This is a genomic window from Fredinandcohnia quinoae (assembly GCF_022427965.1).
In the GTDB taxonomy this organism is placed as follows: Bacteria; Bacillota; Bacilli; order Bacillales; family Bacillaceae_L; genus Ferdinandcohnia; species Ferdinandcohnia quinoae.
The window spans coordinates 1-88,504 of record NZ_JAKTTI010000016.1; the positions used below are offsets into that span (position 1 = coordinate 1).

General features: G+C 37.6%; 73 protein-coding genes and 2 riboswitches. Of the genes, 51 read left to right on the forward strand and 22 right to left on the reverse strand.

The annotated features are described in order from the left end of the window. Nucleotides 1–436: 436 nt before the first annotated feature. Nucleotides 437–1,627 (reverse strand): coenzyme F420-0:L-glutamate ligase, encoded by a 1,191-nt coding sequence (locus MJG50_RS11170; protein ID WP_240255789.1) that lies wholly within the window; start codon nucleotides 1,625–1,627, stop codon nucleotides 437–439. 123 nt (nucleotides 1,628–1,750) lie between these two features. Here MJG50_RS11170 and MJG50_RS11175 point away from each other — a divergent pair, with 123 nt between their 5' ends. Beyond that, complete coding sequence (locus MJG50_RS11175; RefSeq protein ID WP_240255791.1) at nucleotides 1,751–2,644, forward strand: LysR family transcriptional regulator; 894 nt, start codon at nucleotides 1,751–1,753, stop codon at nucleotides 2,642–2,644. A 39-nt stretch (nucleotides 2,645–2,683) separates the two neighbouring features. Here the strand turns inward: MJG50_RS11175 and MJG50_RS11180 are convergent, their stop codons facing one another. Continuing rightward, on the reverse strand, nucleotides 2,684–3,064 hold the full coding sequence (locus tag MJG50_RS11180; RefSeq protein WP_240255793.1) for a hypothetical protein: 381 nt from the start codon (nucleotides 3,062–3,064) through the stop codon (nucleotides 2,684–2,686). A 239-nt stretch (nucleotides 3,065–3,303) separates the two neighbouring features. Between MJG50_RS11180 and MJG50_RS11185 the strand changes: the two genes are divergently transcribed. Next, nucleotides 3,304–4,542, forward strand: a complete 1,239-nt coding sequence (locus MJG50_RS11185) for a Zn-dependent hydrolase (RefSeq protein ID WP_240255795.1) — start codon at nucleotides 3,304–3,306, stop codon at nucleotides 4,540–4,542. Between the two features lie 57 nt (nucleotides 4,543–4,599). On the opposite strand, the gene MJG50_RS11190 is transcribed toward MJG50_RS11185, so the two are convergent. The 4 genes from MJG50_RS11190 to MJG50_RS11205 form a co-directional block, all read right to left on the reverse strand. Next, nucleotides 4,600–5,673: an ABC transporter substrate-binding protein gene (locus tag MJG50_RS11190; RefSeq protein ID WP_240255797.1), complete on the reverse strand. Its 1,074-nt coding sequence runs from the start codon at nucleotides 5,671–5,673 to the stop codon at nucleotides 4,600–4,602. After that, the gene (locus tag MJG50_RS11195; RefSeq protein WP_431307275.1) at nucleotides 5,670–6,362 is read right to left on the reverse strand and encodes an ABC transporter permease; all 693 of its coding nucleotides are present in this window, start codon (nucleotides 6,360–6,362) and stop codon (nucleotides 5,670–5,672) included. The genes MJG50_RS11190 and MJG50_RS11195 overlap by 4 nt, the downstream gene beginning before the upstream one ends. 103 nt (nucleotides 6,363–6,465) lie before the next feature. After that, on the reverse strand, nucleotides 6,466–7,278 hold the full coding sequence (locus MJG50_RS11200) for an ABC transporter permease (protein WP_240255800.1): 813 nt from the start codon (nucleotides 7,276–7,278) through the stop codon (nucleotides 6,466–6,468). Continuing rightward, nucleotides 7,268–8,377 carry an ABC transporter ATP-binding protein gene (locus tag MJG50_RS11205; RefSeq protein ID WP_240255802.1) on the reverse strand — a complete coding sequence of 370 codons (1,110 nt, stop codon included), beginning with the start codon at nucleotides 8,375–8,377 and terminating at the stop codon, nucleotides 7,268–7,270. Before MJG50_RS11205 ends, MJG50_RS11200 begins: the two co-directional genes overlap by 11 nt. A 190-nt stretch (nucleotides 8,378–8,567) precedes the next feature. Here MJG50_RS11205 and MJG50_RS11210 point away from each other — a divergent pair, with 190 nt between their 5' ends. Continuing rightward, the gene (locus MJG50_RS11210; RefSeq protein ID WP_240255804.1) at nucleotides 8,568–9,023 is read left to right on the forward strand and encodes a CBS domain-containing protein; all 456 of its coding nucleotides are present in this window, start codon (nucleotides 8,568–8,570) and stop codon (nucleotides 9,021–9,023) included. Between the two features lie 58 nt (nucleotides 9,024–9,081). On the opposite strand, the gene MJG50_RS11215 is transcribed toward MJG50_RS11210, so the two are convergent. Genes MJG50_RS11215 through MJG50_RS11240 form a run of 6 tightly spaced genes read right to left on the reverse strand, consistent with a single transcriptional unit; the run spans nucleotide 9,082 to nucleotide 18,607 of the window. Next, nucleotides 9,082–12,828, reverse strand: coding sequence for a cobaltochelatase subunit CobN (locus tag MJG50_RS11215; RefSeq protein ID WP_240255806.1), 3,747 nt, complete (start codon nucleotides 12,826–12,828; stop codon nucleotides 9,082–9,084). Between the two features lie 19 nt (nucleotides 12,829–12,847). Next, on the reverse strand, nucleotides 12,848–14,689 hold the full coding sequence (locus tag MJG50_RS11220) for a VWA domain-containing protein (protein WP_240255808.1): 1,842 nt from the start codon (nucleotides 14,687–14,689) through the stop codon (nucleotides 12,848–12,850). A gap of 11 nt (nucleotides 14,690–14,700) precedes the next feature. Further along, nucleotides 14,701–15,657: a magnesium chelatase ATPase subunit I gene (locus tag MJG50_RS11225; RefSeq protein ID WP_240255810.1), complete on the reverse strand. Its 957-nt coding sequence runs from the start codon at nucleotides 15,655–15,657 to the stop codon at nucleotides 14,701–14,703. Between the two features lie 43 nt (nucleotides 15,658–15,700). Beyond that, nucleotides 15,701–16,486, reverse strand: a complete 786-nt coding sequence (locus MJG50_RS11230; RefSeq protein ID WP_240255882.1) for an ABC transporter ATP-binding protein — start codon at nucleotides 16,484–16,486, stop codon at nucleotides 15,701–15,703. Nucleotides 16,487–16,523: 37 nt separating this feature from the next. After that, nucleotides 16,524–17,546 (reverse strand): ABC transporter substrate-binding protein, encoded by a 1,023-nt coding sequence (locus MJG50_RS11235; protein WP_240255812.1) that lies wholly within the window; start codon nucleotides 17,544–17,546, stop codon nucleotides 16,524–16,526. Between the two features lie 29 nt (nucleotides 17,547–17,575). Further along, on the reverse strand, nucleotides 17,576–18,607 hold the full coding sequence (locus MJG50_RS11240; protein ID WP_240255814.1) for a FecCD family ABC transporter permease: 1,032 nt from the start codon (nucleotides 18,605–18,607) through the stop codon (nucleotides 17,576–17,578). 239 nt (nucleotides 18,608–18,846) lie between these two features. On the opposite strand from MJG50_RS11240, the gene MJG50_RS22330 reads away from it, so the two are divergent. The 6 genes from MJG50_RS22330 (at nucleotide 18,847) to MJG50_RS22175 (ending at nucleotide 25,339) form a co-directional block, all read left to right on the forward strand. Then, nucleotides 18,847–19,548 carry a Crp/Fnr family transcriptional regulator gene (locus tag MJG50_RS22330; RefSeq protein WP_240255815.1) on the forward strand — a complete coding sequence of 234 codons (702 nt, stop codon included), beginning with the start codon at nucleotides 18,847–18,849 and terminating at the stop codon, nucleotides 19,546–19,548. Between the two features lie 120 nt (nucleotides 19,549–19,668). Beyond that, nucleotides 19,669–20,853, forward strand: coding sequence for a carboxylate--amine ligase (locus MJG50_RS11250; protein ID WP_240255816.1), 1,185 nt, complete (start codon nucleotides 19,669–19,671; stop codon nucleotides 20,851–20,853). Nucleotides 20,854–20,898: 45 nt separating this feature from the next. Further along, nucleotides 20,899–22,494 (forward strand): Mur ligase family protein, encoded by a 1,596-nt coding sequence (locus tag MJG50_RS11255; RefSeq protein WP_240255818.1) that lies wholly within the window; start codon nucleotides 20,899–20,901, stop codon nucleotides 22,492–22,494. A gap of 50 nt (nucleotides 22,495–22,544) precedes the next feature. Beyond that, the gene (locus MJG50_RS11260) at nucleotides 22,545–22,964 is read left to right on the forward strand and encodes a prealbumin-like fold domain-containing protein (protein ID WP_240255820.1); all 420 of its coding nucleotides are present in this window, start codon (nucleotides 22,545–22,547) and stop codon (nucleotides 22,962–22,964) included. 12 nt (nucleotides 22,965–22,976) lie between these two features. Continuing rightward, entirely contained in the window at nucleotides 22,977–23,705 is a 729-nt protein-coding gene (gene cuyB / locus MJG50_RS11265) for a cysteate racemase (RefSeq protein WP_240255822.1), read from the forward strand. Between the two features lie 356 nt (nucleotides 23,706–24,061). Then, entirely contained in the window at nucleotides 24,062–25,339 is a 1,278-nt protein-coding gene (locus tag MJG50_RS22175) for a murein hydrolase activator EnvC family protein (protein ID WP_275695586.1), read from the forward strand. 325 nt (nucleotides 25,340–25,664) lie between these two features. On the opposite strand, the gene MJG50_RS11275 is transcribed toward MJG50_RS22175, so the two are convergent. Further along, the gene (locus MJG50_RS11275) at nucleotides 25,665–26,363 is read right to left on the reverse strand and encodes a Crp/Fnr family transcriptional regulator (RefSeq protein WP_240255824.1); all 699 of its coding nucleotides are present in this window, start codon (nucleotides 26,361–26,363) and stop codon (nucleotides 25,665–25,667) included. Between the two features lie 347 nt (nucleotides 26,364–26,710). Here MJG50_RS11275 and MJG50_RS11280 point away from each other — a divergent pair, with 347 nt between their 5' ends. From MJG50_RS11280 to MJG50_RS11290, 3 genes are all read left to right on the forward strand, one after another. Next, nucleotides 26,711–29,551, forward strand: coding sequence for a 2-oxoglutarate dehydrogenase E1 component (locus tag MJG50_RS11280; protein WP_240255826.1), 2,841 nt, complete (start codon nucleotides 26,711–26,713; stop codon nucleotides 29,549–29,551). Then, nucleotides 29,548–30,819 (forward strand): 2-oxoglutarate dehydrogenase complex dihydrolipoyllysine-residue succinyltransferase, encoded by a 1,272-nt coding sequence (gene odhB / locus MJG50_RS11285; protein ID WP_240255828.1) that lies wholly within the window; start codon nucleotides 29,548–29,550, stop codon nucleotides 30,817–30,819. The genes MJG50_RS11280 and odhB overlap by 4 nt, the downstream gene beginning before the upstream one ends. Before the next feature lie 85 nt (nucleotides 30,820–30,904). Further along, nucleotides 30,905–31,007, forward strand: a riboswitch (purine riboswitch). 117 nt (nucleotides 31,008–31,124) lie between these two features. Beyond that, nucleotides 31,125–32,420, forward strand: coding sequence for an NCS2 family permease (locus MJG50_RS11290; RefSeq protein ID WP_240255830.1), 1,296 nt, complete (start codon nucleotides 31,125–31,127; stop codon nucleotides 32,418–32,420). 40 nt (nucleotides 32,421–32,460) lie between these two features. On the opposite strand, the gene MJG50_RS11295 is transcribed toward MJG50_RS11290, so the two are convergent. After that, the gene (locus tag MJG50_RS11295) at nucleotides 32,461–34,080 is read right to left on the reverse strand and encodes a thiamine pyrophosphate-binding protein (protein WP_240255832.1); all 1,620 of its coding nucleotides are present in this window, start codon (nucleotides 34,078–34,080) and stop codon (nucleotides 32,461–32,463) included. Nucleotides 34,081–34,457: 377 nt separating this feature from the next. Here MJG50_RS11295 and MJG50_RS11300 point away from each other — a divergent pair, with 377 nt between their 5' ends. From MJG50_RS11300 to MJG50_RS11315, 4 genes are all read left to right on the forward strand, one after another. After that, nucleotides 34,458–34,940, forward strand: coding sequence for a PaaI family thioesterase (locus MJG50_RS11300; protein WP_240255834.1), 483 nt, complete (start codon nucleotides 34,458–34,460; stop codon nucleotides 34,938–34,940). A gap of 125 nt (nucleotides 34,941–35,065) precedes the next feature. After that, nucleotides 35,066–35,638, forward strand: coding sequence for a DUF4358 domain-containing protein (locus tag MJG50_RS11305; RefSeq protein ID WP_240255836.1), 573 nt, complete (start codon nucleotides 35,066–35,068; stop codon nucleotides 35,636–35,638). A 55-nt stretch (nucleotides 35,639–35,693) separates the two neighbouring features. Continuing rightward, the gene (locus MJG50_RS11310; protein WP_240255837.1) at nucleotides 35,694–37,094 is read left to right on the forward strand and encodes an MBOAT family O-acyltransferase; all 1,401 of its coding nucleotides are present in this window, start codon (nucleotides 35,694–35,696) and stop codon (nucleotides 37,092–37,094) included. A gap of 12 nt (nucleotides 37,095–37,106) precedes the next feature. Then, the gene (locus MJG50_RS11315; RefSeq protein WP_240255839.1) at nucleotides 37,107–38,225 is read left to right on the forward strand and encodes a DHHW family protein; all 1,119 of its coding nucleotides are present in this window, start codon (nucleotides 37,107–37,109) and stop codon (nucleotides 38,223–38,225) included. 31 nt (nucleotides 38,226–38,256) lie between these two features. On the opposite strand, the gene gdhA is transcribed toward MJG50_RS11315, so the two are convergent. Further along, nucleotides 38,257–39,642 carry an NADP-specific glutamate dehydrogenase gene (gene gdhA, locus MJG50_RS11320; protein WP_240255841.1) on the reverse strand — a complete coding sequence of 462 codons (1,386 nt, stop codon included), beginning with the start codon at nucleotides 39,640–39,642 and terminating at the stop codon, nucleotides 38,257–38,259. 184 nt (nucleotides 39,643–39,826) lie between these two features. Here gdhA and gltC point away from each other — a divergent pair, with 184 nt between their 5' ends. The 3 genes from gltC to MJG50_RS11335 all read left to right on the forward strand — a co-directional run bounded on the left by gltC (nucleotide 39,827) and on the right by MJG50_RS11335 (nucleotide 41,610). After that, on the forward strand, nucleotides 39,827–40,732 hold the full coding sequence (gene gltC / locus MJG50_RS11325; RefSeq protein ID WP_240255843.1) for a glutamate biosynthesis transcriptional regulator GltC: 906 nt from the start codon (nucleotides 39,827–39,829) through the stop codon (nucleotides 40,730–40,732). Nucleotides 40,733–40,860: 128 nt separating this feature from the next. Then, nucleotides 40,861–41,124: an AbrB/MazE/SpoVT family DNA-binding domain-containing protein gene (locus tag MJG50_RS11330; RefSeq protein ID WP_240255844.1), complete on the forward strand. Its 264-nt coding sequence runs from the start codon at nucleotides 40,861–40,863 to the stop codon at nucleotides 41,122–41,124. Nucleotides 41,125–41,313: 189 nt separating this feature from the next. Beyond that, complete coding sequence (locus MJG50_RS11335) at nucleotides 41,314–41,610, forward strand: hypothetical protein (protein WP_240255846.1); 297 nt, start codon at nucleotides 41,314–41,316, stop codon at nucleotides 41,608–41,610. A 43-nt stretch (nucleotides 41,611–41,653) separates the two neighbouring features. Here MJG50_RS11335 and MJG50_RS11340 read toward each other — a convergent pair whose 3' ends face one another. The 3 genes from MJG50_RS11340 to MJG50_RS11350 are packed head-to-tail and all read right to left on the reverse strand — an operon-like array spanning nucleotide 41,654 to nucleotide 43,118. Beyond that, complete coding sequence (locus MJG50_RS11340; RefSeq protein ID WP_240255848.1) at nucleotides 41,654–42,439, reverse strand: polysaccharide deacetylase family protein; 786 nt, start codon at nucleotides 42,437–42,439, stop codon at nucleotides 41,654–41,656. 23 nt (nucleotides 42,440–42,462) lie between these two features. Then, nucleotides 42,463–42,777: a DMT family transporter gene (locus MJG50_RS11345; protein WP_240255849.1), complete on the reverse strand. Its 315-nt coding sequence runs from the start codon at nucleotides 42,775–42,777 to the stop codon at nucleotides 42,463–42,465. Continuing rightward, the gene (locus MJG50_RS11350; RefSeq protein WP_240255850.1) at nucleotides 42,777–43,118 is read right to left on the reverse strand and encodes a DMT family transporter; all 342 of its coding nucleotides are present in this window, start codon (nucleotides 43,116–43,118) and stop codon (nucleotides 42,777–42,779) included. The genes MJG50_RS11345 and MJG50_RS11350 overlap by 1 nt, the downstream gene beginning before the upstream one ends. A 72-nt stretch (nucleotides 43,119–43,190) precedes the next feature. Continuing rightward, nucleotides 43,191–43,288: riboswitch (guanidine-I (ykkC/yxkD leader) on the reverse strand. A 174-nt stretch (nucleotides 43,289–43,462) separates the two neighbouring features. Between MJG50_RS11350 and MJG50_RS11355 the strand changes: the two genes are divergently transcribed. The 4 genes from MJG50_RS11355 to MJG50_RS11370 all read left to right on the forward strand — a co-directional run bounded on the left by MJG50_RS11355 (nucleotide 43,463) and on the right by MJG50_RS11370 (nucleotide 48,848). Beyond that, entirely contained in the window at nucleotides 43,463–44,203 is a 741-nt protein-coding gene (locus MJG50_RS11355; RefSeq protein WP_240255851.1) for a DeoR/GlpR family DNA-binding transcription regulator, read from the forward strand. Then, the gene (pfkB, locus tag MJG50_RS11360; RefSeq protein ID WP_240255852.1) at nucleotides 44,200–45,111 is read left to right on the forward strand and encodes a 1-phosphofructokinase; all 912 of its coding nucleotides are present in this window, start codon (nucleotides 44,200–44,202) and stop codon (nucleotides 45,109–45,111) included. The genes MJG50_RS11355 and pfkB overlap by 4 nt, the downstream gene beginning before the upstream one ends. Nucleotides 45,112–45,127: 16 nt before the next feature. Further along, nucleotides 45,128–46,993, forward strand: coding sequence for a PTS fructose transporter subunit IIABC (locus MJG50_RS11365; protein ID WP_240255853.1), 1,866 nt, complete (start codon nucleotides 45,128–45,130; stop codon nucleotides 46,991–46,993). Nucleotides 46,994–47,129: 136 nt separating this feature from the next. Beyond that, nucleotides 47,130–48,848 (forward strand): ABC transporter ATP-binding protein, encoded by a 1,719-nt coding sequence (locus tag MJG50_RS11370; protein WP_240255854.1) that lies wholly within the window; start codon nucleotides 47,130–47,132, stop codon nucleotides 48,846–48,848. Nucleotides 48,849–49,287: 439 nt separating this feature from the next. Here MJG50_RS11370 and MJG50_RS11375 read toward each other — a convergent pair whose 3' ends face one another. Next, nucleotides 49,288–50,943, reverse strand: a complete 1,656-nt coding sequence (locus tag MJG50_RS11375; protein WP_240255855.1) for a glutamine--tRNA ligase/YqeY domain fusion protein — start codon at nucleotides 50,941–50,943, stop codon at nucleotides 49,288–49,290. Nucleotides 50,944–51,133: 190 nt separating this feature from the next. Between MJG50_RS11375 and MJG50_RS11380 the strand changes: the two genes are divergently transcribed. The 9 genes from MJG50_RS11380 to MJG50_RS11425 all read left to right on the forward strand — a co-directional run bounded on the left by MJG50_RS11380 (nucleotide 51,134) and on the right by MJG50_RS11425 (nucleotide 60,066). After that, nucleotides 51,134–51,886 carry a threonine/serine exporter family protein gene (locus tag MJG50_RS11380; RefSeq protein WP_240255856.1) on the forward strand — a complete coding sequence of 251 codons (753 nt, stop codon included), beginning with the start codon at nucleotides 51,134–51,136 and terminating at the stop codon, nucleotides 51,884–51,886. Between the two features lie 15 nt (nucleotides 51,887–51,901). After that, nucleotides 51,902–52,339, forward strand: coding sequence for a threonine/serine exporter family protein (locus MJG50_RS11385; RefSeq protein WP_240255857.1), 438 nt, complete (start codon nucleotides 51,902–51,904; stop codon nucleotides 52,337–52,339). Nucleotides 52,340–52,409: 70 nt separating this feature from the next. Next, complete coding sequence (locus MJG50_RS11390) at nucleotides 52,410–53,093, forward strand: response regulator transcription factor (RefSeq protein WP_275695587.1); 684 nt, start codon at nucleotides 52,410–52,412, stop codon at nucleotides 53,091–53,093. 38 nt (nucleotides 53,094–53,131) lie between these two features. After that, on the forward strand, nucleotides 53,132–54,166 hold the full coding sequence (locus MJG50_RS11395) for a sensor histidine kinase (RefSeq protein WP_240255858.1): 1,035 nt from the start codon (nucleotides 53,132–53,134) through the stop codon (nucleotides 54,164–54,166). A 176-nt stretch (nucleotides 54,167–54,342) separates the two neighbouring features. Then, a complete protein-coding gene (locus MJG50_RS11400) occupies nucleotides 54,343–55,128 on the forward strand; it encodes an ABC transporter ATP-binding protein (RefSeq protein ID WP_240255859.1) in 786 nt (261 codons plus the stop codon). Further along, entirely contained in the window at nucleotides 55,112–57,034 is a 1,923-nt protein-coding gene (locus tag MJG50_RS11405; RefSeq protein WP_240255860.1) for an ABC transporter permease, read from the forward strand. Before MJG50_RS11400 ends, MJG50_RS11405 begins: the two co-directional genes overlap by 17 nt. 337 nt (nucleotides 57,035–57,371) lie before the next feature. Beyond that, nucleotides 57,372–58,331 (forward strand): LacI family DNA-binding transcriptional regulator, encoded by a 960-nt coding sequence (locus MJG50_RS11415; RefSeq protein WP_240255861.1) that lies wholly within the window; start codon nucleotides 57,372–57,374, stop codon nucleotides 58,329–58,331. A 123-nt stretch (nucleotides 58,332–58,454) separates the two neighbouring features. Further along, nucleotides 58,455–58,766, forward strand: a complete 312-nt coding sequence (locus MJG50_RS11420; protein ID WP_240255862.1) for a hypothetical protein — start codon at nucleotides 58,455–58,457, stop codon at nucleotides 58,764–58,766. 241 nt (nucleotides 58,767–59,007) lie between these two features. Continuing rightward, entirely contained in the window at nucleotides 59,008–60,066 is a 1,059-nt protein-coding gene (locus MJG50_RS11425) for a phage baseplate protein (RefSeq protein WP_240255863.1), read from the forward strand. A gap of 78 nt (nucleotides 60,067–60,144) precedes the next feature. Here MJG50_RS11425 and MJG50_RS11430 read toward each other — a convergent pair whose 3' ends face one another. The 3 genes from MJG50_RS11430 to MJG50_RS11440 form a co-directional block, all read right to left on the reverse strand. Continuing rightward, nucleotides 60,145–60,678: a GNAT family N-acetyltransferase gene (locus MJG50_RS11430; RefSeq protein WP_240255864.1), complete on the reverse strand. Its 534-nt coding sequence runs from the start codon at nucleotides 60,676–60,678 to the stop codon at nucleotides 60,145–60,147. A gap of 632 nt (nucleotides 60,679–61,310) precedes the next feature. Then, nucleotides 61,311–62,141 carry a GNAT family N-acetyltransferase gene (locus tag MJG50_RS11435; protein ID WP_240255865.1) on the reverse strand — a complete coding sequence of 277 codons (831 nt, stop codon included), beginning with the start codon at nucleotides 62,139–62,141 and terminating at the stop codon, nucleotides 61,311–61,313. A 379-nt stretch (nucleotides 62,142–62,520) separates the two neighbouring features. After that, complete coding sequence (locus tag MJG50_RS11440) at nucleotides 62,521–63,894, reverse strand: dipeptidase (RefSeq protein WP_240255884.1); 1,374 nt, start codon at nucleotides 63,892–63,894, stop codon at nucleotides 62,521–62,523. A gap of 199 nt (nucleotides 63,895–64,093) precedes the next feature. On the opposite strand from MJG50_RS11440, the gene MJG50_RS11445 reads away from it, so the two are divergent. The 19 genes from MJG50_RS11445 to MJG50_RS11535 all read left to right on the forward strand — a co-directional run bounded on the left by MJG50_RS11445 (nucleotide 64,094) and on the right by MJG50_RS11535 (nucleotide 88,039). Then, the gene (locus tag MJG50_RS11445) at nucleotides 64,094–65,389 is read left to right on the forward strand and encodes an ABC transporter substrate-binding protein (RefSeq protein ID WP_240255866.1); all 1,296 of its coding nucleotides are present in this window, start codon (nucleotides 64,094–64,096) and stop codon (nucleotides 65,387–65,389) included. Between the two features lie 75 nt (nucleotides 65,390–65,464). Continuing rightward, a complete protein-coding gene (locus MJG50_RS11450) occupies nucleotides 65,465–66,415 on the forward strand; it encodes a carbohydrate ABC transporter permease (protein ID WP_240255867.1) in 951 nt (316 codons plus the stop codon). Between the two features lie 12 nt (nucleotides 66,416–66,427). Next, nucleotides 66,428–67,252 carry a carbohydrate ABC transporter permease gene (locus MJG50_RS11455; protein ID WP_240255868.1) on the forward strand — a complete coding sequence of 275 codons (825 nt, stop codon included), beginning with the start codon at nucleotides 66,428–66,430 and terminating at the stop codon, nucleotides 67,250–67,252. A gap of 248 nt (nucleotides 67,253–67,500) precedes the next feature. After that, nucleotides 67,501–69,294 (forward strand): SpoIID/LytB domain-containing protein, encoded by a 1,794-nt coding sequence (locus tag MJG50_RS11460; RefSeq protein WP_240255885.1) that lies wholly within the window; start codon nucleotides 67,501–67,503, stop codon nucleotides 69,292–69,294. A gap of 156 nt (nucleotides 69,295–69,450) precedes the next feature. Next, complete coding sequence (locus MJG50_RS11465; RefSeq protein ID WP_240255869.1) at nucleotides 69,451–70,413, forward strand: N-acetylglucosamine kinase; 963 nt, start codon at nucleotides 69,451–69,453, stop codon at nucleotides 70,411–70,413. A gap of 151 nt (nucleotides 70,414–70,564) precedes the next feature. Beyond that, nucleotides 70,565–71,515: a GNAT family N-acetyltransferase gene (locus MJG50_RS11470; protein WP_240255870.1), complete on the forward strand. Its 951-nt coding sequence runs from the start codon at nucleotides 70,565–70,567 to the stop codon at nucleotides 71,513–71,515. A 54-nt stretch (nucleotides 71,516–71,569) separates the two neighbouring features. Continuing rightward, nucleotides 71,570–72,493: an N-acetylmuramic acid 6-phosphate etherase gene (gene murQ / locus MJG50_RS11475; RefSeq protein ID WP_431307276.1), complete on the forward strand. Its 924-nt coding sequence runs from the start codon at nucleotides 71,570–71,572 to the stop codon at nucleotides 72,491–72,493. A 7-nt stretch (nucleotides 72,494–72,500) separates the two neighbouring features. Then, nucleotides 72,501–73,547: a serine hydrolase domain-containing protein gene (locus MJG50_RS11480; protein WP_240255871.1), complete on the forward strand. Its 1,047-nt coding sequence runs from the start codon at nucleotides 72,501–72,503 to the stop codon at nucleotides 73,545–73,547. Between the two features lie 19 nt (nucleotides 73,548–73,566). Beyond that, entirely contained in the window at nucleotides 73,567–74,283 is a 717-nt protein-coding gene (locus MJG50_RS11485) for a PIG-L deacetylase family protein (RefSeq protein WP_240255872.1), read from the forward strand. Nucleotides 74,284–74,309: 26 nt separating this feature from the next. Further along, nucleotides 74,310–75,914, forward strand: coding sequence for a beta-N-acetylhexosaminidase (gene nagZ, locus MJG50_RS11490; RefSeq protein WP_275695588.1), 1,605 nt, complete (start codon nucleotides 74,310–74,312; stop codon nucleotides 75,912–75,914). 17 nt (nucleotides 75,915–75,931) lie between these two features. Continuing rightward, nucleotides 75,932–77,092, forward strand: coding sequence for an anhydro-N-acetylmuramic acid kinase (locus MJG50_RS11495; RefSeq protein WP_240255873.1), 1,161 nt, complete (start codon nucleotides 75,932–75,934; stop codon nucleotides 77,090–77,092). 117 nt (nucleotides 77,093–77,209) lie between these two features. Beyond that, nucleotides 77,210–78,541: an ABC transporter substrate-binding protein gene (locus MJG50_RS11500; protein WP_240255874.1), complete on the forward strand. Its 1,332-nt coding sequence runs from the start codon at nucleotides 77,210–77,212 to the stop codon at nucleotides 78,539–78,541. A 1-nt stretch (nucleotide 78,542) separates the two neighbouring features. Next, on the forward strand, nucleotides 78,543–79,529 hold the full coding sequence (locus MJG50_RS11505; protein ID WP_240255875.1) for a carbohydrate ABC transporter permease: 987 nt from the start codon (nucleotides 78,543–78,545) through the stop codon (nucleotides 79,527–79,529). A 12-nt stretch (nucleotides 79,530–79,541) separates the two neighbouring features. Beyond that, entirely contained in the window at nucleotides 79,542–80,498 is a 957-nt protein-coding gene (locus tag MJG50_RS11510) for a carbohydrate ABC transporter permease (protein ID WP_240255876.1), read from the forward strand. A 61-nt stretch (nucleotides 80,499–80,559) separates the two neighbouring features. Beyond that, entirely contained in the window at nucleotides 80,560–81,711 is a 1,152-nt protein-coding gene (locus tag MJG50_RS11515) for an exo-beta-N-acetylmuramidase NamZ family protein (RefSeq protein WP_240255877.1), read from the forward strand. Between the two features lie 21 nt (nucleotides 81,712–81,732). Next, the gene (locus tag MJG50_RS11520; protein ID WP_240255878.1) at nucleotides 81,733–82,680 is read left to right on the forward strand and encodes a GNAT family N-acetyltransferase; all 948 of its coding nucleotides are present in this window, start codon (nucleotides 81,733–81,735) and stop codon (nucleotides 82,678–82,680) included. A 107-nt stretch (nucleotides 82,681–82,787) separates the two neighbouring features. Continuing rightward, entirely contained in the window at nucleotides 82,788–83,636 is an 849-nt protein-coding gene (locus tag MJG50_RS11525) for a MurR/RpiR family transcriptional regulator (RefSeq protein WP_240255879.1), read from the forward strand. Between the two features lie 811 nt (nucleotides 83,637–84,447). Next, a complete protein-coding gene (locus MJG50_RS11530; protein ID WP_240255880.1) occupies nucleotides 84,448–87,465 on the forward strand; it encodes a DNRLRE domain-containing protein in 3,018 nt (1,005 codons plus the stop codon). A gap of 19 nt (nucleotides 87,466–87,484) precedes the next feature. After that, complete coding sequence (locus tag MJG50_RS11535) at nucleotides 87,485–88,039, forward strand: SMI1/KNR4 family protein (RefSeq protein WP_240255881.1); 555 nt, start codon at nucleotides 87,485–87,487, stop codon at nucleotides 88,037–88,039. Nucleotides 88,040–88,504 lie beyond the last annotated feature (465 nt).

The following is an 88,504-nucleotide window of genomic DNA, read 5'->3' on the forward strand; positions in this document are numbered from 1 at the left end:
AGAAGTTAATTTACATGCTTAAAAAAGCTAGTTTTAATTAAAAATGAAGGTTTTTCCCTTTAATACTGGGTAAAGCACAAGTAAAAAACTATTTATTTGCAAGAAACATCATAATCCGGGCCAAACAGTAGGTTTACCCTTAATCAAAATTTCCAATATGCGAGCTCATCTGATTATATGCGCGGTAAAATCCAGATATGCATGCTTATAAAAACTTATGCACGATAAATCAAATATATGCTCGCCCACAGGAATATTTGCACGATATCCAATTTATATGCACATTAGCACGAAACTGCCCCGTCCCCGCCCACAAACTAAGCCCCATAGTTTAAAAACCATCTATCATCCAAAATCAAAATAACAAAATAAGCGCTCGGTATAATCCCAAGCGCTTAATTCTAGTACAATGTATATGCTCAACTGTTTCTCCACATTATTTCGTGTAGTTATCGAAATAACCTTGGATGAAGACGATTGGTGTACCTTTATCTCCACTACCAGATGTTAAGTCTGATAAAGAACCGATAAGGTCAGTAAGTCTTCTTGGTGTAGTCCCTTGAGACTCCATTGTGCCGACTAGATCGTCTTCCTTTTTGTTAATGTATTGAGAGATAGCTTGTTTCAATTCTTCGCCACGTAGATCAGCAAAGTTATTATCTGCAAGATACTTCAGTTTTACCTCGTTTGGTGTACCATCAAGTCCAGATGTGTAAGCTGGTGATACAACTGGATCAGCAAGCTCCCAAATCTTCCCGACTGGGTCTTTGAAGGCTCCATCTCCATATACCATTACTTCAACATTTTTACCTGTCTTTTCCTTCAGTAGTGCTTGAATTGAATCAACAACCGGTTGACAGTCACGCGGGAAAAGCTTCACACGCTCTTCAGTAGATTTATTAGAACCTAGTAGGCCGTATGCTTCGTTAAAGCCACTGCCATCAATGGATTCTGATAAAATATTATCAAGACTGTAAATCTTTTCGCCGCCATTAGCTTTTAAGATTTTCTTCGTTCTGAAACGTGTGTGAATGTCACATGTAAGAACGCTTTTTGTATATTCTAAAATGGTTTTAGGATTATTTGAGAAAATAACTTCACATTCTACACCATATTCTTCAACAATTGATTTATAGTAATCGATGTAATCAACACCTGTGAAGGTATGTTTGTTATATCCGAAGTACTCGCGGAATTGTGCTTCTGTTAACGTATCTGTCCAAGGGTTAACCCCTTTTTCATCAAGCAAATCAATATCTACTAAATGATTTCCAACTTCATCAGATGGATAGCTTAACATTAAGACAATTTTCTTAGCACCTTTTGCGATTCCACGAAGGACGATTGCAAAACGATTACGGCTTAGGATTGGGAAAGTCACACCAACTGTATCATCACCGAATTTTGATTGAACATCACTAGCAATATGATCAATGGTTGCATAATTCCCTTGAGCACGAGCAACGATTGATTCAGTGACAGTAACGATATCTTTGTCATTTATTTGAAAGCCTTCAACTTCAGATGCTTTTAATACACTATCAACAACGATCTCTTCAATCTTGTCCCCTTCATTAATAATTGGACAACGAAGACCTCTTACAACTGTACCAACGACTCTTTCCAATGTAACCGCTCCTTATTATGTATCGATTGGGACAACAAATCATTCCCTTTACTTGTAATATACCCCAATCTAATGATATAAGTAAAATGAATATAATTAATGGTACATATAAGGAGTGCTTATATGATAGGGAAGCTAGATTTGTATAAGGTGTTTTGGACGGTAGGGAAATGTAAAAGCTTTTCAAAGGCAGCAAGAGAACTATATTTAACCCAGCCAGCGATTAGTCAGGCAATTATGCAATTGGAAAATGAACTAGATATACGTCTTTTTAATCGAAGTCCCAAAGGTGTTTCATTAACCTCAGAGGGGCAGCTATTGTTTGAATATGTTCACTCAGCAATTAATTTAATTGACGTTGGAGAAGAGAAAATTCTAGAGTTTAAAAATTTGACTGCGGGAGAATTAAAAGTTGGAGTGGGAGATACGATTTCAAGGCATTTTTTACTACCTTTCCTAGAAATCTTTCACAATGAGTATCCGAATATTCGCATTAAAATTGTGAATGGTACCACTCTTGAACTTGTTGCTCATTTAAAATCTGGTGAGATAGATATCGCTATTTGTAATTTTCCCCTAGATGATCCAACTCTTGAATTGAGGCCATGTATTGAGATTCATGATATTTTTGTATGTGGAGAAAAGTACAAGCCTCTTTTATCTAAACCGATAGATCTGAATGAATTAACAAAGTTACCACTTATCTTTCTTGAGCATAAATCAAATTCAAGGAAGTATGTTGAGGATTATATGGCTTCAAAAGGAATAAAGATTTCACCTGAATTTGAATTAGGTTCCCATGATCTATTATTGGAGTTTGCCAAAATAAATCTGGGAATTGCATGTGTGACGAAGGAATTTTCTTATGAGTATTTACAAAAGGGAGTAGTTAATGAAATTCAGCTTATTGAAGAGATTCCGAAGAGAAGTGTAGGAGTCTGTTATTTAAAAAGTGTACCCTTATCACCAGCTTCTACTAGGTTTGTTGAAATCATTGAAAATTATATAAAAAAGTAAAAAAAGGAAAACCAGTTCCGAAAATAGAACTGGTTGCCCCTATTTACCAATCATGTCAACGAAGATAGGTCCCTTATTAAATTCAATGATTTTAAGCTCACCTGTATCTTTAATAAAGATGCTTTTATACCGTTCTTGTCCTTGTTTATTTTTTAATAGAATGATTCGCTTATGCGGATTATCTTCTACAACATTTAATTGATAGTCTGATAAGCTTACATTGGCTTCCAAACTTGCGAATTCAAGCATTTCACTATTCTCAATGATGGACTCATTTTTTTCACTTTCAGTGGACTTTGGCATTTCTGCAGCAACAGTCTCCACAATTGGCGATTTTTCCTTATGTACCACGTTTTTCTCATTACTTCCGCAAGCAGCTAGTAGTAGTGTGCCTATCATCAATATGATTACTTTTTGCATGATCATCTTTCCTCCTGACTTTTGTTAAATTTATCTTATCGAGCCCATGTGAAAATCACCTGTGAAATAGATTAGAATTTGATGAGAATAAGATACGGTACCTCTCGCTACATCCTACTTATACAAACTATCCAAAAAGAAGTCTTAAATATTTTATGAATTGTCCAATGACTAGTGAAATGTAATTGTATATAATTATTTGAATATTAGTTAAAATACTCACCAAAGGAGTGTTCTGTATGCAACAGCAAAAGCTTTTGATTAATGGGCAAAGACTTAAGGATGAGCTTGAACGTTTTGCAGATTATGGACGAACCGAGAATAATGGAGTAACCCGGTTATCATTATCGGAAGAAGACCGATTGGTAAGGGATTATTTCCGTTCCTGTTGTGAGGAATTAGGTATGACCGTTAAGATTGATGACATGGGTTGTATGTACGCAACACTCGAAGGAATTGAGGATAAACCTCCAATCCTGATTGGCTCCCATCTTGACTCTGTTAAAAAGGGTGGAAGGTTTGATGGTGTTCTTGGAGTTCTTGCTGGATTAGAAGTTGTTCGAACATTAGTTGACCATAATATAAAGCCCCAAGTCCCAATCACAATCGTAAACTTTACAAATGAAGAAGGAGCAAGGTTTGAACCTTCTATGATGGCTTCAGGTGTACTTTCTGGGAAATTTGAAAAGACTAAGATGTTAAATAGTATGGATACAGAAGGAAATACATTTGGGGAAACATTACAAGCAATTGGATATGTTGGCGATAAATCGAATCGGTTAAAAGAAGGCCATGCATTTTTGGAATTACATATTGAGCAAGGTCCTGTTCTTGAACAGGAATCACTTTCTATCGGGGTGGTAGAATGTGTGGTGGGCATGTGCTGCTATGAGATTGAAGTGAATGGAAAATCAAATCATGCAGGTACAACTCCAATGACAATGCGAAATGATGCTCTCTTTGCAACAAATCATTTACTAACTGAACTTAGAGAAAAGTTAGCACCATTAGATCAAGAGCTTGTGTTCACAATGGGAAGAATCAATGCCTATCCAAATATTCATACGGTCATTCCAAATAAGGTCGTCTTCACTGTTGAGGCACGTCACAAAAATCCTGAAATCATTCAAAGGGTTGAAGAGATTATTCAATCACTACCAAACTATCCAAACAATGAAGGCTGTGAAGTAAAGACTACAAAATTATGGGGTAGAGATACGGTCTGGTTTGATAAAAATATTTGCAGTATGTTAGAGCAATCAGCCAATAATCTTGGCTATTCCAACAAAAGGATGGTCAGCGGGGCAGGACATGATGCTCAGTTCATAGCTAGCTATATTCCAACTGCGATGTTATTTGTACAAAGCATTGATGGCAAAAGCCACTGTGAAGAGGAATTTACACCATATGAGGATTGTGAAAAGGGAGTTAATGTATTGTTAGATACTGTGTTAAATATACTTGCAAAATCGTGTTAGTAGGATATTTAAAAAAGAAGCGTTAAAGAATAGATTCATTCTTAACGCTTCTTCTTCTTATTTCCTGTGCATCTTAAATTCTAAGAAAAGCTCATTATAATAGGCAAGATTCTTTTTACCAAGGTTCTCATATACTTCGAGCTTCTCGGTTAATTCAGGTGATGGATAAAAACGTTCATCAGTAACCATTTCCTCTGGCATATAATTAAGTGCCTCTTTATTAGGTGTTGAATAGCTTACATATTCTGTATTTTGTGCTGCAACCTCAGGATCAAGCATAAAATTAATGAACTGATGTGCAGCATCAATATTTTTGGCAGTTTTCGGAATGACCATATTATCAAACCAAAGATTTGATCCTTCTTCAGGAACAACATAATCCAAATCTTCATTCTCATACATAATATCTGCAGCATCACCAGACCAGACCAGACCGATAGCTGCCTCTTCATTCGCAAGAAGCATTTTAATTTCATCGCCAACGATTGCCTTTACGTTAGGAGTAAGTGTGTCAAGCTTCTTCTTCGCTTCCCTTAAGTGGGCTTTATTCGTATCATTCAATGAATAATTAAGGCTATTAAGCCCCATTCCTATGACTTCTCTCGCCCCGTCGATTAATAAAATTTGATTTTTCAAATCCTTATCCCATAAATCATGCCAGCCTGTAATTTCTTTGTCGCCGAGCATTTTTGGATTATACACAATCCCCACTGTTCCCCAAAAATAAGGAACAGAATATTTATTGTGAGGGTCAAATGGCAAATCCATAAAGCGTTCATCAATATATTTTAAGTTAGGTAGCTTTGAATGATCTAATGGAATGAGTAGCTTTTCCTCGCGCATTTTATCAATCATGTACTCTGAAGGAACAGCAATATCATAAGTAGTGCCGCCTTGTTCAATTTTCGTCATCATCGCTTCATTCGAATCAAACGTTTCATAGATAACTTTAATACCGGTCTCTTCTTCAAATTGATCAATCAACTCTTCATCAATATAATCTCCCCAGTTATAAACAGTTACTGTATTACCACTTGAGAAGCCTTGGGAAGAGTTTAATCGAGAAACGATAAATAACAATAGTGCTGACACAAGAATTATAGCTAAAAAGGAACGAAATAGATTCTTCATTTTTTAACCCCCAATCCACTTGGCTTGTTGCGTTGTGTAATAAAATAATAGCCAACAACAAGTAGCATTGTGAATAGGAACAGAAGCGTTGATAATGCATTAATATTTAATGAAATTCCTCTACGAGCTAGTGAGTAAATTTCAACAGAAAGTGTACTAAAGCCATTCCCCGTTACAAAAAACGAAACAGCGAAATCATCAAATGAATAGGTTAATGCCATAAAAAAGCCGGCAAATATACCTGGTGTGATATACGGTAAGATAACCTTAGAGAAGACATCCCACTGGCTAGCCCCTAAATCACGAGCTGCATCCTCCAATGTTGGGCTCATTTCCATTAATTTTGGTAAAACCATTAAGACTACAATCGGAATACTAAATGCAATATGTGATAGTAGCACTGAATAAAATCCAAGCTTAATTCCGACCATTGTAAATAAAATTAAAAAGGATGCACCAATAATAACGTCTGGGCTAACAATTAGTACGTTATTCAATGACAGCATTGCGTTCTTTTTTCTTTTTCCTCTAATTGAACGGATTGCAATTGCACCAAATACCCCTATGATTGTTGAAATTAAAGCAGATAAAAGGGCAATTACGAGTGTATTCAATACAATAATAAGGAGCCGTGTATCATGAAAAAGCTCTTTATACCAATCTAACGTAAATCCTTCAAAATCGTGCATTGTACCCCCACTATTGAAGGAGTAATAGACGAGAAATAATATCGGTGTATATAGGATTAGAAAGATAATCACTAAATACAAACGTGAAGAGAGTGATAGTTTTTTACCCAATTTTTGCACCCCGCTTCCGATTCCCTGTTAATGCCATAATGAGGAACATGAAAATAATTAAAAATACAGCAATCGTTGAACCCATGCCCCAATCCTGTGTCACAAGGAAATGCTGCTCAATTGAGGTACCAAGTGTGATGACTCGGTTTCCAGCAATCAATCTTGTTAGCATGAATAATGATAGTGCTGGGATAAATACTACTTGACAGCCAGATTTTACCCCATCGATTGTTAAAGGGAAGATTACCCTTTTAAAGGTTGTCCAACGTGATGCACCTAAATCATTGGCGGCATCCATAAGCGTTGGATTTAATTCATTTAATGAGTTAAAGATTGGTAGAATCATAAATGGAATAAATATATAAACCGATACAAAAATAAAACTAAAATCTGTAAATAAAATTTGTTTCGTTCCGATTCCAATAACCTCTAAGAAGCTATTCGCCATTCCGTAGGTTCCGAATATACCAAGGAAGGCATATGCCTTTAAAAGTAAATTGATCCATGATGGAGCAATAATCAATAATAGCCAAAGATGTTTATGCTTTGTTTTTGTTAATAAATAAGCAGTTGGGTAGGCAATTAGTAATGAAATAGCTGTAATTAAAAATGCATACCAAAATGAGCTTAATGTCATTTTTAAATAAACAGGTGTGAAAAACTTTTTATAATTTATTAAAGATAAATTTCCTTCAATATCAAAGAAGGAATAATATAAAACAAGAATAATCGGTGCGATGACAAATAAAATAATCCAAAGAACATATGGGATCGTATATATATTACGTGTGACCTTATTTTCCATGGCTTTCCCCGTCCGTGTATGATTCTAGGCGTCGATCAAATTCTTCCTCTGTTTCACCATGACGCATAACATGGATGGCTTCAGGGTCAAAATATAGTCCAATCTCATCACCGACAATCGCCTTTTTCGTTGAATGGACGAGCCATTCGTTTCCATCCTTATCAAAGCAACAGATTTCATAATGTACCCCACGGAATAACTGGGAGTCAACGCGAACCTGCAGTTTTCCACGGTCTAAAGAAGTAATTTCCAAATCCTCAGGACGAATCACGATTTCAACAGGTTCATTTTGGTTTAAGCCTTGGTCAACACATTCGAATTTTTTACCAACAAACTCAACGAGATAGTCTTCAATCATCTTCCCTTTTACGATATTAGATTCACCGATAAAATCAGCAACAAATCGGTTAATCGGCTCATCGTATATATCAATAGGTGTACCACTTTGTTGGATTTTGCCTTTATGTAATACAAAGATTTCATCCGACATTGCAAGTGCTTCTTCTTGATCATGAGTAACAAAGATGAAGGTTATGCCAAGACGCTGCTGTAGCTCACGTAGCTCATATTGCATTTCTGTACGAAGCTTTAAATCAAGGGCAGATAACGGTTCATCAAGTAAAATTACCTCAGGTTCATTAACGATTGCGCGGGCAATTGCTACACGTTGTTTCTGTCCACCAGACATTTCCTTAATTTCACGATTTTCATAGCCTTGTAGATTGACAAAGCTTAATGCTTCCTTGACCTTTTTTTCGATTTCAGCATTTTTCATTTTTTTAATACGTAATCCGAATGCAACATTTTCATATACATTTAAATGTGGAAAAAGGGCATAATCTTGGAATACTGTATTAACCTGACGTTTATTAGCGGGCACCTGATTTATTTTTTTTCCATTAAAGAAAATTTCTCCTTCAGATGCTTCGGTAAAGCCAGCAATTAACCGTAAAATGGTCGTTTTACCGCACCCCGAGGGACCGAGAAGTGTATAGAATTTTCCCCTCTCAATCTCAAAGCTTACATCATCTAGTACAACTGGGTCGTTATCATATCGCTTAGTTACATTTTTAAATTGAATAATAGCAACGTTTGTCATATTTACCTCCTTCTCACTCATGATACTTTTGTATCACGTGTTTTCACTTCGGAACAATTATACACGAATCGCTTAAAAATTCAATTTGTTTTTGTGTTTGAGAACCATTATAAAACAAAATTATATTCGCACCAATTTTATCCAATACTATATAGTAGGGAATATTTCCATTTGAAGGAGGATAAATAATATGCAAGCTCAGGATATTATGAATAATGTCGTCTTTAAGGTAAAAGAAACAGATACAGTACGGTTGGTTGTGGAGAAGTTTTTGGAGCATCATATAAGCGGTGTACCTGTGATAAATAATAATGATGAAATTGTCGCTTATATAAGTGATGGAGATATCATGAGACATATTGGAAAGCATGATGATATATTTATTGATTCTTTCTTTTTTATTAATGTGGTACATGGAGACGATGATAAATTTGAAGAAAGGGTTAAAAAGATCCTAGATCTTAATGTTCTTAAAGTCGCCAAGAAAACGGTTGTCAAGGTTGAGTGGAATGAAGATATTGAAAATATAGCAGCAACACTTGGGAAAAGACAAATCAAGAAACTTCCTGTCGAGCGTGACGGGAAATTAATTGGCATTATCAGTCGTGGAGATGTCATTCGTCATGTGTTTCATACATTTATTTAGGCTATAAAAGTATTGAAAGGACACCTCATTCAATCATAAATGAGGTGTCTAATAAGTTCTATATTTTACCTTCAATTGAGCCTTCAAGCTGCAAATACGCTGATTTCAATTGTTCAAGCTCTTGTTCAGTTGCATCCCAATAACCTCTAGAGTGACTTTCAAATAGTCTTTCCATCATACTATGATAGGCCCAGCGGTTATTTTCAGTTAATTGCTCTCTTCGTTTTTCATCGACTATATAGGTTGAGTGCATTTCACTGAACACCCAGCTATCTACCTTATTTGTCGTAGCAGCTAGCCCAATCATATTTTCAAATCGTTCCAAAATTTGCTGAGTGCCATGCTGTTGATGCTCCAATAAACCATCAATCCATTTTGGATTTAAAAGCCTTGTTCGTACCCCACGTTCAATGGATACTTGAACATCTTCGGTTTGAATCAACTCACCTGTAGTATCAGAAATATAAACAGGTGTTTTTATTCCTCTTTCCACTTCTACTGATTTTGATAAGCCACCAAAAAATTCATAATAATGATCAAGGTCAATAACCTCTAACTCCAAATTGCTTCTAATTTGGGAAACTAGATCGACTGCTTGTAAATGCATTTTAAAAAGTTCTTCGGAAGCCACTCCTCGATGATCCATTCCGTATACATATTGGATATCCTTTATATACCCGTCTGCTAAGTCCTTTTCTTCAGTCCAATTTCGTTCACCGACAAGGCCTGTAACGCGGGTACTATAAGCACCCTCAGAAGGGCCAAATATCCTTGCTGTCGCCAATTTGAAGGCGTCTTCATCTGAATATCCGTCCTGTAGTAATAGCTGATAAATTTGATTGGTATTTGCTTTAAAAATATTTTCATCATCTGTTTCATCTAAGCCAGCAATTTGTAAAAACAATTGATTTAATGCATCTAGAACATTCGGGAAAATATCTCTAAAAAATCCAGTAATATTTATTACGACATCGATTCTTGGTCTTCCTAATTCCTTGATTGGGATGATCTCGAACTGTGGACTAAAAGCTCCCCTAGCTTGAGTAATCCGTACCCCAAGATAATGAAGGATTTGGCCAATTGTTTCTCCTTGTGTACGTGAGGTTTCAAATCCCCATAGAACAACCCCTGTGCATTTTGGGTAGCTGCCAAATTCATCATAGTATTGGGTTATTGTATTTTCCGCAATAGTCTTACCTCGTTCTGCAGCCGTTTTTTCAGGAATTAGCCGAGGGTCGAATTGATATAAATTATAGCCTGATGGTAAAATATCCGGACTCTTCACAATATCTCCTGCCAAACGTACAGGAGAATACTTACCTTGAAGTGCTTCTACTAAACCTTCTTCTTCATGTGTATTTTTACTATTATGATAGGCTGTAAGTCCAAAAGAAAGTGATTCATAGCATCGGTTTTGAATGGCTTCAGATGTTATTAAACGAGAATCAAATGAACCTTTATCCAAAAATTGATTGATTATTTCATGCTCAATTTCTTCAAGCAGATCTAATTCCTCTTTATCACATTTTTCTAATATAACGTCATAATCCTTCGCTTGGTCCTCTGCAATTAATCGTTTTATCGATTTTAATGTCCCACGATCATATTTTAATACATGCTTTATATAATTTCTTGCATCGGTTTCATCATAGCCTTTGCCGAAGATGTGAAGACCTTTTGGTATGAGCGACTTTTTCATACGATATAAATCAATTTCAATTTCATCGATTTCCGTACTTGGGAAATGTAGTTGTTTGGATATCTTCAATATTTCATCATAAAGCAGTACACATCGATCAGGGTCTAATCGTTTTGCTTCAGTGTAATTTGCAAGTAACTCCTCTAACTGAACATAGTCGCCATATAAATCTCCCACTATGTATGGAGGTGTTTGGTAACTGACTAGAACGGCGTGTGTCCGTCTTTTTGCAATCATAGCTTCAGATGGGTTTCCAATATAATATAAGTAAATATGTGGAAGGTCTCCGACTAATTGATCCGGATAACAGTCCCCTGACATTGCGACCTCTTTTCCTTGTAAAAACTCCAACGTTCCATGTGTTCCAACATGAACCAAGGCATCTGCCTGGAAATTTTCCTTCAACCAGCTATAAAAAGCTACATACTGATGGTGAGGAGTTAATGTTTTATCATGATATGAACTTGAAACTTGATCCGCTGTACTTCTAGCGGGCTGTAAGCCAATAAATATATTCCCTAATATCATTCCAGGAATGAGGAAATCTGTATCCTCTGACATGATCGTACCCGGTGCTGTTCCCCAATCATTTGTAATCCTAGCCAAGGAATCACCTTTTGTCGTCTTTTCATATTCACGAACAGGATAACGTAAGAATCCACTATAAGTTTCCTCTGAGTTCCATTTACCAGAATTGACTAGCTTACCTGCTGTGAAATTTGCCATCAATTGCTCTTTTGAAAAATCCGGTATGTGATAGCCTTCCTTTTTCAATAACTTTAAAATGTTTGCAACTGATTCGAACGTATCGATATAGGAAGCACTAAAAATCGAATCTTCACCAGGTGGATAGTTATAACAAATAATTGCAACTTTTTTTTCACTATTCTTCTTTTTCTGTAGCGTAAACATTTTTTTAACCCGGTTGATAAGGTATTGAACACGTTCTTCAATTAATGTCAGCTTTTGATTCTCAAAATCAAATGTATCTTCTTCAACTTCCATTAACGCCCCAACTGGAAATGTATCAATTGAACCATCTAATTCTGGAAGCATGACAGATGTTAAGTATTCCGATGAATCAATTCCTTGGATGGAGTCTTTCCACGTTGTTACTGTTCTTTTTGTAATAAAGAAAGGATGCATGATTGGGACACCAAGCTCCTCCAGCATTGGAATGACCTCGTGAGAATTACCGCCCATCGGACCAGCACCAAGTCGAAATGGAACAAAGTTCAGTAATAAACTAACCTTATAATGGTCGCTTGTAACTAACTGTTTAAATCGTTCGATATCAAGATGGGCGATGCTTGATGCTAAAACCGGAATAATATTTGCAATTGGTTTTAATCGTTCAATGATTTCAAATACACATTCTATATTACTTGCATTAAAATGATAGCCCAAAAAAATGACGCCAATCGTTGGTTTTTGCTGATCAAATGGGTAGTCCTGTACATAATCAACAAGAGAGCTATACGTTCTTTTATCCTTATTCTCATAGATAACAATATTATCTGTAATGATAGGTTTATATGGTTTAGGAAGATGATGAGTGTCCACATGACCGTACTCACGGACAATATAGAGTAGGAATTGAATTAAATACTCTTCATTTGCATATATCCAGTACTCAATAATTGCGGCTAAATGCTGAAAATCTACTCTTTTTTCAAGTGGTAACTGGGATGAAAGGTCAGCTATCGTCTTTTCATTGTCTAAAGAGAATAAGACTGGCGGCTTTCTATTTGCTTCAAATAACTGACATAAGTCCTCACCGTATAAATGTCCTATTTTAAAATCCGTACCCATCCTTGGATTCTGTAAGGAAAAAAAGATTTTTTCTGCATGCTTTGGTGCGAGTGAAACGCATTCAGCAATTCTGGCTACCCATTCTTCTGGACAAAGGCGTAATTCTACAAGAATAAAATCTGATTTAGCAATAGCTCTTTCAAACCTAGCTTGTTTTTCTTCGATGAGCATTGTCCCTTTAGCATCAAATAATTCCAGGGTAATAAGATCAGGGTGTGTTTTCTCGAATTTCCTAAATCCCGAGGCCAAACTAGATAATATCGCCATTGCTGATGTAATGATGGTAATATGCATATAATTACTACACTCCCCACTATGATCTGGTGATTGTCTTGACTATTTCCTCTGATTCAATTTCCTCCATTTTAAAATAGGAGGATTCTAATCGTTGGGCTAATTCCTTTGCTAGTCCCAACTTAACAAAGCCTATTTCCGTATCAATTACCATGCTTTTCATGTTAAGTGAATGAATCTTTTCACAAATTTGAAGTGATTTCCCCCATTGGTCTTCATGTGAGAGGTTCGCATTTGCACGGCCATCTGTAATCAGCACAAGAAATGGTGAGTGATCTGCTTCTATATAGCTTAAATTTTTCAGCTTATCTAAAGCTGTTTCAAGTCCTAATGCTAATGGTGTATTCCCGCCTGTTGGGATTTCACGTAATTCCCGATTTGCACGCTCAATACTTCTTGTCGGCTCAAGGAGTACCTTGCTGTCATTATTCGCAAAAGTGATTAGCCCAACCTTATCTCTTTTTTGATAGGCTTCTTGAAGCAGTGACATAATCGTTGATTTGACGATACTCATTCGCTTATTAACTCCCATCGATCCGCTTGCATCAACGACAAATAATATGACTTTACCGGTTCGCTTTTCTCGAACCTTTTGGCGGATATCAGAAGAATGAACGACGATAAAATGTCCATTTGCTTCACGCCCCTTCTGATACAGTGACGCTACCCTAAGTGTTGCATCAAAAGCAATATCATTCACAGCACCTTTCGGGTACATGCTCTTAACGTATCTCCCTATTTTTTTGCTTGTTTTGGTACGGTTTCTTTTTCCGTTGCCTTCTCTTTTTATGACGTCTTTTTGCAAATTGGGCTCAATCAAAGAAAGTTGGATTTCTCCAGATGGTACGTCTATTGTTTGAACTGAATCTACCTCACCTTCGATTTTTTCATGATGTTGATCAGATTCTGTATGAGGAGGATGATTCATTGTTTCCGGAACTCTTTGCTCATTCTCTCGGTCAGATTCAGATAACTCATTATCTTCCACAGGTGAAGCTTGCTGCTCGTTAGTATCCCGTATTCGATGTGGCAGAACATAGCTTGCTGCCTCTTGCATATGTGTGATTGTTACAAAAGTTTCTTGATTAAGGGCGGCTATTGCCTTTGCTGTCTCAATCAAGAGAATGTCTGCACGATGTCCTTCACAACAAGCCTGTATCGAAATTTCTGCGGAAAGCCGTCTCATTTCATTGGGAATCCCGATAGTGCTTAAAATCTCACTTGCCTTTTGAATTTGGTCCATTAAAGCTTCCATTTGCCGCCGGTGACTTATACAGAATTCTTCCATATCTTGTTCATAAGCCAACCTATTTTTTATGATTTGCTTTCGTACATGTACATCTTTTTCACCTTCGACATGGACAAATAAACCAAATCGATCAAGAAATTTTGAAGAAAGAGGACCTTCCTCTGGATTCATTGTTCCTATTAGGATAAAATCTGACGGATATGAGTCTGTAATTCCTTCTCTAGCTAGATGGACTACCTTTGACGCAGACGTTTCTATAATGATATTTGTGATATTTTGTGATAATAGATTTATTTCATCAACGTATAAGACACGACCATTTGCGCGAGCTAACAGCCCATGCTGTGCATTCTTTACACCGGTCTTAATTACCTGTTCAACATTTACCCCACCAATTACTTGCTCCTCGGTAGCATTTAACGGAAGTTCAACGATGGGATATTTATTCAGTAAGGGTGCTATTCCCCTTACAAGGGTAGATTTGGCTGTCCCTTTTTCACCTGAGATCAAGACACTACCGATTTTTGGATTGGTTAATGCAAGCATTAGGGCGCGCTTTGCTTTCTCTTGCCCAATAATTGCGGTAAAAGGGTAGTTAAAATCTTTATTCATAAGATTATCACCTATTTCATAATCTGATAGCTTTCGAGAACAGAGTCAATTACAGTTGAATCAAATGTTCTATTTTCAAAAGGCTTTCTTTTTAAGCGATGTGGAAGTACTAATGATGCCGCCCTTCTTAAGTCGTCCACTTCAACCATTATTCTATTTTCAAATGCCGCTATCGTCATGGCTGTTTTTATCATCGTAATATCGGAACGATGCCCTTCAACCTCACTCAAAATCGATATTTTTGCAGCAATTTCGATTAAATCATCTGTAATTTTGATTGCTTTTAAGTTTTCCCTAGCCTGTAAGACCGTTAATCTCAGTTGTTGTTGCTCATTTTTATATGATTCTATGAAAGAGAAAGGATCTGCCTCAAATTGTAATCTTCTCTTAATCACTTCCATTCGCAGACTTACATCCTTTTCACCGTAAACATCAACTGATAGTGCAAAGCGATCAAGTAATTGTGGCCGTAAGTCCCCTTCTTCAGGATTCATCGTTCCTACCAAAATAAATCTTGCAGGATGTGAGTAAGAAATGCCTTCTCTTTCGACCACGTTCACTCCCATTGCAGCAGCATCCAATAGTACATCAACAATATGGTCTTCAAGAAGATTTATTTCGTCCACATAGAGAATATTTCGATGTGCTTCGGCTAAAATGCCGGATTCAAACTTTTTCTCCCCAGTTTTAATAGCATGCTCTACATCAATTGTCCCCACTACCCGGTCCTCAGTTGCACTAATAGGTAAATCGATTACTTTTAAGGACTCAGAGGATTCTTCATATTCAGTCGGTATTGGCGGAATGATTTCTGCTAGTGCCCTAACAGCTGTAGACTTTGCGGTTCCCTTTTCTCCACGAATCAACACACCACCAAGAGAAGGATTAATAACATTTAGGATTAATGCAAGCTTCATATCCTCCTGTCCAACAATTGCTGTTAGTGGATATAACTCATATAGCTTCATATTTTCTATTCCCTCCAAAATTCCCAATAAGAATGCAGAATAACTATATATGTCTTTCAATTAAACGAAGCGGTGTGAAAAAAGGAACTCCATCTTCCTCATGGATTTTTGCCTCTATTAAAAAAACGTCCTTAAACAAATCCTGATTGATTACTTTTTGCGGTTCACCAGCTGTGAACGTTTTTCCGTCCTTCATTACGATCAGATGATCGCTATACTTTGCCGCTTGATTAATATCATGTAATACCATCACAATTGTCATATTCAAAGCTTCATTTAAATAACGAACCAATTCCATTACTTCTAACTGATGGGAAATATCTAAATATGTTGTTGGCTCATCAAGAAATAAGATTTTGGGGGATTGCACGACAGCCATGGCAATCCATGCTCGCTGTCGTTCCCCACCAGATAATCTTTTTAATGATTGATTCTGCAAATGGTTTAAATTCGTAATTGAAATAGCCCAATCAATTTTTTCTTGATCTTCAACGGTTAATTTCTCATACCATTTCCGATGTGGAAGTCTGCCATGTGAGATGAGATCGCGAACTGTGAGATCAAGCTCATTATTTTGAGATTGCGAGAGCATTGTAATCATTTTTGCTAGTTTTCTAGTACTTACTGTTGAGATTTTCTTTCCGTCGAATTGAACATACCCTTCATTCGGGGAAATCAAGTTCGTCATTAAGCGTAATAAGGTCGACTTCCCTGAACCATTCGGGCCAATAATACTAGTAACCTTCCTCGGTTGAATATTTACTGTTAAGTCCTGAATCGAGAATGATAATGATTGTTTGTACGTAATGTTCTCAGCAGTTAATGATATTGTCACAAAATTTCCTCCTTTTTGAACAACCTCTTAATTACTTTGCTGAGACCTTTTGAATTTCCCCACGCAAATACTCAAGTGATTCAATCACACGTGGGCCAGGATTTGATCCAAATAAATGATTTGGTAAGATGATGAACTGGTCTTCTTGTACAGCCTTAATGGTTTTCCAAGTTGGGTTCTTTTCCATTTCTTTTGTAAAACTTACTCTTGCAGCTTCCTCAGATCCAGGTGTAATAAGGAAAATAACATCTGGGTTAGCTTCAACAATTCTTTCAATATTCACTTGCGCGTATTGTGGGAATTTTTCTAGCTTTGGATAATCCTTCGCAATATTGTAGCCACCTACAGCCTCTAAAAAGCTACCTGATAATGAGTTTGGCAATGCGACCATCCAGTTGCCAGGTACTCCAAAAATAATGAGTGAACGAACATCACCGTTATTGGATGCTTTATATTCCTCTACATTATGATTGATACTATTAATAAGTTTTTCTGCTTCTTTATTTTTATCAATGACTTTTCCAATCATTTCGATTGTATGAATACTTTCATCGATGGACTGTGCTCCAGTCAACAATACTTCTATCCCAAGTTGTTTAAGCTGGGGAATGTCCTTTGCATTTAATTGTTTATGAGCAATTACTAAATCAGGCTTCAATTCAGCGATCTTTTCGATGTTAATACTAATGGCTTCTCCAATCTCAGGAATATCCTTTAATTTTTCATTATTCTCCTCACCTCGTATAGTGGGTTTACCAACTACTTCCCCCCCTAATTCAAGAATGGTGTATAAATCACCAGAGCTGAATGCAATTACACGTTCAGGCATTTTTTCTAGTTCAACCTTATTTCCGGCTAAGTCTGTAACAACAATTGGTCCACTATCTGTTTGTTCTTCTTCCTTTTCACTTTCTTTAGGTTGATCTGTTTGGGTATTTTCACTCTTTGATTCCTTCTTGGTATTTGCTTCGTCATTTCCACATCCAGTAATCAGCAGTAATATACTTCCAACCATTAATAAAGTAGTGATGAACTTATTTCGAAAAATACTCATTTATAATCCCTCTAATCTAATTATTTTTTTTATTTACTACCCATTACTTTTCCTTTTCTCAATAGGTAAAGGAAGAAAGGTCCACCAGCTGTAGCTAATAAAATTCCTACAGGTAATTCGATTGGGTCAAACCAGCTTCTTGCTGCGGTATCTGCAAATGCAACTAGCAGACCACCAAAAAGTGCTGAAATGGGAATAAGATACTTATAATCGTCACCTATCATTAGTCTTATAATATGTGGGACGACAAGACCTACGAATCCTAGCAACCCAGCAACACTGACAGCTGCACCTGCTAAAAAAGTACTTAAAAGAATAAGTAAAAAACGACTTTTTTCAACATTATGACCGAGGAGTTTTGCGGCATCGTCTCCAAGTCTTAGAATATTAGCAGTCCTCGTTGCAAATAACGATAGAATTAAACCAACCACTGCATAAGGGAAAATCATCCAAAAATGTGGCCAGCTTCTTTCACTTAGTCCCCCCATTAGCCAAGGAAGTACGGCTTGAACCTTGTCACTATGTAAAATCATCACTGCGGAGGTAATAGCCCCTAATAATGTATTGATGGCGACCCCTGCTAAAATTAATCGTAAAGGGGAGACACCCCCGTCCCATGCAATCATATAGACAGCTGCAGCGGCAATGAATGCTCCAAGAAATGCACCAAAAGGCAATAAACTTGTGTATTGTGGAAAGATGAGCATCGTGACAATTGCAACTAAACCAGCACCAGATGAAATTCCAATTATTCCTGGGTCAGCGAGTGGATTTCTCATAATTCCTTGCAATAATCCCCCAGAAACAGCAAGACACATTCCGACTAACAAACCAGTTAATATTCTTGGCAAACGAATATTCCAAATGATTTGATATTCTAATGAATCATTTTTCTCGGTTAGGCCATTCCAGATTTCCGTAAGTGATAAAGTAACAGATCCAGTAGCCAAGCCATAAATGATGGATGCTATCGCTAATAGTAAACAGCAAATAAAAAGTAAAGCCCTTTTTCGTTGGAGGATGGTTTGTGTTTTTTTATTGGTAACCTCTAGTGACTGCATAACAGTAATGTCCCTTCAAATTTCTTACCTTTCGATTTACAAATATGTGTATCTTTCACCTCAAAAATCTCCCTTTTTATTTAAGTCTAAAATTTGTACATTTTTTTAAATATTCACCCCATTTATATGAAAATGATTATCATTATCATGAAATACATATATAATGTTAATTGAAAATGGTTCTCATTGCGTGTGATTCCAATCACATGTAATGAAATTATTCATGGGAGGGTTTAAAAGTGGGGTCCAATATCATAAATAGAGACTCACTAAAGTCTTTACATCTATTTTCTGATCTTAATAATGAGGAAATCGAGTGTGTTCAAGAGCTTTCATATGTGAGCGTTTTTACTAAAAAGACTTTGATATTTGAACAATTTGAATCGATTAGGAACATCTATTTTTTATTAAAAGGGCAAGTGAAGATCTATCGGATGGATCACCGAGGAAATGAACAAATTGTAAATATTGCAGTAACGAATGATATGTTTCCACACATTGGTTACTTCCGCCCACAAATCTATCCAGCATATGCGGAAACAATGAAGGAATCAAAAGTTCTTTGCATACCAATCGAGAAATTCAGATGTATTGTTAAGAATTATTCATCAGTAAGTGAAAAATTGCTCCTCCTTCTTGAAGATAAAATCATCGATTTGCAAGCGAGACTTGAAGAAAAATTATTATATCCACTGTGTGATCAAATTTTACTACTACTGTTAAGGATTTGTGATGCCTATGGAATCATGTGTAATGATGAATGGTATGTCATCCAAATTTTTCTTTCTAACCGGGACTTAGCAAATATTATCGGCTCCACCAGGGAAACAATAAATCGGTATTTAAATGATTTTAAGAAGGATGGTATTATCAATTACTCAGCAGAAGGCCATTTATTAATCAATAAAAAGAAGATAAATGAGCTGATTTTACTTTCATAATAAAGCGCGTGGCTTCTGTTTGGTAAAAGGAGATTAAACCTTGAATCATCAAGCATTCTGTGTCAAAATTTAAATATTAGTGAATGCTAATTTTACGATAGATTTGAGGAGTTTGATCATATGGCTAATAAAGCAGTAATTTTAGGATGTAATTATTATATAGGCCTAAGCACAATTAGATGCTTAGGGGTTCATGGTATACACACGGTTGCAGTAGACTATTCAACTGAAAATACATACGGTGCAGAATCTAAGTATTGTTCAGAACGACAAATTGCACCCCACTATCGAAAAGACACAGAAGGGTTTATTCGCTTTTTAAAAGACTATGCAAGTAAGCAAAGTTCACCACCTGTACTCATTCCATGCCACGATAACTATGTTGAGGTGATTGATGAGTATTTAGATGAATTAAGGGAGTATTATCTTATTCCCCAAACTGAACAAGGCTTGTACATGAAGACGATGAATAAGGAATTATTACACAAGTTGGCGAGTGAACATGGGATCGCCGTTCCAGAAACATTGATGGTTGACGAAGAAAACCTATTTGAAAAGGTAGAAAGTACAATAAAATATCCGTGCTTAGTTAAACCAACTGATTCACCAGCATTTACATCCGTTTTTAGAAAGAAATTATTTAAGGTTTTTAACAAAGAGGAATTAATTGAAGCGCTGGAAAAGTCTAAGAAGGCAAATCTAGAGGTTATTATCCAACGGATTATTCCAGGTTTTGATGATCATATGTATACATTTGATGCATATTTGAATCAAGATTCAAAGGTTACCCATTGGGTGACATGTCAAAAATACCGTCAATATCCGATAAATTTTGGGGCTTCGGTATATACTGGACAAAAATACGTTCCTGAATTATTTGATCTCGGTGCACCATTTTTGGAAAGTATTGGTTTTAAAGGTTTTGTTGAAATTGAGTTTAAAAAGGATGCAGAGACAGGAAAGTATTATTTAATTGAGCTAAATGTGAGAATAACGAATCTAAATCAATTATTATATAAGGTAGGCGTGAATTTCCCATACATCACATACCGTGAATTAACTGGGAATCCGGTCGAGCCAATGGCAGTTAAAAAGGATACAAATCTAGTATTTCGTTATACATATGAAGATATACTAGCTATTAAGGCATATATCAAGACAGGACAGCTAACGAAAGAGGAGATTAAGGAATCTTTACGAAAGCCAAGAGTTCATGCAATCTGGGATTGGGCAGATCCGAAACCAGGAATTGCATTTATGAAAATGATAGCTGCGAAGAAATTAAAGAAAAAGCTGAAACGTTAATTTGAATGTTACCCTTATAATTGTTTATGAAAAGAGGTAGAAGCAATGCTAAGCTTAAAAAAGCTTCTTCAATCGATAGAGGTGAAGGAAGCCTTTAACGAGAAGGACGTTACGATATCAGGAATCTCATATCATTCTGGGAAGGTAACTGATGGGCATCTTTTTGTATGTATAAAAGGCTATAAAACAGATGGTCATAAATACATCCAACAAGCGATAGCAAATGGTGCAGTCGCAATAGTTGTTGAAGATTATCAAGAAGAAATAGAACTACCCCAATATGTGGTGGAAAATGGCAGAATTGCGTTGGCAAGGTTGGGTGCTTATTTCTATGGATTCCCTTCAGCTAAGATGAATATGATTGGAATAACAGCGACAAATGGTAAGACAACGACCTCTTTTATGACGAATGCAATTCTGGAAAATGAAGGCTTTCGAACAGGACTAATTGGAACAGTGTCGGTTAAAATTGATGATGTTTCAATTCCATCAGAGCTTACAACTCCCGAATCACTTGATTTACAAAATTATTTAAACCAGATGGTAGATAAAGATATCTCACATGTAACAATGGAGGTTTCTTCTTCAGCATTAGAGCTACACCGTGTGGAAAGTGTTGAGTATGATATTGTAACCTTCAATAATATTAGTCGTGAGCATATTGATTCACATGGGTCTTTTGAAAGATATGTTGAAATCAAATCCGGACTGATTCGAAATGCGAGTGAAAAGAGCTTTGCTGTATTGAATCTTGATGACCCATATTCTGCATCTCTTGTAGACAAAACGAAGGCAAATGTTATTACCTTTGGTGTAGAAAATAAAGAGGGGCATCTTACTTGTAAAAATTTGGATTTAACAACGGGTCGAGCGAAATTTACGGTTCAAATTTTAAAGCCGATCAAACGATTTGATTTTGAATATGGACCAGGTGAATTTGATGTAGAGCTTGCTGTACCAGGTCTTCATTCTGTCCATAATTCGATGGTTGCAATTACGATTGGCCTTCTATGTGGTGTTTCAATTGAGACTATTCAACATTCACTTAAAACATTTGGTGGGGTTGAAAGGCGATTTGAGTTTATATTTGAAGATGATATAAAAGTGATCGATGATCATTTTGCGAATGCTGGAAATATCAATGTTACATTACAAACTTTACAATATATGGACTATGAAAAGCTTCATCTCGTATACGCTATACGTGGTGAAAGAGGGCCAACCGTAAATCGGGAAAATGCAGAGACAATTGCAAAATGGTCGTCAATGCTAGGTTTTAATGAGATAATTGCTACAAAGAGTGTATCTCATGTAACCTCAAAGGATCGCGTAACAGATGAAGAGACACAAGTATTTGAAGAGGTTATGTCCCAAGCTGATATTAAAGTAAATATGTATGATGAGCTACCAGAGGCAATCAACCAAGCGCTTCACGAAGCCAATCCTGGCGATTTAGTACTTCTAGCAGGTTGTCAAGGAATGGATTATGGTGCGGGAATTGCATTACAGCAGCTTACACAGTTAAATAAGGATATCCCAGTTGGGAAGCTATTTTATCCAATCCGTAATCGTGTAGCAGGTGTTTCAGAGGAGCAAAGGGAAATCATCTTACAGCATGTCTTTCACAAAACGCAAAAATAAGAATATATGGTGAGCTTTGTTAGGTGGCTTTTGGAGGGACATACGTAAAAATGAAGCAAATAATAAGAGTAACCGTATTATTAATCTTAATATTTGTCGTCTATCTTGCATATAAAATTGATTTGACAGGTGAAGACCCTTCAGAATTTGTTAAAGAGGAAGAAGTAGTTGATCCAGTAAAACAAGGGACGATAACCATTTTTAACACAGATGAAACTTCAAATCTGCCGATCCAAGATACGGAATACACAATTATCGAGGCCGACACGAATAATTTAATTGAAATTGTCATGACGAATGAGGATGGAAAGGCAACAACAGAATTACTCGATTATGGCAATACCTATAAAATTAAGCAAATACGAATAATTGAGCCATATCAAATAGACGAAGAAGTATACAAGGTCGAAATTAATGAACCGGATAATGAGCTGAAGACCACTAATAGTAAGGCGGTTAGTACAGAATAAAAAAGTCAAAAAATGAAACTAGGTGTTAACATGGAAGATAGGAGCTTAGGAGTAATAGGTGGAATGGGGCCAAAAGCGACATCTGTATTCTTTGAAAAAATCGTTGAAAATACAGAAGCTCATAAGGACCAAGACCATATCAATATGATTATTCTTAATCATGCCACATTACCAGATCGTACGACTGCGATTCTGACTAATAATGATCATGATTTTTTAAATGTAGTGGAACATGATATTAAACTCCTTGAGGGAGCTAATGTTTCTCATATTGCGATTCCATGTAATACATCCCATTATTTCTATGATCGGATGCAAGCGATGACGTCAGTTCCAATCATCCATATGGTTGATGAAACGATGAAAAAGATTTATGAGAAGTACGGCGAACATACGAAGATTGGTATTATGGCCACGAGTGGAACGATCAGCAGTGGAATCTATAAGAAGACTTGTGATAAATATAATATGGAGCTGCAAATCCCTAACCAATTGCTCCAAGACCAAATTATGGATATTATCTATAACAAGGTTAAAAGTGATTTAAAGGTTGAAATTAAGGAAATTGATGAGATTGTATTTGATTTTATTAATAATGGGTGCAGTTGCGTTATTTTAGCATGTACTGAATTATCCTGTATAAAACTCAGTGAAGACGTGCAGAAATACTGCATCGATGCAATGGACGTTCTAGTTGAGAAATCGATTGAACTGTCAGGGAAAAAGAGAAAACAATCATGATTATATGATGTGTAAAGAACCTGTCTTTAATGGCAGGTTCTTTTTCTGTCTAGCTCCAGCGCCTAGACCCTCGAGGTCAAATAACCTGATGCAAGAAAAGTCAAAGGGCGACTTTTTTGCATCAGAACATTTGCTTGTCGGGTCTAAACAAGGCGCTTGCGCTTTTCCGTTTGAAATATATTTGTAATATAATCCAACCGTGATTAGCTAAATTTTTATGTTATAATACAAAATACGTGCATATGTAACAAAATATGATTTTACTAACTTTTTTTTGGAGTTTTACAGAGATTTTTGTAAACTTTGATATTGATAGATTGATAGATTGTTAGAAATAGAAGGGAGACAGGAACGATTTGAAACGGAGATTTCTCATTCTAGGGATTGGTTTTGTATTAGGATTTAGTAGTTTATTGGTACCTTCGACAAATAAGGCGTTGGCAATCCAAAAAAACACTCAATTAGAAAAAGAAAAAGAGAAGGTTCAAGATAAAAAGTCAGATATTCATTCGGAAATTAACGATAAGAAGAATGAAATAGAAGCAAACCAGGCTGAACAATCGGAAGTTTCGAGTGAAATAAAACGATTAGATCTTGCGGTTGAAGATACGAAAGCAAAGATTCAAGAAAAAAATGCACAAATTAAAGAGACTAAGGAAGAAATTGAAAAGGTAAAAAAGGAAATAAAGGATTTGGAAGAGAGAATAGCAAAGCGGGACGAGCTTCTTAAGGACCGTATGCGCTCACTTCAAGAAAGCGGCGGAATGGTCAATTATCTAGATGTGATCATCGGTGCAAAAAGCTTCAATGACTTTATTAATCGTGTAAGCGCAGTTGCAACCTTTGTACAAGCTGATAAAGACATTATCACATCACATCAAGATGATATTGCCTTGCTTGAAGATAAGGAAAAGGAAGTTAAGGGTTTATTAGCAGCACAAACGAAACAAAAGGCTGAGCTTGATGGTCTTCAAGAAACTCTTAATGCCCAAATTAGCGAAAAGAACAAACAGATGGCTCAATTAAAAGTTCAAGAAGAAGAAATGCATGCTGAACTAGGTGCACTCGAAGATACTGAAGAATTACTTGCTTCTCAGGAAAAGGCGATTCAGAAAGAAATTGAAGCATGGAATAGAAGACAGAAGGAAATCGAAGAGGAACGAAAAAGACAAGAGGCTAACGGAGGCACATACACTCCACCAGTATCAGGTGGGTTGTTTATTCGACCAGCGACAGGGCGTATTACATCGGAGTATGGTCCTCGTTGGGGAACCTTCCATTTCGGATTTGATATTGGTAAAGGTGGACGAGATGTAGTGCCGGTATATGCTGCAGCTGGAGGAACTGTTTCCAGGTCCCGCCTAGAAAGCAGTTACGGGAATGTAATCATGCTTACTCATTATATTAATGGAAAACAAATGACAACAGTATACGCCCATCTTGATAAGCGTGTAGTTGGATTGTATGACCGCGTGGAACAAGGTCAATTAATTGGTTACATGGGGAACACTGGCGATTCAACTGGACCCCACCTGCATTTTGAAATATATGAAGGTCCATATTCACCTGAGCAATATGCAAATGGACGAACAGGACCTACAAACTCTGTTAACCCAAGAAAATATATTAACTAACCGAAATAACCCCATCCAAATAGGATGGGGTTTTATTTTGATAAATCTAGAGTGCGAGATCACAGTGTTTTTCTCACACCCTATGTTGAAAAATAAACGGAAAATTTCCTCCTAAATTGAAAAATATCCTAATTTCCTTAAAAATAAAGGAAGCTTTTCCGGCTAAATGCCCAAAATCGCTGGATTTCGTCTTATTCAGAGAAGTTAACCGGAAATTCTCCGCTTATATCAGCTTCTTAAGCCTCCCTCTATACAATAGCCGGAAATTCTCCCCCTAAAAAGCAAGGTAAATTTCTTTATGATTAAGTGCTCTTACTATATTTAATTAAGGCTTGGCGATTCTTTTTATTTTTTCTAAGTTCAAGATTTGTATATCTCTTTGTCCTGACATGGATATGATTTCATCAGATACGAAAGTGACGAGCTTACGGCTAATTGTTTCAGGTGTGGTGCCAATCAATGAAGCAAGTGCTTTTTTTGATATGGGTAGTTTGAACTTTCCATCCTTTGTATTCGCTCTGTCACTAAAGAGTAAGAGTACACTTGCTAACCGCTTTTCAACTTCCATTAAGCTTAATAATGTCATCCACTCATCTGCTTGATGAATGATCTCATTTAATGCATGCATAAACCGTAGTGACATGTCGTGATTTCGTTCCAATGTTTTAAGGAAATCCTGTCTATGAATTGTACAAATTGTTGTATCATCGATTGCTTCAGCATTTGCATAATGAATCTCTGATTGAAAAAGAGCAGTTTGACCAAAAAAATCACCAGGAAACAACAATCGAACAATTTGCTCCTTCCCATCCTCAGCCACCTTATTGATTTTAATTAACCCTTTATTCACAATATATAACGTCTCAGATGTATCTCCTTCCCGAAAGATAAAATCCCCTTTACGGAAAATCCGATGATTCGTTTCCTTTTGTAAAATCTTTTCTTCCTCTGAATTCAAACCTTGGAAAATAGGTACAAGTCGTATACATGAATTGTCATGACTACAATCGTGATTACAGGACATAGCAATCGCAATCTCCTTTCGATTGTCCGTCTAGGGCTGCCGGACAGTTATCTTTCCTATATTTTATCTTATTCCCTTATTTAATGATGTGATTTAGCTCAATTAAAATTGATTTGTATCAAGGAGAATTCTCTCGTTTTAATTAACATGGAAGTAAGAAAATATAGAGAGTTGAAATGAAGATAAAGCATATAAGTTGAAATTCCAGAATTTCTCCCATATATTGAGGGAAACTATGGAGAAATTGTGACAAAAGTGTGCTATAGTAGTATAGTATTTTCTTTTGAATAGTTACCATCTTGTGTAGGGAAATTTTCCCTACTCGACTACATGGGGGCATGGGAACAATGGAAATTAATCACAACAATAAAAAAGTATGGGAAACGTTTTATGGTCCAAACATGGGCTATATGCTAGATGCGTATGATAAGTTTAAAGAGGACCCGAACTCAGTCGATGCGTCGATCCAAGCGTTATTTGAAGAAATAGGTCCACCACCTGTACAAGAACAGGTTAAGCAAGAGGTTGTCAATCAGAATCAAGCAACCAATATTAAACAGATTCTGTCAGCAATGAATTTGATAAAAAAGATTCGTACATTCGGACATTTGGTTGCAAATATTTATCCTTTTCAAAATAATGCAAGCGCAGACAGAAGCTTTTTAGAGCTTGAGTCGTATAATCTGACGAAGGAAGATCTCTTACAAATTCCTGCACATTTAATTTGGGAGGATGCGCCGCCAACAATTGAAAATGGCTGGGAAGCCTATGAGCATTTAAAAGCAGCGTATACACAATCAATTGCATATGAATTTGGGCATATACAAATTGAGGAAGAACGTAAATGGTTAGATCAGCAGATTGAAGTAAAGGGAATTCATTCAACCTTGTCAAATCGACAACGGACTGATTTATTAGATCGTTTGATTCAAGTGGATACATTCGAGAAATTTTTGCACAAAACCTTTGTTGGCCAAAAGCGCTTCTCAATTGAAGGAATCGATATGTTAGTTCCAATGCTTGATAAGGTCATTGAAGAAGGCTGTGAAGATGGAACTGATAACATTATGATTGGGATGGCACATCGTGGCCGTCTAAATGTATTAGCACATGTTCTTGGAAAGCCATATGAATTGATTTTCTCTGAATTCCACCATTCACCAAATAAAGATTTAATTCCATCTGAGGGCTCACGGGGTATTAATTTTGGGTGGTCAGGCGACGTAAAATATCACCTTGGTGCAGATCGAAAAATTATCGGTGAGAAAAAGCATACGGTTCATGTTAATCTTGCAAACAATCCAAGTCATCTGGAATTTGTTAATCCAGTTGTGCAAGGGATTACACGGGCAGCCCAAGAGGATAGCTCTGAAGCTGGATTTCCGAAGCAAAATAAACAAACATCAATTAGTGTTCTAATCCATGGTGACGCAGCTTTTCCTGGTGAAGGTGTTGTTGCGGAAACATTGAATCTTAGTAAATTAAAAGGATATGAAACAGGCGGAACGATTCATATTATCGGAAATAATTTGATTGGATTTACAACAAATAATACCGATTCTCGTTCTACAAAATATGCGAGTGATGTTGCGAAGGGTTATGAAATTCCAATCATTCATGTGAATGCAGATGATCCAGAGAGTTGTCTTGCTGTAATAATTCTAGCCTACCAATATCGTCGAAAGTTTAAAAAGGATATTTTAATTGATTTAGTTGGGTATAGACGATTTGGTCATAATGAGATGGACGATCCGCAGGTTACTCAGCCTTATCAATATCAAAAAATTAATCAACATCCAGTCATTGCAGAAAAATATGCAGATGATTTGATAAAAATAAAAGTGATTTTAGAAGAAGAAGTAAATGAAAAGATCGAAGGGCATATGAATAGCCTCCAAGCTATCTTTGATAAGTTAGTGAAAGAGGATGAGCAACATCATAAAAAGCCTTTAAAGCCAACTTCAGATCAGATTCCAGAGGTTAATACAGCGGTTCCTTTTGAAAAATTGGAAGCGATGAACAAAAATCTTTTGAATTGGCCAGATACGTTTACCGTTTATCCGAAGTTAGAACGTATTTTAAAAAGAAGAGAAACAGCGTTAATTGGGGAAAAGAAAATTGAATGGGCACTAGCGGAATCACTTGCTTTTGCAACGATATTAGCTGAAGGAAAACCTATTCGACTAACTGGTCAAGATAGTGAACGTGGAACATTTGCTCATCGCCATCTTGTTTTACACGACTATAAAACAGCTGAAAGATTTGTTCCGTTGCACAATCTACCAGAGGCAAAAGCTTCATTTTCAATCTATAATAGTCCGTTATCAGAAGCTGCTGTACTAGGATTCGAATATGGCTATAGTGTGCAAGCGCCAAATGCACTTGTGATGTGGGAAGCTCAGTTTGGTGATTTTGTAAACGTTGCCCAAACGATTATTGATCAATTTATCTCAGCAGGACGTGCAAAATGGGGCCAAAAATCAAGCCTAGTTATGTTACTTCCACATGGGTATGAAGGTCAAGGGCCAGAGCATTCAAGTGGACGAGTTGAGAGATTCCTGCAATCCTCTGCTGAAAATAACTGGATTGTCGCAAATGTAACAACGGCTGCTCAGTACTTCCACCTGTTAAGAAGGCAAGCGCTAATTTCTGATACAGATGAAAGCAGACCGCTTATCATTATGACGCCAAAGAGCTTACTACGTCATCCACAGTCAGCTTCATCAAGCTCTGAGTTAAGTAATGGCAGATTCCAACCACTACTTGAACAAGAGGGAACTGGGGAGCACGTTGATAAAGTTAAGCGATTGGTTCTATGTACAGGAAAGGTTGCGGTCGACTTAGCAGCTGGATTAGAGGAAGCTGCAAAAGAAGATGTTGAATCATTGCATATTGCTCGTGTTGAACAGCTTTATCCATTCCCTAAAGAGGAAACTCTCAAACTTATAGAACGTTTCCCTCATTTAGAGGAAGTTGTATGGGTGCAAGAGGAACCGAAGAATATGGGTGCATGGTCTGTTGTTATGGAGGACCTAGCTGAATTTGTCCCTGAAAATATAAAAGTGGCTTATATTGGCCGTCCAAAACGTTCAAGCCCAGCAACGGGAGAACCACATATTCACAAACAAGAGCAAGCATGGATTGTACAAGATGCATTACAGGTAGGTAAAGGAGGAGACAACCAGTGATTGAAATTAAAGTACCTGAATTAGCAGAGTCAATTTCTGAAGGCACAATTGCCGAATGGTTAAAAAAAGAAGGCGAATTTGTTCACAAAGGTGAATCGATTGCAGAGCTTGAAACAGATAAAGTAAATGTAGAGATAAACAGTGAACATAGTGGAACGATTAAGCAATTCCTTTTCCAACCTGGTGATACGGTAGAGGTTGGTCAAGTGATTGCAGTACTTGATGAAAACGGGGCAGAGGGAAGTGCACCAGTTGAAACAGCTCAAGCTCCACAGCAAGAGCAACCTCAGGTACAAGCTGCACCACAAGTAACAGAAGCACCAAAAGTTGCTGGAGCAGTGCAAACTAGCTCACAAGAAAAACAAAATAATGCAATTGCTTCTCCAGCTGCCCGTAAAAAGGCACGTGAATTAGGAATCGATTTGAACGAAGTTCCATATAAGGATCCACTAGGTCGTGTTAGAGTAGAAGGTGTTGAAGCTTATAAGCAATCATTAACTCAAGCTACAGCGCAACCAGCTAAGACTACCCAACCAGCTCAACCGGTAGTAGATGAAAAAGAAGCATACACAGAGCGAATTAAAATGTCACGCCGTCGTCAAACGATTGCAAAACGTCTAGTTGAAGCACAACACACTGCTGCGATGTTAACAACGTTTAATGAAGTCGATATGTCTGCGGTTATGGAAGTTCGTAATCGCCGTAAGGATGCATTTTATAAAAAGCATGGTGTGAAGCTTGGTTTCATGTCATTCTTTACGAAAGCTGTAATTGGCGCATTGAAGGCATTCCCATATGTAAATGCGGAAATCCAAGGCAATGAAATTCTGCTTAAAAAGTACTATGATATCGGTATTGCCGTATCTGCTGAAGATGGATTAGTTGTACCGGTAGTTCGCCATGCTGATCGTCTAAGCTTTGCAGGAATTGAAAGTGAAATTGGTCGTCTAGCTGAAAAAGCAAGATCAAATTCACTTGGATTAAGCGATCTTCAAGGTGGAACATTCACAATCACAAATGGTGGAACATTCGGTTCTCTTTACTCAACACCGATTTTAAACACTCCACAGGTTGGTATTCTTGGAATGCATAAAATCCAAAGACGCCCAGTTGTTATTGATAATAACGACACTGTAGAAGTACGACCAATGATGTATGTGGCTCTTTCCTATGACCACAGAATTATCGACGGAAAAGACGCTGTACAATTCTTAGTAAAAGTAAAAGAATTACTAGAAGACCCAGAAGATTTATTATTAGAAGGATGATTTTTTAAGGTGCATGACACACTTTCCTGTGTCGTGCACCTTTTTTCTTGACGATTTAAAATAGCATTGATAAGATTATTTGGTTATATTGAAATAGTTTTCTACTTGTATATGTTTGAGAATATGGCTCAAACGTCTCTACCAAGCTGCCGTAACATAGCTTGACTACAAGGGAGTTATGTTTTTTGGATATATTAATATGTTTCCTTATGCATCTCTCTTTTGTACAAGCTTTGGTAGGTCATGCTATCAAAGCTTTTTTATTTGTTTAATAAAAACTACACCAAGATGGGAAGAATAGGAGCATGAAAAATTATTTTGAGTTTAGTGAAAGAAAAACATCATATAAACAAGAATTTATTGGTGGACTAACGACATTTTTATCAATGGCGTATATCCTTGTTGTTAATCCACTTGTATTAAGTGAATCCGGGATGGACAAGGGCGCTGTATTTACTGCAACCGCGATTACGGCAATTATTGGTTCATTGTTAATTGGGATCCTTGCGAACTATCCAATTGGGATTGCACCAAGTATTGGGTTGAACTCATTCTTCACGTATTCAGTTGTTCTTGGGATGGGGATACGTTGGGAGGTTGCATTAACTGGAGTCTTCATCTCAGGTATTTTATTCGTTTTATTAAGTGTGTTAAAAGTCCGTGAAAAAATTATTAATGTCATTCCTAAGGATTTGAAATATGCGATTGCAGGGGGAATTGGATTTTTCGTCGCATTTATCGGATTAAAAAATGCAAAAATAATCGTAGGTAGTGATGCAACATTTGTAGCACTCGGAGATTTTACGTCTGGCCCAACTGCACTTGCATTATTTGGATTTATTATTACTTCAGTGATGTTAGTACGAGGAATTCGTGGCGGAATTTTTTATGGAATGGTGATATCATCAATCGTTGGAATGATTGTAGGAATTATTGATAAACCAACAAGCATCATCGGTAGTATTCCAAGTCTAGAGCCCACATTTGGAGTTGTTTTTTCAGAGCTTCCAAATGTATTTACACCCGATTTAATTGTTGTTATTTTTACATTCCTTTTTGTTGGATTCTTCGATACAGCTGGAACATTGATTGCGGTAGCAAGTCAGGCGGGGATATTGAAGGATAATAAAATTCCGAATGCTGGACCAGCACTCTTAGCTGATTCATCTTCATCGGTAATTGGTTCAATCCTTGGGACTTCAACAACTGCATCCTTTATCGAGTCAACTGCGGGTATTGCAGCAGGAGCCCGAACAGGCTTTGCATCCATTGTCATTTCAGGATTTTTCCTATTGTCACTGTTATTTTCACCATTGTTGTCAGTTGTTACTTCTGAAATAACATCTCCAGCGCTCATTATTGTAGGTGCAATGATGGTTGCTGAAGTGCGGCATATTGATTGGACGAAGCTTGATATTGCAATCCCAGCATTCACAACGATCATTATGATGCCACTCACATTCAGTGTTGCAACTGGTATTGCTTTGGGCTTCATCATGTATCCAGTTACAATGATTGCCTTGAAAAAACACCGAGAAGTACATCCGATCATGTATATTCTCTTTGTCACGTTTATAACATATTTTATTTATATTTCTTAAAAAGAGTATGGCCCCATTCTTTGATTGAATGGGGCTGTTATTATTTCGTTTCAGGATGGACAATTGGTGCAGTTTCAATCGATACAAGGGTTGGCGATTCTTTTGATAGTGCCTCTGCGAGTGTTGGCTCTAGTTCAGATATATTCTTTATATTGTATCCCTTCCACGTACATGCCTCGGCAATTTTAACAAAGTCAGGGTTAGTTAAATCAACACCGTTTTGGATATTGCCACTCACAATCATTTTATCCCTTTCCATTTGTAGTGCATGATTATTTAAGATGATGACAGTAATGTTTAACTGATATCGGATTGCTGTTAGAAGATCCGCTAATGTCATTTGAATGCCACCGTCACCAACAATCGCGATCACTTGTTTTTCAGGATTACAAAGCTTTGCTGCAAGGGCAGCGGGAAGGCCGAATCCCATCGTCCGCCATTCACCAGAGAATAAAATGGTCTGACCTTGCGAACGGAAATTCCGATTAAACCAAACGGTAACATCCCCAGTATCTAATCCGATAATCGCATCTGTCTCGACCTGATTTTCAATCGCTCTCATAATTCGAGAGGGGTGTAAAGGTTCATTTGGTTGTAATCCTTCTTGTTCATTTTGGAGATCCCACTTTTGTTTTACTTCTTTAAATTGTGCGATCCACTCTTGGTTAGGCTCATGCTTTCCGAGACTCTCCGTCAAAAGCGGTGTAACTGCATCAGCCATGCCACATATCCCTAGTTCGACTTGGATGCCCTTTCCGATATTTTCCTTTGTAATATCGATTTGAATGATTCGTGCTTGTTGGGGAACATATCCTTCAGGCCACCATAAATTTCCGATAAGTAAGACAACATCAGCTTGCTGGAATAATTGCTTTGCGTGGGGATTTCCACCTTGCCCAATCCCACCTAAAAGATTGTCAGAGGAATTTCGGAAATAGCCTTTTGCACCTAAGCTGACAAGGATTCCTGCACCCCAAATTTTTGCTAACGCCTCTACTTCATTAACTGCATTTTTTGCACCAAGCCCAGCTAAAATCATCGGCCTTTTTGCGGACTTCATGATGGACAATACTTGTTCAATATCGTGCTCGTTGAAGGCTGTTGCGTTTCCTTGAATGATTGTTGCTTTACTTTGAAGCTTTCCTGTCGACGGTAATTCAAATAGATCCTTAGGAATGGATAGATGAGTAACGGAACCTTTTTCGAGTGATGTATGCATTGCTTTTACCAAAACATCAATAATAGCATCTGGGTTCGTTAGTAAGGTCGTATATTCTGCCATAGGTTTGATTAATTCCTGTTGGTCAATGTATTGTTTATAGTCTGTTCCAATTTTATTTGTAGGTGCTTGTCCGGTAATGGCTAATACAGGTGCCTTATCCAAATAGGCATCACCAAGCCCATTCATGAGGTTTCCCAAACCAGGTCCCATGGTTACTAGGCAAACTCCAAGCTTCCCTGTTAATTTCGCTTCAGCAGAAGCCATCATAGCAGCAACCGATTCATGCTTAACGGCAATGAATTGAATGGCATTTTGTTTTGCAAGTTCATCCATCAATCCGATAATCGCATCACCAACAACTCCATAAATCCTTTTTACTCCCCACAATTCAAGCTGCTTCAGTAAAAGACGAGCCACTGTTTCGTTAAATTGAGTCATTTTGTTTGCCCCCTTTTTGATTATGATTCCAAATACTGGGGTTGGTTATTCTGGAGGCAACTATTTTCGCTTGGAACAGTATTGGTTTCTTTATTGGTAAAAAGTAAGAAGGAAACTAATTGCTGTCAGTTCCGATGAAGTGATTCTAGCGCTAGCATTACCGCAAACGATGGAAATCCCTTAACAGGGGCATGCCAACCGCTCTAGCATTGCCGCGAACCTAAAACTTCCACTTGCGTGAGCACGCAACATTATATGGGGAGGAATAGAGAATTAGTGTATCTAATGAATAAATCATATTCATACCCATTATTAAAAAATTTTCATCTATTACTAAAACCATTCATGTTATACTTGCCTTAAAAAGGGGTGTTCACATGGAGGAGAAAGTAATGAAAGCGATTCAAGATGATTATCCTGCTGATTTTGCTTGGTGCTACGGTTGTGGCCGATTAAATGAGGATGGCCACCATTTCAGAACAGGCTGGCAAGGAGAGAATACAATCACCATTTACACACCGGAAAAGGAACACATGGCCTTACCTGGATTTGTATATGGTGGAGTGATTGCATCTCTAATTGACTGTCATGGGACAGGATCAGCAGCACTTGCCCTACATCGTAAAAATGGTCATGAGGTATGCGATGGTACTGAGCCACCACGTTTTGTAACCGCTTCACTTAAGGTTGACTTTGTGAAACCCACACCACATGGAGTGCCATTAAAAGCAGTAGGTACCATTCATGAAGTTCATCCGAAAAAGTGGAGAGTTGATACAGAAGTGTATGCAAATGATGAACTTTGCGCTCGAGGTGAAGTTGTTGCGGTCGTCATGCCAAGTACATTTTTGAAAAAATAACTACTATGATGTCCGGTCTTTACAAAAAGGCCGGACAAATTTTTTTGTAGAATTTTGTAACGAAATAAAAAAATCCTCGTCTATTTGAAAGATAGGAATATTTACATAGTCAATAGGAGGACATCATGAAAAAGATTAGTATTTTAGTTGTGACAATGTTTTGTTTATTATTAGTAGTTGCTTGTTCAAATGAAGCAGACAAGAAGAAGGAAGAAACACCAGAACCAGCACCAAAAGTATCGTTAGAAAAGATGGCTACAGAGATTAAAGAACAAATAGCAGAAGACCTGAAAGCAGGTGGAGTTACAGAGCCGTTGGTAGATGGCAAATTACAAATGTATATCGAAGCAAACTTAAAGGATAGCACAGAAAGTGATCCGGGAGTGCCGATCTACTTAGAAAGAATGCAGATTAATCAAGAAGATCTAGCAAATGGCGTTGTTGTTGGTGCGATGATGAATGTGAACTCCGATGAAATCATTGTGTTAGAAGCAGCTGACGAGGAAAAAGTAGATGCTTTGAAGGAAGCGTTAGAGCGTGAAAAGGCAGCCCAAAATCAAACATGGGAACAGTATTTACCTGATCAGTATGAGAAGGTGAAGAAGAATATCATTAAAACAAATGGTACGTTTTTGATCTATATCACATACGACAATCCTGAAAGTATTGAAAAAATCTTTGATAATCAATTTAAGTAAGAAAAAAGGCACTCTGTGTGCCTTTTTGTACTTTATCCATGGATGTGGTCATTAGATGGTTTTTAGTAGTTTACTGTTTTTATTTTTCTTTCTACCTTTTGCTCTCCTTGTCTATTATGCTAGTCCTAGAAACGGAAAGAACGTAGTTTTATTAGCTGTCAGTTTGTTTTTTTATGCATGGGGAGAGCCGATCTACATTCTGTTAATGATTTTTTCAGCATTCGTCGATTATTTCCATGGATTACTTATTCATAAATATCGTGAAACGAAACCGATAAAGGCAAAAATGGCTCTCATCTCATCATTAGTCATTAATATCGGGATATTAGCCTTTTTCAAATATGCAGATTTTCTAGTCGAAAATATCAATCTACTTATTGGAACAGAAATTGAACCATTGCAACTACCACTCCCAATAGGGATATCCTTTTACACCTTTCAAACGATGTCATATTCAATTGATGTCTATAGAGGACGAGTACTTCCTCAAAGAAATCCAATTGCTTTAGCACTGTATGTAAGCTTATTTCCACAGCTAATTGCAGGGCCGATTGTTAGATACCAATCAATTGCTGATGAGCTTTCCAATCGGGAGTGGGATACATCTCAATTTGCTGATGGAGTTCGGATTTTTATAATTGGACTTGGCAAGAAGGTTCTATTAGCAAATAACATTGGGTTACTCTGGAATACAATTCAGAGTCGAGGTTTCGATGAAGTAACCATTTTAGCTGCTTGGCTTGGAATTATTGCTTTTGCGTTTCAAATTTACTTCGATTTTAGTGGGTATTCCGATATGGCAGTAGGACTGGGGAAAATGTTTGGCTTTCATTTTCCGAGGAATTTTTATTATCCATATCTATCAAAGAGCGCTACAGAGTTTTGGCGCAGATGGCATATTACACTCGGTTCTTGGTTCCGGGACTATGTGTATATCCCATTAGGTGGAAGTAAACGAGGGAAAATCAACATGTATCGGAATCTTCTAATTGTCTGGGGTCTTACTGGTCTATGGCATGGAGCGAGCTGGAACTTCGCATTTTGGGGACTTTATTTTGGGATTATCATTATGATTGAAAAGGCAGGCTGGTTGAAGGTTCTTACTAAAATGAATCCAATCTTTCAGCATATGTATCTCATCTTCGTTATTTTAATAAGTTGGGTGCTATTTATTTTTGAGGACTATCAAGAAGGTTTAACCTATTTGAAGATCATGTTCGGATTCGCAAATCACCGTTTATTTGATTCGCAATTTTTATATGATCTCTATACAAATAGTGTACTACTCATCATTCTTTTCATTGCTTCAACACCAGTTGCAGTCAATCTATCAGCAAAAAGGATAAAAAAGATAGATGCTTATGTATTACCTATTTTCTATCTCATGATTCTTTTATTATCAACGGCATATTTAGTGGATGAATCATTCAATCCGTTTCTTTACTTTAGGTTTTAAGGGGTGTTTGATGTGAAAAATAAAGTGATAATCGGGTTTTTCCTTTGTTTTATTGGTGGCATCGGATTGATGCATTTTATTACAAAGGATGTCGATTTCTCTGAAAGGGAAAATCGAATGCTCACACAAATGCCACAGTTCAGCTTCAAAAACTTCGTGTCTGGAGATTTTACAAAAGACTTCGAAGAATATGTAACAGACCAATTTGTTTGGAAGGGATTTTGGACCGGAATGAAGGCCAATGCTGAAACCTTAACATTAAAGAAGGAAAACAATGGGGTGTTTCTTGGGAACGACGGCTATTTATTAGAGCGATTTGAAAGACCAGAAGAGCAGCTTCAACGTAATATCGATAGCCTCAAGTATTTTTCAAATAAAGCGAAGAATAGTAAAGCTTATTTTCTATTAGTCCCAACATCTGTAGAAGTGTACCCAGATAAATTGCCTTTGTATGCAGAATTGTATAGTCAAAGGGAAATCATCACATCAACAGATAATCAGCTGAATCAGTCGATGCCTTTAATTAATGTAACAGAAAAACTTATGCGAAAAAAAGATGAGCCTATCTATTTCCGAACCGATCATCACTGGACAATGAGGGGAGCTTATTATGCATATAGGGAAGTAGCAAAAGCGATGGGATTCATTCCATATGAGATAGATGATTTCAATATTGAAGAGGTTTCTGCTGATTTTTACGGAACTTTTTACACTAAGGCGAATGCGCCACGGTATAAGCCAGACAAAATTGAGGTATTTAAGCCGAGGTTTGAAGTCAAGTATGATGTGGAATATGTGGATGAGGGAAAAAGCACAACCGCTTTGTATGAACCAAATTTTTTAAGTAAACGGGATCAATACTCATACTTTTTGAACGGAAACCATAGTTTAGTGAAAATCTCTTCGACTATTAAAAATGGGCGTAAACTTGCGGTTATCAAAGATTCATATGCACATGCATTGATTCCCTTTTTAGTAAATCATTTTGAGGAAGTACATGTGATGGATCTTCGCTATTATCATATGAATCCATACAAATATTTAGCTGATCATCAGATTAATGATGTATTGTTTTTATATAATGTGGCTAATTTTTCAAAGGATACTAATCTGATTTGGTTAAAACAGTAAAAAGCGCAGTTCAAATGAACCGCGCTTTTCTTTAAATCACGCCCTGAGCTATCATTGCATCGGCAACTTTTACAAATCCTGCAATATTTGCACCGACAACTAGATTACCAGGATGGCCGTAATCTTCGGCAGCTTTCATACTGCTTTGATAGATATTTATCATGATTTCATGTAATTTCGTGTCTACCTCTCCAAATGTCCATGAGAGTCTCATGCTATTTTGGGTCATTTCTAATGCAGAGACCGCGACTCCACCTGCATTAACAGCTTTTCCAGGACCAAAAAGTGTTTCGCTTGCAAGGAATGCATCAATTGCATCCAATGTACAAGGCATGTTAGCACCTTCACCGATTGCTTTAACCCCATTTGCAATTAGGATTTTTGCTGAGGTTTGATCAATTTCATTTTGTGTTGCACAAGGTAAGGCGATATCACAAGGAATTGACCAAATTCCGGAGCAACCTTCAAAGTACTCTGCATGTGGATGTTCTTTTATATACTCACTGATTCTCTTTCTATCAACTTCTTTTATTTGTTTGATTGTTTCAAGATTAAGGCCATTTTCATCATAAATATAACCATTTGAATCACTACAAGCTACGACCTTAGCGCCAAGCTGTGTTGCCTTATCAATTGCATAGATGGATACATTTCCAGAACCGGATACAACTACCGTGCTATTTTTAAAAGAAAGTCCTTTATCTTTTAGCATCTCATGTACGAAGTAAACAGTGCCATATCCAGTTGCTTCGGTACGAGCCAAGCTGCCGCCAAATCCTAGGCCTTTACCAGTTAATACTCCAGCCTCATAGCCACCGCGGATTTTCTTGTATTGACCAAACATATAGCCAATTTCTCGTGCACCTACACCAATATCTCCAGCAGGTACATCGATATCAGGACCAATATATTTACAAAGCTCAGTCATAAAGCTTTGTGTAAAACGCATGATTTCACCTTCAGACTTTCCTTTTGGATCAAAGTCTGAACCACCTTTGCCGCCACCAATAGGAAGTCCGGTTAAGGAGTTTTTGAGGATTTGTTCGAATCCTAGAAATTTAATAATGCTTGCGTTAACGGAAGGGTGAAAACGAAGGCCGCCCTTGTATGGTCCGATTGCACTGTTGAACTGAACGCGGTAGCCGCGATTTACATGTGCCTTACCATTGTCATCTACCCACGGAACTCTAAATGTAATGATTCGTTCAGGCTCTACCATTCGTTCAAGAATATTATGTTCAATATATTTTGGATGTTTTGCTAATACAGGAATGAGGGAATCAAAAATTTCCTTTACAGCTTGATGAAATTCATACTCATAAGGATCACGCTTTTTAACTGCCTCAAATACTCTATTTACATAATCAGTCGCGATTTGTGTTCCAGGTTTTTTAACAACTTCCTCCAAAGTAGCCATCTACCATTCACCCTTTCTTTAATCCGTAATTTTGTTTTCTTTAAAAAATATCTATATAAACACAAGGTATTTTTCAAATTATTCGACTTTTCCTTAAGAAGTATTCTATAATTTATAAATAATCTAAGCAATATGGATAGTAGATAAGATTCATGCTGAAATGAGATTGATGGGGGTAGGGGCGTTGGAATTACGACAAATCCAGTACTTTATTGAAGTGGCTAAGCGGGAGCATGTGACGGAAGCAGCACATTCATTACATGTGGCTCAGTCAGCAGTAAGCCGGCAGTTATTTAATTTGGAGGCTGAATTAGGGGTAGACCTTTTTATAAGGGAAGGAAGAAATGTACGTTTGACTCCGATTGGAAGAATGTTTTTAGATCATATGGAACAAGCGATGAAGGTAATTGAAAATGCGAAGAGGGAAGTTGAGGAGTATTTAGATCCAGAGCAAGGGACCATACGAGTGGGATTCCCTAGTAGCTTAGCCGCCTATACAATGCCTACGGCAATCTCCGCTTTTCGTGAACGATATCCACAAGTAAAGTTCAAATTGAGTCAGGGATCCTATCATTCCTTAATTGAAGGAGTGATAAAAGGAGATATTGATATGGCGATGCTTGGACCGGTGCCAATGCAGGAAAAGAAAGTAAAAGGAAGTATCCTATTTACTGATCATATTGTTGCTTTACTGCCAAACACACATCCTCTTGCACATAAAAAGACCTTAATGCTAAGCCAATTAATGGATGACTCATTTGTGCTGTTTCCAGAGGGATTCATTTTGAGGGAAATTATTGTCAATGCATGTAGACAACTAGGCTTCCAACCTAAAATCTCATTTGAAGGTGAAGATATTGATGCGATTAAAGGATTGGTTTCAGCGGGACTAGGAATCACACTCATTCCAGAGATAACATTGGTTGATAGTATTCCGCGTTCAACTGTCAAAGTACGCGTAACAGAGCCAGATGTTACTCGTACAGTAGGTGTAATCATTCCAAAGGAAAGAGAATTACTCCCAACAGAGAGAATGTTTCATGAATTTTTGAAAGAATTCTTCTCTATGCTGGACAAATTCCAAAATTAAACTGAGTAAGGCAATTACCCATATGCCCCATTGGTCTTATATATGCTAGCTTCCAAAATTAGTAGTAAATTCACAAAGGGATTTGTAAATTTATGTAGAATTAGTAAATATAAGAAAGGAGGGGTAATGTGAAGTCGATCGGTGTTGTTAGGAAAGTGGATGAATTGGGGCGTATTGTCATTCCCGTTGAACTACGTAGAACATTAAATATCGATATTAAAGATCCGATAGAGATATTTGTTGAACAGGATAAAATCATATTGAAGAAGTATGAGTCTTCTATCTCATGTGTTTTTTGTGATGAGGCAAACGCTGTTGTCTTTTATAAGAATAAAGCGGTTTGTAAAGAGTGTGCAATAGGTCTCGGACATACGGTTACTGTAAGAAGTTAGAAGAAGACAATAATAATTATTGACAGCGACCAGCAAAGGGGTCGTTTTTTTAAATGTCAAACCATTTACTAAATATGTAGTATTTCCTCGGAAATAGGAGGAATTTGTCATAAGTGTGTAGAAGATAAGTATAGAAAAAGGTGGAACAATATATATATAGGAGTATATATTAAGTATGGGGGTGAAACGATGTCTGTCTCAAAAATTTTAAAGTGGGTTACTGGTGGCCTAGAAGCATTATTAGGAATACCGATTTTGGGTGCTACGATTATTCTTAGTATGTTATGGGTTCCATTAGGAATTATGTTAATCTTACATATCATTACACTTGTTTTGACGAAAAAAGAAGGTGGAGCAACGACAGGTAGTATTTTGGGAATTGTAACTTCATGTATTGCTTGGATTCCGTTTGTTGGAATGATTATGCATATATTATCAGCTATCTTCCTTATGCTTGATGCAAACAAAGCAGACCAACATGCTTAAAGAAGTTATTAAAAGGGGCTATTACACTAAATAGCCCCTTTCTTTATTTTGAATAGATAAGTTGGCCGGAAACGGCTCCTATTTGTCCGTCCTCGAGTTTTAGAAGTTGACTAACGGTTACAAAATGATACCCCTTTTTCTTCATGTTACTAATAATTGCATCTACAGCTTCTGGTGTTGCCGAATGAATATCATGCATTAACACAATTGAACCATTTGATACATTTGAAAGTACTTCTTGAACAATGGCACTACTACTTCGAAGTTTCCAATCAAGACTGTCAACTGACCATAGAATAAGTGGTAGCTTGGCAGCACCTTGAACTGTCTCATCTACGGCTCCATATGGAGGGCGAACCAGCTGCGGTTTATAGCCCAATATCTCTTGTATAGCTGTATTTGTATGGGTGACTTCTTGTCTAATTCCATCTAAACCAATTGAGGTGAAATTAGTATGTGTCCAAGAATGGTTTCCAATTTCATGCCCTTCTTCATAAATTTTTTTTAATGTATCTGGATAAAGGTTAACACGATTACCAAGCACGAAAAAAGTAGCATTTGCTTGATGTTTTTTTAAAATATCTAAAATAAGTTGAGTATTTTTAGGGTGCGGTCCATCATCAAAAGTTAGTGCAACTTGTTTACGTTTCGATTCATCTTCATACGAAATGACAGGTTTTACTTTCTGATTTTCTATACGATAAAGCTCTCTGAATTTTAATGAATCTTCTGCAGGTATTTGGAAATGATCATCCATATCAGACCATCCGCAAGTCATAATTGTAACAATTAAAACTAAAAGATAAATGGTGCCTCTTTTTATATTCATAAAACGGCCCCTTTATATTTAAGTTATGAGATGAGCTTGATGCCAACTGCAGAACCAAGAACCATTGCGATAAATAGAAGTCGCTTCCAATCCTTTGGTTCACCGTAAAAAATCATCCCTAGAATAGCGCCGCCTGATGCGCCAATTCCTGTCCAAATGGCGTATGCTGTCCCCATTGGTAAGGTCCTCATTGCTAATGCAAGGAATAAAAAGCTGCCCCCAAATCCTGCCAACAAATAGACGAGGGACTGCCAGTTTCGTTGTGCATGAAGCCTGTTAATCATCACAACTCCAATCATTTCAAACAAACCAGCCAAAGTGAGATATGCCCATTCCATCATGCATCAACTCCTTCTGTTGGTTCCTCTTTCGTTACAAGCTTCAACCCGATTACCCCAATCAGTAATACTGCGATTAAGAGAAGCTTGCCAAGCTTAACAGGCTCATTGAAAAGGATAATTTCTGAAATAACTGTACCGGCAGTACCTAGACCTACAAAGACTGCATAAACCGTTCCAACCGGTAGGCGTTTCCCAGCCATGATTAGCATATAAAAACTGATAAAAATAGAAATAGCTGTGCCTATCCATTCCCATACACTATCTGCATGTTTTAGTCCAATCACCCAAAAGACTTCAAAGAATGACGCGAAAAATACTTTGAGCCACTGTGTATTCATTGTGTTTCCCCCTATTCATTACTATTTACTAAGAAAAACAAAAAAAGCCTGAGAGATTATAACAATTGTACAATCTCCCAGGCTTTTGTCCCTCCGTGGCATAGCATTAGCTATGAGTTCTCTCTCGGACCAGACCAGTGATATACCGCGGAACCCTAGAGAACATTTTCTTATTCATCTTCTAATAAGTATACATAATGCTTGGATATTTTTTAAGAGGTAAAGCGAAAATAAATGATATTGGTTGTTGTTGACTGGTATTGAATGGAATTGATTGTTTTTGGTTGATTAATGAAAATGCTTTCCTTATAATAAATGTACATAACAAAAAGGGAGTGTCACAATTGTTAACTCCGGAAAGACATCAGATCATTGTTGATTTACTCAAACAAAAAGGTGTAGTGAAGCTGCAGGAATTAGTTGAGCGAACAGACTCTTCGGAATCAACCATTCGTCGGGATTTAATGCAGCTTGAAGAAGCAAATAAGTTGAAGCGAGTACATGGTGGTGCTGAGCTCATTCAAGGAAAACGGTCTGAACCAAGCTACCAAGAAAAATCAGCCAAAAACCTTCAACAAAAAGAAATGATTGCAAAATATGCAGCAAGCTTAGTGAATGATGGAGACTCCATTTTTCTAGATGCAGGTTCAACAACGATGCAAATGATTCCATATTTGAATCAAAAGGACATTACAGTCGTCACAAATGGTGTGAATTTAATTGAGGAACTATTAGAAAAGGAAATTACAACCTATCTCATTGGTGGAATGGTAAAAAAACGAACAAAGGCATTAATAGGCAGCGGTGCAATAACGGGCCTAAAAGGCTATCGATTTGATAAATGTTTTATTGGAGTAAATGGGATTGACTTGCATTACGGTTATACAACTCCGGACCCGGAGGAAGCACTTTTAAAGCAGACAGCCATGTCGTTATCACGTGAAAAATATATTGTAGCGGATCATTCTAAATTTGGTGAAGTTTCATTTGCAAAAATAGCTGAACTACAAGAAGCGGTCATTATCACAGATAAAGTGATAAACAAATACAGTGAATATACAAAAATAAAGGTCGTGACATCATGATATACACATGTACGCTAAATCCATCAATCGATTATTTTATTGAAATGGATGATTTTAAAATTGGGGAGTTAAACCGAATCAAGGATGATTCAAAAAGACCTGGTGGAAAGGGAATTAATGTTTCTAGAGTGTTGAAAAATGTAGGAATTGATAGCGTAGCAACAGGATTTCTCGGTGGTTTTACAGGGCAATTCATTACAGATTCCTTAGAACAACAGAACATACCTACTAACTTTGTCCAAATAGAAGGGGAGACAAGAATAAATGTGAAGCTTCGGGCTCAATCCGAAACAGAAATAAATGGTCAAGGACCATTTATTTCAGAAGGTGAGCTTCAATTATTATTGAATCAATTCAATCAATTAAAAAGCGGAGATATTTTGGTTTTAGCAGGGAGTATCCCATCGTCCTTGTCTCCTAACCTATATGAGGAAATCGCAAATAGACTTTTGGAGAAGAACATCAAGGTTATTGTTGATGCTACAAAAGAAATGTTAAAAGGAGTTTTACCGTACAAACCATTTCTTATAAAACCAAATCATCATGAATTAGGAGAAATATTTGGTGTTTCGATTCATTCGGTTAGTGATGCAATTCCTTATGGAAAAAGGCTGGTTGAAATGGGTGCAGAACATGTAATTGTGTCAATGGCTGAAAAAGGTAGTTTGCTTTTTGTTCAGGATCGCGTGTATTACGCAAATATTCCCAATGGCAAACTTTTGAACTCAGTTGGTGCAGGAGATTCTGTAGTTGCTGGCTTCATAGCTTCTTATTCAAAGAATAGTGACGTGGTAGAAGCTTTTCGTTTTGGAGCAGCTGCAGGAAGTGCAACTGCCTATTCAGAAGGATTATGCGCAGGGACAAAGATTAATGAACTGCTAGCACAAGTAAAAGTGGAAGCCATATAGAAAGGACAAAGCAAACATGAGAATTACAGAGCTATTGAAGGAAGATACAGTTATTCTAGATCTGTCATCTACTTCAAAGGAACAAGTCATTGATGAACTTGCCAATAAACTTAATGAAGCTGGACGATTACAGGATAAAGAGCAATTCAAACAGGCTATTTTTACTAGAGAAGAGCAAAGTACAACTGGAATCGGGGAAGGAATTGCGATTCCCCATGCAAAAACAGCAGCCGTTAAAACGCCAGCAATTGCCTTTGGGCGATCAATTAGTGGTGTTGATTATGAAGCATTAGATGGTCAACCAAGTCATTTGTTTTTTATGATTGCAGCTGATGAAGGTGCAAATAATGCCCATTTGGAAACATTATCACGCCTTTCATCACTATTAATGGATGAAGAGCTAAGGGCAAAGCTAATGCAGGTAGAAAGCGTACATGAACTCTTGCAAGCAATCAATGACAAGGAAGCTGAATCAGAGATAGAAGAAGAGCCACAAGAAGCAGTGAGTGGACAGCAAATAGTTCTTGCGGTTACAGCCTGTCCAACAGGGATTGCCCATACGTATATGGCAGCTGATGCTTTAAAAGCAAAAGCAAAGGAAATGAATGTTCATATTAAGGTTGAGACAAATGGCTCAACCGGTGTTAAAAATGAATTAACTCAATCAGAAATTGATGAGGCTGTCGCTATTATTGTTGCTGCAGATAAGCAGGTCGATATGGCTCGCTTTAATGGAAAAAAAGTTATTCAGGTACCAGTTGCACAAGGAATTCGTAAACCAGAGGAATTAATCACTAGAGCCATTAATCAAGATGCTCCTGTTTATCAAACAGACCAGAAGGCAAAAGATAAGTCGACTGAGACCGGAGCAGGAGCTGGCTTTTACAAACACTTGATGAATGGTGTTTCAAATATGCTCCCATTTGTAGTAGGGGGCGGTCTATTAATTGCCATTTCATTCGTTTTTGGAATAAATGCTTCTGACCCAAATGATCCATCTCATCATCCAATCGCAGAGGCACTTATGACAATTGGGAGTGCAAATGCTTTTAAACTAATGATCCCAGTGTTAGCTGGATTCATTGCAATGAGTATTGCCGATCGCCCAGGACTCGCACCAGGTATGGTCGGGGGACTAATGGCAACAACTGGCGACGCAGGATTTTTAGGTGGCTTAATTGCGGGCTTTCTTGCAGGGTATCTGGTTTTATTAGTAAAAAAAGTATTTGCCAGATTACCAGAATCCCTTGAAGGGTTAAAGCCGGTATTGATTTATCCGTTTTTCGGGATATTACTAACAGGGGTCATTATGTATGTCTTAGTTGGTCCGTTAAAGATTGTTATGGACACCATTACGATGTGGCTTGAAGGTCTGGGAACAGGTAATTTAGTAGTACTCGGATTAGTATTAGGTGCAATGATGTCAATCGATATGGGTGGGCCGATTAATAAAGCAGCCTTTACTTTTGGGATTGCGATGATTGATGCGGGGAATTACGCTCCACATGCTGCAATCATGGCAGGTGGTATGACGCCACCACTAGGAATTGCTTTGGCAACAACCTTCTTTAAAAATCGTTTTACAAAACAAGAAAGAGAAGCAGGGAAAACGTGTTACTTCATGGGAGCATCATTCATTACTGAAGGAGCAATCCCATTTGCGGCAGCAGACCCTGGTCGAATCATTCCTGCTGCTGTTATCGGATCGGCAATTACAGGTGCCCTTACAATGATGTTTGGCATTGGATTACCAGCTCCACATGGTGGAATATTTGTTATTCCATTCGTCACTGGAAATTGGTCATTATATGTATTAGCAATTGTCATTGGTTCAATCATCACAGCATTATTGGTAGGTTTTTTAAAGAAACCAATAAAATAATTACGAGAGAACCCTGCAAAATTTGAGCAGGGTTCTTTTAAAAATAAAGTAGTACAAACCATAAAAATTGCTTAATTCAGTAAATTTGATATATAATTCGGTTATATTTTGTTTCAATTTTTAAGGGGAGAAAAAGATGATTAAGCGCTTTTTTACATACTACCGACCACATCGAAATCTATTTCTAATTGATTTTAGCTGTGCAATTATCGTTGCGATATTGGAGCTTGCCTTTCCTGTTGTCGTTCAGTGGTTTATTGATGATCTATTGCCGACGGGGAAATGGTCATTGATAGTTTGGGTGAGTATTGGCCTATTATTTGTATATATGGCTAGTACAGGACTACAATTTATTGTGAATTACTTGGGGCATAAGCTTGGAATCAATATTGAAACAGATATGAGGCAGCAGCTGTTCCAACATGTTCAGAAGCAATCATTTCGCTTTTTTGATAATACAAAAACAGGACATGTGATGAGTCGAATAACGAATGATTTATTTGATATTGGTGAATTAGCCCACCATGGTCCAGAGGATTTATTTATTGCAGTCATGACATTTATCGGGGCATTTTGGATTATGCTAACCATCAATGTGCAGCTTGCATTAATTACAATAGTCGTTGTGCCATTCTTGGTTTGGTTAATTGCATTCTCGAATATTCGCATGAATCATGCATGGAAAGAAATGTATGGTAAAATTGCGGATGTCAATGCACGAGTTGAGGATAGTGTCTCAGGTGCACGTGTTGTCCAATCCTTCACTAACGAAAAGTTTGAAATTGACAGATTTAGAACTGATAACCGTAAATTTCGTAAGGCAAAGCTTGTGGCCTATAAGGTAATGGGGTATACATCATCAGGAATTTATATGATGACACGCCTATTTATCCTCGTTGTATTGGTATATGGAGCTTGGTTAACTTTTAATGGAACATTGTCATCAGGTGAATTGGTAGCATTTATTCTTTATGTGAACGTTCTGTTTAAACCGATTGATAAAATCAGTGCATTATTGGAGCTTTATCCAAAAGGAATGGCCGGATTCAAACGTTTTACAGAATTACTTGATATGGAACCGGAGGTAGAGGATGCGAAGGATGCTATTACAGTTCCATCACTTCGTGGCGATATCAGGTTTGATCATGTAACATTTGGTTACGATGACAAACAAAAGCCTGTTTTAAATGGAATTGATCTACAGGTTCATGCAGGTGAAACAGTTGCATTTGTCGGACCATCTGGAGCAGGAAAAACGACAATTTGCTCATTAATTCCTCGCTTTTATGATGTGAATGAGGGTTCTATATCAATTGATGACATTGATATACGCAAGATGACAAAAGAATCATTACGTTCACAAATTGGGATTGTTCAGCAGGATGTGTTTCTATTCACTGGGACATTACGTGAAAATATCGAGTATGGAATGCTTGGCGCGACAGATGAACAAATTGAAGAAGCAGCAAAGCGCGCACATTTAGAAGATTTTATTGCCGGACTTCCTGAAGGCTATGAAACACAGGTAGGAGAGAGAGGCCTGAAGCTTTCCGGCGGTCAGAAGCAACGAATTGCGATTGCAAGAATGTTTTTGAAAAATCCACCAATCCTTATTTTGGATGAAGCAACTTCGGCGTTGGATACAGAAACAGAGTTAATTATCCAAAAGGCACTTACAGAGTTGTCGAAAAACCGGACAACACTTGTCATTGCTCACCGACTTGCAACGATTCGTAATGCAGATCGCATCGTTGTTGTTACCGAGGATGGCATTGCCGAACAAGGTGGACACGATGAATTGATTGAAAAAGGCGGTATCTTTGCAAATCTGCATCAGGTTCAGTATCAATCTTAGGTATTAGTTGTGAGAGCATCCACTTTGGTGGGTGTTCTTTTTTGTTGTGAGTATATTTAGATGAAATAGGCAGAGAATGGGGCTAACATGTTTGGAGTTTCGCTAACGCGCATAAAATCGGACTAATGCGCATAAATTCAGATTAACGAGCATAAATCAGTGGGATCGTGCATATCCCGTGTTTAGCGTGCAAATATCAAAATTAGCGTGCATATAATTTGATTACCGTGCAAATCCCAAAGGTACCGCTCATAAGTTAGTCGTAACGAGCATATATTCAGCTTATCGTGCATATATTTTTGCTAACGTTCATATCCCAAAACGTCAGCGAACTAGTACCACGTATCAATCGCAAAACAGTCCTTTAATAACCGGATTTTTATTAACTAACTAAAAAAAGACTCCCACACGTATATTTTTTGCGCGGGAGTCTCCATTTTTACAATTTAAACGAGCTTTTCAACGATACAATTAGGTTAAAAACAAGATTACCCTCTGTTGTATCTTTCGGGTCAACATTGAAGTATCCATGTCTGAAGAATTGGAACTTATCGTGCGGCTTTACATCCTTCATATTTGGTTCTACGAAGCCGTTTAAAACTTGAAGTGAATTTGGATTTACATAATCAAGGAATGTCTTACCTTCTTCTACTTCATTTTCTTCCTCTTCGTCAAGAACGAGTGGCTCGTACATCCGGAATTCAGCAGGGACTGCATTTTTCGCATCAACCCAGTGCAGTGTTCCTTTTACCTTACGACCCGTGAAGCCTGTACCACTTTTTGTTTCAGGATCATAGGTACAATGAATTTCTACAACATTTCCATCTTCATCTTTGATGACTTCTTCACATTTAATGAAATACGCGTGCTTTAGACGAACTTCATTTCCAGGGAAGAGACGGAAATACTTCTTCGGTGGATTTTCCATAAAGTCATCTTGCTCAATGTAGATTTCACGTGAGAATGGGATTAGTCTTGTACCCATTTCTGGATTCTCTGGATTATTTTCAGCCTCAAGCATTTCCACTTGATCCTCTGGGTAATTCGTAATCACAACTTTAAGTGGCTTCACGATACCCATTGTACGAAGTGCTTTTAATTTTAAATCCTCACGAACATAATGCTCAAGCATTTGTGAATCAACGGCACCATTTGATTTTTGTACACCAAGTGCTCTACAGAAATTACGAATTGCTTCTGCTGTATACCCTTTTCTTCTAAGGCCAGAAATCGTAGGCATACGTGGATCATCCCAGCCGTCAACAAAGCCTTCTTCAACTAATTGCTTCAGCTTACGCTTACTCATAACTGTATTCGTTACATTTAAGCGGCCGAACTCAATTTGCTGTGGTTGGCTTTCCATTTCACAATGTTCAACAATCCAATTATACAATGGACGTTGATCTTCAAATTCAATCGTACAAATTGAATGTGTAACACCCTCAATTGCATCCTCAAGTGGGTGAGCAAAAGCATACATCGGGTAGATGCACCATTTGTCACCAGTATTATGATGGGTAGCATGTGCGATACGGTAGATGACAGGGTCGCGTAAATTAATATTAGGCGAAGACATATCAATTTTTGCGCGTAGAACCTTTTCGCCATTTTGATAATCACCGGCACGCATTTTTTCAAATAACTCAAGATTTTCTTCAATTGAACGGTCACGATAGGGGCTGTTTTTACCTGGCTCAGTTAATGTACCGCGATATTGACGAATTTCATCCGCACTCAAGTCATCAACGTAGGCAAGTCCTTTTTTAATTAAAAGTACTGCGCGATCATACATTTCATCAAAATAATTAGATGCAAAAAATAATCCATCCCACTCATATCCGAGCCATTTTACATCCTCTTTAATGGAATTAACAAACTCAATATCCTCTTTTAATGGATTCGTATCATCAAATCGTAAATTCGTTTTACCGTTAAATTCGTCTGCTAAATCAAAGTTAAGGATAATCGATTTTGCGTGGCCAATGTGTAAGTAACCGTTTGGCTCTGGAGGGAACCGTGTAACGATATGATCTCGTTTTCCAGATTCCAAATCGTCTATCATAATATTTTTAATAAAATTGGATGTATGGTCCACTGTTTCTACCTCTTTCTACTACGTATAATTTGTTATTATTTATACCATAAATCGTGAAGTTTTACCATTCTTCCGATGCTTGTCGAAAGTTTCAGTTGAAAACTACATCCTATTTCATATAAACTGTGCAATATGCGAAAAATTATCACGAGTATCTATACGTTTAAAATGTATGTGTTGGAGCGATGTTATGAAAAATGAACTACAATCATATGAAATAGTTGATTTATGTCTGTTAGCGGGAAAAATAATGCTGCAAAGCGGTGCGGAAACTTATCGAGTTGAAGACACAATGACAAGAATTGCGGCTTCATATGGTTTGCATGATACTCATAGTTATGTAACACCAACTGGGATTATTTTTTCAATAAATGGCCAAGAACCGACTAAGCTTATTCGGATATCAGCAAGATCTACTGATTTGGAAAAGGTAACACAGGTTAATGATATTTCACGAAAAATAAGTAGCGGAGATATTAACTTTGAGATAGCGATTAAACAATTAAAGCAAGTTGAATCAAGTAATCACGCCTACCCGATTTGGATTCAAATTATCGCATCTGCAATTGCAAGTGGATGCTTTACAATTATGTTCATGGGTAGCTGGTATGATTTTATTCCAGCTGTTATAACAGGTGGGATTGGGTTTACTTGTTTTGTGTATATTCACCGTTTTGTAGAGCTGCGCTTTTTTGCTGAATTTCTAGCATCCTTTATTATCGGTGTGGTTGCTTATTTGTTTGTGAAGACAGGAACCGGTCAAGAGTTGGATAAAATTATCATCGGTTCAGTTATGCCTCTCGTTCCCGGTCTACTCATAACGAATGCAGTTAGAGATTTAATTGCCGGCCACCTCGTATCAGGCCTATCAAAAGGAGCGGAAGCCTTTTTAACTGCATTTGCAATTGGGACCGGAGTTGCAGTTGTACTAGCACTTTTTTAAGGAAAGGGATTTACGATGATTTATCAACTTATAACAAGTTTTATTTCTTCAGCTGCATTCGGTATTATATTTAACGCCCCAAGAAAGTCACTGATTCAATGTGGGTTTGTTGGTATGGTAGGTTGGGGTTTTTATAAATATTTGAGTAATGAGGAAGTTGATGCGGTTGTCGCCACATTAATTGCTTCATTCATTATCGCAATCATTAGCCACTTTTTTGCAAAAAAGTACCGAACACCTGTCATTATTTTTAGTGTTGCGGGAATCATTCCTCTTGTTCCCGGTGGGATGGCATATGATGCAATGCGGCATTTTGTAGAAAATGATTATGCCACTGCACTAGAAATGGCTGCAAGAGCATTTATGATTTCCGGTTCGATTGCATTTGGACTCGTTATTTCGGAGGTTATTAATCAAGTTACACGAAAAATAAGTTTGAAGAAGCTTAATTAAGTAGTGCTATGGATATCAACCCTTGAAAAAAGGAATGAATACTAATTTGCGATACTAGGAGGCTGGCTCGATGAAGATAAACATATTTGTTGTTGAAGATGATGATGCTTTGTTTGCTGCGTTGAAGAAAGGTCTAGAGGCTTGGTCGTTCCAGGTCACGAGACCAGATGATTTTGAAGGTGTGATGCGTTCATTTCTTGAACAACAGCCTCAGCTCGTCATCATGGATGTCACACTCCCGAAATTTGACGGATTTCATTGGTGTCGCGAGATTCGAGCTGTATCAAAAGTACCAATTATTTTCCTTTCCTCCCGCGATCACCCAATGGATATGGTCATGGCACTGAACATGGGGGCGGACGACTTCATCCAGAAACCGTTTCATACAGACGTGCTTTATGCTAAAATTCAAGCTGTTCTCCGGAGGACATATGCTTATGGCGAAGAGCAATCAAATATTCTTGAATGGAACGGCGCCTTGATTGATTTGAATCGGGGTGTAATTCGAAACGCTGGGAAAGACGTGGATTTAACAAAAAACGAATTTTTTATACTGATCACGCTCGTGAAATCGAATAATGTCATTATCTCGCGTCATGACTTGATACGAAAGCTGTGGGAGGACGAGCAGTTTGTGAACGACAATACCCTCACGGCGAATATAACCCGTTTGCGGCAGAAGCTGGAGACGATCGATTTGATAGACGCTATTGTGACAAAAAAAGGGATGGGTTATATGGCCATCACTTTATAGAGAGATTATGTACATGTACTGATAGGGGGAACCGTGCTATGTTTATCCGTTATGTTGATGCAAGGAAAAGCTGGATTTTACTGTCTGCCGGCTTGCTCGGCTTAGCCAATGCTCTGATCCTGCTTGATCAAGGCATCCAGGTCACGTCTACTTCTCTCCTTTATTTTAACGCCTCATTTATTCTGTCCTTTCTCCTGTTTTTTATATGGCGCTTCAAAAGAGAGACAAAATATGCGGCCGCGTTGGCTGCTTTGCAGGAAGACATGGCCTTAGACTGGATTGAAACACTTCCTGAGCCTGGGGACGGCCTAGATCAGATGACCAACGACATCTTACGGGAGGCCTCCCTTCAGTTCAAACGAAAGCTTTCTGACTATAAGGAAACTCAACTGATCGAGAATGAATTTACGGCATCGTGGATCCATGAGGTGAAGACTCCTCTCACCACCATGAAGCTAATCCTGGATGCCCTGCCAAGTGATCCGGAAATACGTAAAATTGATGCGGAATGGTTGCGGGTGTATTTGTTGGTCGACCGTCAGCTATATATGACACGTCTGCCCGCGATCGAATCAGACTATGTTCTTGAATTGACCTCCATACAGCGCCTTGCTGCGGAAGAAGTACGGGAGCTTGCGCCATGGTGTATGGAAAAAAATCTGGCGGTCAGTATCGAAGGAACGGATGTAAAGGCCATTACAGATCGAAAATGGTGCCGCTTCATCCTTCGGCAACTGTTGACGAATGCCGTGAAATATAATCCTGCGAATACGGCACTTAGGATCGTGACGGATGTAACGGTGACAGGCCAAGTCTTTTTGGATGTCATTGATGAAGGACCGGGAATACAGCCGCACGAATTGCCGCGTATCTTTGACAAAGGCTTCACGGGAGAAAATGGCAGGATTCAAAACACAGCGACCGGACTTGGGCTCTATCTTGCAAAAACTGTTGCAGATAAAATAGGAATTACCCTCAAAGCGCAACCCGGTCAAACGAAAGGTACGGTGACGCGAATGATCTTTGTTGATCCCAACGCATTCGAAGCTGTCAGAAGAGGGGCGGGCGAGTAATATCTAGCTATGAAGCAGTCGGGATTGCTCCCTGCTGTTTTTTTTTGTGGAATAGTGAACCTGACGATATTGTCACGTTGTCTTGCCAGATTGTCATGTAAAACGTACGACTAGCGGAAAATCCAACCGTATAATAAAGCTATCATCAAGCAACAATTATAATTTGGAGGTACGTTATGGATCAGTTGAATATAGGAGAAACCGTATTACAAGCACGAAATATCCACAAAACATATGGTAATAAAGGAAATGCACAGCATGTTTTAAAAGGAATAGATTTACGCGTCACCCGCAGTGAATTTGTCGGCATTATGGGCCCTTCCGGCTCAGGCAAGACGACATTGCTTAACGTCTTAGCCACGATTGATCATACTACGGACGGAACGGTTTTAATCGATGACGCAGATATCTCCAAGCTGAGTAATACCGCGCTTTCCGCCTTTCGTCGCAACAAGCTGGGATTCATCTTCCAGGATTACAATCTACTGGACACGTTGACGGTGAAGGAAAATATACTGCTGCCGCTCTCCCTTAGCAAAATGAGCAAGCGGAAAGCGGAAAGCGAGTTCACAGCCATCGCCGATGTACTTGACATTAAAGCACTGTCGTACAAATATCCGCATGAAATATCAGGAGGCCAGAAACAACGGACAGCTGCCGGGCGCGCTCTGATTCACCAGCCTTCGATCGTGTTTGCGGACGAACCGACCGGTGCACTGGATTCCAAATCCGCTTCCTCGTTACTGGACGTGATGGAGAAGGTGAATCAGCAGCGAGGCGTCACAGTTGTCATGGTGACCCATGATCCGGTAGCCTCCAGCTATTGCAGCCGTGTTGTGTTTTTAAGAGATGGGAAGATTTATTCCGAGCTGTACCGAGGCGATAAAACAAGACATGCCTTCTTTAATGAAATTATGGACGTGCAGGCTGTACTGGGGGGCGACCATGTTGACAGTTTTTGAATTAGCGCTTCGCAGCATGCGGCAAAATGTGAAGCATTATTATTTGTACTTCTTTGCGCTGATCTTTAGTATGAGCCTGTATTTTGTCTTCACCTCACTACAGCACGATCAGGCTGTTCAGAATATGACAAATACGAGCGTTGTCTTCTTTCAAATTGCGGGAGTCATGCTGATTGTGATCGTTGGGATCTTTACTGTCTCGGCCAATGGCATTTTCCTGCGTCGGCGCAGTCGAGAAATCGGACTATATCAGCTGATTGGTCTTTCCAAAGGCTGGGTAGCCCGATATCTAATAATCGAGAATATATTGCTTGGCTTGGGTGCACTACTTATTGCGATCATTTGCGGCGCGTTGATTTCAAGGTTGTTCGTCCTGATTTTGCTGAATCTGCTCGGCTTAGAAGGGATTGTCGGCATCAGCTTCTCCGTAACAGCGGTTTTTAAAACGGCGATGGTCTATCTTCTCATCATCGTCATCACTTCCATTCAGATGATGCTGACGGTTTATCGCAGCACCCTTCTGAATCTGTTTCAAGCTGACAAGCGGCCTGATCTCACTAAGCCGCCTAAAGCGGTGGCATCTGCTATTTTCGCCCTGCTCGGTCTGGCGCTGATTGGATACGGCTATGAATTATCGGGTCATATCGATAAAGAGTTATTCCCCAACGCACTATTGATGCTCGGATCTATCGTTACAGGGACTTACTTATTGTTTCACGTTACGATCAGATGGTGCTTTTACCAGTTCCGCAAACGTAAAAATGGACACCTAGGCTTAACAAACAGCCTGTCGATGGCTCCGCTGATGCACCATACGAAAGCAAATGCCAACTCACTTGCCTTGATTACGTTGTTGTCGGCCATGACTATCACGCTGATTTCCATGGCTTACTCCTTCTACTACTCCGTAGAGCATGAGACTCGCCGTGATCTCCCTTATGATTTTATGTTTGAAAACGATCCGCAGGAGGCGCTGTCGTTCAAGATGGAGCTGGAGAAGGAAGGCATCGATGTTAATCACCACGTCGTTGAAGCAGTTCTGACGATGGGCATCATCCTTGATCCGAATGACGAATCCTACAAGTTTGAAGAAAGTTTGTTATGGCTTCCAGCCGAACAGCTTAAACAAACAGGCGCAGACCTCATTGTGCCGCCAGATGGTGAAGCCATTTTGTACGATGCTGGGGCCTCACTTGCCGGGGACTTAGATGAGCAGTCGAAGCGATATCCAACCGAAATAGAGCTGAAGCAGCATGGACAGACCGTTATGTATACATTGAGGTCATTGAGGGAAAGGAACATCGTGAATTTAAATGCTCCCGGCAGTCAGCTGCTAGTGTCAGAAGCGACGATGGACAAAATCGCAGAACAAATGGCCGGTACGCCTAATTATAAAAAAATTCACTTTGATACGTATCAAGTTCCGGACAAGGAAGAGCTCGCCATAGCTTCCTCAATATACGAAAAATACGACAATGACGAACCATTAAAGTATGATTACTATGCGCAGTACAAAAAAGTGCTGGAGCTGACAGGCTTGCTCATTTTCATCGCAGCTTTCCTTGGACTTGTCTTTTTGATTTCAACCGGCAGCATCTTGTACTTCAAGCAAATGACCGAAGCCGAGCAGGAAAAGCAAAGCTTTAAGACGTTGCGTCAGCTCGGGTTTGACGTGAATATGATCATGAAAGGCATTATACGAAAGCAAGTGATCGTGTTCCTTCTCCCTCTATCGATCGGTATGCTGCATTCGATCTTTGCTATCAAGGCGGCTTCATTTATGATCCGGTCGGACACCATGTTTCCGGCAACTATCGCCATGTCGAGTTACACGGTTATCTATTTTATATTCGCTCTGTTTACCATAGGCTACTACCGCAACATTGTAAAAAGCGTTATGTCATAACCATCACTTAAAGGTGGATAAACTATATGGGGTATCGCCAACATTTCGGACATTTTGTACGCTAAGCATATTTCCAACCTAAAAAATCGATTCCTTATCGTACAGGGAATCGATTTTTTTGTTTTACAATCGCGCTCGTTAACCATTGACCCGATTAAAGATGCGGCAATTTGTTGAAAATGATATGATTATGCCACTGCACTAGAAATGGCTGCAAGAGCATTTATGATTTCCGGATCGATTGCATTTGGACTCGTTATTTCGGAGGTTATTAATCAAGTTACACGGAAAATAAGTTTGAAGAAACGTAATTAAGTAGTGCTGTGGATATCTACTCTTGAAAAAAGGAATGAATGCCATGAAGCCAACAATTAAAGATATTGCGAGATTAGCAAATGTTTCGATTACAACTGTTTCTAGAGTATTAAATGGTCATCCTTATGTTGCAAAGGATAAGCGAAAAAAGGTTGAGGAAGTTATTCAACAATTGGATTATAAGCAAAATACAAATGCGATACATCTAGTTAAGGGGAAGACGAATACGATTGCGGTGATTGTCCCTTATATTAATCACCCTTTTTTCCAAACCCTTGTTGAAGGAATCATTGAAGAAGCGATTCAAAGTGGATATACACCTTTATTATGTCCTACTAATTATGATCCAAAGCTAGAAATGAATTATTTTCAAATGCTTAGATCGAAACAAATTGATGGAGTCATTCTTTGTTCACGAGCGAACGAATGGGATGTAATTATCCCATTTTTGCAATACGGTCCAATCGTCACCTGTGAATATACGGAGCATGATATTCCATGTGTGTATATTGATTATTATCAAACGTACAAAGACGCTCTTCACTATGTCCACAGCCAAGGCCATACTGAAATTGGATATAGTATCGGTCGGCATATGAGTATGAATACGAAAGAAAGACTACGGGCATATCGAGCTTTTTTGAATGAAACTGGAATCGAACTTAATCCAGATTGGATAGTTTACGATTGTTTTTCAATGGAAGATGGGAAAAATATTGTAAGAGAGTTGGTTAATCTTGATTGTATCCCTTCGGTTATACTTGTGAATGGGGATGAAGTGGCAGCGGGTGTTCTTTTACAAGCAAAAAATGAAAATATATCAATTTCAGTCATTGGAGCAGATAATCAACCGATATCTGAAGTATTGAATATTTCAACAATCGATCAACATATTGAGGAAATAGGAAATATGGCATTTTCATTGTTTAAAAATGGAGGGACTTCAAAAATTCCGATTAAGGCGGAGTTAATCGTACGTTAACAATTAAAAATCCCATCAATTATTAAAAAAGCTTGTACACAAGCTTTTTTTTATTTTCCTCTTGACCTGAAAATGTTTTCATACTTTAGAACAAATGTATGAAGAACATTAGGAGGTTATAAAGTGGAAGAATTTAAGTTCGGGGAGTTTGAGATTGCTACACTTGAGGGTTTGTTTGAAATCGATAACAGTGGTATTCAATATGTCTATGGATCTTTGTTTCTCACGAATAAACGTTTGCTCCTTGTATCTAATCAACCTCTTGGTTTTAAAGAAAGCTATTCATTCTGGTTTAAAGACAAAGAAATACCTAATCTTGATCGGAAACAGCTTAAAGTTGGTAATGAGACAATCTGTTTAAGATGGATTAGGGAAGAGAAGTTAAGTCGTTTTTATCCCCTACTTGATAAAATTATTCGCATATATTGCAAATGAAAGGTGTAACAAGTGGATATTTGTTTCACTTTGTTTAAGAAGCCCCAAAGTGATTCCCAATTTGCCCTGTTACATTACCCGATGATGATGATATAGAAAAAAGAAAGCTTGGAAACAAGCTTTTTTTTCTTCCTCTTAAACTATATATATACAAAAAACTTTATCAGAATAACATATTAGGTGGTAAAATATATATAAAACACCAAATGGTAGAATTTTTATAAACGGTGGAGGTTTATATATGGAAGGTTTTAATAAAAAGGGGATCTTGATAAATAATCGAGTATTTAAGAAAGGTTTAATTTTAAGGACGATTGTAGGGATGGTACTAATGGGGGTAGTTACGGTATTACCATCAACTATCAGTGCAAAACAACAAGTACCGAAATCGGCAGTATTTGATTTGACAGATCAAGCAACAGAATTGATTCGTAATAAAAAATTACATAATGGGACCGTATTGCAATCCTTTGCTTTTGATAACAAAAATAAACATATCTATGTAGTACAATTAATGGAAGGAGGGCAAAGGCTCCGCGGAGAAAATAAAAAGGTAAGTGGTGAAACTAGGTCCTCAAATGGGGACTTAACACTGACTAAGTTGGATATGAAAGGGAATAAATTAGGCTATATGTTCCTAAAGGGATTTGGTCATGGTGTGCAAATTGGTGTAGAAACTGTTGGTATCACACCGTATTTATGGACGGAGACAGATTCAAAGGCTGGATGGGGAACTCAGCTTGCGAGATTTAAATTTAGGAATGGGGCTGTATTGACTCCTAATTCATCTGCGGTAGAAAAGCATAGACTCATAGAAGGAGCTAATCGTACAACCGTTAATATTGATCCTATCAATAAGCTGTTAACAATGCGTTATCAGTTAGGCGGATCTTTTCGTTTCGGAGTATATGATTTAGATGATGTCAAACAAGGTAAATATACTCCTCTAGCAGATGTCCCACAACCACCCATGGGGATATTCCAAGGCTTTGCTTCTTATGGCGGGTATTTATATTTGTTAGATGGTAGTGCATATGGCAATAATGGTTCAGTTAAGCCAAACGGAAATACATATATTACATCGGTAGATTTAAATACTGGTAAAGTTGTAGAAAGAAAGCTTTTCAAGGGTGGCAACAATCTCACATTTAGGGAACCAGAAGGATTGGCCATACGTATTCCAGATTTAAAACATCCTAACAAGGCACATTTAAGTGTTGGTTTTGCTTCTAATTCCAGCCCAAAAAGGTTGAGCAATATTTATTATGTAGATAAACTTGTTCCCGGAAAAAGTAAGTAGAACTAAATTTATTTCCCATGTACATATACTTTATAGAAGATAGGTGTTAACCCAATTAATTAACACCTATCTATACCATTATTTTAATTCCTCTTTTAAAATTCCATAGTAATGAAGGTCAACTGATTTGCCCCATTTTATAACATGATTGCGAAGGGTGCCTTCATGCTTCATACCGATTTTCTCCATAATTCTCCATGAGCCAGGATTATCAGTAAAAGCCGCAGCAAAGACTTTTTGTAGGCCAAATTCATCAAACCCATATCGAATGACAGCTTTTGCTGCCTCTGTTCCATAGCCTTTTCCCCAATAGGGTTTTCCAATCCAATAGGCAAGTTCTCCTCGTTTATGTTCGGTATTGTTTCCAATACTCATCGTTCCAATCAAAGATGAAGAGGATTTTTCGATAATTGCAAATGTGGCCATTTTGTTTTCCTTTTCTGCTTCTAGCATACTCTTAATAAATGGAGCTGCAGATCCTTCAGGGTACGGATGGGGAATATTCAATGTTGTTTTTGCAATATCATAGTCGCTTGCTAATTCCTCAACTCGCTCAGCATCCTCTATCTTAAGTGAACGAAGTAAAAGTCTCTCTGTCTCTATCCTTTTCATTATGTAAACCTCCTATTAAAATGATTACTAACATTTTATATTCGTAGGATTTGGAATACAATTATAATATTGCATTACATTATATAGAATTGACTCCTCATCCTTGCTTGCATTCTGCAACTCGATTTTCATCTTATCTTCCTCTTTCATTATTTTAATTCTATTATACCGGTGCTCATGTCGGGTGAAACCAAGGGCCAGCAGTCACCATAGGTGTTGAATGGTGCCCTTGTCGGTTGAAACTAGGGGTTAGCGGTCACTATAGGTGTTGAATGGTGCCCATGTTGGGTGAAACCAGGGTCTGGCGGTCACCATAGGTAGCGAATGGTTCCCGTATCGGTTGAAACTAGGGGTTAGCGGTCACCATAGGTGTTGAATGGTGCCCATGTTGGGTGAAACTAGGGTCCGGCGGTCACCATAGGTAGTGAATGGTGCCCATGTCGAGTGAAACTAGGGGTTAGCGGTCACTATAGGTGTTGAATGGTTCCCGTGTCGGTTGAAACCGGGGTCCATTGGTCACCATAAGTCCAATAGGGGCTCCTAGAAAAGACATATGTGAATGATTCATTAGCGATAAATCACTTTAAAATAAAATAAGGTGAGCCGATATGTTCGGCCACCTAATTTGATGTTTATAGTACAAATTCTTTAAATGGTAGATAAAAAACTGGATAATTTTCTAGCTGTTCAAAGCCTACTTTTTTCGCAATCGCAACCGAGTCTTTGCGAAAATCCTCTGTTGTCCAATGTGGAGTACCACCGCGTTGCAGACACTCATCAATAAATTTTCGTGCCATAGCAGTCGCAAGCCCCTTACCACGATGCTCTGTCTTGTATGTATTAATTCCGATTTCGTATTCGTTCTTACTTACAAAGACTGAAATACAGGAACCAATAACTTCAGACCCTTTCACGACAACGAAACCAAATCCCTTTTCGAAAAACATCTCAAGCGAATCCCAAAACTTTAAAATTTCATCTCGTATGACATTCTCGGAATCCTGTTCGATGACTGAATCATCAATTTGCATTACCTTATACCCATCGTTAATCTTCATTTCGCAGCGTTTATACCAGTCCTTATGAAAAATGAAAGGTACCCGTGCACCCTGGCTTAATTTCACATATTTAAAAATAGAAGCAATGGATTCGTCCCATTCATGATTCGGAAAAATTTCTAAGTTAAAATAGTCCTCTCCATTTTCAAGAGCTTCAGTTCTTATGTTAGATGCAATGAATGGCTCTAACTCCTCATTAAATCGCTGATTCCTGATATCCCCAACGAGAAAAAAGATCTCATTTTTTGCCCAAATGAATGCAGTTTTTGGCGAGAAGGGGTGATCAACAAAAACCGAGCCGAGATTATTTTTATTTATAACTCCGTTTATTACAGGGTGGTCTTCAAGACTAGGGAATAACGGCTTTACGTTGTGAAATTCTTCAGGTTTTAATGTATATATCATGTTCTACTTCCTCACAATCTGTATTGTATTTTGCTTCATAGAAAAACAATCAATACAGAAATGCATTACGTCTATTCGCTACAAAACACCCCCTTGAAAATTTGCTACTATTATATTCTGTAAATAAAATATAAATCCCTTTTAATCCAATATGAAATGTAATTCTGATTTGGTAATTAGAAAAATAAAGTTGGCTACATTGCATTCCAGTGGCTAACGCCGAATTAAAATCCGTAACGGCGAATTCTGGACGCTACCGCCGAATTAAATTCCGTAACGGCGAATTCTGGACGCTAACGCCGAATCCCTTCCTCTAAATAGCGAATTAACAAAACAAAATGGGATGTGAGCAGTGGTAGATCGGACATCCTGTTTTATCCTATAAAGATTTCTCCAGTTCAAACCAATACGTACAAAGAGTTTCCAAGCCTTTATCGAAATTTTCTAGGTGGAAATGCTCGTTTGGCGCATGGAAGTTTTCAGTAGGCAAACCAAAGCCCATTAATACGATTGGTGCGTGTAATACCTCATCTAATGTTGCGATGATTGGTAAGGAGCCGCCACCACGAGTATAAGAGGTTGGTACACGATACACCGCTTCATATGCACGGCTTGCCGCTTGAATGGCAGGATGGTCAAATGGTGTTACATATGGTGCGCCTTTATCAAACACAGTGATATCCACTTCAACACCAGCTGGTTTGTTCACCTCGATATGCTGCTTTAACAGTTCAACAATTTCATCAGGATCCTGGTTAGGTACAAGGCGACATGTGATTTTTGCATGGGCCTCCGCCGGAATAACTGTTTTGATTCCATCACCTTGGAATCCACCATAGATTCCATTCACATCAAGTGTCGGACGGACCCAGGTTCTTTCAAGATAACTGTACCCTTTTTCTCCATAAAGGGCGGGTACACCTAATTCTTGTCGCTGCTTTTCCTCATCAAAGTTAAGATCTGAAAATGCCTGTTTCTCTTCATCAGTCAGAGATAGCACCTTTTCATAAAAGCCCTCAACGATTACTTCCCCATGCTCATTATGGAATGAATTGACCAATTGAACGAGAGCATTAATCGGATTGTGAATGCCACCGCCATACAGTCCGGAATGTAAGTCACCATTCGCACCCTTCACATCAATTTGAAGGCCGCATAATCCGCGAACCCCATAACATATCGTTGGCTTCCCGCGCTCCAGCATGCCAGTATCTGAAATCACAATTACATCTGCTGCTAGAAGCTCTTTGTTTTCTTCGACAAATGCAGGTAAATTAGGACTTCCTACTTCTTCTTCACCCTCGATACAAAATTTGAAATTAAGAGGTAAAGCCCCTTCTGTCTTGAAAATGGCCTCCAATGCTTTCAAATGCATAAAGGTTTGCCCTTTATCATCACTAGCTCCCCTCGCATAAAGCTTTTCATCTCGGATATCAGGTTCAAACGGAGGGCTGTCCCATAAGTGAAGCGGGTCAACTGGTTGTACATCATAATGTCCATAGATAAGAATGGTCGGTTTCCCTTCTGCATGCAACCAATCCCCATATACAACCGGATGTCCTTTTGTAGGGTAGATCGTTACATTCTCCATCCCGATTTTTTTCAAAGCTGCTGCAACCCAAGATGCACCATGGCTGACATCTTCCTTATGATTAGGTAATGCACTAATGCTTGGAATAGAAAGCAATTCAAAAAGCTCATTTAAATGAGCGTCTCGATTTTCTTTTAGATAGGTTTGGATATTATCGTTAATGTTGAAGCCTCCCTAAAATGTTGTATGTATAATATATTTCGTCGCAAATCTTATGTATTCCTTCATTTCCTAAAAATTCATTCATACAATTGAATATCAACAAAATATAATTTTATATATATTGTTTTAATTTGAAATGATATTTCATATAAAAGTATTAATCTACTTTCATTGTAAAAATATAAGGGGGTTATGAAGTATGAAAAAATTTAGAAAAACATGGTTAGTCGTTCTTTTTGCATTCATTTTAGTATTAGCCTCAGCTTGTTCAAAGGATGAGGGGGCATCTGGAAAAACAGATGACAATGATGGTGATGGCAAAGGGAAAGAAACTGTAACATTAACAATTGGAAGCTGGAGAACTGAAGATACTGCAGCGTATGCGAAGGTTATTGAGGCGTTCAATAAAGAAAATCCAGATATTAAAGTAGAATTTAAGCCTTCAAAGAATACAGAATACAATACGATTCTTAACACAGCATTACAAAGCGGAGAAGGTCCAGATATTTTCCACCTACGTCCATATGCACCTGGTATTGCACTAGCAGATGCTGGTTTTGTTGAACCGTTAGATGGATTAGAAGGACTAGATGCATTCCCAGAGGAATTTTTAGCAGCTTCCAAAGGATCTGACGGAAAGCAATATGGTGTACCACTTAACTTAAGTACGACCCAAATGTTTTATAATAAAAAGATTTTTAAAGAATTAGGATTAGATATTCCAAAGACTTGGGATGAGTTTATCTCGTTAAATGAAAAAATTAAAGAAGAAGGTATTACTCCGATTGCGTTAGGTTCAAAAGAAGGTTGGTTATTATCAGCGGCTCACGGTATGTTTGGACCAGCACATTATGGTGGCAATGAATTTGTAGATAAAATTACTGCAGGTGAAACTGATTTTACAAGTACTGAATTTATTAATTCAATTAAAGCAATGGATGAACTAAAAACATACTTCCCTGACAATTATGAAGGACTTGGTATGGAGGATATTCGGACATTATTTTTTACTGAGAAAGCTGCCATGTTCCCTATGGGAAGCTGGGAAATTGAAGTTGTGCGTAGCATGAACCCTGATCTAGATTTTGGATTCTTCCCAATGCCTTCTGCAGTTGGAAAAGATCCGACAATTACAGCCTGGGTTGATGGATCATTTGCAATTAACGCAAATTCTAAGCATAAAGATGAAGCAAAGAAATTTCTGCAATTTTTAACAACAAAAGAATTTGGGGAGTTATTTACAAAGGAATTTAAAATGATAAGTGCCATTCCAGGAGTACAATCCGAGGATGAACTAGTAAATGGGTTAAGTGAAGCTGCAAATACAATCTCAACCCCTTATATGTTTGTTGTTCATTTTGCTAGTGGTAATCCAACTTCAAAAGCAACATTAGAACTTGAGCTTCAGGGGATGTATCTTGGTGAGCAAACACCTGAGGATGTAGCTAAAAAGGTTCAAGAAAGTGCAGAAACATGGTTCGAACCGTTTCAATAAGAAAAGCGTAAGCGCCTTGTGAGACTCAAACAAGCACAGGTGCTGGATATAAGAACTGGTAAGGTGGCGGTGAATATGCGAACAGAAATAAGTACTAATGTAAGTAAGCAGACTAAACATAGGAAGCGGAAGGGATGGAAAGTCCATCTTTTCCCTATTCCCGCCCTAGTTATCTACGGCTTATTTATAGTATATCCCCTACTTGCAGCTCTTTCTTATAGTTTCTTTGATTGGAACGGGATTAAGAAGGGTGTTTTTATTGGTCTAGCAAACTATAAGGACCTTTTTACTCTTCAACCATTTAGCGGGATGTTTTGGAATGCGTTCGAGCATAATATTTTATATTTTATCGTGCAGATGATTGTTCAGAATGGAATAGCATTCTTACTTGCGTTCATTATTTATAAAAAAATTCGAGGTGCAGAGTTCTTCAAAATTGCATATTTCCTCCCGAGATTATTGTCAGTCATTATTGTGGGGTTTTTATGGAAGTTAATTATGAATCCTAACTTTGGTGCACTGAATGTTATTTTAGGAAAGTTTGGATTTGATTCACTTCAAAAGGCATGGTTGGGTGATCCGAAGACAGCTCTTATTTCTATTATTTTAGTAAACTGTTGGTTTGGAATTGGGTTTGCAGTATTGATCTTTTTAGCAGGTTTACAATCGATTCCGAAAGAATTGATAGAAGCTGCTACATTAGATGGTGCAAAGGGATTTAAGATGTTAAAAAGAATAATACTGCCACTTATGATGCCCTCGATCATGATTTTGACAGTGTTAACATTCATTCAATCTTTCGAAGCATTTGAACTTGTATATGCAATGCAAGGTTCTCAAGGTGAACCATATCGTTCAACTGATACGTTAGCTGTATATTTTTACCGTCTAGCATTTGGTGGATCTACAGGCGATTCTACAGCAATTGGACTCGGATCAGCTCTAGCTGTTGTATTATTTGTCTTTATATGTACATTTACAGCGATCTTGTTAAAGATTATGCAGAAAAAACAAGTAGATATGTAGGGGGGATATAAGGTGAAACAAACGATATGGACTAGACCCATTTATTATATGATTGCCTTTTTGTTTGCCTCTATAAGTCTATATCCAATCATACTAATGATTCTTTCATCCTTCAAACCAAGTGCGGAAATATTTATGAATCCACTATCATGGCCTAAAAGCTTTAGTTTAGAGCCTTATCAAAAGCTTTTAGATCAAATTCCATTTATGACTTATTTTTATAATAGTGTTTTTGTGAGTGTGACTTCTGTTTTACTCATTTTAATCACAACTTCATTAGCAGCATTTTATATTGCAAGGTATACATTTTGGTGGAATAATCTATTATTTTTCTTCTTTTTAATGGGGATGATGATCCCAATCAAATTGGGAATTGTACCACTGTTTCTTTTAATGAAGGATTTAGGTTTAACAAACTCTTTGTGGTCACTCATCATGATGTATACCGCACAGGGAATTCCACTTTCTATTTTAATCTTAACTGGATTTTTCAGAACAATGCCTACAGAGCTTGAGGAAGCAGCACGGATTGATGGTGCGACAGATTTACGGATTTTATGGAATGTCGTCCTACCGCTGATGAGACCGGCATTAGGTACAGTAATGATTATTAATTTTATTCAGGCATGGAATGACTTCTTTTTCCCATTAATCTTCATTACAGATGAGATGAAAAAGACAATCCCGGTCGGTATGTTGTCGTTATTTGGAGAGTATTCCGCGGACTGGGGAGCATTGTTCGCTGGATTGACCTTGTCCTCTCTCCCGATGATTATTTTATTTTTTGTTGCGTCAAAGCAATTTATGGATGGACTGACAGCAGGAGCGGTTAAATAAGTGGTATTATTTTTTCTTCAAATAGTTCGTTAGCACTAAAAAATGAGATGACAAAATTTAAAATCCATAAGATTGAAATGAAATTTTACCTATATTTCTAAAAAATTAAAATATTATGTTGACCTCTTATAAATCTAGTACATATACTTATAGTAGATTACTAGTTAAAAAGGAGTTTGAGGTCAACTCCAATCAAAAAAGAAAGCGGTATCATATTAAAAATCATTAAGGAGGTTTTTGAAGTGTTTATGAAAAAGGGGAAAAGAATCGTTTGTCTTCTAGCTATCATTGGATTAGTATTCAGCATTTTTCCACAAGCATTTTTTGGACAAGCAAATGCTTCTGCAGAAAGGTCATGGGACTTATATTCAGAAAAAATTATGGCGAAGGATACAGGTAACTTAACACTTGAGTTAGAGCTCCATGGGGAGTTTAAACTTGCTAAAAATGTTCAAATTACACAAGAAGTTAATGGTAAAAAATACAAAAAGACACTTAATGATGTAAGAGTAGGTGCGGAAAATATTTCTGTAAGAGTTAATCATAAAAATGAAATCACAAAAATTAACATTAATGGACCTACACCTGTAGATACGATGAGAGTAGGTATCATGACAACTAACTTTGCTTCTACGGATCACAGTGAAATCAAATTAAGCTCTCCAACCGGACTTGAAGTAATTGATAAGGTAGCAAATCAATCATTTACAATTGCCGCAGAAGAAGTCATTACATTCACAGCTAATTCTCATGCTGTAACTGTTAAGAAGGAAGATGACACAGAGCTAATGACAACTGCAAATCGACTATATGTTAAGACAGAAGAAGCGGGCAAAATTTCAGTTGATAGTATTACGAGAGGAAGTGTTTGGACACCTGTTGATCCATCGTACAGAGGGACATTCGAGATCACTTCCATCTCAGGAGGAGACAAATTAAACCTTATTAACGAAGTGGATTTAGAGGATTATTTATTACAAGTTGTCCCAAGTGAAATGCCTGCGTCATTTGGTCTGAATGCATTAAAAGCACAGGCTGTTGCGGCTAGAACATATGCACTTGGTGATTACTTAAGTGATCGCTTCGCGAAAGAGGGCTATTTTGTCCTAGATAGTGTAATGAGTCAGGTTTACAACAATACTCCTGAAAATGCAATTACATCACAAGCTGTAAAAGAAACGAAGGGAGTTATCATGTTAAGCAATGATGGTAGTTTAGTAGATGCTAGATATTACTCAACATCGGGTGGTTATGGCGCATCTAAACATCAAGTTTGGGCAGATGGTGATGGTTCTTTTCCTGGAGAAGCTGTACCCTATTTAATTGCCCAAAGTCACACGTTTGACCCAAATGATTCTAGCAAAATGCTAGAAATTAATACTCAAGATGAGCAAGAGGTTTTAAGCTTTTATAAAACACTGTCTTATACAGGTTATGATGGTATGTCACCATACTTCAGATGGAAGATAGGTCTTTCAAAGGAAGAATTAGCAAATACAATTAATAAAAATTTAAGTATCAGACAGGCTGCAGACCCGAACTTTGTGTTAACAAAAAATGAAGCTGGTGAGTTTGTGAGTCTACCAATCCCTGCTGAAGGAATTGGTGAATTTAACAATATGTATGTAGCTAAACGCGGCGATGGCGGAAATATTATGGAGCTTGTTATTGAAGGCTCAACAGGCACATACAAAATTATTAAAGAATATAATATTAGGTTTACAATAAGACCAATGTCTTCTGATACTCTAGGAGCGCCAGTACTCATTCACCGTGCGACTGCAGGAAGCGAGGATTACACTGCAGCACCTTTAACGAATTATTCAATATTACCTTCTGCATTCTTTAGCTTTGAATTTGACGAAGAAAATGGAGTTACATTCTTCGGTGGAGGGAATGGTCACGGTGTAGGAATGAGCCAATATGGTGCAGCACACCTTGGATTGAATGAGGGCTGGGCATACGATCATATTTTAAATGCGTATTACCCAAATATGTCACTAACAGACGCGTCTGTATTAAGTGGAAGCTTTAAAAAGTAACGATGAAGACAGACCACTGTTCGAGGGGACAGTGGTTTGTTTTAATTTCGTATTGAAATTTAATTTCATATTATAATAAAATTAATTGAAATTTAATTTCTAAGCGATATAATAAAGATGTAAAATTATTTATTAATTTTGGGGGCTATACATGTCATGTATGTACTAGGGATTGATGGTGGTGGTACGAAAACAAAGGGTGTCATTGCAGATCACCTTGGAAATGTGTATGCGAGTAAAACGGTTGGCGCAACGAACCAGAACGGAGTGGACATTCATACCGTTGAAAGTGAGTTGTCAAATCTATTTACTTCATTAAAAAGCCAGAACCGTGAAGTGTTTTCCAAGTTACACACAATTTTTGCAGGAATGTCAGGGGTAGATCGTCCAGAAGCGAAAGAAGCAATGAAGGAAATCCTGTTAAATTTAGCACCAAGTCATGTAAATATAATGATCGACAATGACGGAATAAATGCACTATATTCAGGCACACTAGGTGCCCCAGGAATCGTACAAATTGCAGGAACTGGCTCCATCACGTTTGGTATGAATCGTAATGGTGAAAGAAAACGCATAGGTGGCTGGGGTTATCTTATTGATGATGAAGGAAGTGGCTATGATATTGGCAGGAGTGCTTTACATGCAGTCTTTAAAGCATTTGACGGACGTGGACCGAAAACAGTCTTAACTGAGATGATTCATCAGCACTTTAATGTAAGTGTGACGCCTGGACTTATTCAGTATATTTATGAGCCTGGTAAGTCTAGGTCAGTCATTGCTCCACTTAGCAAATATGTTTCGGAAGCAGTAGATAAAAATGACGAAGTAGCTAAGGAAATCATCAGTAATGCAAGTGGCAAATTAGCAAATTCAATTGGAAGCTTATGTGGCCAGTTGTTTAAAAATGATAAGAATGAGCAGCCAATTCCTGTTGTGCTAGTTGGAGGGGTTTTTAATCGAGATGATTTATTTTTAAGGAAAATCCATGAGAATGTAAAGATGAATGTGAGATTGATTAAGCCAGAATTAGAGCCTGTAGATGGTGCAGTTATTGCAGCACTCAAGCATGCTAATAAGGAAATAGACCTTATATTCTTAGAAAATATGAAAAGGGTATGAAATAATAGTACAATAATATTAAAATATATCTGATTTTTTATTTTACTTTTATTGTTGGTTTGGTATAATGGTCTCAAATAGAGACTTGAAAATAGTAGACAGTATCGTCAAAAATGGGAGCGAATGTTTTAAAGGATTGGGGGAACCTTAGATGAAATATATACCTTTGGATGCACGGAGATTACCAGAGTTAGTCACTCTATGGAACTCTGCAATTGGTACTGATTTTCCAATGAGAGAGGATCTTTTTAAACAGAACAGCTTCGATGATGAAAATTTATATACAGAAGGTTCATTCATTGCAATTGAAGACGATCAGGTTATCGGTTTTATCATTTCAAAAAGATGGCAAGAAAATATTGAGATTCAAATGAATAGTGAAATTGGCTGGATTCAGGCATTGATTGTTGATTCAAGCAATCGGGGAAAAGGTGTTGGAAGCGCTTTACTTAATAAAGCAGAGATAGCACTTCAAAATAGTGGTTGTAAAAGGATACTTTTAGGCCGTGATCCATGGCATTACTTTCCAGGAATCCCTTTTGAATATGAGTTAGTAAGGAATTGGTTTGAACATAGAGGTTATCTAGCTGCTAATATTGAATCTGACCTGGTGAAACATTATGAAGATGATGAAATAGATGATATACCTGACTTGGAAAATGTACAATTCACTCTTTTAAAAGAGGATGAAAAAGGCCAATTACTGGAATTTCTCCACCGTTGTTTTCCAGGTAGGTGGGAATATGAAGCCTATCATTATTTTAAAAAAGGTGGGACAGGTCGAGAGTTTGTGGTCCTTAAAAAGGGAGATAAAATAATCGGGTTTTGCAGAATTAATGATGCAGCTTCACCGTATATTGCACAAAATGTATATTGGTCCTCCCTGTTTCAAGATGAATTAGGAGGAGTGGGTCCGTTAGGGATTGATTCAGGTGAGCGAAAACAAGGATATGGATTAGCAATTGTTAAGGCAGGTATCGCTTTTTTAAGAAAACGAATGATTCATCATATTGTAATTGACTGGACAGGGTTAACAGACTTTTATGGCCGATTAGGTTTTAACGTTTGGAAAGAGTATCAGCAATATTACAAAGAATTGTAGTCCTTTCTAACAAAACAAAAAATAGCGAATTTAAATACGTAGGAGTGGAAAGGCGTGTCGAAATTGAAAGTCAACATAACAACTTTAACAACAGAGCAGAGAAATAATAGGTCGGGTAATATCGACCAATTGTCAACGCTTGAAATTATAAAACTTATGAATGATGAGGATAGTACGGTTGCTTCTGTCGTTCAAATGGTATTACCACAAATTGAATTGGCGGTTGAGGCTATCTATCATTCTCTTAAGAATAATGGCCGATTATTTTATATCGGAGCTGGAACGAGCGGGAGGCTTGGAGTCTTAGATGCTGCAGAATGCCCACCAACATTTTGTACACCGCCGGATATGGTTCAAGCGATTATCGCTGGTGGGGAGACAGCGATGTTCACGGCCGTTGAAGGTGCAGAAGATAGCAAGGAACAAGGAGCGATTGACCTAAAAGCTAGAGGATTCACTAAATCAGATGTTCTCGTCGGTATCGCAGCAAGTGGAAGGACTCCTTATGTAATCGGGGCTTTACAATATGCACAAAAATTAGGGTCATCAACCATTTCTCTAGCCTGTAATGAAAACGCTGAAATTAGTCAGTACGCAGATCATAAAATTGAGGTTGTTGTAGGTCCCGAAATTCTTTCAGGCTCAACACGACTAAAATCAGCAACAGCACAGAAGATGATTCTCAATATGCTTTCAACGACAACGATGATTAAGCTTGGAAAGGTATATGACAACTTAATGGTTGACCTTCATGCAAGTAATTTGAAGCTAGTTGAAAGGTCAAGACGAATTGTGATGGAAATAACAGGAGTTACGTATGAAGAAGCGCAAAAGATTTTAGATGAAACCAATCAAAAGGTTAAGCCTGCAATTGTCATGCTAATGGCTGGAGTATCGGCTGAAAAGGCGAATGAGGTAATTGAGCAAGCAAATGGATTTACTAGAAAGGCAATCGAGCTAGCAAAAGAAGGGAAGTAAGGTTTGTATGAAACAACAAGTTCTAGATTTCCTTCAACAAGAAATTGATCAAGAGCATATTCCTGGTGCAGTCATCCATGTCTCCTATCAAAATAACGTTTTATTTCAGGAAGCAATCGGAAATCGGGTAGTATTCCCTAAAAAGGAAGAAATGAAACGAAATACTATATTTGACCTTGCTTCCTTGACAAAGGTGGTTGCAACACTTCCTATTATATTGAAATTAATGGAAGATGGGAAATTGCATCTAGATGATAAGGTCGGGTACCATTTACCTCGGTTTGAAACGAATGGTAAATCGGACATCACGATAAAACAGTTGTTAACGCATACATCTGGTCTACCTGCACATTATGAATATTTTCGTGAATCATTAAAGACTGAGCAAATTTTGGAACGCATATATAATGATCAACTGATAGCTGAGGCTGGCAAAAAGGTAATTTATAGTGATCTAGGCTTCATTACACTTTATAAATTAATAGAAGCAGTTACAGATGAAAAATTTGAAGCATATATCAAACGTGAATTATTCGACAAATTAGATATGCATGAAACGGTATTTCAACCAACCTTTGAAAGACAAAGGTATGCAGCAACTGAATATAGCGATGCGTTGAAGGATTATAAACACGGAATCGTTCATGATGATAATACTGAGAGTATGGGTGGCATAAGTGGTCATGCTGGTTTGTTTTCAACCATTCAAGATTTAGCGAATTATGCTTCTATGATTGAAAATGATGGTGTTTTTCGGGGGAACCGAATTTTATCAAAGCGATCATTACAAATAGCAAAAATGAATTATTCTCCTTTCAGTCACGAATATCGGGGGTTGGGTTGGATATTAAAAAGCCCAATACATTCGAGTTGCGGCGACCTTTTTTCAACCAGCTCTTATGGTCATACGGGCTATACGGGAACGAGCATCTGGTTTGATCCAGATATTCAGCTCCATGTCATTTTATTAACGAACAGGGTTCATTTTGGTAGAAAAGATCCAATCCTTCGATTAAGGCCTAGGTTACACAATATGATACGTTCACATTTCTAAAGGGCGGGGGGAAAATAACATGGTAAATAAAATTCATTTAATGCTAATCGGAGCACATTGTGGTGATGTTGAGCTTCAAGCTGGTGCAATTGCCCATAAATATGCAAAAGCAGGTCATGAGGTTACATTTCTTCATTTAACGGCAGGGGAAAAGGGAACACCTGCAGGCTTAAGTGTTGAGGATTATCGTGAACAAAAAATAAAAGAGGCAGAAAAAGCAGCTGCTATTTTAGGAGCAAAGAGTATTACGCTTGATTATAAAGACGCAGAATTAAAGGACGATGATGACACCATCTCGCATGTAGCAACTCTATTTCGAGAACTAAAACCAAATGTTGTCATTACACATTGGGAAAATAGCATGCATCCAGATCATGCACTGTGTCCGAAAATTGTGCAAGCAGCATGGTTAAAAGCTGCTCTACCAGGTTTTGACCTTGATGGACTTTCTCCACATTCATTGACGAGAATGTTCCATAGTGAGAATTGGGAGGATATGGAGGGTTACCTGCCTGATATATATGTAGATGTTACAGATGAGTTTGATAAGTATCTTGAAGCATTGTCCCAATATTGGTTCATTATGAATTCTAAGGACTTCCGATACTATGATTATTACAAGGCATTAGGAACGATGAGAGGGTGCCTAAATCGCACAACATATGCGCAAACCTTGAAGTTTCCAACAGGAGCAAATGTTAGGAAAGGATCAATTATTCCTGGATTTGAGTTATAAACATTGAAGAAAAGAGGTGCTTAAAATTGACAAGCTTACGGGAAAAAGTCGGGCAACTGATGGTCATTGGCTTTAAAGGAACAACGGCTTCAGAGGAAATAAAGGAATTGATAAGAGAACATCATGTAGGGGGGATTATCCTATTTGGACGGAACATTGGGACTCCCGAGGAAATTTTGAATGTAACGAATGAGCTTCAAAGGGTAGCGAGGGATGCAGGTCACAAAAAGCCACTACTTATTTGTTTAGACCAAGAAAATGGAGTAGTTCGGCGACTGGGAGAAGGGACAACTATTTTTCCTGGAGCAATGCTATTAGGAGCAACGAATGATCCAGAAAATGCGTACAAGGTAGGATTAGGTACTGGAAGAGAGCTAAAAGCGCTTGGAGTCAATTGGAACTTAGCACCAGTGTTAGATGTGAATAATAATCCAGACAACCCGGTTATCGGAGTGCGTTCATATGGTGAGTCAACTAAGAAAGTATCAGAGTTTGGAAAAATGGCCATGAAAGGTATGCAAGACGCGGGAATCATGACAACATTGAAGCACTTCCCAGGTCATGGCGATACAAATGTAGATTCACACTTAGACTTACCGGTTATTTCACATTCAATTGAACGTCTTGAAGAAATTGAATTGAAGCCATTTAAAGATGCGATCCATGAAGGTGCTGATACAATCATGTCAGCTCATGTATATTTTCCAGCAATTGAGGACACACCTGGGGTCCCGGCCACTTTGTCAAAGAAGGTTATTACCGGACTTCTTCGTGAAAAGCTTTGCTTTGACGGTGTTGTAACAACAGACTGCATGGAAATGAATGCGATTGCAAATACAATCGGCACTGCCAATGGCGGTGTTGAAGCGGTTAAAGCTGGTGTTGATTTAATTATGGTGTCCCATCTTCACAATCTACAAAAGGATACAATCAATGCAATTGTTGCAGCTGTGGAAGCTGGAGATATTAACGAGACAATAATCGATGCAGCAGTTAGTCGGGTTTTACGATTAAAGGATAAATATCTGAATTGGGATGAATTGAATCTTGACCAAGTGGCTGTTGTGCCATCTGTAGTTGGCTGTATCGAGCATGAAGCAGTAGCTACTGATATTTATAAAAAGGGTGTAACAATCGTTAAAAATAACGGAATCCTCCCATTAACACCAAATGGTGAACAAAGAGTGCTTGTTGTTTATTCGGAAAATAAATATACGATGCAAGTTGAGGATAAACGGTATTCTTCTATGTTTCTGGGACAATCAATAAAAGAAATTGATTCCCGTGCTGATGTTTTAGAGTTATCAAATCCACCTTCTGCTGATGAAATCAAAGATGTTGCTCTTAAAGCAAAGGCTTATGATGCAGTTGTCATTGGAACTTTAACAGTATTATCTGGTGATGCCCAAGTTAAGCTGGTAGAGAAAATATACGAAACCGGAGTCCCGGTTGTAGTTGTTGCAACAAGAAGTCCTTATGATATGGCGTATTTACCAGATGTACATGGGTATGTGTGCACATATGAATTTCCATATCCGGCACTTAAAATGGCTGCCAAAGCGATCTATGGTATCGAACAGGTTACAGGTCGTTTACCAGTGACAATCCCAAAAGATGCTGTGAAATCCTAAAGAGGGGGCGATGATAGATGGTTAATCAAAAATATGTTGTTGGCCTGATGTCTGGAACATCTTTAGATGGAATTGATGCCGCTCTTGTTTCGATTAGTGAAGAGGCAGGAAATATAGAGGTAAGACTCATACAATTTACTACTCTTCCATATTCAGATGTCATTAGAGGGAAAATTTTGCAGCTTTGTGATCCAAAAACTGCCCACATTGAAGACATTTCGGCAATGAATATGTTGCTCGGTGAATTATTCGCAGATGCGGCTCAAAAGGTAGTAGTAGAGGCAAACATGACGATGAGAGAAATAGATATGATCAGTTCACATGGTCAAACCATTTTTCATCAACCTGAAAATCTTGAAATTGATGGACATCAAGTCACATCAACTCTTCAAATTGGAGATATTGCAGTCATCGCAGAAAGAACGGGTGTAATGACAATTGGTGACTTCCGAACTAGGGACATGGCAGCTGGTGGTCAAGGAGCGCCTTTGGTACCATATGCTGATAATCTCTTATTTAGAGAAGAAAACCATGGACGTGTATTAGTGAATATTGGTGGGATTGCAAATATTACCGTATTACCGCCTAAAAATAGCGATAAAAGTGTACTTGCATTTGATACAGGACCAGGAAATATGATAATTGATGCATTTACAACATGGGCAACAAACGGTGTCAAAACATTTGATGAAAATGGAGACATTGCCGCTAATGGTCAAGTGCATGAGAACTGGCTCAATGAGTTACTCTCACATGAGTTTTTTAAGCAATCACCACCGAAAAGCACTGGTAGAGAGCAGTTCGGAATGGAGTATGCCCGAAAGCTTTGGGATCAAATGGGTCAACTCTCAAATGCAGATAAAATAGCAACCATTACAGAGTTAACATCTAGGAGTCTTGCAGCCGATATTTCTAGGTTCATAGAGGATTATCAACTTAAGGAAGTATTTATCAGTGGTGGGGGTTGGCATAATCATACATTAAGAAATAGCTTGAAAAGCATGTTGCCAGACGACATTACAATTGACAGTACAGACGCTCTAGGTATTCAAGGTGATGCAAAGGAAGCAGTTGTTTTTGCATTGCTTGGTTACCAATGTTCTATGAAACGCTCCAATAACCTACCATCTGCAACTGGTGCTACGAAGCCTGTTGTGATGGGGAAAGTTGCATTTTAGTGATAAGACTATTCGTGATACTGAAGGGGGGCGAGGGACAAGCAAAACATTTTGTAACAGGTTGTTGGGTCTTTTCAAAAGTGAAATTATTAGGATTATAACTAAGGGGGAAAACCAATGAAGAAATTGTTTAGCCTTTTACTTGTTGCTATATTGTGTATTGGTGTTTTAGCAGCATGTAATAAAGACAAAGATAGCGCAGAAGGTAAGGATGACAATGGAAAGCCTTGGACAGGTACAATTACAGTATGGGATGGTCCACGTTGGCCGGATAAAGATGATAACAAATACCACTGGATGGAAGCAAAAATCAAAGAATTTGAAGCAGCACACGAAGGTGTTAAGGTTAAGCTAGTTCAAGTACCTTGGGCAGAACTTCCTGACAAATTAGGTGTTTCAATCGCTGGTAAATCGTGGCCGGATGTTGCCCCTGTTGATATTAGCGGGAGCGCAGTAAGTATTGACCATGTTGAACAAGGTGTTGTCGAATCAGTAGATGACCTTTACACAAAGGATGAATTGAAAGACTTTTATCCAAATGCACTTGATGCTTATACATTTGATGGAAAACTATACGGTGTACCAAACTCGATGACTGTTCACACAATGCTTTTAAACCTTGATCTTTTCAAAGAACGTGGAGTTGAGCCGCCTGCAAATGGTGAGTGGACTTGGGATGAATTTTTAGAAACTGCTGAAAAACTAACATTTGACCGTGATGGCGATGGTAAAATTGATGTATATGGTTTCTCAACTTACATCATGCCTGGTTATTATGAAGCATGGCCTTTCTTCTATATCAATGGTGGAAGCCCGTTAAGTGACGATCTATCTGAATTTACATTTAATTCACCAGAAGCAGTTGAAGCCATTCAACAACTTGCTGACTTAAAACTTAAGGATAAAGTATCTCCTGAATCATCTGGTGGCCAAGATGTTGGTGGTACATTCCAAGCATGGGCTAATGAAGAGCAAAGAACAGTTGCAATGCAGCCTTGGGCAACATGGGCAATTGGTGCAGCACAAGGTAAATATCCAACTAATTTTGCGGTAGCTAACTATCCAACTGGAAAAACAGGAGATCCTGTTACAATCGGTGGTGTAGGTGGTTGGACAATGTTCCACCAAGAAGAAGCAGGTAAAAAGAAAATGGTTGGAGAATTTATCAAACATATTTCTTCAACTGATGAACAATATACAATGGCAACAGAATATGGTACTTTCCCAGCACGCATAAGCTCTGCTGACAAGGATCCATACAAAGATAATCCAGAAATGGCACGTGCACAAGAAATGTCTTCACAAGTTGTGATGCTTCCACGTCACCCTGAGTGGAAAAAGATTGATGAAGCGATTCAAACAGAGCTTCAACTAGTATTCAATGGTGAAAAGACAGCAAAACAAGCAATGGATGATGCTCAAAAGAAAGTTGACGAATTACTAAACTAAGATGCAGCATGTTTGGCAGACCCTCCAAACTGGAGGTCTGCCAGGCTTTAAAGAAAGTGGGGGAATTAATTTGAAACCCGTTCAGCAAACTGCTAACACAATAGATTTCAAAAAACCATCATTATTTACCCAAATAAAAAAGAATTATCCCGCCTATTTATTTTTACTTCCAAAATTAATCCTGTTTGTAGCATTTATTGCGATACCGGTTGTATGGGCATTCGTTTTATCCTTCCAGGAATATAAGATTTTTGGAAGTGAGTGGGCTGGCCTTGATAACTATATTAAAGTTTTTAAAAGTAATGCCTTTTACGATGCATTAGGGAATACTTTTCTTTTTACGGTTGTTACCGTTCCTTTTAACGTTATAAGTGCACTTATCATTGCTTCTCTCATTCATCCACTTGGTAAAATGGCTCAAAGCTTTTTTCGTGGGGCATTTTACCTTCCAACGGTAACGTCAATGGTTATCGTTGCGATGGTTTGGCGTTGGATGTATAACTATGATTTCGGATTATTTAACTATGTATTAGGCTGGTTTGGAATGGATCAGGTTAACTGGTTAGGACAATCCTCTACAGCGCTATGGTCACTCATTATCATGCAATGCTTAATTCCTTTTGGTGTTGGGATTATTCTATATCTCGCATCAATGGGGTCCATATCAAATGCATTATATGAAGCAGCGACAATTGATGGTGCGAATAGCTTCCAAAAATGGTACCGCATTACGTTACCTTTATTGAAGCCTTCGACACTATATCTAGTGTTATTAAGTACAATTGGGTCATTCCAGGTATTTACCCAGATTATTATGATGACAGGCGGAGGACCTGGTACATCAACGGAGACGCTTGTTCATCTCATCTATAAAACTGGATTTAGAGACTTTGAATTCGGATATGCGGCTGCACAATCAGTTGTACTATTCTTTATCATTTTAGTATTTTCAATCATTCAATTCCGTGTACTTCGGTACGATGAATAGGAGGGGAACCATATGCAAAAATTAAATAAATTAGTCATCTATGTGTTATTACTTATATTCTCAGTCGTTTCCCTCTTGCCATTGTATTGGGTATTTAGTACATCCTTACAATTAAGCAGTTATCAGGATGAAGACTTAGAAAGATCTGTATCCTATGTTGATTCAAATCCACCGAAGATGTATCCGATGGGGATCCCGGAGTATTTTGAACACTGGGGAAAAGCAAGAGATGCTGATAAGGCTGGAGATGTGGAAGCCGAAGTGTATCATCGTGATATTATGCGTGAAATTGTGAAGGATAGCTTCTCTGGTTTCGTAACATTATTTAAAAAGAATAATATTGGTATTTGGTTCTTAAACAGTGCTTATATAGCGATTGTTGTTACGATTGGTATTCTATTATTTGACTCAATGGCAGGCTATGTTCTTGCCAAAAAGAATTTCCCGGGGCGAAATCTAATATTCTATGCCATCGTAGGTACGATGATGATTCCAGGACAGGTAACATTGGTGCCTTTATTCATGATGGTTAAAAATCTAGGAATCATGGACACGCATTGGGCGCTTATTTTCCCTGATTTAGCGATGGTATTTGGAGTATTCTTAATGAGACAATTCATGTACTCCGTTCCGAATGAGCTCTTAGATGCTGCAAAAATAGATGGTGCTGGCGAATGGAAAACATTTTGGAAAATCGTTCTTCCATTGGCACGACCAGGCTTGGCTGCACTAGGAATCTTCACCTTCATGAATGTGTGGAATTCATTCCTATGGCCAATCATTGTCCTAAATGACGCAAACCTATACACATTACCAGTAGGATTGAAGTCCCTGCAGGATGCAAACCTAGCAAGCTTTAAACTATTAATGAGTGGTGCGGCTATTGCATCAATTCCAATGATTATTGTATTCATCATGTTCCAAAAGCACTTTGTAAAAGGCTTAACATTAGGTGGAGTGAAGGAATAATAATAGTAATCTAAAAAAGAGAGAATACCTTCTCTCTTTTTTTGAAAGAAGGTTTTAGTGTATGAAAATTGGTCTTGATAACTTCCTAGAGAATCACGTACAAAAATTTAAAGGAAAACGGATTGGTCTCGTTACGAATATGACAGGAGTTAATCAGTCCCTGACTCCGACCATCGATCTTTTCCATGAACATCCTGATATCCACCTTGCAGCCCTTTATGGTCCTGAACATGGAATCCGTGGAGATGCAAAAGAGGGCGAAAAGGTAGAGTCATTTGTTGACCCTTATACGAAGGTTCAGGTGTATAGCTTATATGGAGCGTCAAAAAAGCCGAGTAAAGAAATGCTTGATCCGGTTGATGTTATCTTTTTCGATTTACAGGATATTGGAGCAAGGTACTATACGTTTATTTATACGATGGCATATGTCATGGAGGCATGTGCAGAACAAGGAAAGCATTTTGTTGTATTAGACAGACCCAATCCGATTTCAGGTACGATAATTGAAGGTAATTTAGTAGCGGAAGAGTTCAAATCATTTGTGGGATTATACCCAATCCCGAATCGGCATGGGATGACAGTTGGAGAAATTGCACAAATGTATAAGTACGAATTTGGGATTAATTGTGAACTGACAGTAATTCCAATGGTGGGCTGGAATCGAGATATGTACTATGACGAAACTGGCCTTTTTTGGGTGCCGCCGTCACCAAATACAACGGGAATTGATATGAGCATTTTGTATCCAGGCACATGCTTAGTTGAAGGTACAAATTTATCAGAGGGTAGAGGAACAACTCGACCATTTGAGTATGTTGGCAGTCCTTATGTGGATGGATACCGTCTTGCTAAGGCTTTTAATGCAAAAAAGCTACCAGGTGTGCTTGCACGTCCGACTTCTTTCATTCCAACATATCAGAAGCATAAGGAGCAGATTTGTGAGGGAGTACAGCTTCATCTTGTGGATAGAACGGCTATACATTCTTTAGCAACGGGCTTGGCATTATTAGAAACAATTGCAGAGATGTATCCGAATGACTTTGAATTTGTTCAATTCGGAGAAAAGAAAAGGTATATGTTTGATTTACTTGCTGGTACAAATGAATTACGTGATTTAATTGTGCGTGGGAAAACAAGTACATTCTTAGAGGGATGCAGGGTTCAAGAAGAGGCATTTAGAAAGCAGCGGGAACCTTATTTATTGTATAAATAAGACAAAGGGGAATCGAAGAAAATGATATCTTATCGCTATTATAAATCCGGAGATGAAAAACAAATTGTCGAGCTTTGGAATGAAAGCTTACGTAAGGATCCAATTACACAAATAAGATTTCGTAACCTCGTATTACTTGATGCAAACTTTGACCCAAAAGGAATGAGAGTTGCCTTTGATGAAGACAAGTTGATTGGTTGCGTATATGCTGTTAGAAGACTATTACCAATGTTTGGAACTGATCTAGAACCTGAAAATGGCTGGATACCTTTCTTTTTTGTGCATTCTAATTACCGCAATTCGGGTGTTGGGGAACGATTGATAAACGATGCAATTGAATTTCTAGCGGTTGAAGGAAGAAAAAATGTTTTCTTTTCTTCTTATGCCCCAAATTATATTTTACCTGGTATTGACGAAGCAGCTTATCCAGAAGGTTATAAGTTTCTTTTAAACCAAGGATTTGTAAGACAATACTCACCAGTTGCGATGGATCGTAGTTTAGTAGGCTTTTCACCAGCGGAAGATGTAATGGAGCTTAAAAAACAACGTGAACAAGAAGGATATTCCTTTACAATTGCCGAAGATAAAGATTTATATGAAGTGATTCAATTTGCTAATTTGAAATTCAATCCTGACTGGGGTCGTGCAATTCGAGAAGGAATTTTACAAGGTCTACCACTTCAACGGATTTTAGTCATTCGGGAAAGTGAGAAATTGGTAGGCTTCTGTATCTATGGGGGATATGAAGGAGTACCAGACCGCTTTGGACCATTCGGAGTTGACCCTGATCAGCAAGGAAAGGGCCTAGGAAAAATACTATTCCATCTATGTCTTAAAAATATGCGCGCTGAAGGCTTACATGGAGCATGGTTCTTGTGGACAAGTGAAACAAGCTCAGCTGGGTATCTCTATAAAAAAACTGGCTTTGAGGTTACACGCAAATTCCACGTAATGAAAAAATCAATCTAACATATTTGCAGATCTATGTTTTACAATGATAATTTGGCGATTTGAACATGTCATAAAAATATTAAAGAGAGTTGATGTCCATGTCATTCATGACTGGAGGACTTGTAATGCTTTCAGAGATGCATTCACAGCTTCCTCCCTCAGAAAAAAAGATTGCTTTATATATTTTAGAAAACCCACAGGAAACGATATCGTTGACTGCGAATGAGCTTGGCAAAAGAAGCTCAACTAGTAGTGCAGCGGTTATCCGGTTGTGCAAATCACTTGATTTAAAAGGATTTCAGGACCTTAAGCTTCGGATAGCTGGTGATTTGCAAAAAACGAGAGAACAGGGTTTCAGAGATATTGAGCCGAATGAATCAGCAATATCAATTATTGAGAAAATGACAAATAATAGCATCCAAACGATTCAGGAAACAGCTGAATTATTGAGTACTGAAGAGCTGGAAAGAGCTGTAAAGGTTTTAAGAGATGCTGGAACCATTCACTTCTTTGGTGTTGGAGCATCTAGTATCATTGCACAAGATGCCCAACAAAAGTTTTTGCGGATTGATAAGAAGGCAACTGCATTTCCTGATTTGCATATGGCAGCTACACTCGTGGCAAATGCTAAGGAAAATGATGTCGTTGTTGGAATATCTTTTTCAGGGAATACCTTTGAAGTTGCAAAAATTTTGGAGCTTGCCAATAAAAAAGGTGCACATACGATCAGTCTTACGAAATATGGATCTTCATTAGTAACTGAGCAAGCTGACATAAGATTATATACATCTGCAACAAGAGAACCAACCTTCCGAAGCGGTGCAACTTCTTCACGAATCGCCCAGCTTCACGTCATTGACATTTTATTTATGTGTGTCGCCTCTCAGGAATATGAAGAAACCGTAAGACATCTTGATGAAACAAGGGAAATGATCGATATTCTAAGGGACAATATAAAAAATAAGCAAAAGTAAATGAGCCGTATAGAAAGTAATAGGTTCGGATTATAAATAGAAATAGAAAAGGGTAAACCAATTAGTGGAGTAGTTGGTTTACCCTCTTTTTATTGATTTCATTATTGTTTATTATTACCGATTATAAGTTTTTTTGTTTGGTGATCAGGTTAAGTACTAGAGCTGATAAATAGAGGAAAAAATTCCTTCTATTTGGAATTTGTTAATAAAAATGTATTAAATAGGCGGAGAAATTCCTCCTATTTAGTCTAAAAATGCTAAAATGGGCGTTTTTGAATCGTATAAGGGGAAAAACTTCCCTTATATGCCTCAAAACGGGGTCTGCTCTACATTTAGCAGGAAAATCTCCGCTTATTTTGACTTGCTCGTGACTCGATTTTTTGTGGCTCCTTACTTTTTTGCATAATATGCCTTTAAGCGAAAAAATAAAAGGATGCCTACTAATAGTATGCCTGTCTCTAATCCAAGTTTGCCGTTCTTCGCTAAATTATAAAAAATCAAGAAAAGCAGTGAAACTATAAAATACAAGCATGTAAATCTTGAAGCTTTCTCTCTCTATAAAATATCATTATATTTTTTAATTCCACTTTTAACTGCTCTGACTTCAATGACTGTGAATTCCGTTATGCAAAAACTATTCAATATATCGCCAAAAAAATCATGGGTTTTTAAGGGTTAAAAAGCATTATTTTCAAAGAGAAATAAAGAAATTTATATGCTATATTTAATTGGAAAATCAGTGGAAGGAGAATTGTGTTAAAGTATTTTTTAACTTAGTTAGCCCATCTCACCTTGGAAAGGAACAACTAGAATGAAAAAGAAACGTACTACTCTATTATTATTTATATTATCAATTTTTACTTTTACTTCTCTTGTTTTCCATGATAATAAGCCTAAATACGCAGCGGAGTTAAAAAATAACGAAAAAAATTATAAACAACATGTAGAAATTACACCTCAAGAAATTAAAAATTTGAGGACGGAGACATCGAAAACCTTTAAAAATAATGATGGTACTCTTACAACCAAAATTGCACAGGGCCCAATACACTTTAAAACAGATGATGAAAAATGGCAGCCAATTGAAAATGAATTAATTAAAAATTCTAAGGAGGGAGTTTACCAAAATAAAGCCAATACCTTTAAGGTTAAATTTAATGAAGTACAAGACCCTAACGAGCCTATCGTTCAGGTCGGTGATAATCAGCATAATGCTCATTTCCAGTTAGAACCACTAAAGGATGAGGAACCAATGGAGGTTAAAGGAATTATTGAAGGGGAGTCCATTACTTACCCTGAAGTATACCCAAATATTGATCTTAAATATACAGTTGGTTCGGATCGTATAAAAGAAGATATTATTTACAATGATAAGCCAAACCAAGGTTTCCCAGATGATTTTACTTATAAAATGAATTTAGACGGCTTAATTGTGAAGAATGAAGCTGGCATTTTATACCTCATTGATAATAAAACAAACGAACCTATATATTATTTCGAAACACCATTTATGTACGATGCGTATAAGCCGGAGGGATTTAAAACAGTCGTAAAATCAATACCAGAGGAGGCAATCTCCTATGATATTAAACTCTCCTATGAAATTTCAGATAACAACTTATACCTTCATTTGACTCCCAATAAGAAGTGGTTAGAGGATTCGTCACGTGTATATCCAATTACTATTGATCCAACCATTGTTAAAATCCAATCATCAGAGTATGTAGAGGATACAAATTTACGTAGTGGATTTCCTACCCAGACAGGAGGTAACGACCTAGAAATAGGTGGAGGAACTTCAAATGGAAATACGATTCGTTCATTATTAAAATTTGACTTATCATCAATACCACAAGGTTCTACCATTCAATCATCAAGTTTAAACTTATGGTTTTCATCAACCAACGGTAGTACGCCTATCGATATTAGTTTATTCAAAGTTTCAAAGGAATGGTATGAAAATGAAGCTTCATGGAATTATGCCAAAATATCTCCGTCTACAGCGTGGATTAATAAAGGTGGGGACTATGTAGTAAGTAATAACTTAGCTAAGGTTAGTAGTATTACCATACCTACAACACTTGAAAGCTCAAAAAAGACTTGGAATGTACCCGTTCATATTATCCAAAATTGGCGCAAAGACATAACAACTAACTACGGATTTATTATTAAAAGTGATACAGAGGGCATAAACTCCTATAAAAAGTTTATCTCTAGTGAATATGTAATTGAAGATAAATTCAAACCATTACTGGAGGTAACATATACTCTACCCTTAATTCAGCAAACTGAAGGACCATCTGGAAATACAAATGTTTATGATGATATTAAAGGTAGTGTGGATTTGTCTTGGGATTCTGTACCAGGTGCGAAAGGTTATAAAGTTTGGATATTCAACGGAATGGAATATGAACCTTTTGATGTAGGAAACATTACAACGTGGTCAACTGCTGAAAAAGGGATATGGCCTACTGATAATGAAATAAGTTCCGGTATATACAAATTACATCATGATGGTTTGGGTGTTGAACTTGATACTGACCCTTCCAAAGTTTACAAAAATGCTGGTTTAACTTATGCGACTAGAACTAATTACTTTTTTCGGCTAACAGCTTATAATGATAATGAAGAGACTATTTTGTCGCCTGCATTTACTCCAACACTGTTTCCGATAATTGAAAAAGAAGTACCGATTCCGATGGATATAATAACTGAAGATGGCATGGTATATGATAAAGAAGAAATAGATGTGGAAACCGATGGTGAGAAGGTTCTTTACGATCTTAACGATGACATAAATAATATTAAAGAGAGTATTGAAGATTTAGGAAGTATTCCTTCTACCAGTAATATCTATCAGGAATTAAAAAATATAAATTTTGAAGAAATGGCTGAAGAAGAGCTAAATGAGATAAATAATCAGATAGAGTTTGAAAGTGAAACTAATATTGACCAAGTAGTAGAGACTTCATCTTTAACTTCTGAGGAAACACAAGATATAGAAGTGCCTGAACAAGAGTGGGACTATGAACAAGAATATCTTCCTGAACAGGTAGTAAATGTTAGTTTGAAATTAAATATTTCAAATCCAGAAAATGAGTCGACAGAAGATGTAACTAATTTTGTTAAAAGTGCACAACAAAATCCAAATGACGTTAAATATGCAATTGCAGCAGCTCCAAAGCTAGGATATTACCTTACAAAAGAGGTAACCCGTGTTTTGAATGCTGGAAGCAAAAAATATAAACCAACGATAGAACATGTTAGTACTGTTACAAAAACTGGAGGAAACCTTAGACCTAAATACTTTACAACAAAAATATATCTATTAGCAGCTGATAGTATTAATGGAAATTACAATACAATTTCAAGTAAAACCAAGTATAATGTAAAAGAATTTCAAGATGTGAGTATTAGTGCGACTATAAGTTCAACAAAGTATTGGATTGGAAGATCTACCGTTACAGGGCATTACAAGGGTGGACTATCATCGAGTAAAACAAGTAATTCAGATAAGTATTTATTAAATAAAAAAGGAATTCTGTATCCATATTACTATGATAAAAGGATGGGGAAATCAATGCCAAAACCTGCATATACTACCTATAAAACCATTCCTAAAGAAGACAGGGTTACTTGGACTACATCTAAACGTAATAAATATTTGGATTGGTATAAAGATCAATACGGCTGGATTTTTGCAAGCTTGTATGAAGTTCATCATATTAGACCAAGAAGTCGTGGTGGGAAAAACGACTATTCTAATCTAATTCCTTTGCCAACTAGCTTTCATAGAAAACAAGTTACTCCCTGGTGGAGTAACTATTAAAAGGAGAGACGGATTTCAATTGAGTATTATTAAATTAACATTGAGCGCCTTACAAGATAGACTTAAAGAAGATAGATTTTATATTCAAAATACACTAGGATACACTAGTAGAGTAGCTTTTAAATTAAATAAAGGTATAAAAGAGGCAACATTATTAAATTTAGCAAAGAATATGGACATAAATCTCCCTGTTGATTATAAGGAATTTCTTATAGAACACAATGGTGCTGAACTATTTATAGATCAAAAGGCAGGAACAAGATTTCGGTTGTTATCTATAAATGAAATAGAGGAGTATAAAGAGATGATGGACTATCCAGAAGGGTGGTTTCCAATTGCAATTGGTTTTGAAGGTAGTATTCTTATAATTAATTCCAATAATTTTGCTCAAAATAAGAGGGCTAATGATTACATTTATTGGCTAGAAACAGGAGAGTCATTTGAAGAATGTACTTCATTAAATATGAATTTTGAAATGTGGCTAGATTTCTTTATAGTTTCACAGGGGAGTAAGTTTTGGGAATGGTCAATATATAATAGTGAAAAATATTATACAGCAAATGATTTAATTTAAAAATAATTATTCGTTAGTTGTTCACTCTAATTAAACAATGAATTAAAAAGGTAGGTATTATTATGAGAATTCTGTTACAAGGCTTAGGTGTATCGCTTCTCATACATTCCGTTTGTCTATTAGTCTTTATAATAATTAATTATGTTTTAACTATGCTTTACAATCCAAGTTTGTCTACTAATTATGAAAAAGTAGATATACTTCAAAATAAAGTCTCATTTACATTTTTGGGAGAATTTACAGGTGTTCCTTGGTATTTATATTTCACCTTTATAAGTGTTGCATTGGTATATATATGTCTAAAACGCTTCTCAAAAAAATAATTAAAGGAATAAAATTTAGGTCATAGGTGTGTATTTTTTCCGACATGATTACATCTTTAGTTTAATTAGTAAGGAGCCATTTTTGTAGCTCCTTACTTTTTTGCATAATATGCCTTTAAGCGAAAAAATAAAAGGATGCCTA

Bases quoted from the DNA above. Each gene is read 5' to 3' on its own strand.
- MJG50_RS11525 (WP_240255879.1), top strand. From the start codon at position 82,788: ATGCTTTCAGAGATGCATTCACAGCTTCCTCCCTCAGAAAAAAAGATT.
- gdhA (WP_240255841.1), bottom strand. From the start codon at position 39,642: ATGGCTACTTTGGAGGAAGTTGTTAAAAAACCTGGAACACAAATCGCG.
- MJG50_RS11505 (WP_240255875.1), top strand. From the start codon at position 78,543: ATGCAGCATGTTTGGCAGACCCTCCAAACTGGAGGTCTGCCAGGCTTT.
- MJG50_RS11365 (WP_240255853.1), top strand. From the start codon at position 45,128: ATGAGAATTACAGAGCTATTGAAGGAAGATACAGTTATTCTAGATCTG.
- MJG50_RS11500 (WP_240255874.1), top strand. From the start codon at position 77,210: ATGAAGAAATTGTTTAGCCTTTTACTTGTTGCTATATTGTGTATTGGT.
- MJG50_RS11380 (WP_240255856.1), top strand. From the start codon at position 51,134: ATGAAAAATGAACTACAATCATATGAAATAGTTGATTTATGTCTGTTA.
- pfkB (WP_240255852.1), top strand. From the start codon at position 44,200: ATGATATACACATGTACGCTAAATCCATCAATCGATTATTTTATTGAA.
- MJG50_RS11465 (WP_240255869.1), top strand. From the start codon at position 69,451: ATGTATGTACTAGGGATTGATGGTGGTGGTACGAAAACAAAGGGTGTC.
- MJG50_RS11350 (WP_240255850.1), bottom strand. From the start codon at position 43,118: ATGAATACACAGTGGCTCAAAGTATTTTTCGCGTCATTCTTTGAAGTC.
- MJG50_RS11530 (WP_240255880.1), top strand. From the start codon at position 84,448: ATGAAAAAGAAACGTACTACTCTATTATTATTTATATTATCAATTTTT.
- MJG50_RS11290 (WP_240255830.1), top strand. From the start codon at position 31,125: ATGAAAAATTATTTTGAGTTTAGTGAAAGAAAAACATCATATAAACAA.
- MJG50_RS11515 (WP_240255877.1), top strand. From the start codon at position 80,560: ATGAAAATTGGTCTTGATAACTTCCTAGAGAATCACGTACAAAAATTT.
- MJG50_RS11240 (WP_240255814.1), bottom strand. From the start codon at position 18,607: ATGCAGTCACTAGAGGTTACCAATAAAAAAACACAAACCATCCTCCAA.
- MJG50_RS11430 (WP_240255864.1), bottom strand. From the start codon at position 60,678: ATGAAAAGGATAGAGACAGAGAGACTTTTACTTCGTTCACTTAAGATA.
- MJG50_RS11300 (WP_240255834.1), top strand. From the start codon at position 34,458: ATGGAGGAGAAAGTAATGAAAGCGATTCAAGATGATTATCCTGCTGAT.
- MJG50_RS11220 (WP_240255808.1), bottom strand. From the start codon at position 14,689: ATGAATAAAGATTTTAACTACCCTTTTACCGCAATTATTGGGCAAGAG.
- MJG50_RS11235 (WP_240255812.1), bottom strand. From the start codon at position 17,546: ATGAGTATTTTTCGAAATAAGTTCATCACTACTTTATTAATGGTTGGA.
- MJG50_RS11275 (WP_240255824.1), bottom strand. From the start codon at position 26,363: ATGTCCTGTAATCACGATTGTAGTCATGACAATTCATGTATACGACTT.
- MJG50_RS11450 (WP_240255867.1), top strand. From the start codon at position 65,465: ATGCGAACAGAAATAAGTACTAATGTAAGTAAGCAGACTAAACATAGG.
- MJG50_RS11485 (WP_240255872.1), top strand. From the start codon at position 73,567: ATGGTAAATAAAATTCATTTAATGCTAATCGGAGCACATTGTGGTGAT.
- MJG50_RS11470 (WP_240255870.1), top strand. From the start codon at position 70,565: ATGAAATATATACCTTTGGATGCACGGAGATTACCAGAGTTAGTCACT.
- MJG50_RS11390 (WP_275695587.1), top strand. From the start codon at position 52,410: ATGAAGATAAACATATTTGTTGTTGAAGATGATGATGCTTTGTTTGCT.
- MJG50_RS11195 (WP_431307275.1), bottom strand. From the start codon at position 6,362: ATGCACGATTTTGAAGGATTTACGTTAGATTGGTATAAAGAGCTTTTT.
- MJG50_RS11255 (WP_240255818.1), top strand. From the start codon at position 20,899: ATGCTAAGCTTAAAAAAGCTTCTTCAATCGATAGAGGTGAAGGAAGCC.
- MJG50_RS11295 (WP_240255832.1), bottom strand. From the start codon at position 34,080: ATGACTCAATTTAACGAAACAGTGGCTCGTCTTTTACTGAAGCAGCTT.
- MJG50_RS11510 (WP_240255876.1), top strand. From the start codon at position 79,542: ATGCAAAAATTAAATAAATTAGTCATCTATGTGTTATTACTTATATTC.
- MJG50_RS11225 (WP_240255810.1), bottom strand. From the start codon at position 15,657: ATGAAGCTATATGAGTTATATCCACTAACAGCAATTGTTGGACAGGAG.
- MJG50_RS11185 (WP_240255795.1), top strand. From the start codon at position 3,304: ATGCAACAGCAAAAGCTTTTGATTAATGGGCAAAGACTTAAGGATGAG.
- MJG50_RS11425 (WP_240255863.1), top strand. From the start codon at position 59,008: ATGGAAGGTTTTAATAAAAAGGGGATCTTGATAAATAATCGAGTATTT.
- MJG50_RS11495 (WP_240255873.1), top strand. From the start codon at position 75,932: ATGGTTAATCAAAAATATGTTGTTGGCCTGATGTCTGGAACATCTTTA.
- MJG50_RS11340 (WP_240255848.1), bottom strand. From the start codon at position 42,439: ATGAATATAAAAAGAGGCACCATTTATCTTTTAGTTTTAATTGTTACA.
- MJG50_RS11180 (WP_240255793.1), bottom strand. From the start codon at position 3,064: ATGCAAAAAGTAATCATATTGATGATAGGCACACTACTACTAGCTGCT.
- MJG50_RS11345 (WP_240255849.1), bottom strand. From the start codon at position 42,777: ATGGAATGGGCATATCTCACTTTGGCTGGTTTGTTTGAAATGATTGGA.
- MJG50_RS11205 (WP_240255802.1), bottom strand. From the start codon at position 8,377: ATGACAAACGTTGCTATTATTCAATTTAAAAATGTAACTAAGCGATAT.
- MJG50_RS11310 (WP_240255837.1), top strand. From the start codon at position 35,694: ATGGTTTTTAGTAGTTTACTGTTTTTATTTTTCTTTCTACCTTTTGCT.
- MJG50_RS11210 (WP_240255804.1), top strand. From the start codon at position 8,568: ATGCAAGCTCAGGATATTATGAATAATGTCGTCTTTAAGGTAAAAGAA.
- MJG50_RS11215 (WP_240255806.1), bottom strand. From the start codon at position 12,828: ATGCATATTACCATCATTACATCAGCAATGGCGATATTATCTAGTTTG.
- MJG50_RS11175 (WP_240255791.1), top strand. From the start codon at position 1,751: ATGATAGGGAAGCTAGATTTGTATAAGGTGTTTTGGACGGTAGGGAAA.
- MJG50_RS11280 (WP_240255826.1), top strand. From the start codon at position 26,711: ATGGAAATTAATCACAACAATAAAAAAGTATGGGAAACGTTTTATGGT.
- MJG50_RS11460 (WP_240255885.1), top strand. From the start codon at position 67,501: ATGAAAAAGGGGAAAAGAATCGTTTGTCTTCTAGCTATCATTGGATTA.
- MJG50_RS11190 (WP_240255797.1), bottom strand. From the start codon at position 5,673: ATGAAGAATCTATTTCGTTCCTTTTTAGCTATAATTCTTGTGTCAGCA.
- MJG50_RS11400 (WP_240255859.1), top strand. From the start codon at position 54,343: ATGGATCAGTTGAATATAGGAGAAACCGTATTACAAGCACGAAATATC.
- MJG50_RS11370 (WP_240255854.1), top strand. From the start codon at position 47,130: ATGATTAAGCGCTTTTTTACATACTACCGACCACATCGAAATCTATTT.
- MJG50_RS11250 (WP_240255816.1), top strand. From the start codon at position 19,669: ATGGCTAATAAAGCAGTAATTTTAGGATGTAATTATTATATAGGCCTA.
- MJG50_RS11520 (WP_240255878.1), top strand. From the start codon at position 81,733: ATGATATCTTATCGCTATTATAAATCCGGAGATGAAAAACAAATTGTC.
- MJG50_RS11445 (WP_240255866.1), top strand. From the start codon at position 64,094: ATGAAAAAATTTAGAAAAACATGGTTAGTCGTTCTTTTTGCATTCATT.
- MJG50_RS11480 (WP_240255871.1), top strand. From the start codon at position 72,501: ATGAAACAACAAGTTCTAGATTTCCTTCAACAAGAAATTGATCAAGAG.
- MJG50_RS11405 (WP_240255860.1), top strand. From the start codon at position 55,112: ATGTTGACAGTTTTTGAATTAGCGCTTCGCAGCATGCGGCAAAATGTG.
- MJG50_RS11395 (WP_240255858.1), top strand. From the start codon at position 53,132: ATGTTTATCCGTTATGTTGATGCAAGGAAAAGCTGGATTTTACTGTCT.
- MJG50_RS11200 (WP_240255800.1), bottom strand. From the start codon at position 7,278: ATGGAAAATAAGGTCACACGTAATATATATACGATCCCATATGTTCTT.
- cuyB (WP_240255822.1), top strand. From the start codon at position 22,977: ATGAAACTAGGTGTTAACATGGAAGATAGGAGCTTAGGAGTAATAGGT.
- MJG50_RS11305 (WP_240255836.1), top strand. From the start codon at position 35,066: ATGAAAAAGATTAGTATTTTAGTTGTGACAATGTTTTGTTTATTATTA.
- MJG50_RS11335 (WP_240255846.1), top strand. From the start codon at position 41,314: ATGTCTGTCTCAAAAATTTTAAAGTGGGTTACTGGTGGCCTAGAAGCA.
- MJG50_RS11435 (WP_240255865.1), bottom strand. From the start codon at position 62,141: ATGATATATACATTAAAACCTGAAGAATTTCACAACGTAAAGCCGTTA.
- MJG50_RS11260 (WP_240255820.1), top strand. From the start codon at position 22,545: ATGAAGCAAATAATAAGAGTAACCGTATTATTAATCTTAATATTTGTC.
- MJG50_RS11385 (WP_240255857.1), top strand. From the start codon at position 51,902: ATGATTTATCAACTTATAACAAGTTTTATTTCTTCAGCTGCATTCGGT.